The following is a 110,927-nucleotide window of genomic DNA, read 5'->3' on the forward strand; positions in this document are numbered from 1 at the left end:
TAGTTATCCCCCACGACTGGGCACGTTCCGATGTATTACTCACCCGTTCGCCACTCGTCAGCGTCCGAAGACCTGTTACCGTTCGACTTGCATGTGTAAGGCATGCCGCCAGCGTTCAATCTGAGCCAGGATCAAACTCTACAGTTCGATCTTGAATTTAAAGTCTTTCGACTAACTCATAAAAACGGAATTGAAGTGAACTTCACTTCTATTCTCATGAGCGTTTTTGGCTTCAAAGAGCCGAGTTCCAAAGAACTTGGCTGTTCGCCTCAAACGCCCACGCTTATCGGCTGTATATTTTTAAGGATCGAAGCGAAGAATTTCTTCCTTGCCTCTGACTTGCTGCGATCAGCGAAGCCTTGAATTCTAGCACAGTTTTTAGCGTCGTTGCAATCAAATTTCTTCGATCTTTTCAACACCAGCGATCTGCATCGCTCTTTTCAGCAGAGCCTTGCATTGTAGCACGTTTTTTCAACAAGCCGACAAGAAGAACTTCGCCACCGCAACCAGAGCATCAGCCCTAGCCACTTGATCAGGCCACCGAAGCAACCCTCTCATAAAAAAAGCCACCCTTGCGGGTGGCTTTTTGATTCTGGCGGAAACGGAGGGATTCGAACCCTCGATGAGGCTCTACACCCCATACTCCCTTAGCAGGGGAGCACCTTCGGCCACTCGGTCACGTTTCCGGAATGACGTTATTGTAACGTGCTTTTTTGCCGGTTTCGGCAAAACATCGATTTTATTCCGTCTTGTCGAGGCCGAAGGCGGTGTGCAGCGCGCGCACGGCCAGCTCCAGGTACTTCTCGTCGATGACGACGGAGGTCTTGATCTCGGAGGTGGAGATCATCTGGATGTTCACACCTTCCTGGCTCAGCGCACGGAACATGGTGGAGGCCACGCCCACATGGCTGCGCATGCCGATGCCGACGATGCTGACCTTGGCGATGTTGGGATTGCCGACGACTTCGGAGGCACCCAGGGCAGGCACGACCTTGTCACGCAGCAGTTCCATGGCGCGCTGGTAGTCGCCCTGGCTGACGGTGAAGCTGAAGTCGGTTTTGCCTTCCTTGCTGATGTTCTGGATGATCACATCGACTTCGATGTTGGCGTCGGCCACCGGGCCCAGGATGCCGTAGGCGATGCCGGGGGTGTCGGGCACGCCGAGAACGGAGATCTTGGCTTCGCCGCGGTTGAATGCGATGCCGGATACGACGGCCTTTTCCATTTTTTCGTCTTCCTCAAAAGTAATCAGCGTGCCGGAGGTGGACTCTTCCTCCAGGTCGATGTCCCAGGGCGTGAAGCTGGAGAGCACACGCATGGGCACCTTGTACTTGCCGGCAAATTCCACGGAGCGGATTTGCAGCACCTTGGAGCCGAGGCTGGCCATCTCCAGCATTTCCTCGAAGCTCACGGTGTTCAGGCGCTTGGCGGCCTGCACCACGCGCGGGTCGGTGGTGTAGACGCCGTCCACGTCGGTGTAGATCAGGCATTCGGCCGCCTTCAGCGCCGCAGCCACGGCCACGGCCGAGGTGTCGGAGCCGCCACGGCCGAGCGTGGTGACGTGACCGTTGGGATCAATACCCTGGAAGCCGGTGATGATGACCACGCGGCCAGCGTCGAGTTCGGCGCGAACGCGCTTGTCATCGATGGACTCGATGCGCGCCTTGGTGAAGCTGCTGTCCGTGCGCACGGGAACCTGCCAGCCCGAGAAGCTGATGGCTTCCAGGCCTTCGGCCTGCAGCGCAATGGCCAGCAGTGCCGACGACGCCTGCTCGCCCGTGGAGGCCAGCATGTCGAGTTCACGGTAGTACGCCGTTTTGGCCGAGCTGGGCGCCAGCTCGCTGGCCAGGCCCAGCAGACGGTTGGTTTCGCCACTCATGGCGCTGGGGACGACCACCATCTGGTGACCGGCCCTAGCCCACTTGGCCACGCGCTTGGCAACGTTGCGGATGCGCTCTGTCGAGCCCATCGAGGTGCCGCCGTATTTATGAACGATCAGTGCCATTGGATATCAGGGTGACGAAACTGCTAGGCACGGCGCTGTACGACAGGGGGTGCTTGTGCAAGCCAGGTGCTCAAGAGGACTGCGCATGTAGCGAAATGTCCGCCCAGACCCGTCTTGCGCAAGCCATTTGGTTTTGGCGCGCCGCCGGTTTTCGTGCAAAGTTGGACCAAAACCTGTCAATTGTACCAATCGAGCACTGACCCCAGGCGCCGCACAAAACCCCTGCCCATCTTGAGATGGATGCGGTGGCCTCGCGTACGGCAAACGCCGACCTGCGCGAGCAGTTGATCGAGCTGCGCGGCGCTCGGGGTGGTGGCATGCACGCTGCGCAGCCAGTGGCGCAGCACATTGGCCTGGCGCGCCGGGCTCAGCGCCTGCAATGCGGCGATGCGGGGCGGGTTGCCCACCGCACCCAGGTCGGCCTGGGCCATCTCCTGCAGGAGCTCGGCCGCTTCGGCGCAATGCCGGCTGCTGCGCGCAAAGGTGGCGCGAAACTGGGGGAAGGCCTGGTGCAACGCCGGCAGCAACTGGGCGCGGATGCGATTGCGGGTGTAGCGGGCATCGGCATTGGAAGGGTCTTCCACCCACTCCTGGCCGCGCGCAGCAAGCCAGTCCCGCAATACCTGGCCAGGCAGATCAAGCAGCGGTCGATACCACGCAAGTCCCGCCCTGCTCCACTGCGCCGGCATGGCGGCCAGCCCCGCAACGCCGGCGCCGCGCGACAGTGCCAGCAGCAGCGTCTCGACCTGGTCGTCGGCATGCTGCGCCAGGGCCAGGCTGCGAACGGCAGGCATGGGCACACCGCCCTGCGCAGGCCAGGGCTCGTTGGCCGCCTTGATCAACGTGGCGTAGCGCAACTGACGCGCCGCATCCTCAGGGCTTTGGCCCGGCGCGTGGCGCGCATCCACGCGGCAGATCTTCAAGGGGACGGCATGCTGCGCACAGGTTTTTTCACACTGGAGCACAAAGGCATCGGCGGCCGACTGCAAACCGTGGTGCACATGGATGGCGACGACCTGGCCCGGCCAGCGCTCGGCGCAGGCCAGCAGCAACGCAGTGGAGTCCGCTCCGCCGCTGAAGGCAACGGCCAGCGGCAGCGGTGGCGCAAAGCGCTGGATGGCAGCACCCAAGGCGGCGCCTGACGCGACGTCTGACGCGGCGTCTGATGAGGTGTCCGGCAGGTTCTGCGGCAGGTCGGTGATCGGCATTTCCACAGGCTTGGATCAGGTATGGCAGGACTCAGGCCGAGTCCCGGCGCAAAAAGAAAACGGCTCCCAGGGGGAGCCGTTCAGTGTGCCAGAGCGTGGCGCCGGCCTTCAGCGATTGTCTGCCTTGGTATCGGCGAAACGGCCGTAGCTTTGCAGGCGCTCGTAGCGGCGGTCCTGCAGTTCCTTGGGCTTGAGGTCGGCCAGCTGGCGGTAGGCATCGCCCAGCGCACGCTTGAGGAAGGCGGCCATTTGCTTGGGGTCGCGGTGGGCGCCGCCCACGGGCTCGTTGACGATCTTGTCCACCAGGCCCAGGGCCTTGAGGCGGTGGGCCGTGATGCCCATGGCATCGGCCGCGTCCTGGGCCTTCTCGCCGGTCTTCCAGAGGATGGAGGCGCAGCCTTCCGGGCTGATCACGGAGTAGACGGCGTATTGCAGCATCAGCACCTGGTCGGCAACGGCAATGGCCAGTGCGCCGCCCGAGCCGCCTTCACCGATGACGGTGGTGATGATGGGGGTCTGCAGCTGTGCCATTTCGTAGATGTTGCGGCCGATGGCTTCGGACTGGCCGCGCTCCTCGGCCTCGATGCCGGGGAAAGCGCCGGGCGTGTCCACGAAGGTGAAGACCGGCAGGCCGAACTTCTCGGCCGTCTTCATGAGACGCAGGGCCTTGCGGTAGCCCTCGGGGCGCGTCATGCCGAAGTTGCGCAGCGTGCGCTCCTTGGTGTCGCGGCCCTTCTGGTGGCCGATGACCATGCAGGACATGCCATTGAAGCGCGCCAGCCCGCCCACGATGGACTGGTCGTCGGCAAAGTGCCGGTCGCCGTGCATCTCGATGAAGTCGGTGAAGCAGTCGCGCACATAGTCCAGCGTGTAGGGACGCTCGGTATGGCGCGCGATCTTGGTGATCTGCCAGGGCGAGAGGTCGCTGTAGATGTCCTTGGTCAGCTGCAGGCTCTTTTTGCTGAGCTGCTCAATCTCTTCCGAGATATCGACTGCGCTTTCGGTCTGCACGTAGCGCAGTTCCTCGATTTTGGATTCGAGCTCGGCGATGGGCTGCTCAAAATCCAGAAAGTTCTTTTTCGCCAACTTGTTTCTCCTTGTCCCAGCCAGGCACGGTGCATGCGTTCCGGCCGGAAAACGGGGGTTGATCGGGTGTGATCGGTTTGTCTTCAGGCGGCAGGCTGCGTCTCGAGCGAGCGCCAAATATACCAAGTCGCCACGGTGCACCACGGCTTCCAGGCCTCGGCAACCTCGCGCGCCTCGCTGCGGCTGACGGGGTCGCCTGAAAAATAGTTCTGGCTGATGCCCGAGATCAGGCCTGCATCGTCCAGCGGCAGCACATTGGGCCGCTGCAGGTAGAAGATGAGGAACATCTCGGCCGTCCACCGGCCCACGCCGCGGATGGACATGAGCTCGGCCACGATGGCTTCGTCGCTCATGCCCTGCCAGTCGTCCTGGTGCAGGCGGTGCTCGGTGAAATGCATGGCCAGGTCCACCAGGTAGTCCACCTTGCGGGCGGACAGGCCCACGGCGCGCATGTCGTCCACCTTGAGCTTGAGCACCAGGTCAGGCGCCATCCGCGCAGGCAGGCGTGCGAACTTGTTCCACAGCGTCTGCGCGGCCTTCATCGAGATCTGCTGGCCCACGATGGAGCGCGCCAGCGTGGCAAAGGCATCACCACCGGGCTGCAGGGCCAGGTGGGCAAAGCGCGGGATCAGGCGCTTCATCACGCGGTCGCGCCGCACGAGCTGGCGGCAGGCCTCGGCCCAGTAGGCAGGCGCGCCTTCGGGCGGCGCGGGCAGCGATATCTTGGCCTTGGGCGTGGCGGCAGCGGCCGCTGCGGCGGCAGGCGGCGAGCCTGCGCGCGCGCCCAGCGTCACCACCGGCAGCGGGGCCGGTTGCTGTTCGGGCACGGGCAGATCGGCCACCAGCGGCAACTGCTCGAAATCCATGGTGTCCAGGGGTTTGGCGGAGGCCATCAAAGCACCTCCCCGCACCTGGCGCGGCACGTCTGGCAAGGCATACGGATCAGCCCTTGGCGGCTGCCTCCCAGGTCGTGCCTGCAGGGGAGTCCTTGAGCACGATGCCCTGCTCCAGCAGGGCCTTGCGGATGCGGTCGGCCTCGGCCCAGTCCTTGGCCGCCTTGGCAGCTGCGCGTGCGGCAATCTGCGCCTCGATGGCGGCGGCATCCACATCTGCCGCTCCTGCCTGCAGGAAGGCCTGGGGGTCGCCCTGCAGCAAGCCCAGGCATCCGGCCAGGGCCTTGAGCAGGCCCGCCGTCTCGGCGCTCTTGCTGCGATTGACTTCTGCAGCCAGCTCGAACAGCACGGCCACGGCCTCGGGCGTGCCGAAGTCCTCGTCCATGGCCGCCTTGAAGCGTGCGGCAGCGGGATGGCTCCAGTCGATGGCGACCTCGGCAGGCGCCACCAGGCTCAGCGCCGTGTACAGGCGCTTGAGCGCGCCGCGCGCATCGTTCAGATGCACGTCGCTGTAGTTCAGCGGGCTGCGGTAGTGGCTGCGCACGACGAAGAAGCGAACGGTCTCTGCGTCGTACTCCTTGAGCACGTCGCGGATGGTGAAGAAGTTGCCCAGCGACTTGGACATCTTCTCGTTGTCCACGTTGATGAAGCCGTTGTGCATCCAGACCTGCGAGAAAGGCTTGCCGGTCGCGCCTTCGCTCTGGGCAATCTCGTTTTCGTGGTGCGGGAACTGCAGATCGGCACCGCCACCGTGGATGTCGAAGCTCTCGCCCAGCATCTCGCAGCCCATGGCCGAGCACTCGATGTGCCAGCCCGGCCGGCCCGCGCCCCAGGGGCTGGCCCACTTGACCTCGTCGGGCTCGCTGGGCTTGGCGCTTTTCCACAGCACGAAGTCCAGCGGGTCCTGCTTGCCGTCCTGCACGGCCACGCGTTCGCCGGCCTGCAATTCGTCCAGCGACTTGCCCGACAGCTTGCCGTAGCCGGGGAACTTGCGCACGGCAAAGTTCACGTCGCCATCGCTGCCCTGGTAGGCCAGGCCCTTGTCCTGCAGGCGGCCGATCATGGACAGCATCTGCGGCACGTATTCGGTGGCGCGCGGCTCATGCGTGGGGCGTTCGATGCCCAGGGCGTCGGCGTCCTGGTGCAGCGCGTCGATCATGCGGTCGGTCAGCGAACGAATGGTCTCGCCGTTCTCCACGGCACGACGGATGATCTTGTCGTCGATATCGGTGATGTTGCGCACATAGGTCACGCGATTTCCGCTGGCCCGAAGCCAGCGCTGCACCACGTCGAAAGCGACCATGGAGCGCGCGTGTCCCAGGTGGCACAGGTCGTACACGGTCATGCCGCACACATACATGCGCACATGGCCCGGTTCGATTGGCGAAAACGCTTCCAATGCACGCGACAGCGTGTTGTAGATACGCAAACTCATGGATGTTCATCAGGGGAGAAAGGGCCGCTGCAGGGGGCGCGTCCCACGCGCCGCCGGACCCTTGGCGCCGATGCAGGCATGCTCAGCAGGGAGCAGGAGCGGCAGGCGCAGAGCCCGTGTGACCCAGCACACCCCTCAGCTACAATTCACAGCAGTATAAGCCCGCGCCGCGGGGCGTTTCCCCGAGGCCCCGAAAGCACCTACATGCCTCTACGCAACTCGTTTCGCTCCGCCCTGCGCCTCGCGGCACTGGCGGCCCTGCTCGCAACAGGCCACGCCCACGCCGACGACTATACGGAAGTGAACCAGTTGCTGCGCAACGGCAAAAGCACCCAGGCCCTGGCACGCGCCGAAGCCTATCTTGCCAAGAACGCACGCGACCCCCAGATGCGCTTTCTCAAGGCCGTGGCCCTGACCGACAGCGGCAAGACCGACGAGGCCATCGCCGCGCTGAACCAGCTCATCGAGGACTACCCCGAGCTGCCCGAGCCCTACAACAACCTGGCCGTCATCTACGCAGGCCAGAACCAGCTCGACAAGGCCCGCTCCGCCCTGGAGTCGGCCGTGCGCAACAACCCCAACTACGGCGTTGCCTACGAGAATCTGGGCGACATCCACGCCCGCCTGGCCTACGAGGCCTACGGCAAGGCACAAGGCCTGGAAGGCCGTGCTGCCAGCGTGCGGCCCAAGCTCAAGCTGCTGCGCGAATTGCTGGCTCCAGTCACCGGCACCAAATAGAAGACACGGCCCACACGCGCACCCCGGCGCCCAGGCACGGCGGTCTGCACGCCATTTGGGTCTTGCCACGCCTGCGCGCACGCGCAGGAACCTGCCCGGGTTTTCCCACTCCATCCCCCAGCCCTTTGGCTTTCTCAGGAGATTTGCATGACCACACGCCGCATTGCGTCGCTTTCCCTGGCCGGCATGGCCCTGGCCGCTTCCCTTTGCACCGCCCTGCCCGCCATGGCGCAGAACGCCACACCCAAGGTGCAGCTCAAGACCAGCATGGGCGACATCGTGCTGGAGCTGAACGAGGCCAAGGCCCCCAAGACCGTGGCCAACTTCATGCAGTACGTGCGCGACAAGCACTATGACGGCACGGTGTTCCACCGCGTGATGGACGGCTTCATGATCCAGGGCGGCGGCATGGATGCCAGCCTCAAGGAAAAGCCCACGCGCGCGCCGATTCCGCTGGAAGCGGACAACGGCCTCAAGAATGACCGGGGCACCATCGCCATGGCGCGCACGGGCAATCCCAACTCGGCCACCTCGCAGTTCTTCATCAACGTGGTGAACAACGACATGCTCAACGCACCCAAGCCTGACGGACACGGCTACGCCGTCTTCGGCCGCGTGGTCCAGGGCATGGATGTGGTGGACAAAATCCGCACGGTGGCCACGGGCAACCAGGGCATGCACCAGAATGTACCCACCAAGCCGGTGACCATCCTCTCGGCCACCGAAGTCAAGTAAACCGCGCGCCGCGCCCAGCGTGGCACGCCCCTGCCCTCCACCCAACAAGGAATCGCCATGAGCAATCCCCAAGTCGAACTCCACATCGCCGACCACGGCGTCATCACCCTCGAACTCGACGCCGCCAAGGCCCCCAAGAGCACCGAGAACTTCCTGGCCTATGTGAACAAGGGCCACTACGACAACACCATCTTCCATCGCATCATCGATGGCTTCATGATCCAGGGCGGCGGCTTCGAGCCCGGCATGAAGCAAAAGGGCACCGATGCGCCCATCGAGAACGAGGCCAAGAACGGCCTGAAGAACGACAAGTACACCATCGCCATGGCCCGTACCGGCGACCCGCACTCGGCCACCGCCCAGTTCTTCATCAACGTGGCCGACAACGGCTTCCTGAACCACACCTCGCCCAGCGCCCAGGGCTGGGGCTATGCCGTGTTCGGCAAGGTGGTCAAGGGCACCGAGATCGTGGACAAGCTGCGCGGCGTGAAGACCGGCCGCAACGGCGGCCACCAGGACGTGCCCAAGGATGACGTGATCATCGAAAAGGCCGTGGCCCTGTAATCAGGCGCCCTTCCGACAAGGCGGCTGCCCCCTTGGCGTGCAGCCGCCCTGTTGTCCATGCACATGGCCCGCCCCTGGCCGTGCCCATGGACAACAGCCCTGCTCCAGAGCCTTCCCCAGCCTTCATGCAGCGCCCTTGCCGGGCGCGCACCCGCCCATGGCCCAGACTGCCGCACCTCGCCCTCCCTGCGTGCCGCCCATTGCGGCCGAATGGACACTGCCCGCGGCCTGGCGCACGCTGGACTTCATCTCCGACCTGCACCTGCAGGCCTGCGAGCCCGCCACCGTGCAGGCCTTTCGCCGCTACCTGCACGCCACGCAGGCCGATGCCGTCTTTCTGCTCGGTGACCTGTTCGAAGTCTGGGTGGGCGACGACGCCTTGCTGGAGCCCGGCAGTTTCGAGGCCGATTGCGCCGCCACCCTGCGCGGGGCCGCCGCCCGCAGGCCGCTGTTCTTCATGCAGGGCAACCGCGACTTCCTGACCGGAGCGCAGTTCGATGCGCTGTGCGGCACGACCACGCTGGCCGACCCCACCGTGCTCGACTGCGGCGACCAGCGCATCCTGCTCAGCCATGGCGATGCCCTGTGCCTGGACGATACGGACTACCAGCGCTTTCGCGCCATGGCGCGCTCCGCCGCGTGGCAGGCGGCCTTCCTGGCGCAGCCGCTGCCGCTGCGCCGCGAGCAGGCACGCGGCATCCGGCAGGAGAGCGAATCGCGCAAACGTGAATCGGCCGGAGCGGACGCAGCCTCCCCCTCCGCCAGCCACACCGCCGCCATGCCCACCTATGCCGACCTGGATGCCGAGGCCACGCGCAGCTGGCTGCGCGCCGCACGCGCCGCCACCCTGGTCCACGGACACACGCACCGCCCGGCCGACCATGAACTGGGCGATGGCCTGCGGCGTGTGGTGCTCAGCGACTGGGATTTGGCAGCCGCCGTGCCGCGCGCCGAAGTGCTGCGCTGGGAGCAGGGCCAGGGCCTGCGGCGCCTGCCGCTGTCCGAAGTACTTGAACAGGCGCCCCAACGATGAGCCTCTGGCGACAACTGGGCCACTGGGCCCGGCGGCTGGGCCGCCGCGCACGCTCCGCCGTCTCGCCGGTGCCTGAGATTCCAGCGCCGCTGTGGCTGTCCACGCTGGCCGCCTACCCCTTTCTTTCCTCGCTGACGCTGGAGGAGCAATCGAAGCTGCGCGCACTGGCCGCCGTCTTCCTGCAGCGCAAGCGCTTCCACGGCGCGCACGGCCTGCAAGTGAGCGACGCCATGGCGCTGGAGATTGCCGCCCAGGCCTGCCTGCCACTGCTGCACTGGGGCGAGCCGCAGGGCGCGCTGTCCTGGTATGACGACTTTGTCGGCATCGTGGTGCACCCGGGCGATGCCGTGGCACGGCGCCAGAGCATGGACGAGGCCGGCGTCATCCACGACTACGACGAAGTGATCATGGGCGAGGCCATGCATGGCGGCCCCGTCATGCTGAGCTGGCAGGCCATCGGCGCAGGCCGCGGGCCGCATGCCAGCCACCACGGTCACGGCGGCCAGGCCGCCAACGTGGTGATCCACGAATTCGCCCACAAGATCGACATGCGCAACGGCGGCGCCGATGGCTGCCCGCCCCTGCCGCCCGGTTTCATGGGCAGCGGCTCCGCGCGCCAGGCCCGCGAGATATGGCAGGCCGCCTGGGCGCCGGCCTACGACACCTTCCGTGAGCAGATCACCATCGCCGAACGCTTTGGCGGCGAATGGCCCTGGCTGGACGGCTATGGCGCCACCGCGCCCGCCGAATTCTTCGCCGTGGCCTGCGAAGCCTTCTTCGTGGACCGCGCCCGCTTTGCCCTGGAATTCCCCACGCTGGAGCCGCTGCTGGCTGCGCTCTTCAAGCCGGCCACCCGTCACCCCTGATCGGAGCAAACCTCCTTCAGCGCCTGGGCAAACAGGCGCTGCTCCTCGTACTGCCCGCCCGCCTTGCGCTCGAACAGGGTGATGGGTGGCAGGGTCCAGCCGAAACGGTGGCGCACAATGCCCACGCCCGCGATGCGCACCAGTTCCTCGGCAATGTCGGCCGGCACGATGGACACGGCCCGCTCATTGGCCGCCACCAGCTCGCCGATCACCTTGGCCGAGAGCGTTTCCACAAACGGCGGCGGCGGCTCCACGCCCGCGCGCAGAAAAAAGTCGGTGATCTGCTCGCGCATGGGCGTGCGGCGCTGGCCCAGCACCCAGTCAAGCCCCGTGAGTTCGGCCCACTGCAGAGGCCGGCGCCCCAGCCGCGTGGCCAGGCTGCGGTGGGCGATCAGGCGAGGCTCCTGCTCATAAAGCACGCTGTGCCGTATGCCGCTCATGTCCAGCACGGCCGAGGCGCGGCCAATCACGCAGTCCAGCTCATGTGCGCGCAACTTTTGCAGCAGGCGGTCGCTGGTGTCCTCATGCAGCGTGGCCGTGATGCGCCGGCCTTGCGGCCGCGTCCTGCCGATGGCCTCGGCCAGCATGCGCGCAGGCAGGAAGGGGATGACACCCACCTGCAGGTGCGCCGCACGCTGCTGCCCCACGGCCTCGATGTCGTGGGCCCAATGGTCCAGGTCGGCCAGCATGCCCCGGGCGCGCGCCAGCACCAGCGCGCCCAGCTCCGTAGGCTCCATGCCACGCGCAGAACGCAGGAACAGCGGCGCGCCGAACAACGACTCCAGCTCGGCCAGGGCCTGGGTCACGGCGGGCTGGCTGGTGGCCATGCGCTCGGCCACGCGGGTCAGCGTGCCCAGCTCGCTGATGGAGCGCAGCAGCAGCAAATGCTTCATCTTCAGGCGCGTGGCCATGCGGTGGGCCAGTTGGGCAGCGGTCGATGCAGTGGGGTGTTGCGGCATGGCTTCAGGCGTGGCGCGTCATAAGCAAAACCATATTGAACAATAAAAACAAACGAATTTCTGCTTATGCATGCGTCCCAGAATTCCGGCGTCTTGCACACCCAGTACGAAAGGACCAGGCAGACCATGGATGGCATGTTTTTCATCATCGCGCTGGGCGCGGCGGCGGCCGGATTCGTGCAGGGCCTGTCGGGCTTTGCCTTCGGCATGGTGGCCATGTCGTTCTGGGCCTGGGTGCTGGAGCCGCGCGATGCGGCCGTGCTCACCGTCTTCGGCTCGCTGCTGGGCCAGGTGCTGTCGGCCATCACCGTGCGGCGCGGGTTTGCGCTGGCAAAGCTGCTGCCCTTCATCCTGGGCGGTCTTGCCGGCATACCCCTGGGTGTCTTGCTGCTGCCGCACCTGGACATGGCCTGGTTCAAGGCCTTGCTGGGCGGCATGCTGGTGCTGTGGTGCCCGGTGATGCTGCTGTCGGCCCGCCTGCCCAGGCTGGCGCGCGGCGGCAGTGTGGCAGACGGCGCCGTGGGCCTGGCGGGCGGCGTGATGGGCGGACTGGGCGGCTTCACGGGCACGCTGCCCACGCTGTGGTGCACGCTGCGCGGCTACCCCAAGGATGAGCAGCGCTCGGTCATCCAGAACTTCAACCTGTCCATGCTGGCCGTGACCATGGCCACCTACCTGGGCACCGGCATGGTCGCGCGCAGCATGCTGCCGCTGTTCGCCATCGTGGCGCCGGCCATGCTCATTCCATCGCTGCTGGGCTCCAGGCTGTATATCGGCATCAGCGAGATGCGTTTCCGGCAGATCGTGCTGGGCCTGCTGTGCCTGTCCGGCGTGGCGCTGCTGGCCTCCTCGGTGCCGGTGCTGCTGCAGCGCGCGGGCTGAGCGCGCCGAACGCGCTGCCGGGAAGGCCTGGAACCAAGCCTGCCGGCTGCAGCAGATGGCCAGGCAACGGCAGCAACACGTGCAGGGGCTGGGCAACGAACTGGCCGCCGCCAAGAAGGATCTGCAGCGCGCGCAAGACTGGGCACTGCCCTCGAAAAAAGGCGGGGCAGGAATCGCTCCCTGCCCCGCCTTCAGGCGCCCGCCGCGTGGCGGGAACGCCTTCTTCTCCCTCGATGGCGCATCAGTACCGCGCGTCGGCCGGCTTCTTGTCCTTGGGCCAGTCCTTGTGCTTGTTGGCAAAGTCCGGGCGCGGCTGGTGGCTGAAGTACTCGGCCACGTCCACGGCCTCCTGGTCGCTGAGGCCGCCCTGGCCCAGCGGGAAGTTGCCATGGAAGGCGATGGGCATGTTGCGCTTGACGAAGGCCGCTGCCGTGTAGGTGCGCGCCATGCCCGCGCCGATGTTGAAGGACTGGTCACCCCACAGCGGCGGATAGACCCACTGTCCCTTGGCATTCTTCACGCCTTCGCCCTCGCCGCCATGGCAGACCGCGCACTGGGCCGCATAGACCTTCTTGCCGTTGTCCACGTTGGGCACGATGGACTGGCTGATCTTGCCCACGCCCCGGCCTTCGACCTTGTCCTCGGGCTTGGTTTCGCGGCGCATCCAGTCGAAGTAGGCGACCATGGCCTTGATCTCGTCGGACTCCAGCGGCAGGGGCTTGCCGTTCATGGAGCGCAGGAAGCAGCCATTGATGCGGTCCTCCAGCGTGATGACGCGGCCCGCGCGCGGCGCATAGCCAGGAAAGAAGGCCGAGACACCGATGTAGGGCGAACCATCGGCCACCGTGCCCGCGTTCAGGTGGCAGCTGGCGCAGTTCAGCGCATTGCCCACATTCCTGGGCAGCAGGTCACGCGTCTCTATGTTCAGGCGGGCGCCGTAGACCAGTTGCTTCGCGTTGGATTCGTCCAGCATGGCGGCCAGGCGCGGCGTCTCGAAGGGGCGTGCGCTTTCGCCCTTGGCATCGAGCTGCTTGCGCATGGATTGCACCTCCCTGGCATGGATCTCGCGCGCATCGGCACGGCCCCAGCTCTTGCGGGCGAAGTTGAGGATGTCGGCGATCTCCGCATCCTTGAGCTGTGCGAAGGCCGGCATGGTCAGCGGCCGTGCATGGCTTTGCGTGACGGGCGCCTTCCAGCCCACCAGCATCAGATGGATCAGGGTGGACGGGTCCTGCGACTGCTGCGAAAAATTGCCGACCAGTGGCGGGAACACGTCCTTCACGCCGCCGCCATCGGCACGGTGGCAGTCGGCGCAGAACTGCAGATAGCCCAGGCCACCCCGGCTGGCGTAGAGATCGGCAGGCACGTCGGAAGACACCGCCAAGGCGGCGGACGGTGCATGCACGGAGGCCTGCGACGCCGGATGCGGGGCGATGACCGGCCCCGGCCCCTGGGCCACCTGCATGGGCAGGTCGTTCTTGCCTGCGGGCAGCGACTTCAGATAGATGCCGATGGCCAGCAGGTCCTCGTCACTCATGTACTGGGTGCTGTGCTGGACCACATCGACCATGTTGCCGGAGACCGTGCCGTGGCTGTTGCGCCCGGTCTTGAGCAACTGGGCGGTCTCCTCGGGTGTCCACAGGTCGCGCAGGCTCAGTGCGCGCCAGTTCTCCACGGTCTCGCCGGCCAGGAAGTACTCGCCCTTGCGGCCCTCGCCGGTCATGGTCTTTTCCTGGAAGCCCACGCCGCGCGGCGTATGGCAGGCGCCGCAGTGGCCCGGGCCCTGCACCAGGTAAGCGCCCCGGTTCCACTGGGCAGTTTGCTGCGGTTGGGGCTGGAAGGGCTTGTCATCCAGAAACACCCAGTTCCACAGCGCCAGGCCCCAGCGCTGGTTGAAGGGAAAGCCCAGGTCGGACTCCTTGTTGGCCGCCTTCACGGGCGCCACGCCCTGCAGCAGATAGGCGTACAGGGCCTGCATGTCCTCGGCCGTCATCTTGGCGTAGGAGGGATAGGGCATGGCCGGGTACATGTTGCGGCCATCGGCCGCCACGCCCTTGCGCATGGCGCGGTCGAACTGCTCGAAGCTGTATTTGCCCATGCCCGTATCGGCGTCGGGCGAGATATTGGTGGAATAGATCTTGCCGAATGGCGTCTCCAGCGCCAGGCCACCGCCCATGGGCTGTGTTTTATTTCCGGTATGGCAGGCCACACAATCACCGAGTCGCGCGATATAACGGCCACGGTCTACCAGGGTTCTTTGCTCGGCGGTCAGGTCCGCCGCATAGTCGGCGGGCAGGTCATCGATGATCTGCGGCATTTGCGCATGATCCACCTCGGGCGCCGGCGCCGAGATGGCGAGCTGCCATGCGGCAGCCGACAGCACGGCCACGCACAGCAGGCCTTGCTTGAGCGAGAGTTTCATCGTCTTCTATCCCGTGAAATAAATTATTATTGAAAGAGAAAATCGGATATTGACGAGATATTCCACCCAACGCATGCAACCATTGCAGCAAATATCAATCTCTTTGCGCAATATCTTCTTATATATACAAATTCTAGTGGAATCACCCTATTTTTTGATGCAAGCCAACGAAAAAGATAAGCCATTTGCGCATTTAACGCGGGCTTAATCCATCCACAGGAAAAGTGGCGGCGCAAATGGGGGCGCAGCCATGCAAAGCGGCCCCGCGAAGGGGCCGCCATGTGTACATCCCGGGGATGCCGGGTGCGTGGAAAGGCTCGGCTCAACCTGGCTGGATCATCCGGCGCGCAGCCTGCGCCACGCTGTGTGCATCCACCCCAAAGTAGCCGCGCAGCGCCGCACGCGTGTCGCTGCGGCCGAAGCCGTCCGTGCCCAGCGTGAGGAAACGGCGGCCTGCGGGCAGGAAGGCGCGCACGGTCTCGGGCACCGCGCGCACATAGTCGGTGGCGGCAATCACCGGGCCCTGCGTACCTTGCAGCAGCTGCGCGATCCAGGGCTGGCCAGGTGCCTCACCCGCCAGCATGCGCTGCTCGCAGGCCACGCCATCGCGCGCCAGCTCGCTCCAGCTGGTCACGCCGACCACGGTGGCGGCCATGCCCTCGCTGGCCAATTGCTCGGCGGCCTTGAGCACTTCGGTGAGGATGGCGCCCGATCCCAGCAAGGTGACATGCTGCGTGGCACGGTCCGCATCGCCAAAGCGGCTGAACACATAGGCGCCGCGCAGCACGCCTTCGGCAGCGCCTGCGGGCAGGTCTGGCTGGGCATAGTTCTCGTTCATCAGCGTGATGTAGTAGAAGACATCGCGCTGCTCGACCAGCATCTCGCGCATGCCGGCGTCCAGGATCACGGCGAGTTCGCCCGCATGCGCGGGGTCCCAGGCCTTGCAGTTGGGAATGGTGGCCGCCACCAGATGGCTGGAGCCGTCCTGGTGCTGCAGGCCTTCTCCGCCCAGCGTGGTGCGGCCCGAGGTGGCGCCCAGCAAAAAGCCGCGCGCCCGCTGGTCGGCCGCCGCCCAGATGGCGTCGCCCACGCGCTGGAAGCCGAACATGGAGTAGTAGATGTAGAACGGAAGCATGGCCAGGCCGTGCACGCTGTAGCTGGTGGCCGCCGCCGTCCAGCTGGCGACGGCGCCGGCCTCGCTGATGCCCTCCTCCAGGATCTGGCCGTCCAGCGCCTCGCGGTAGGACAGCACCGAGCCGATGTCCTCGGGCGCGTAGCGCTGGCCCAGGCTGCTGTAGATGCCCACCTGCTTGAACAGGTTGGCCATACCGAAGGTGCGCGCCTCGTCGGCCACGATGGGCACGATGCGCGGACCCAGCTGCGCATCCTTGAGCAGGCTGCCCAGCATGCGCACAAAGGCCATGGTGGTGCTCATTTCCTTGCCGGCAGGCGCCAGCGCGAACTGCGCGTACTGGTTGAGGGCGGGCACGGGTACGCGGTCGCACACCGTTTCGCGGCGCGGCAGTGCGCCGCCCAGGGCCGTTCGGCGCTCGCGCAGGTACTGCATCTCGGCACTGTCATCGGCAGGCTTGTGGAAGGCCAGGCCCTTGGCCTGCTCGTCACTGAGCGGCAGGTTGAAGCGGTTGCGGAACTCGATCAGGTCGGTCTCGTCCAGCTTCTTCTGGCTGTGCGTGGTCATCTTGCCCTGCCCGGCCGAGCCCATGCCGTAGCCCTTCTTGGTATGGGCCAGGATCACCGTGGGCTGGCCGCGATGGGCGGCAGCCGCTGCATAGGCCGCATGGATCTTCACCAGATCATGGCCGCCGCGCTTCAAGCGGTCGATCTGCTCGTCCGTCAGGCCCTGGGCCAGGGCGGCGAGCTCGGGGTTCTGTCCAAAGAAATGCTCGCGGTTGTAGCGGCCGTCCTTGGCGGCGAACGTCTGCATCTGCCCGTCCACCGTGCCGCCCAGCGTGCGTGCCAGGGTGCCGGTGATGTCGCGAGCCAACAGCCCGTCCCAGTCGCTGCCCCACAGCAGCTTGACCACGTTCCAGCCCGCGCCGGCAAACAGCCGCTCCAGCTCATCGACGATGCGGCCGTTGCCGCGCACCGGGCCGTCCAGGCGCTGCAGATTGCAGTTGACCACCCAGACCAGGTTGTCCAGCCCCTCGCGCGCGGCCAGCGTGAGGGCACTCATGCTTTCGGGCTCGTCCATCTCGCCGTCGCCGAACACGCCCCAGACCTTGCGCTCCTGGCAGTCCAGCAGGCGGCGGTGCGTGAGATAGCGCATGAAGCGCGCGTGGTAGATGCTGCTGATGGGGCCTATGCCCATGGAGCCCGTCGGGAACTGCCAGAAGTCGGGCATCAGCCAGGGATGGGGATAGCTGGACAGGCCCTGCGCGCCAGCGGCCGGCGCGCTGATCTCCTGCCGATAGTGCTGCAGGTCCTGCTCGCTCAGCCGCCCTTCCAGGAAGGCGCGCGCATACACGCCGGGGGCGCTGTGCGGCTGGAAGAACACCAGGTCGCCCCGGTGCTGGCCCGGCGCCAACCCCTCCCGGGCATGGAAGAAATGGTTGAACCCGGTCTCGAACAGGTCGGCCGCGCTGGCGTAGCTGGCGATGTGCCCGCCCAGCTCGCCATAGGCCTGGTTGGCGCGCACCACCATGGCCAGCGCATTCCAGCGCATGATGGACGCCAGCCGCTCCTCCATGGCCAGGTCGCCCGGAAACACCGGCTGTTGCTGCGCGGCCACGGTGTTCACATAGGGCGTATTCAGGTCGGGCTGCCAGCCCAGGCGCTGCTCGCGCGCCATGCGCGCCAGCTGTTCGAGCACGAAGCGCGCGCGCTGCGGCCCCTCGGTGGCGACCAGGGCCGCGAAGGCCTCCCGCCATTCGGTGGTTTCCTGGGGATCGGTATCGATATCGGCCAGCGTGGCCAGCGGCGTGGGTGCGTTCATGCCCGCCACTTTAGGACTGGCGGACCGGCATGAGCAGCCGTTCATGGATAAGGGAAACGCCATATTCCAGCATTTCATGCCGGCATCTACATAAAATCCGGCACATGAAACTGGACACCATCGACTTGCGCATTCTGGCCGAGCTGCAAACGGACGGCTCGCTGTCCAACGTGGAGCTGGCGCGGCGTGTGCACCTGTCGCCCTCGCCCTGCCTGGCGCGCGTCAAGGCGCTGGAGAAGGCCGGCGTGATCGCGCGCTATGTGGCGCTGGCCAATGCGTCGGCCCTGGGGCTGGGGCTGAATGTGTTCATCAACATCAGCCTCAAGTCGCAGGCCAAGGAATCGCTGGCCGACTTCGAGCGCCGCATTGCCGAGCACGACGAAGTCATGGAGTGCTACCTGATGAGCGGCGACGCCGACTACCTGATCCGCGTGGCCCTGGCCGACATCGGCGCGCTGGAGCGCTTCATCGTGGAGCAGCTCACGCCGATTCCGGGCATAGAGAAGATCCGCTCCAGCTTCACGCTCAAGCAGGTGCGGTACAAGACCGCCCTGCCCCTGCCGGCCGCAGGCTGAGGCGGATGGAGACTGGCCTCAGCCCGCAGGCTTGGCCATCTCGCCGGTGGCGATGCGGCGGCGCAGCTCGCCCAGCACGGCCTTGAGGCGGCGCTCGTTGTCCAGCCCCACGCGCACCAGCATCTTCTGGCCGCTGGACAGGGCCTGCAGCTCCGGGTCGGCGTATTCGTAGCGCACCCAGGGCTGGACGGAAGGCACCTCGCCCTCCACCTTGGTCAGCCTGACCTGCACCGGGCCCGCGGGCTCGGGCGCGGCGCGCAGATGGTCTATGACGGCAATGAGACGATCGTTGAAATAGCGGCTGGGATAGCCCAGGTCTTCATAGGCGGTCTGGAACAGGGGATACAGCCGGGCATAGAGCTTGATGGCCCCGTCCATGGGAATGGACTCGGCGAAGGCCACGAAGGCCTTGTAGCGTGCGGCGTTGGCGGGAGAGATGGCCTGTGCCTCCCCGGTCTCCGCCGCGCCCTCCACCGTGAAACGCTGCGGCGCGGGGTGCACGGGCCAAAGCCGTGCAGGGGCCTGGGAGCGGGTCAGGTTGTCCACGGTGGCCACGGCGCGGCGCACAAAGCCGTCCATCTGCAGAAAGCTGCCTCCCTTGTCACGACCCAGCAGGCCGTTGAGGGCCTGGGCGACATGGGCGTCGGAGTCCTGCAGCGCGGGCAGGCCGGGCGCGGGTGGCTCCAGCGCATCGACAGGGTTCTGGGGCTCGGTCAGCTCGGGCGCGGGGACGGGTTCAGGCTCGGCAGGCTGGGCGGGCGCCTCTGCCACTTCGGGCGGCGCCTCGGACACGTCGGCGGGACGCCACCAGTACCACCAGGCTGCGCCCCCCACGGCGGCAGCCGCCAGTACCGCTGCGGCGATGCCGAAAGCCGATGGGCCGGAGGATCTGGCGCGGGGGCGGAAGTCTTGGGGGTCGCGTTCTGGCATGGAGGGGTCCTTTGGCTTGGGCAGGGGGCTGGCAGCACAGTTGCCGCAGGACGTGCGACAGCAAAGCACAACCGGGGTTCCCGGGCTTTCCTGACACCAGCCCCTGACTGGTGTTTATAAGCCGCCCCGCTGCCCGCGCAGGCCCTTGTGCGCGCCAGGCAACAAGGCGTTACCCGGCTTACGCGGCCAGCCTGCGCACAAGAAGGGGGCGGTGCAGCAGGCTCAGCCCTGCGTGCCCAGATCCTGGAGCCAGGCCATGGCGGCCTGCAGCTCGTCGGGGCGGATCTCATGCATGCTCGGGTATTCGTGGTAGCTCAGTTGCAGCGGCAGGCGCTGCACGTGGCTGCGAATGGCGTGGGCGCTGGTCAGCGGAATGACGTTGTCGTAGGTGCCGTGGCTGACCCAGAGCGACTTGCCGTCGAAGGCCGCGTCAGGGGCCTGGTGCGGCAAGGCCTCGGGCAGCAGGCGGCTGTGCCAGCACATGGCGGCGCGCAGCAGCGCGGGCTGGGTCAGCAGAAGGCTGAGCGCCATGATGCCGCCCTGGCTGAAGCCGCCCGCCACGGTACGCTGGGCAGGAATGCCCAGCCGCGCGCCGGCCTGCTGCACGGTCTGGGCCACCAGGGCGCGGCTGTGCTCTTCCTGCGATGCGTGGATGTGGCGCGTGCCGTTGGCATCCACCGTGAACTGGAACCAGGCATGGGCACTGGGCCCCATGGAAAACGGGGCACGCAGGCTGAGCACGTGGAACTGCGGCGGCACGAACGATGCGAGGCCGAACAGGTCCTGTTCATTGCTGCCAACGCCATGCATGAGCACCAGCAGCCAGGGCTGCTGCCCCGGTGCGGGTTGTGCGGGGCGCTCCAGCGCCAGCAGGGGCAGGTCGATCATCACGGACTCCTTGGTTTTTAAGCGATTTCCGGGACCGGGGTGGTCCCGGGCAACGCGCCATTGTGGCGCCTCGCCAAGTCCGCGGGGGCAGGAGGTTATGCCGCCTGCGCGTCCTCGAAGGCCATCGCATCCATGGCCAGGATGGAATACATGACTTCGCGACTCAGATACCGAGGCCGCGCCGTGGCGCCGGCCGCGCCCAGGGCGAAGTACAGCGGCATGAAGTGCTCTTCGCTGGGATGGGCGCGCCGGGCCGAGGGAGCGCGTGCGCGGTAGTCCAGCAGCGCGGGCAGGTCCTGCGCCTGCAGGCGCGACTCGATCCAGCGGCTGAAATCCTGCACGTAGGGCGAGGAGGCGCTGGAGCCGCCGACGGCATGGTCGTCCTGCAGGCCATCCTGGCTGCGCAGGGCCTGCACGGCGTCGTCCACCCGTACCGTGGCCTCGCCCGTGCCGCCCCGGAATTCGGCCAGGTTGTGCGTCATGCTGCCGGAGCCGACGATGAGCACCCCTTCATCGCGCAGCGCCGCCAGGGCCGCGCCCAGCGCATGGGTTTCGGCCGGCCCGGCCGAGGCGGGAAGGGACAGCTGGACCACGGGCAGGTCGGCATCGGGCAGCAAATGCATCAGCGGCACCCAGGCGCCATGGTCAAAGGGCCGCTGCGCGTTGGCGGTGGCGGCAATGCCTGCGGCCTGCAGGCGGTCCATGACTTCCTGCGCCAGCTGGGGCGCGCCGGGGGCCGGGTACTGCAGTTCGTAGAGCGCGGGCGGGAAGCCGCCGAAGTCGTGCCAGGTGGAGGGCGTGGCTCCGGTCATGACTTCCACGCCATGCGACATCCAGTGCGGCGACATGACGACCACGCCGCGCAGCGGGCCGTGGGCCTGGCGCAGCGCCCTGCCCCATCGCGCGAGCACGGGGCCGGTTTCGCCCGGCTCCAGCGCGAACATGGGCGAGCCATGGGAGACGTAGAGCACGGGCAGCCGAGTGCCGGCCGAAGCGGCTATGGAGGAGGCGCCGGAATCGAGGGAAGCGTGGAAATCTTGCATTCCCCTAATGTAGGGACGCAAGCGGGCCGCGCCAAGCCGCCAAAGGCGGCACACATTGTTGCGCTGGCCGGCTCAATCGTCGCGCGGGCGGCCCCGCAGGGCCTTGGTGGCGCTGTGCCGGCTCTTGCTGTCCAGGCGCCGCCGCTGCGATCCCAGCGTGGGCCGGGTGGCGCGGCGAAGAATGGGTTCGGGATAGGCGGCGGCCACCAGCGCGTTGAGCCGCTGCAGCGCGGCGCGCAGGTTCTGCTCCTGCGTGCGGTATTGCTGGGCCTTGATGACGACCACGCCCTCGTTGGTGATGCGGCCGTCGCGCAGGGCCAGCAGGCGCTGCTGCACGGCCTCGGGCAGGCGCGAGGCGCGCACGTCGAAGCGCAGGTGCACGGCGCTGGAGACCTTGTTCACGTTCTGGCCGCCCGCGCCCTGGGCGCGCATGGCGGTCCACTGCACCTCATGCAGCTCGATGGGGCGCATGCGCTCAGGCATCCAGCGCAGCGGTCAATGCCGCCACAAAGGCATCGGGACGCTCATGCATGACCCAGTGGCCCGCGCCGGGCACCAGGGCCAGCCCCCGGAAGTCGCGCGCATGGCGTGCAAAGGCCTGGGCCAGCTCCTGCATCATCGGTCCCGGGTAGAGCGCGTCGTGCTCGCCATAGATGGCCCATACGGGGCCATCCACGGCCTGCAGGGCGCGGGCCAGCACATCGGTGTGCGAGAGGCGGCGGCGCGGAAGACGGTCGCGCTCCACATTGAGCACATGCAGGGCCAGCGTGTCCTCGTCGATGAGGCTGGCGTCATGCAGCATCAGCGCCTGCAGGTTGTAGCGGTGGGCCACGGCCTGCGCCTCGGGCGTGGCCAGGTGGCGCCAGCCCTTGAGCCGCACTGCCAGGCCCTTGCCCACGCCCATGCCGGGCGCCCCGGCCAGCACCAGGCGCCGGGCCAGCGTGCCGTCGGCAGCGGCCAGCATGCCGGCCGTCATGCCGCCAAAAGAGAAGCCGACCAGATCGCACAGCGGGGCGGCGGGCGCTCCGCCATCGGCCAGCAGTTGCCGCAGGCCCTGGCGCAGCGGCTCGACCAGGGTGTCGGCATCCTGGCCGCCCGGTACCCCATCGGAATCGCCAAAGCCCGGCAGGTCCGGTATCCACAGCTGGCGGCCCTGGGCCAGCAGAGCGTCCATGCAGCGCAGCCAGTGCGTCCAGCTGCCGCTGCCGCCGTGCAGCATGACCACCGGCAGCACGCCCGCGCGCGCCTCGCCCCAGACATGCCAGACCATGTGGCCGTCGTCGGGCCGCGCGGCAGATAGCGGCGTGGTCAGGCGCCGCGCACGGGCGCGCAGGCGCTCTATGGCGACAGGCGTGTTCACCACTGGGCCACGGCGTCGATGGCCAGGCCGTAGCCGGCCACGCCAAAGCCGCACATCACGGCGCGCGCCGCAGCCGACAGGTAGGAGTGGTGGCGGAAGCTCTCGCGCGCATGCACATTGCTGATGTGCAGCTCCACCAGCGGCACGCCCGTGCCCTTGACGGCATCCAGCAGGGCCACGCTGGTGTGGGTGTAGGCGGCGGCGTTGAAGATCAGGCCGGCCAGGCGGCCTTCGGCGTGCACGCGGCCGGCCTCGTGGATCCAGTCCACCAGCTCGCCTTCATGGTTGCTCTGGCGGAACTCCAGGGCCAGACCGTAGCGCGCACAGGCGGCTTCGCACAGCGCACGTACATCGGCCAGGGTCTGGGAGCCATAGATGGCGGGTTCACGCAGGCCCAGCAGGTTCAGGTTCGGGCCATTGAGGACATAGACGGTTTTCACGGCGGGGACACTCCAGGTTTCCAACGGGCTGGATTATGCGGGCCATCCCGGGCCCGGCCGCAACGCTGGCTCCACGGAAAAAGCCGCCCCGGAGGGCGGCACAAGTCAATCCAGCCCGGTCCGGCTCAACGGCGCCAGTGACCGTGACCGTGACCGTGACCATGGCCATGGCGGTATCCGCCACGGTAGCCGCCGCGATAGCCGTATCCATAGCCGGGAACGACCACGACGGGCGGCGCACGGTAGACGGCGCGCGGCGCGTAGTAGACCGGAGGCGGGGGAGCGTAGTAGATGGGCTGGGGCGGCGCCACATAGACGGGGGCCGGCGCCACATAGACGGGCGGGCCATACATGCCCGGCGAATTCAGGCTGATGGACCAGTGCACATCGCCCCGGGCCTGGGCGGCGCCCGAAGCCACCAGGGCGGCCAATGCGAGGCCGGCTGCTGCTGCTCTTGCAACCCACGGGGAAGCTGTCGTTGTCATGGTGTCTCTCCTCGAAGTTGGACAGGCGTGGCAGGCATTGCCGCTGGTGCCGCCTTCCCGCACTTTGGCACAGGGGGACGGCATACGCCCTGCATTCTCAACGCGCGACAGGGGTCTACGGATGGCAGGCTTTTATACAAGTTTGTTTCCAAATGCCTCAACCCTTGGCTGGCGCGGCTGTCCGAAAGCCGTCCGGAGCGGGTCGGCAGGCGCGCGCCTACAATGCTGCGATGAGCTCTGCTGACGCCTCCCCCATCTCCAAAGATCCGGTCAAACCGAGTAACTTTCTGCGCCAAATCATCGAGGCCGACCTGGCCAACGGTACCTACGCCCAGCGCCGCTGGGGTGGAAGCCCCGGTGATGGCGACCACCACAACCAGGGCCAGGTGGACGTGGCGAAGATCCGCACACGCTTCCCGCCCGAGCCCAACGGCTACCTGCACGTGGGCCACGCCAAGGCCATCTGCCTGAACTTCGGCCTGGCGCGCGACTACCAAGGCGCCTGCCACCTGCGCTTCGACGACACCAATCCCGAGAAGGAAGACCAGGAGTACGTGGACAGCATCATCGATGCCGTCCATTGGCTGGGCTTCGGCTGGAAGGAAGCCGACGGTCACGAGAACCTGTACTTCGCCAGCAACTACTTCGACTTCATGTACCGCGCGGCCGAGTACCTGATCGAGCAGGGCCTGGCCTATGTGGACGAGCAAAGCGCCGACGACATGAAGGCCAACCGCGGCGATTTCTCGCGCCCCGGCGTGGACAGCCCGTTCCGCAGCCGCACGGTGGCCGAGAACCTGGCGCGCTTTCGCGAAATGCGCGACGGCAAGCTGCCCGATGGCGCTGCCGTGCTGCGCGCAAAGATCGACATGGCATCGCCCAACATCAATCTGCGCGATCCCGCCATCTACCGCGTGCGCCATGCCGAGCACCACAACACCGGCAACCAGTGGTGCATCTACCCGATGTACACCTTCGCCCATCCCATCGAGGACGCGCTGGAGCACATCACCCACAGCATCTGCACGCTGGAGTTCGAGGACCAGCGCCCGTTCTACGACTGGCTGCTGGACCACCTGCGCGCAGGCGGCCTGATCGCTGCCCCGCAGCCGCGCCAGTACGAGTTCTCGCGCCTGCACCTGACCTATGTGATCACCAGCAAGCGCAAGCTCAAGCACCTGGTGGACAACGGCATCGTCAGCGGCTGGGACGATCCGCGCATGCCCACCATCGTCGGCCTGCGCCGCCGTGGCTACACGCCGCAGAGCATCCAGGCCTTCTGCGAGCGCATCGGCGTGACCAAGGACTACGCCTGGATCGACTACTCCACGCTGGAAGGCTGCCTGCGCGAAGACCTGGAGAACCAGGCCCATCGCGGCATGGTGGCCCTGGACCCGCTGAAGCTGGAGCTGACCAACTGGGCCGAGGTCTTCGGCAGCGCCGAGCACCTGGAAGCCTGCGAGCTGCCTGCCCTGCCCCACGCCGCCGAAGGCCAGCAGGTGCCGGTGCGCCGCTTCACGCTGGGCCGCGAGGTGTGGATCGAGCGCGAGGACTTCGCCGAAGTGCCGCCCAAGGGCTACAAGCGCCTTTTCCCCGGCAACAAGGTGCGCCTGAAGGGCGGCTACGTGATCGAGTGCACGGGATGCGAGAAGGATGCCGAGGGCAACGTCACCAAGGTGCTGGCCACCGTGGTGCCCGACACCAAGAGCGGCACGCCGGGCGCCGACAGCGTCAAGGTCAAGGCCGCCATCACCTGGGTGGGCGCGGCCGACGGCGTGCAGGCCGAAGTGCGCCTGTACGACCGCCTGTTCACCGACCCGCAGCCCGATGCGGGCGGCAAGGACTTCCTGGCCCTGCTCAACCCGGACAGCCTCAAGGTCGTGACGGCCTACGTGGAGCCGTCGCTGGCCCAGGCACAGCCTGACGACAAGTTCCAGTTCGAGCGCTTCGGCTACTTCGTGGCCGACCGCAAGGACCACGCACCGGGCAAGCCCGTGTTCAACCGCGCAACGGGTCTCAAGGACTCCTGGGGCAAGTAGGCGCACGGCCCGCTGGCGGGCACCTGCACCGCTCCCCCGAAGATGGCCCACCATCCTGCTTTGCAGGGGTGGGCCATCGCACATCGGCGCTTTTGCAGTGACCATGGCCTCAGCACAATTCCAGGCCATGAACCAAGCCTTGCCACAGGCGGCTTCCGCCGCCAAGTTCGACACCTCCCGCGCGGCCGAGTACGAGACGCAAAGCCGCATCGCCCTGGCCGGCTACGACGCCTGCCACGAGCTGGCGGCCTGCCTGCTGGCAGCCAGCCTGGATGCCGGGCCGAAGTCCGTGCTGATTGGCGGCGCCGGTGGCACGGGCCAGGAAATCCTGGCCACGGCGCGGCTCAGGCCGCAGTGGACATTCACGGCCGCCGACCCTTCGGCCCCCATGCTGGACCAGACCATGGACCGCATCGCAGCCGCCGGCCTGTCGGCCCAGGTGCGTGCAGCACCCTGTGCGGTGGAAGACCTGCCCGCCGGCACGGTGTTCGACGCGGCCACGCTGATCGGCGTGCTGCACCACATTCCTGACGATGCGGACAAGCTCAGGCTGCTGCAGGCCCTGTCGGCCAGGCTGGCGCCGGGTGCGCCCTTCATCCTGGCCTGCAATCGCCATCGCTACGACAGCGAGCCGCTGTTTCTCGAAGCCTGGGCCATGCGCTGGCGCATGGCAGGCGCGGACGAGGCCGCCGTCCATGCGAAACTCGGCAAGATCCGGCAGGGCGCGGTTCCACCCGCCTCGGAAGAGGCAGTGGAGCAGATGCTGGCCCAGGCCGGCTTCGTTCAGGCCAAGCGCTTTTTCTCCAGCCTGTTCTGGTGTGCGTGGATTGCCGCCAAGGCCTGATCGTCCCGAGCCGATCGTTCTTTCTCCGCCTTCCTTTCTTTGATTTGCCTTTCAGCATGAACTTCTCCGCACGCCTTCAGCAACTGCCCACCGTCACCCACCTCGCCGCGCTGCAGCTGGCCGATGCCCAGGGCCAGGTCGTGGCCACCATCGAGAACAAGCCCGGCCAGACCGGCTCCCTGGCCGTGTACCACGCGCTGGCCGCCCTCTACGGCGGCAGCATCACGCCGGCCGCCGCCGAACTGGGCCTGGAGTGGTATGCCGAGCACACGCAGGACGCCATCGCCTTCCCCGGCAAGCACCCCAACATCGACCGCCTGCTGGCCTGGTCCAAGGGCGCCGAGAGCTACCAGGCCCACCTGCTCGCGGCTTGATCGCAGCCTGATTCCGCCTGGGTAAACACCGCGTCACAGAAGTTGCGCGGACTGGGGGCATCGGCTGACACGCCGGTGTCAACGCAGCGTGCACTTTGGCGTTCAAATGACATGTGCCTTGCCGCTTCGGCGCGCAAGGCGTTCCTGCCCAGGAGAACGCAATGCCGCAATCCGCCGTGCCCAGAGCACGCACCATGGCCCCCTCAGCTTCCCACGCCGGCGCCCTGCGCCTGAGCGTGCTGGGCCTGGCCGCCGCCCTGGCGCTGAGCGCCTGCAACGAATCCCAGGACAAGCCCCCGCAGGCCGCCAGCGCGCCGCTGCCGCCTGCCACCGAAAGCGCCCAGCCCGTCGCCACGCCCGTGGCCTATGTGCCGCCGTCGGCCGAGACGCTCTACCAGATGGTGGCGCCCATTGCGCTGTACCCCGACAAGCTTGTGGCCCAGGTGCTGGCCGCCTCCACCTATCCCGACCAGGTCGGCGCCGCCGAGGTCTGGCTGGGGCAGAACCCGGGCCTCAAGCCCCAGGAACTGCAGGACGCCGTCAACGGCCAGGACTGGGACCCGTCGGTCAAGTCCCTGGCCCAGTTTCCCAACGTGCTGGCGCAGCTGTCTTCCAACATTCCCTGGACCACGGCCCTGGGCAGGGCCTACTACAACGATCCGGCCGACGTGATGAACGCCATCCAGGTGATGCGCCAGCGCGCCTACAAGGCCGGTACGCTCAAGGACTCCAGCCGGCTCAAGGTGGCCGTGGCCGCGGCCGATGCCCCGCCGCGCGATCCCCAGCCAGCGCCCCAGGACATGGGCGAGCCCCTGTCGTCCATGCTGCCGGTGCCGGTGATCGATGCGCCCTCGCAGTTCATCGAGATCACTCCCGCCCAGCCCGACACCGTCTACGTGCCGCAGTACGACCCGGGCGTGGTCTATGGCGAGCCGGTGCCGATGTACGGCGGATACCGCCCCATCGTGGCGCCGCAACCCGTGTATGTGGGCAGTTCGGCCGCGCCCGTGGTGGCGGGGCTGATCGGCTTCGGCGCAGGCGTGATCCTGGCCGAGTCCGTGGACCGCCGCCCCTGGGGCTGGAACTCCTGGGGCATGCGCTGGGGCGAGCCCGGCTACCGCTGGCACCGCAACGAGCCGCCGCCACCGCCCTCGCGCCGGCCAGCCGTGATCTACAACAACAACACCTATGTGACGCGCTCGACCACGGTGGTGCAGAACATCCGCAACACGCAGATCAACAACGGTGGCAACGTCACCCACATCGCGAACAACCCGCACGTCGAGCCCCGCCCTGCCGGCAACCCGCCCAACCCGCCACAGGGCGGCGATCCGCGCCCGGGCGGCATGGCCGCGGCGGCCCTGGCCGGCGCCGCCGGCATGGCAGGCGCGGCCGCCGCAGCGCATGGCGGCATGCCGCAGCGGCTGGGCCTGAGGCCACCGCAGGGCGGCCCGCCGGCGTCTTCCCAAGGCATGCTGCCGCCCGGCGCCACGCAAGGATCTGCCCGGCATGACGGCGCCGATCGCGGCCGCCCGGGCCTGCGGCCCGATGACCGGCCGCAGGCAGCGTTGCAGCCCAGGATGAACCCGGTGCCGGCCTCGCAGCCGGGCCAGTTCGGCAAGTGGCCGCAGACTCCGCATTCGACCCAGGCTGCAGGGGTGCAGCGCCCGCCAGCCGCCCTGCCCGCTGCCGCCATGCCGGGCGAGCGGGGCCGCGATTCCCGCGTGCCTTCGTGGTCGTCTGCCGCCGCGCAGCAGGGCATGCGGCAGCAGGACCGGCAGGACCGCGACCGTTCCATGGCCGATGCCGCGCGCATGCGCCAGCAGCAGCAACAGCAGATGGAGATGCAGACCGCCCGCCTGCGTGGCGAGGAGCAGTCGCGGCAGCAACAGCAACAGCAACAACGGCAGCAACAACAGGCCCAGCGCCAGGCACAGATGCAGATGCAGGTGCAGGCCAGGGACCAGGCCCGCGAACAGGCGCAGATGCAGGCCCGCCAGCAGCAGTTGCAGCAACAACAGCAACAGCAACAAGCCCGTGCGCAGGAGCAGATGCAGGCCAGAATGCAGGCCCAACAACAGGCGCAGCAGCAAGCGCAACGACAGGCCCAGATGCAGGAGCGTCAGGCGCAGCAGCAACGCATGCAGCTCCAGCAGGCACAGCAGGCCCAGGCGCGCGCCCAGCAGCAGCAGGCCCGCGCGCAGCAGGAGCAGCGCCAACAGCAGCAGCGCATGGCCAACGCATCCCGCCCGCAGGAACGGCGCGGCGGACGTGACGAACGCCGGGACCGCTGAACGGCCCGGCAGAGGTTTGGCTTGGCGCACGCTTGGCGGACAATGGGGCGATCGATAACGGCCCCATGCCGGCGCCAAGCCCGCCGCTTCATCCATGCAGATACCGACGACGAATCCCCGCTCCCGCCGACTGTTCGTGCAATCCCTGTGCGCCTCGGGCGCGGGCCTGATCCTTCCCTCCTGGGCCGCCAAGGCCGCAGCGCCCTCCAGCGAATCCCCCTGGCCCCATGACAGCCGCGTGCCCGGCGGCGTGGCCCGCCTGTCGCTGGGGCCCGCATCCCAGCGGCCCCAGGTACTGGCCGGCGACGTGCCCGTGCTGGTGGTGGGCGACATGATCGAATGGACGGCCGTGGTCGGCATTGCGCTGTCGGCCGCACCTGGCACCCACAGCGTGACCGTGAAGGGCGAAGGCGCAGCGCGCTCCCTGGCCTACGAGGTGCGTGACAAGAAGTACACCGAGCAGCGCCTGAAGGTCTCGCCCAAGACCGTGGACCTGTCGCCCGAGGACGATGCGCGCTACCAGCGTGAGCGCGCCCACCAGCAAACCATCATGGCGCTGTTCACCGAGCCGCCCGCACGCCCCGGCGACCTGCGCATGCGCCAGCCCGTGCCGGGCCGGCGCAGCAGCAGCTTCGGCCTGCGCCGCGTGTTCAACGGCCAGCCGCGCAATCCGCACAGCGGCATGGACATCGCGGCAGCCACCGGCACCAACGTCGTCGCGCCGCTGCCGGGCAAGGTGGTGGACGTGGGCGACTATTTCTTCAACGGCGGCACCGTGTGGCTGGACCACGGCGGTGGCCTGCTGAGCATGTACTGCCACCTGAGCAGCGTGCAGTGCAAGCTGGGCGATCAGCTGGACACGGGAGAGGCCTTCTGCAAGGTCGGCGCCACGGGCCGCGTCACCGGCCCGCACCTGCACTGGGGCGTGATGCTCAACCGCAGCATGGTGGACCCGGCGCTGTTCCTGGCGGCGTGAACGGAGCTGTGGCGCCCGCCGGCGTCAGTGGTCGGCCGAGGGAATGCTGTTCTGCGGCGCCACCGGCGTGGGCACGGCGATGGAGTCGCGGTCCTGCGCCAGGTAGCGCGAGACCAGCTCGAAGAAGCTGTCGTAGAAGCCGCTCTTGGCAATCGTCTCGCTGCCCACCTTGACCATGGAGTCGCTGCCCGAGGAGAACGGCAGCGACACGGACCCCAGCGCACCCACGCCCAGGCTGGCCGAGTTGGCGCTCTTCTTCAGGGTATAGCGGTCCTGCAGCGCCGTGACAAAGCCGATGCTGACCTGGCCGTCGGCGGTCTCCGGCACGCAGACCACGCGGATGTTCATCTGCAGGTTCAGCTCCGGGTCGGGCTGGAAGCTCTTGCTGCCTTCTATGAGTTCGGCCGTGCGCGCCATGGCGATGTAGCCCTGGCTCAGCAGCGCGCGGCGCGCCGCCTCGCAGGTCTGGGCCGGCGAGGCATCGAACATGCGCGAGAAGGTCTCGGTGGAGCCGAAGCTCTCCTGCACCGGCACATGCTGGGGAATCGTCGAGCCGCAGCCCGCCAGCACCATGATGACGGCCAAAGCCCCTGCGCAGCGCATGCCACGCACCCTGTTTGCTGCACTCCAACGTCGATACACGAACCTGCTCCTTGCTCCGGTGCCGCTGCCTGCGGATGGCATGGCGGCTGGCCGCCTATTCTCACCCGAGCGCAATGCAATGGCCGGCAACTTTGCAGCAATCGGTTTTTCCGTCTGCATCAAATAGATGCAAACGAATGTGAATAGCGCCCCGTTCTGACAAGCGCCGCCGCGCATCTGCGTTATGGTGCCCCGGTTCGGCCAGGGCCGGTGCGGCTCATGCCGCACCCGGGCTGCCCAAGCCTGCCGCCGCTGCGCCTGTACCTGTACCCATCAACCAAGGAACTCAACATGAAGCCAAGCTGGACCTGGTGCCTGCCCGTGATCGTCACCATGGGGCTCGGCGCCTGCAGCCATATCGACAAGGGCGGCAACGCCGAAGACGGCGCCAAGCCCCAGGTGTCGGCTCCTGCCGGCCCGCCCGGTGACGCCCAATCGCTGACCGCCTACCACTGGAGTCTTCGCCAGGCCTTCACGCCCCAGGGCACCGAAGACCAGAGCTGGTTCCTGACGGCCGCCTCGCGCAAGCGGCCCCTGCAACTGGAGTTCGCCGACCAGCGCCTGGCCGTCAAGAACCTGTGCAACGTCGTGACCACGGGCTACCGCACCGAAGGCAACCGCATCGCCACCCAGCGCGCCGCCAGCACGCTGATGGCCTGCGATGACGACCAGCTGATGGCGCTGGAGCAAAAGGTGGCCCGCATCCTGCCCACGGCCAAGCAATGGTCCGTGCAACTGGGCGAAGGCAAGCAGCCTGCGCGCCTGACGCTCACCTTCATCGACGGCACGCGCTGGCAGCTCGACGGCTCGCCCACGGCCCAGACCCAGTACGGCAGCGCAGGCGAACGCATCTTCCTGGAAGTGGCGCCCCAGCGCACGGCCTGCAACCACCCGCTGATCAAGGACTTCCAGTGCCTGCGCGTGCGCGAGATCCGCTACGGCGACAACGGCGTGAAGACCTCCACCGGCGAGTGGGAGAACTTCTACAGCGAGATCGAGGGCTACAAGCACGAGCCCGGCATCCGCAACGTGCTGCGCATCCAGCGCTACAAGCGCCAGAACGTGCCGGCCGACGCATCGGCCTACGCCTATGTGCTGGACATGGTGGTCGAGAGCGAGCGCGTGGGCCGCTGAGCGCGCCTGCTGCCCCACAGCCCTGAAGGCCTGCACTGCGCAGGCCTTTTTTGTGGGCTGCGCCTCACAGCACCGGACTGAGCATCGCCAGCAGGTTGTTCCAGATGCGCCGGCCCCAGGGCCAGGCGTGGACCTGGGCGGCGGTGATGCGGTCGGACTGGCGGATGTAGTCGGCCTGGCGCCGGCGGATGGCCTGGGTCACGGCCTCGTCCTGCAGCAGCACATTGTTCTCGAAGTTCAGGTCGAAGCTGCGCAGGTCCAGGTTGGTGGAGCCCAGCAAAGCCACCTGCCCGTCCACGCACAGGGTCTTGGCATGCAGCAGGCCGGGGCGGAATTCATGGAGCATGACGCCGGCACGCAGCAGGTAGCGGTAGGTGCTGCGGCTGGCCGCGCCCACGATCCACGAATCGTTGCGCGCGGGCAGGATGAGACTGACCTGCACGCCGCGCCAGGCGGCGGCGCACAGGGCCTCGAGCACCGTGGCGTCGGGAATGAAGTAAGGGGTGGAGATCACGACCTCGTGCCGTGCGCTGGCCAGCAGCGTGGACACGAGCTGCGAGGTGGAGCGGGGCCGCTCGGCCGGGCCTTCGGCAATGACGACGGCGGCAAAGCCGCCTGCAGGCCGGTCGGGCAGACCGTTTGCGGACCGGACAGCCAACGGCATGGGAGGAACCTGGGCGACGCTGCGTGCCTGCGCCCAGTCGCTGGCGAACACCTGCTGCATCTGCGCCACCACCGGACCCTGCATGCGCAGCATGACATCGACCCAGGGCGCATAGCGGGCCTTGACGGCAAAGGCTTCATCCGCGCAGTTCTGGCTGCCGCAGTAGGTGATGCGCTGGTCGATCACGGTGATCTTGCGGTGGTTGCGCAGGTCCAGGCGGCTGGTGAACATCACGCGGATCGGATGGCTGGTGGGCAGGGCCACGGCCAGTTGCACGCCCGCCTGGGCCATCTGCTGCCAGAGGTCGGTGCGCAGCAGCGCGCGCGAGCCCAGGCCGTCCACCATGGCGCGGCAGACCACGCCACGCCGTGCCGCGCGCACCAGCGCCTGGGCCACGGCCGTGCCCGTGTGATCAGCCAGCCAGATGTAGTACAGCACGTTGATTTCATGCTGGGCGGCGTCCATGTCGGCCAGCATGCGGGCGCGGGCCTCGGCGCCATCGGCCATGAGCTGCGCGGTGTGGCCCGGCTGCGCGGCAAAGCGGTTGATGGAGGCCGCATAGCCGAAGGCAGCCTGCCACTGCGGGGCGATGCCCGCTATCGGCACGGCGGCGCCGTGGTCCATGGCAGCGCCTGCGGCGAAGTCCTGCACCTTGCGGTACCGGGCCCGGCCGCGGCGGCGCAGCGTGACTTCGCCAAACAGGTAGTACAGCGCGCAACTGACGTAGGGCAGCAGCACGATGACGGTGAGCCAGCCCATGCGAACGTCGGGGCGCACATCGTCACGCAAAAGGATGCGCAGGCCGAAACCCGCGATGAGCAGCAGATGCAATGCGATAAGCAGCCAGGTCATGCGGCCAGCATAGCGGCGGCATTGCGGACCTGTTTCTCAGGCGCGCAATGTTTCACGGGGGCACGGGCCTTGATCTGCGGCGGGCGGCTACCCCCCCGGCCATGGATACAGGAACAGAATTCCACGAAAAACCTGAATCATGACGAAAGTACACGCACACATCCCACGGAACTTTTCCGTTGGATGAAGAAAATGACGATGGCGTGACGGTTATGCCCAGCGACTGTGGGCCTGCCTGTGGACAAGCTTCGGGACAACCCGTGTTTGCGGCGCCAGCCTTGGCTTTGCCGGTGGCGCTCAAAAAACAGGCATGTTGCGCCGCCGCCGCAATGTTTCACGCAGCACCGGCAGGGTTCTCAGCGAAAGCGGAAACGGCCTTCGACGAACATGGAGGACCGGTGGCCGCCCTCGCTGGCCGGATCGGCAAAGGACCAGAAGGCCTGCACCGTTCCCTGCGCCGTGTCTATGACTTGGCTGACGGTGAAACCGGTTTTCTCGATCCAGTTGAGGAAGTGCAGGCTGTCGCTGACCTGCAGGTAGCTGAGCCGTTCGCAGCCGTCGGACACATGGCCCAGGGAATCGACCACATGCCAGACCATCTGGCCCTGCGGCGTGTACCGCACATCAGCCTTGCTATCGGGGAAATCGATGACCGCTTCGCGCCCGATCAAGGTGCCGGCGTATTGCATGGACAACATGGACATGGTGTGTTGCTCCTCTGATGCGGGGTTCTGGCCTGACCCGTGATGGCATGTTCACGCGCCGCGTCCCCGCTGTTTGTGGGAGCAGGCCGCATGCCTTCGTCGGCAGCATGGCGCAGGCGGTTCGGCCTGCAGGGCGGCGGCATTTCGCAGATACTGCGCGTGCTCTGCCACGGACTTCCGATCTTGCCCTCCTCCCCGCTTCCCCCCACTTCGGCCGACAGCCCCGCTGCCGGCCTGCGCAACAGCGCCTTCGTCCCTTTCGTCATGGCGCGCATGCTGTCCATGTTCGCCCAGCAGATGCAGGCCGTGGTCGTCGCCTGGCAGGTCTACGACCTGACGCGCGACCCCATGTCCCTGGCCTATGTGGGACTGGCCCAGTTCCTGCCCATGCTGGCGCTGCTGATTCCGGCAGGCGACCTCAGCGACCGCATGAGCCGCAAGCGCCTGCTGTCGGGCAGCTGGGCCGTGGCGGCGCTGTGCTCCCTGCTGCTGCTGTGGCTGTCCTGGCACGAGGGCGCTGCCGCGCACGATGTGCACTGGATCTACGCCGTGCTGGTGCTGTTCGGCTGCAGCCGCGCCTTCACGGGGCCGGCCCTGCAAAGCCTGCTGCCGCAAATCGTGCCGCGCGAGCAGCTGGCACAGGCGCTGGCCACCAACAGCATGCTGATGCGCACGGCCGCCATCGCGGCGCCCGTGCTGGGCGGCCTGCTCTACGCCTGGGGCGGCGCCGTGCTGACCTATGCGGTCTGCGGCGTGTCCCTGGTGCTGGCCGTGCTGCTGCTGGGCACGGTGCCCGTGCGCTATGCCGAAGCCATGGCGCCGGCCGGCGGCTCGCTGTGGCTGCGCTTTGGCGAAGGCATCCACTTCATCCGCACGCGCCCCATCATCCTGGGCACGATTTCGCTGGACCTGTTCGCCGTGCTGCTGGGCGGCGTGGTGGCCCTGCTGCCCGTGTACGCGCACGAGGTGCTCAAGGTCGGGCCCGAAGGCCTGGGCCTGCTGCGCTCGTCCATGACCGTGGGCGAGGTGGCCATGGGCCTGTGGCTGTCGGCCCGGCCCATACAGCGCCATGTGGGCCGCGTGATGTTCGCCGCCGTGGCCATCTTCGGCGTTGCCAACCTGGTGTTTGCGCTGTCGCACTGGTTCTGGCTGTCCATGGCCGCCCTGATGCTGGCGGGCGCGGCCGACATGGTGAGCGTGTACATCCGCTCGGCCCTGGTGCAGTTTTCCACGCCCGACTCCATGCGCGGGCGCGTGAACGCGGTGAACATGCTGTTCATCGGCTCGTCCAACGAACTGGGCGAGTTCCGTGCCGGCACCAGCGCCGCCTGGCTGGGCGCGGTGCCCGCTGCCGTGGTGGGCAGCCTGTGCACGCTGGGCGTGGTCGGCAGCTGGATGACCCTGTTCAAGCCGCTGCGCGACGTGGACCGGCTGGAAGACGCGGCCCGCGTGGGCCAGGGCTAAAGCAGCTCGGCGCGCAGCTGCTGCGCAGTTTTGGGCGACAGCAGGCCGGGCGCGACGTCAAAGACGGTCCTGCAGCCCGTCTGCCCCGATTGCTGCAGCCGGTGCACGGCGCGCGCGTAGGCCACGAGCACGCTGGCCGTGAACTCCGGGTTGCTGTCCAGCTGCAGCCGGTATTCGATGGAATGGCGCAGCCCATCGGAGCTGCTGCCGCTGCGGATGACGAAGCCGCCATGCGGCATGGCCGCATGGTCACGGGCCAGCTCCTGCGCGCTGATGAAGTGCACCGTGGTGTCGTACTCGTCGAAGTAATGCGGCATGCCGGTGATGGCCTGGCGCACGCCGTCGGCATCGGCCCCATGCTCCAGCACCACAAAGCACTCGCGCCGGTGCCGCTCGCGCGCAGACAGTTCGGGCCGCACGCCGCTGCGCACGCGCTGCACGGCCTCGTCCACGGGAATGGTGTACTGCACGCCGCCGGCCACGCCGGGAATGCGGCGGATGGCGTCGGAGTGCCCCTGGCTCAGGCCCTTGCCCCAGAAGGTGTAGGTGGCGCCATCGGGCAGCAGGGCCTCGCCCATGAGGCGCTGCAGGGAGAACATGCCCGGGTCCCAGCCGGCCGAGATCAGCGCCGTGGTGCCCGCCGCGCGGGCCGCCGCGTCGACCAGCTCGAAATGCCCGGGAATGCGCGCATGCGTGTCAAAGCTGTCCACCAGGCTGAAATGTGCGGCCAGCGCGGGGGACTGCTGCGGCAGGTCGTCCTTGGAGCCGCCGCACAGCACCAGCACGTCGATGCCTGCGCGATGGGCCAGCAGGCTGTCCATGCCGTGCACGGGCGTGCCGGGCTGCAGCGGACGCAGCTGCGCCGGATCGCGGCGGGTGTAGATGCCGGCCAGCACCATGTCGGGGTTGCGGGCAATGGCCGCCTCCACGCCACGGCCCAGGTTGCCGTGGCCGACGATGGCGATGCGGATGGGAGCGGTGCTGCGATGGTCCATGCGGTGCGGTGCCTTTGCGATGAGGTTCAAAAACTGCGGCTCGAAAATGAGGTTCATGCGCCAGCGCAGAACCAGGCGCGATCTTGCATCGCCACGGAGCCGCCAGTCGTGCACTGCCGGGCAGCACTGCGTTGCCCTGCGCGGGGGTACTGAGCGGCGATATTGGGCAGGGGCATTGGGAGAGGGTCGTGGGCCGTGGTGGACAGCAGCGCCTACACTCACGCCCTCATGTCCCAGCCCTCATCCCCCATCGCCCAGCCGCTGCCCTCGGAGCGCGGCGACGCACCGCTGCACATCCTCTGGCGCGACGAGCACCTGGTGGCGGTCTACAAGCCCGCAGGCTGGCTGGTGCACCGCACGGGACTGGACGCGCACGAGACGCGCTTCGTGCTGCAGACCCTGCGCGACCAGCTGGGCTGCCATGTGCACCCTGCGCACCGGCTGGACAAGGGCACCTGCGGCGTGCTGGTGATGGCCCTGCATGCCCAGGCCGCGCAGCGGCTGGGCCAGGCGTTTGCCGGGCAGCAAGTGCGCAAGCAATACCTGGCGCTGGTGCGCGGCTGGCTGCCCGATGCGGTGGAGGTGGACCACGCGCTCCGACCCGACGATGCGCCCGAGGACGCGCCAGCCCAGCCCGCACGGACTGCGCTGCGCTGCCTGGCCCGGCTCGAATGGCCCGAGGCCTTTGATCCGCGCCATGCGGCCACGCGGATTTCGCTGGTCCAGGCGCTGCCTGCCACGGGCCGCCGCCACCAGATACGCCGCCATCTCAAGCATGTGGCCCATCCCATCATTGGCGACGCCACGCACGGCAAGGGGCCGCTGAACCGCTGGTGGGCCGAGCGCCTGGGCCTGCAGCGGCTGTGGCTGCATGCCCATGCGCTGGAGCTGGCGCACCCGATGACGGGCGAGCCGCTGCGCTTCGAGGCCGACTGGAGCCGGCTGGGCCATGTGCCCGATGTGCAGCACTGGCGCGCGCTGTGCGCCCTGCCCGGCTGGCAGGCCTGTGCGGGCCTGCCGGCGACGGCCGGGCTGGATCAGGCAGCTTCGGCAGGCGCGCCCGTTTCAGGCTGCTCCATCAGCGGCGCGGCCACGTAGGCGTAGTCGGCCGAGGCATCGGCCTTGAGCACGCCCGACAGCAGCTCCACCAGGCGCTCGTTGCCCATCTTGAAGCCGCAGGCCTGGGCATGGCCGCCGCCGCCGAAGCTTTCGGCCAGCGCAATGCAGTTGAACTCCGAGCGCGATCGCAGCCCGACCTTCACGCCCTTGGTGCTGGCATGCCACATCAGCGCGAAGCTGCCGCTCTGGCGCGCCAGCAGGTCGCCGACCTGGCTGTGGAACATGCCGGGGCAGTTGACCATCAGGCCCTGCATGCCGTTGAAGACCAGGGGCTGGGCGGACTCGGAAATGTCGGCGCACAGCTTCTGGAATTTCTCGTCCATGGCGCCGCCGCGTGCCATGAAGGCAGCTTCCTGCTCGGGCGTGAAGGCCGCGATCTCGGCCCAACGCTCGAAGCTGCGCGGCTCCATGTCCAGCGCCGCGAGAAAGCCCGCGCTCTCGGCGAATTCCCACTTCCAGATGTCCCGGTCCTCGATGAATCGGATCAGGCCCGGCACGGGCTTGTCGGCCTGGAAGAACTCCCAGGCCAGGCGCGCGCCGGACTTGTTCATGTCGAAGTGCACGACGCCGCAGCGGCACTGGTAGCCGGTGAGCTTTTCGGCAGCGCTCTTGTGGTGGTCCAGCACCACGAGCTTGGACACGCGCGACTCGATCTCGGCCATCAGCTCGGGCTCGAAGGCGAAGTCCAGCACGTAGACCGCGCGGCCGGCCAGCTCGCCCAGGTCGTCGGCCTTCTGGATCTCGCCATGGTCCAGCCCGCGGAATTCGGCCTGCCCGCCGTAGAACAGCCAGGCCGCCAGCGCCGCGCCATAGCCGTCCGGGCAGCGGCGGCCGTGGTACAGGATCAGGGGCTGGGGATCGTCATGCTCGGGACGCACGAACAATTGCAGGGGCAGGATGGTGTTTTTCATGATGGGGGCGATTGTCGGTCCTGGCGCCATTCCCCTGCATCTGCGCCAACTCCCGGGCCAGGGCATTGCGCGGGCAGCTATCAAAGAACGTAGCGCAAAGCCGCGGCAGCACAAGGCCTATCGGCGCGGCAGACGGCATAGGCAAACCCCAGGACCTATCATGTCCGCCTTGTCATTGAATTGCTGCGACCGCCTGCGGACCCGCTTGGCGTGCAGGCCGTCGCGGCCCCTGTATGCGATCCACACCCGACATCACCCCCCATCTCGGCTCCCTGCTGAAGTTCCGCCACGACCTGCATGCCCACCCCGAGCTGCGCTACGAGGAGCACCGCACCGGCGACAAGGTGGCGGCCTATCTCCAGGCGCTGGGGCTGCAGGTGCACCGCGGGCTGGGCAGGACCGGCGTGGTGGCAAGCATCCACGGCCGGGGGCGCAGCGCCGCCAACCCGGGCCGCAGCCTCGGCATCCGTGCCGACATGGATGCGCTGCCGGTGACGGAACTCAATGCCTTCGGCCACGCCAGCCAGAACCCGGGCTGCATGCATGCCTGCGGCCATGACGGCCATACCACCATGCTGCTGGGTGCGGCCACGCTGCTGGCGCAGCAGCCCGATTTCGATGGCACGGTGCACCTGATCTTCCAGCCCGCCGAGGAAGGCGGCGCAGGCGCCAAGGCCATGATGGACGATGGCCTGTTCGAGCGATTCCCCTGCGAGGCCGTGTTCGCCCTGCACAACTGGCCTGCCCTGCCTGCCGGCGAAATGGCGGTGCGCGTGGGGCCCATCATGGCGTCCACGCTGCGTTTCGAGATCCGCGTGCACGGCAAGGGCGGGCACGCTGCCATGCCCCACACCACGCTGGACCCGATTCCCGTGGCCTGCGCCATCGTCGGCCAGCTGCAGACCCTGGTGTCGCGCAGCACCGATCCGCTGGACAGCGCCGTGCTCACCGTGGGCAAGATCACCAGCGGCACGGTGGAAAACATCATTCCCGACGAGGCCAGCATCTTCGGCACGGTGCGCGCCCTCAGGACCGAGACGCAGCAGATGTTCATCGAAGGCATGCAGCGCATCAGCGAGCATGTGGCGGCGGCCCATCTGTGCCGCGCCGAGTTCATCCTCAGGCCCGGCTACCCCAACACCACCAACCACGCGCACGAGGCCCGCTTCATGGCCGATGTGATGCGCGAGGCGGTGGGCGAGGACCGCACCCACGCCGACATCCTGCCGGCCATGACGGCCGAGGACTTCGGCTTCATGCTCGAGGCCGTGCCCGGCGCCTATGGCTGGATAGGCAACGGTCCCGCCACGGGCCAGCCCGGCGTGGGCCTGCACAATCCCGGCTACGACTTCAACGACGACAACCTGGGACGTGGCGCACGCTTTTGGGATCTGCTGGCGCGCCGCTGGCTGGAGGAGCCCGCCAACCAGGCCAGGGACTGAGACAGGCCGCGCCAGGGCCGCGACCCTGTCGCGCCTACGGCCTCACACGCCGGCCGCCCCCACTTGAAGATCCACCCACTCGGCGGCAGGCAGCGGCCGGCCGTAGTGGTAGCCCTGGAACAGCACATCCTGGTTCCAGGCGCGCAGGGTGCCGGCCTGCTCCTCGGTCTCCACCCCTTCGGCCACCACGCGCAGATGCAGGCGACGGGCCATGAGCAAAATGGCCTCGACCATGGCGGCATTGCCGGGCGAGGCATGGCAGTCCTGCACAAAGGACTTGTCGATCTTGAGTTCACGGAACGGCAGCCGCTGCAGATAGGCCAGCGATGAATAGCCGGTGCCGAAGTCGTCCAGCCCCATCTCCACGCCCAGCAGCTGCAGCTCGGTCATGCGCTCGCGCGCCTCGTCCACGTCGCGCATGACCACGCTTTCCGTGACCTCCAGCGTCAGCCGGCGCGGGTCGGCGCCGGTGGTGGCCAGGATGCGCTTGAGCTTGTTCACCACATCGGGCTGGCGGAACTGCCGCCAGCTGACGTTGACCGACAGCCGCCAGCCGTGCTGCACGAATTCGGGCCGCACCAGCATGCGGCAGGCCTGCTCCAGCATCCAGTCTCCCAGCTGCACGATCAGGTCCGACTCCTCTGCCACGGCAATGAAGTCGCCGGGCTCGACCATGCCCAGGCGCGGATGGTTCCAGCGCACCAGCACCTCGGCGCCCACGCAGCGCCCCATGCGGTCCACCTGGGACTGCAGGTAGGGCTGCAGCTCACCGGCAGGGATGGCGCGGCGCAGGTCCTTTTCGATGCGAAAGCGCTTGCCCACGGCCTCGGCCATGTCGGGCTGGAAGATGACGACCTGGCCCAGACCGGCCTGCTTGGCCTGGTGCAGGGCCACGCCGGCGCGGCGCAGCACGTCATGGCCGCCGCTGTCGGTGCGCGAGGCGGCAAAGCTGGCCGCGCCGATGCTGCAGCTGGCCTGCACTTCCTCGCCGGTTTCCTCCAGCCACAGCGGCCGCTCCAGCGCGTCCTGCAGCACCTGGGCCAGGGCGCGCATGTGCTGGTCGACCTCGGCGGCCTCGTGGCCTGCCTTCTCCAGCAGCACGGCGAATTCGTCGGCGCCCATGCGGGCCAGCAGCACGCCGTCGGGCAGGGCATCGGCCAGGCGCAGCGCCAGCGCGCCCAGCAGCGCGTCGCCGCGCACCGTGCCGCGCACATCGTTGAAGGCCGTGAAGCGGTCCATGTCCAGCAGCAGCAGGCCGTGGCGCGGCTCGCCCCCCTTGCCGCCCTCGCGGAACTCGCGCGCCAGCGCGCGCAGCCGCTGGGTCAGCGACAGGCGGTTGGGCAGGCCGGTGAGCGCATCGAAATGCGCCAGCGCATGGATCTGGCGCTCCGCGCGCATACGCTCGGACAGGTCCTGCTTGAGCTCCACATAGTTGACGATGCTGCCGTCCGAGGCCCGTATCGGCGCCACGAGCACGGCCTCGGGCAGGTCCTCGCCCTGGCGCGTGCGGTTGGTCATCTGGCCACGCCACAGCGCGCCCCGGCCCAGCTGGTGCAGCGCCTCTTCCCAGGCCGGAGCATCCAGCCCCATGGTGGAGTAGCGGTGCGTGGGCTGGCCCAGGACTTCGTTGCGCGCAAAGCCCGTGCGCTGCAAAAAGGCCTCGTTCACATAGACGATGTTCTGGTGCACGTCGGTGATGACGATGCTCTCGGGGTTCTGCTCCACGGCGCGGTAGAACTTGCGGAGATCGTCCTGGTGCTGCTCCAGCGCGCCCAGTGTGTCCTGCAGCTCCTGGGCGCGGCGGATCAGGCTGCGCCGCGCCATCAGCGTGACCGTGCCCGTCAGCCCCAGCATGCCCACGAAGTAGAGCATGGAGAACACGGGCGAGGTCTCGCGCTGGCCGATCCAGTCAACGCCTTCCCGGCCCGCCACCCAGAAACCGGCCATGGTCAGCACGGACAGGACCAGCATGACCAGCGTGGTGCGCACGCCCAGCACCCAGGCGCACATGACCAGCAGGGCAGGAAAGGCCAGCACCGAACCGCTTTGCACGCCGCCCGTGGCGGCCACCACGGTCACGGCCGCCGTCCAGGTGCCCCAGACAAGCACATTGGAGGCCAGCCGCCAGTGCCGGCGCCAGCCCAGCAGCACGGCACCGAAGCTCACGCCTGCGGCAACCAGGTTCAGCCGCACGCTGAGCCAGGGAACGGGGTCCTGCATCAGCAGCGCCATGGCCAGCATCACGGTGAGGCTGGTGATCCATATGCTGCCCACCAGGACCACCCTGCGCAGGGACAAATGGGTTTCCGCCTCGACTCGATGACGCCGCATGAAAAAGCCCCAACAGAGAAAGAACACTCAACATGCTAGCGGTCGGCGCCGCCTGCGGCTGTGGTGGTTGTGCCACCGCCCCGGTCGGACGCGCTCTTGCACCAAACAGGGTATGCGGGCGCCGGTTCAGGGCGCGCTTTTGCGCTCGCGCGGCGGCCGCTTGCGCGCCTTGACGGCGTCCTTGCGCGCCTGGCGCTCGGCATCGCGTTGCTGGCCCACGGCCAGCCATTGCGCGTACTCCTCGGGCGTCTCCAGCGTGATGCGGCCCAGGACCGCTGCGCGGAAATCCGTGAGCACCAGCTCGGCCGCCTTTTGCACATTGACACGTCCGCCGCCCATCATGGCGCCGCGGCGCCGGCCGATGGCGTCCAGCAGCTCGTCGTCGTGCAGGGCGGCGATGCGTTCGTTGTCCAGGCCCAGCTTGTAGCGCGCCTCCAGCATGTCCGCGTAGTTCTTCTGCAGATAGCCCAGCAGCTCCAGCGCCACCAGTTCCTCGTCATAGGCGTTGCGGCCCACGGCGCCGCTGGCGGCCAGGTTGTAGCCGCTTTGCTCGACGATGATGCGCGGCCACAGCATGCCGGGCGTGTCCCAGAGGTAGAAGTCGTCGGCCAGCACGATGCGCTGCTCCAGCTTGGTGATGCCGGCCTCGTCCCCCGTCTTGGCCTGCCGCTTGCCGCTCATGGAGTTGATCAGCGTGGACTTGCCCACGTTGGGGATGCCGCAGATCAGCACGCGCATGGGCTTGGCCATGCCGCCACGGTTCGGCGCCAGCAGCTTGCAGGCCTCGATCAGCCGGCGCGTGGGCGCGGGTTCGGAGGCGTCCAGCGCAATGGCGCGCGTGTCGCTCTGGGCGTTGTACCAGTCCAGCCACAGCGGCGTGCGCGCGGCATCGGCCAGGTCCTGCTTGTTGAGCACCTGCAGGCGCGGCTTGTGGCCCGTCAGCTCCTGCAGCAGCGGGTTGCTGCTCGACCCCGGCAGGCGCGCATCCAGCACTTCGATGACCACATCGATTTCCTTGACGCGCTCGGTGATCACCTTGCGCGTGAGATTCATGTGACCGGGGAACCACTGTATGGCCATGGGATTACTTTCTGGGAAACGGGGGGACTGGCAGGGGCGCAAGGATAATTCATGGCTTGCGCAGACAGGATGCAACAACGCGCGGCGCCCCGGCGCAACCCGCAGACTTCCATTTTTTCTTGCGCAAGCCGCAATTGTCCCCCGCTTTTACGCCCAGCCTCACTGCCCATGTCCTTGCCCGATACCCCCTCGTCCCGCTCCGCCTCGCGCAAGGCAGACATCGAACTGCTGATCAAGGGCGTGACCTGCGCCGTGATCGGGCTGGTGATTCTGCTGGCGCCACAGTTCATGGCGCCCGGGGGCATCGTGCAGATGATGGCCCAGTCGTACCTGGTCGGCTGGTTCGCCCTGCTGCTGGGCACGGCCTTCATCGTGCTGTTTGCGGTGCGCCGCAGCAAGGCGCGGCGCTGAGCATGGTGCAGGGGCCGCTGGAGCAGGCGCTGTCGCAGATCCAGCTGTGGCAGCAGCGCGCCCAGGCCGCAGGCATTGCACTGCGCCCTGCGCCGCCCCAGCCCACGAGCTGCTGCGGCCGCGGCTGCAACGGCTGCGTCTGGGAGGGCTTCTACGACGCCGTGCTGTTCTGGTGCGAGGACGCAGGCCAGGCGCTGGGCGCCGGGCGGGGTTGAAGCGCGCTCAGCGCAGGTTCTCCGGCGCCATGTAGCGCAGGCGCCATTCCTCGAACGACAGCGTGTCCGCGGCCTCGATGTCGCGCTGCTCCTGCACGGACTGCGCCGACCATTGCTCGAAGCGCTGCTGCTGCGCCTGGCTCCAGGGCAGGGCCAGCAGCGAGTCGCGGGCCTGCTCGGACCGGGCCAGCGTGAAGTTCGCAAAGCTGTTGCCGTATGCGCCCGTCAGCTCGCCCAGCACATGGGCCGACGGCGTGCGCTCGGGGTGCTCCAGGCGCTCCAGCGCCTGGGCCAGGGCGGCGCTGTAGTCCTGCGTGCCGTGGGTGCTGTCCAGCGCCTGGGCGTAGGGTCGGCACTGGTCCAGCACTTCATGGGCCCAGTCGCGCAGCGGCACTTCTCGGCCGGCGCGCACCAGCTGCAGGCCCGGCTCGCGGCCGCGCTCGGCCGTCAGGTGCTGGTTGTGCTTGAGTTCCGCGATCTCGTCCGGCGTATCCGGCGGGCTGTCGGCGTTCAGGCAGTGCAGCAGGAACACGTCCAGCATGCGCATGGTGGGCGCGGCAATGCCCACGTCCTCGAAGGGATCGAGGTCCATCAGGCGCACTTCCACATACTCCACGCCGCGCTCGCGCAGCGCGTGCAGCGGGCGCTCGCCGCGGCTGACGGTGCGCTTGGGGCGGATGGTGCCGTAGAACTCGTTTTCGATCTGCAGCAGGCCCGTGCCCAGCTGGTTGTAGTCGCCGCCCGGGTTGCGCACGCCCAGCATCTCGTAGGCGGGATAGGGCTGGGTCAGCGCGTCGTACAGCGAATTCGCATAGCCTTCCAGGCCGTTGTAGCTGACGTTGATGCTGGCCTGCGCATCGCTCTGGTAGCCCAGGCGTCCCATGCGCAGCGAGGTGGCGTGGGGCAGGTACAGCGCCTGGCCCGTATTGCCCAGCGGCTGCAGCCGGTGCTCGCGCCCCTCGACGAAACAGGGACACAGCGCGGGCGACGCGCCATACAGGTACAGCAGCACGAAGGCATGGCGCCGGAAATTGCGGATCAGCGAGAAATACTGGTCGCTGGTCACGCCGGGCAGCGACCAGTTGTAGTGGATGCCCGAAATCGTCTGCATGCGCCGGCCGTAGCGGTGGCCCAGCCCCATGCGGTACACGCTCTTGGAGCGGCCCGAGTGCGAGGAGCCGTAGCGCGCCAGCGGAATCGTCTCGTCCGTGGGCAGCTGGCAGGGCATGCTGGACGACCACAGCATCTCGCCACCCGCATCGCGCAGGCTGCGCAGCACGAACTGGTGGATCTGCACCAGCTCGTCCAGGCATTCCTGCACGCCCAGCCGCGCGCCGGTGATCAGCTCGATCTGCGATTCGCTGTAGTCGGTGGTGATGTGCGGATGCGTGAGCGCCGAGCCCAGCGCCAGGGGATGCGGCGTCAGTGCCAGGCTGCCGGAAGGCAGCACGCGCAGGCCCTCCTTTTCTATGCCACGGCGTATGCCCTTGAGCCGCTCAGGACCGGGAACCGCCATGGATGCCTGCGATGTTTTCATTCTTGTTTACCGATTCGTTGATGGGCATCGGCCCACACGGAAACCACCAGGATTCCCGGCGGACCCGACCCGGACGCCGAATGATAGAGAAACGGCAGGAAACGCGATGGCGCCTGTCCGCTTAACCACGCGTTTTGGCCTGTTGCCCCGCATGGGATCGCCGCGAGCGAAAGGAATATGTCAGAGTTTCGCCCTCCCGGCCGGCGCTGCCTTGATACCGGGCAAGGGCAGGCCGGCCAGCGGCGAAATCTCTGGCCGGCCCCTGGTCATCGACGGGCTGCAGCCATGGCCTTGCCCACTTCCAGCGTGCCCTGGGCGGCGCCGCTGGCGGGCACCTGTTCGCCGCTGCGGTCCAGCACCTGGGCCAGTTGCGCGGCCAGTTGTTCCGGCACCTGCTCGCCCTGACCCAGGTAAACGCCTTCGGTCAGCGTGATGAAGGCGGCCTCGAAGCCGCCCGCGCCTGCGCACAGCGTGGTGCGTGTGGGCGCACTTTCGTGGGCCAGCACCAACATAGCGGGCACCACGGCCTCGGGCTTGAGGGCGGCCAGCACGGCCTCGGGCATCAGGCCTTCCGTCATGCGGGTGGCCGCCGTGGGTGCCAGCGCATTCACATGGATGCCGTGCTTGGCGCCTTCGATGGCCAGGGTCTGCATGAGGCCGACCTGGGCCAGCTTTGCCGCGCCATAGTTGGCCTGGCCGAAGTTGCCGTACAGGCCCGTGGAAGACGTGGTCATCACGATGCGCCCGTAGTTCTGCGCCTGCATGTGCGGCCACACGGCCTTGCAGCAATGGGCGGCGCCCATCAGGTGCACTTCCACCACCAGGCGGAAGTCGTCCATGCCCATCTTGGCAAAGCTCTTGTCGCGCAGGATGCCGGCGTTGTTGACCAGGATGTCCACGCGGCCCCAGGCATCGACGGCCTGCTGCACCATGGCCTGCACGGCCTCGAAATCGGTGACCGATGCGCCGTTGGCCAGCGCCTGGCCGCCTGCCGCGCGGATCTCGTCCACCACGGCCTGGGCCGCCGTGGCCGAACCGCCGCTGCCATCGACCGCGCCGCCCAGATCATTGACCAGCACCTTGGCGCCGCGCGCCGCCAGCGCCAGCGCATGCAGGCGCCCCAGGCCGCCGCCGGCCCCCGTCACGATGGCCACGCGGCCTTCAAACTCAATCGCCATGGAGATGCTCCCTTTGTGTCGTTGGATGCCGGTTGCGCCCTCCGGATGGCAGGGCACCGGCCACCCAGCAATGTAGACGGACGCCGGCCGCATTCCGGTTGCCGAAGCGACTGCGGCAGGCCCGCCGGCCTTGTCCCCATCATTTCGTGACAAGCCTGTGGAAAACCATGTGCAGGCTCGGGACTGGCTGGTTAAGTAATTGTTTTGATTAGATTTTTTCGTTTTGCCTATTTTTTAATCAAATCCACAAGTCGTGTGCCCGACTTATCCCGCCTCACCCTGAACAATCTTGTGAACAACTTTCACAGCGGGCGGGATAAGGCACGCAAGTCATTGATTCAAAAGAGAAACAGGAGGATCGCTTAAAAAATAGGCAGAAGACCCCGGATTTTCGGGCCACGTCCCGCTTATCCACCGCGCAACCCGCATGTACGCATTTACCCCCATTCGTACTGGACAAGCATGTGGACAAGCCGCCAAAAATGCCGAATTCGCAACATAAGTCATTGATTTGACAAACAAGCCAGCCAATTGCTCAAAAAACAGGCAAACCTGTGCGTCGCAGCCGGACGCGTTCAAACGCCTTGCGACCCGCTCCCCTCACAGGCCTCATCACGCGCATGCGCTGCAAGCGCCCCGCAGACGGCACCGGCAACCAGGGGAAAGACATAGACGCCGAGGGATTTGGGAAACGGCGTGCCGGAGGTCGCTGAAAAGCATGCAGCCAGCGCGGCGACACCGCTCACCGCACCCAGCACGGCGCCGAACTCCCTGGTGCTCAGTACCTTGAGCAGGCCCCTGAGAGGCCAGCCGACCACATAGATCATCCCCGCCAAAGCGGCAGGAACAGCACCTATGCCGTAGCCGAACACGACGAGCAGCCAGTTCACCGGCAGGACCGGCGCACCGTCCGCGCCCACAAGCATCACGGTCAGCACGCCCACACCGGGACCGACCAGCAGGAAAACGAGCACAGGCAGGAGGTAGGGCTTGATATGCATGGCGCCAAGCCTAGCGCACCGCTGACCGCTGCCCGGGAGACCCACCTCAACCCGGCCCCTGGTGCCAGACATTGCCTGATATAGGCCCGATACAGAGCCCGATACAGGGTACAAACACCCTTCGCCCCACAGAATTGCAGCCCCCCCTTGATAACCATGAGCCAGGATTCCCCCGCCTCCTCCCCTTTTTCCCCGCCCTTCTTCACGGCCCGCCTCACGCCCAGCGGTCTGCAGGTCGATGCCTGGGCCGACCAGCCGCTGTTGCACTCGCTGGAGCAGGGCGGCGTGGACTGGCCCAGTTCCTGCCGCAACGGCACCTGCCGCACCTGCATCGGGCAGCTGGTGTCGGGCAGCGTGCGCTACGAGATCGAATGGCCGGGCGTGACGCGCGAGGAGCGGGCCGAGGGCTGCGTGCTGCCCTGCATCGCCTATCCCGAAGGCGATGTGGTGCTGCAGGACCCCGGCCCCTGAATCCGGCCAAAGCCCGCGCCGCCTGCGGCCGATGGCCGCTGGAATAGAATGTGCGCTTTCGCAAGGTCATTCCGGGTCATGCCGATTGCCGACAGCGGCTGCGCCGCGCCACACGTTCTTTGGAAGCCCACTTCTGACGCCTGCCAGGCCGAGGAAGCCGGCGCGTGTGCCGCGCCCCGTCCGCACGACCCGGCTCCTCCAGAAGGCACTCCATGAACAACTCCACGTCCCCCGTGCCCATCTCGCCGGTGGAAGACATCATTGCCGACATGCGCGCGGGCCGCATGGTCATCCTCGTCGATGAGGAAGACCGCGAGAACGAAGGCGATCTGGTGCTGGCCGCCGACCATGTCACCCCCGAGGCGATCAACTTCATGGCGCGCTTCGGCCGCGGCCTGATCTGCCTGACGCTCACGCGCGAGCGCTGCGAATACCTGAAGCTGCCGCCCATGGCCGCGCGCAACGGCACCGTGTACAGCACGGCCTTCACCGTATCCATCGAAGCGGCCGAGGGCGTGACCACCGGCATCTCCGCCGCCGACCGCGCCCGTACCGTGCAGGCCGCCGTGGCCAAGGACTCCAAGCCCACGGACCTGGTCCAGCCGGGCCACATCTTCCCGCTGCAAGCCGTCGACGGCGGCGTGCTCATGCGCGCCGGCCATACAGAGGCCGGCTGCGACTTCGCCGCCCTGGCCGGCTGCAGCCCCGCCGCCGTGATCTGCGAGATCATGAAGGACGATGGCACCATGGCCCGCCTGCCCGACCTGCAGCTGTTCGCGGCCGAGCACGGCCTGAAGATCGGCACCATTGCCGACCTGATCCAGTACCGCAGCCGCAACGAATCCCTGCTCAGCAAGGTCGGCGAGCGCCCGCTGCAGACGGCGCATGGCGAGTTCATCGCCCATGCCTTCCGCGACCTGCCCAGCCAGTCCGTGCACCTGGCCCTGGTCAAGGGCCAGTGGGATGCCGACACGCCCGTGCCCGTGCGCGTGCATGAGCCGCTGTCCGTGCTGGACGCGCTGGAGACCGGCCGCACCCTGCATTCCTGGAGCCTGGACACCAGCCTCGAATACATCGCCCGCCAGGGCCACGGCGTGGCCGTGCTGCTCAACTGCGGCGAAAGCGGCGACCAGCTGCTGGCCCAGTTCGACGGCAGCGCACGCGCCGCCCAGGCGCCCGAGCGCGGCCGCATGGACCTGCGCACCTATGGCGTGGGCGCGCAGATCCTGCGCGAGTGCGGCGTGCAGCGCATGCAGCTCATGGGCCAGCCGCGCCGCCTGCCCAGCATGGCCGGCTACGGCCTCGAAATCAGCGGCTACATCCCCAAGGAATAAGAAATGTTGAACGCAGAAAAGGGCCAGGCCCTGAATCTTGATGGTGCGCAACTGCGCATTGGCATCGTGCAGGCCCGCTTCAATGAAAGCATCACCAACAGCCTGACCCAGGCCTGCCGCGAAGAGCTGCTGGCCCTGGGCGTGCAGGCCGGAAACATCGACCACGTCACCGTGCCCGGCGCCCTCGAAGTGCCCGTGGCGCTGCAGGCGATGGCCGAGTCCGACCGCTACGACGCCCTGGTGGCGCTGGGCTGCATCATCCGTGGGGAGACATACCACTTCGAGCTGGTGGCCAACGAATCGGGCGCGGGTGTCACGCGCCTGGCCCTGGACTACCAGCTGCCGATCGCCAACGCGATCATCACCACCGAGAACACCGAGCAGGCCATTGCACGCCAGACCGAAAAGGGACGCGACGCGGCCCGGGTCGCCGTGGAAATGGCCAACCTGCTCCAAACCATTGACCGACCATGAGCGACGAACACTCCACACCGGCCTCCGCACGCCCTCCCCGCCAGAGCCGCACCGGCCTGACCAGCACCGGCGCGCGCAAGGCCGCCTCCAAGTCCAACCGCAGCCGCGCGCGTGAATTCGCGCTGCAGGCCCTGTACCAGCACCTGGTGGGCGGCAACGACGTGGAGGCCATCGACCGCTTCACGCGCGACCTGTCGGGCTTTCACAAGGCCGACTCGGTGCACTACGACGCGCTGCTGCGCGGCTGCATCAACTCCCAGGTGGACCTGGACGCACTGATCGCCCCCAAGCTGGACCGCACCATGGCCGAGATCTCGCCCATCGAGCACGCCAGCATGTGGATAGGCGTCTATGAATTCCAGCACTGCATGGACGTGCCCTGGCGCGTGGTGCTCAACGAGTGCATCGAGCTGGCCAAGGAATTCGGCGGCACCGACGGCCACAAGTACGTGAACGCCGTGCTCAACGGCCTGGCGCCCACGCTGCGCGCCGATGAGGTGGCACACGACCGCGCCGCAAAGAGCAGCGCAGCGCCTGCTGCGCCGGCCGCACCTGCGGCCGACGACGCGGCCGGCCAGGCCGGCTGAAGCGCGTCCTGCCACGCGCCTGCATCCACCGGGGCACAGGCCCCGCCGCATCCGGCCGTCCCTGGCCCGCCCGCGCCTGCCGGGCGCGGGCGCCTCTTTCAGGATTTCACCCGTCATGAAGTTTTCGATCCGCGCCGACCGCATTGAGCCCTTTTACGTGATGGAGATCGCCAAGGCGGCGCAGGAGATGGCGCGCGGCTGCGCGGACAGCGACACGCCGATGATCTTCCTGAACATCGGCGAGCCCGACTTCACCGCGCCCCCGCTGGTGCAGGAGGCTGCGGCCCGTGCCGTGCAGGACGGCGCCACGCAGTACACGCCGGCCCTGGGCCTGCCCCAGCTGCGCGAGCGCATCAGCCACTGGTATGCGCAGCGCTTCGGCGTGGATGTGCCGGCGCGGCGCATCGTGGTCGCGGCCGGCGCCTCGGCCGCGCTGCAGCTGGCCTGCCTGGCGACCATCGACGCGGGCGACGAAATCCTCATGCCCGATCCCAGCTATCCCTGCAACCGCCACTTCGTGAGCGCAGCCGAAGGCCGGGCCGTGATGGTGCCGACCACGGCGGCCGAGCGCTACCAGCTCAGCGCCGACAAGGTCGAGGCCGCCTGGAACGCGCACACGCGCGGCGTGCTGCTGGCCTCGCCCTCCAACCCCACCGGCACCTCGATTGCGCCGGCCGAGCTGCGCCGCATCCTCGACGTGGTGCGCGCCCGCGGCGGGCTGACCATCATCGACGAGATCTACCTGGGCCTTTCGTACGATGCGGCTTTCGGCCAGACCGCGCTGGCGCTGGGCGAGGACGTGATCAGCATCAACAGCTTCAGCAAGTACTTCAACATGACGGGCTGGCGCCTGGGCTGGATGGTGGTGCCCGAGGCCATGGTGCCCGTGGTCGAGCGCGTGGCGCAGAACCTCTTCATCTGCGCCAGCACCGTCTCGCAGCGCGCCGCCCTGGCCTGCTTCGAGCCCGAGTCCATTGCCGAGTACGAACGCCGCCGCGCCGAGTTCAAGGCCCGGCGCGACTTCTTCATCCCCGCGCTCGAGGCCCTGGGCCTGCCCGTGCCCGTACAGCCCGACGGCGCCTTCTACGCCTGGGCCGACTGCCGTGCCGCTGCCGCCAGGCTCGGCGTCCAGGGCAGCTGGGACTTTGCCTACGCCGTCATGGAGCGCGCCCACCTGGCCATCACGCCGGGCCGCGACTTCGGCACGTTCGAGACCGCCGACTTCGTGCGCTTTTCGACGGCCAACTCCATGGAACAGCTGCAGGAGGCCGTGCGCCGCCTGCAGCGCCTGCTGGCCTGAGGGCCGCCGCACATGGCCTTCGAATTTCCCATCCGCGTCTACTGGGAGGACACCGATGCCGGAGGCATCGTGTTCTACGCCAACTACCTCAAGTTCTTCGAGCGCGCCCGCACCGAGTGGCTGCGCGCCCTGGGCATAGGCCAGCAGCAGCTGCGGGAACAAACGGGCGGCATGTTTGTCGTAACCCAGGCCCAGCTGCAATACCTGCGGGCGGCCCGGCTCGATGACCAACTCCTTGTTACCGCCGAGCTGCAAAGCAGTGGCCGCGCTTCGCTGACAATACGCCAGCAGGCGCTGCTGGCATCCGCCGGCGATGGCAATGCGCCGCCGCCCCTGTTGTGCGAAGGCACGATCCGCATTGGATGGGTGGATGGCTCGACCATGCGCCCCGCAAGAATTCCGAACCGCATCCTGGAGCAACTCTCATGAACTCCCATGACATGTCCATACTCAGCCTCGTGCTGCAGGCCAGCTGGGTCGTGCAGCTGGTCATGCTGATCCTTGTGGGCGCCTCGGTGGCCAGCTGGGCCACCATCTTCCGCAAGTCGCAGACCTTGAAGCGCGTGCGCACGCTCAACGACGGCTTCGAGCAGGACTTCTGGTCGGGCACCAGCCTCAACGACCTCTATGCCTCGGCGGCCCACCACGCCAAGCAGGGCGGCCCCATGGAACGCATCTTCGCCAGCGGCATGCGCGAGTACCAGAAGCTGCGCGAGCGCCGCATCGCCGATGTGAACCAGTTGATGGACGGCACCCGCCGCGCCATGCGCGCCAGCTTCCAGCGCGAGATGGACGAGGTCGAGTCGGGCCTGTCCTTCCTGGGCACCGTGGGCTCGGTCTCTCCCTACGTGGGCCTGTTCGGCACCGTCTGGGGCGTGATGCACGCCTTCACCGGCTTTGCCAACATGGAGCAGATCACGCTGGCCACCGTGGCCCCCGGCATTGCCGAGGCGCTGGTGGCCACGGCCATGGGCCTGTTCGCCGCCATCCCGGCCGTCACGGCCTACAACCGCTACGCCCACCAGATCGACCGCGTGGCCAGCCAGCAGGAAACCTTCATCGAAGAGTTCTCCAACATCCTGCAGCGCAACGTGGGTGCGACCGGCTCCAGCACCCCGTCCGGCCATTGAAGTCGCGCACAGTTTGCAAGGAGTGAGCACATGCCCGCAGTAGCCTCGCGCGGCGGCCGCAGCCGCCGCACCGTCAACGAGATCAACATGGTGCCCTTCATCGATGTGATGCTGGTGCTGCTCATCATCTTCATGGTGACAGCGCCGATGCTCACGCCGGGCTCCATCAACGTGCCCAGTGCCGGCAAGGCCGCGCGCACGCCCCCGAAGCGCGCCGACGTGATGATCGACAAGGACGGCGGCATCCGCATCAAGGCCGGCAGCACCGACAAGACCGTCACGATCCAGGAACTGGGCGCGGTCGCCAGGAGCTGGCAGGACCAGCAAAGCGACGACAGCGCCGTGCTGATCTCGGCCGACAAGAAGCTGCCCTTCGAGACCGTGATGGCCGCCATGTCGGCCCTGCAATCGGCCGGCGTCAAGCGCGTGGCCTTCGGCGTCAAGTCCTCCCAGTAAGCAGCGCCGCCCGCCTTCGACTCCATGCCCAACCTGCAAGACCACGACCAGTTCGCACCGCCGCGCACGCGCGGCCGCACCCGTTCGTGGGCCATGGCCGTGGCCGCGCACGGGCTGCTCGTGGCCGCCATGCTGTGGACCGTGCGCCCCCCGAAGCAGGCCGACGAGCCCATGGTCGAGGCCGAGTTCTGGTCCACGGCCGCGCCGGCCCCTGCCCTGCCCGTGCCCGCGCCTCCCCCGCCACCTGCGCCCGAGCCCATTCCCCAGCCGCCACCGCCGCCGCCCGCGCCGGTGATTGCGCCGCCCCCACCTCCCAAGCCGCAGGCCGTGGACGACGACCGCGAGGCCGAGATCGCGCTGGAGAAGAAGCGCAAGATCGAGCAGCAAAAGAAGGAGCGCGCCGAACAGGCCGCCCGCGAGCAGCGCGAGAAGGAACGCCAGGAGCGCCTGGACAAGGAAAAGGCCGAGAAGGCGGCCAAGGACAAGGCCGAGCGCGAGAAGGCGGAAAAAGCCGAGAAGGACCGCCGCGACAAGCTGGAGCAGCAGAAAAAGGACAAGGCCGAGCAGGACCGCAAGGACCGCCTGGAGCAGCAAAAGAAGGACAAGGCCGAAAAGGAAAAGGCGGACAAGGAAAAAGCTGCCAAGGACAAGGCCGAGCGCGAGAAAGCCGAGAAGGCGGAGAAAGAAAAGGCCGAAAAGGCCGCCAAGGCAGAAGCCGAGAAGAAGGCCGCCGAGGACAAGCGCAAGAAGGAACAGGCCGCCAAGGAAGCACGCGAGGCCAAGGAAGCCGAGGCACGCCGCCTGGAGAACATCCGCCGCATGCAGGGCCTGGCCGGCAGCGGCGGCTCGGCCGGCGAAGGCGCCGGTGGCAGCAAGAGCGGCGGCTCGGGCAGCTCCGCCGGAGGCCCCTCGGCCGGCTATGGCGCCAAGGTGGCCGCGCGCGTCAAACCCAACATCGTCTACCCGGACGCCATCAGCGGCAACCCGCGTGCCGAGGTGCGCGTGCGCACCGCACCCGATGGCACCATCACCGGCGCCACCATCGCCAAGTCCAGCGGCAACAAGGCCTGGGACGATGCCGTCATCCGCGCGCTGCAAAAGACCGAGACGCTGCCGCGCGACATCGATGGCCGCGTGCCTTCGGACCTGGTCATCGGATTCCGCCCGCAGGACTGAACGGACACGGGCCCTTCATCAAAAAGCCCCGCCGGTACCTGCCGGTGGGGCTTTTTCCATCTTGCGTTGTATGCAATCCGCCACGCGCCTGCGACTTCGCTTGCGGCACCGGCCGCTTGTCCCTAGCATCCCCGTCTTTGCCGCATTCGCGGCACCCGTCCACCATCGCAAAGGAGAGAACCCATGTCCCATTCGACACGTCCCTTTGCAGTCGTGCACGCTTGAAGCCCTAGCGCCTCCAGGCCACGCTGCAGACCTGATTCCCGGCCCCGCAAGAGGCCCGGCTTTCGGCTGCGCGTGCGCTTTTCCTGATGCCTGTCCATCGAGCTTGCGGCGACTGCCCATTGCGCATTCCGCATCTGCCGGAATGTGCCCCAAGCACTCGATCGAAAGCCATTCATGGGCAATTCCATAGTATTCCGTGGCGCAAACGCGGCACCCGCAATCACTCAAGCCAGAGACACCGAGGAAGGGCCGCCCCGCACCGAGGGTGTCGTCTCCCCCCGCGAAGCGAGAGGGGGGAAGGCGCGCAGCGACTCAGGGGGGCCGGACATCCATCTTCAGGTGTTCGCCAACCGCGGCGTCTGGATTGAAGACGCCGCCATCCAACAACTTCAAACAACGGCCCGCAACCTGGCCGGCATGCGCGCAGCCGTGGGCCTGCCGGACCTGCACCCGGGCCGGGGCTACCCGGTAGGGGCAGCCTTCTTTTCCGTGGGTCGCTTCTACCCGGCCCTGGTCGGCGGCGACATCGGCTGCGGCATGTCGCTGTACAGCACGGAGCTGGCAGCGCACAAGACCTCGGCTCCCAAGCTGGAAAAGGCGGTGGGCAACATCGACGGCCCCCTGCCCCAGGAACTGCTGGACGCCGTGGACATGCAGCAGCTGGAGCACATCGCCCAGGCCAGCGGCGTGGCCGACCTGGCGTATCTGCAGGACAGCCTGGGCACCATTGGCGGCGGCAACCACTTTGCCGAACTGCAGGTGGTGGACACGCTGTACGAGGACGGCGCGCTCGACAGGAAGCGCGTGCACCTCATGGTGCACAGCGGCTCGCGCGGGCTGGGCGGCGCCATCCTGCGCGCCCATGTGGAGGCCTTCAGCCACGACGGCCTGGCCGCCAGCAGCGATGCCGCCACGCAGTACCTGCGCCAGCACGCGGCCGCCATCGCCTTCGCCCAACTGAACCGCGCCAGCATTGCGGCACGCCTGCTGCGCGCCCTGCGCACGCGCGGCCAGGCCCTGCTGGACATCACCCACAACCACGTGATCGCCCACCACTGGCGCGGCGAAGACGGCTTTTTGCACCGCAAGGGCGCCACGCCGGCCGACCAGGGTCTGGTGGTGATCCCGGGTTCGCGCGGCGACTACAGCTACCTTGTGCGGCCCGTGGCCGGGCGTGACGAGGCACTGCACTCGCTGGCGCACGGCGCGGGCCGCAAGTGGGCACGTACCGATTGCATGGGCCGCCTGCGCCCGCGCTTCACGCTGGACGAACTGCTGCGCACAAAATTCGGCAGCGCCGTGGTCTGCGCCGACCGCGAACTGGTCTACGAGGAGGCCCCCCAGGCCTACAAGGACGTGGACTCCGTCGTCGCCAGCCTGCAGGAAGCCGGCCTGGTGCAGTTGGTGGCGCGGCTGCGCCCCCTGCTGACCTACAAGAAGGGAGCCATGCAATGCTGCTGATCCAGCTGACCGCATCCCACGGCCCCGCCGAGTGCGAGCATGCCGTGCGCCTGACCCTGCGCGAGCTGCTGCGCGACTGCGCCGCCAGCGGCATCGCCGTGGACGTGCTGGAGGAAACGCCCACGCCGGCCGGCTACAGGTCCGTGCTGCTGCGCTGCGAGGGCGACACCGGCCTGCTTCACGGCACGCTGGGCGCCTGGCTGGGCACCATCCAGTGGGTCTTCGACAGTCCCCTGCGGCCCCATCACCCGCGCAGGAACTGGTTTGTTGCCGTGCAGAAGTGCGAGCCGCCCCGGCAATTGCCGGCAGACGGCGAAATCGTCTTCCAGGCCTGCAAGGCCTCGGGCAAGGGCGGCCAGCATGTCAACACCACGGACTCCGCCGTCCATGCCCTGCATGTGCCCAGCGGGATCTCGGTGAAGGTCATGAGCGAGCGCAGCCAGCACGCCAACAAGCGGCTGGCGCGCGAGCTGCTGGCCCTGAAGCTGGCGCGCCTCAACGCGCAGGGCGAGGGCCAGGCCCGGCGCACGCGCAGCCAGCTGCACTGGGAGGTGGAGCGCGGCAGCCCCGTGAAGGTGTTCCGCGCCTGAACGCCCGGGGCTAGCCCCTGGCGCACATGTAGATGCCCAGGGCCAGCAGGCCCAACATCAGCACGCGCTTGAAGACCTGGGGCGACAGCGACTGGCGCAGCCGCTCGCCCCAGGCCATGCCGGCCAGGGCGGGCAGCAGCATCAGCGCGGAAACCAGGGCCGTGGCCCCCCAGCCCGTCCAGGACGAAGCGGCATGGCCCGGCCCCTGCGCCAGCGCCATGCCCGCGCCCAGCGCCAGCGTGGACACCGTGAAGCACAGGCCCATGGCCTGCATCAGCGCCTGCCGGCCCAGCGCCAGCGATTGCAAAAAGGCCACGGCCGGCACCACGAACACGCCGGTCAGCGCCGTGATCCCGCCCGTCAGCAGACCACACAACAGGCCCAGCCAGGCCTGATGCCTCTGCGGCAACTGCAGGCCCGGCCCCCACAGGCCCCACAGGGCATACACAACCAGGGCCACGCCCAGCGCCGTGCGCGCCACGGCGGCCTCGCCCACCGGGCCCCACCACAGCATGCCGCCCACCGTGCCCGCGACAATGCCCAGCTGCATCCAGCCCAGGCGCCGCAGCAGCGGCCGCAGCGATGGCAGGGGCCGCATCTGCACCACATTGGTCACCAGGGACGGCAGCAGCAGCCAGGCCGCCGCCTGCCCGGCCGGCATGAACAGCGCCAGCAGCGCCATGGACACCGTGGGCAGGCCCAGGCCCACTACTCCCTTGACGACACCGGCCAGCCCGAACACGGCCACCGCCGCCGCCAGCACCCACCACGCATCCCACATCACGGCCACCCTGCACTTTCCACCGACTTGGCTCAGGCCCTTCCTGAACCTCATGGCGCCATGCTCGTGCACCAACAAAGGGATCACAATCGGGAATCTTCAAACCAAGGCTCAGGCATGGCCTGATCCTTCAGCACCACAGGCCATGCGATTCGACCTCACCGACCTGCAGCTGTTCGTCCACATCCTCGACTGCGGCACGCTCACCGCGGCGGCCGGGCGCTCGCACATGACGCTGGCCTCGGCCAGCGAGCGCGTGCGCGGCATGGAGGCGCAACTGGGCTGCGCCCTGCTCGCGCGCCAGGCGCGCGGCGTGCGGCCCACGGCGGCCGGCCACACGCTGGGCCAGCATGCGCGCAGCGTGCTGGCACAGATGCAGCGCCTGCGCGGCGACATGGCCGAGTACGGCGCGGGGCTGGCCGGCCATGTGCGCGTCTGCGGCAACACCTCGGCCGTGGGCGAGCACCTGCCGCTGGCCGTGGCGGGCTTTCTGCGCAGCCACCCGCGCGTGGCGCTGGAGCTGCAGGAATGCGGCAGCGCCGAAGTGCTGGACCGGCTGCGCCAGGGCCTGTGCGACATCGGCGTGGCCAGCGATGCGCAGGACACCACCGGCCTGCAGGCCACGCCCTGGCGCCCCGACCCGCTGGTGGCCGTGCTGCCGCGCGGCCACCGCCTGGCTCGGCGCAAACGGCTGGCCTTGCAGGACCTGCTGGCCGAAGACTGGGTGGGCCTGCCGCACGATGCCGCCCTGCAGATGCTGGTGCGCCAGCAGGCCGCCTTGCTGGGGGGGCCGTCGGAAGGGCAGTTGCGCTGGCGTGCCCAGCTGCAGCACCTGGACAGCATCTGCCAGCTGGTGGGCCAGGGCGTGGGCGTGGCCGTCATGCCGGCGGCAGCCGCGCAGCGCCTGGCCCCGGCCAGCGGCGCCCGCGCCGTGCCCTTGAGCGATGCCTGGGCCCGGCGCCAGCTGCTGCTGTGCACGGCCCGGGAAGACCAGTTGCCCGCCCATGCAAGGCAGTTGCTGGAGCATCTGCAAGGGCTTGGCTCGCCTGAGCCTTAGCGAACCATGTTGGAAAGCGCTATGCAGGACAATACGGGGATCATGACCCTCAAAGCCCCCGAACTGCTGCTGCCGGCCGGCTCGCTCGACAAGATGCGCGCGGCCTACGACTTTGGCGCCGACGCCATCTACGCCGGGCAACCCCGCTACAGCCTGCGCGCACGCAACAACGAATTCCGCCTCGAACAGATCGCCCAGGGCATCTCCGAGGCGCATGCGCGGGGCAAGAAATTCTTCGTCACCAGCAACCTGATCGCCCACAACGACAAGGTGCGCACCTATATCCGCGACATCGAGCCCGTGATCGAGTGCAAGCCCGACGCGCTGATCATGGCCGACCCCGGCCTGATCATGATGGTCAAGGAAAAGTGGCCCGAGACCGAGGTCCATCTCTCGGTGCAGGCCAACACCACCAACTGGGCCACGGTGAAGTTCTGGCAGAAGGCCGGCGTCTCGCGCATCATCCTGTCGCGCGAGCTGTCGCTGGACGAGATCGAGAAGATCCGCCAGGAATGCCCGGACATGGAGATCGAGGTCTTCGTGCACGGCGCGCTGTGCATCGCCTACTCGGGCCGCTGCCTGCTGTCGGGCTACTTCAACCGGCGCGATCCCAACCAGGGCACCTGCACCAATGCCTGCCGCTGGGACTACAAGACGCATGACGCGGCCGTGGACCCCAATACCGGCGAGGCCCTGGCCCAGACCATGGAGCAGGACTTCAGCTTCGAGAAGGCCCGCGAGGAAGCCGACAGCCAGTTCACCAGCACCTGCGGCGACGGCGCGCGCCACCCCAAGGCCGAGCAGGTCTACCTGCTGGAGGAAAAGGGCCGCCCCGGCGAGCTGATGCCCATCATGGAAGACGAGCACGGCACCTACATCATGAACTCCAAGGACCTGCGCGCCGTGGAGCATGTGGAGCGCCTGGTGAAGATCGGCGTGGACTCGCTCAAGATCGAGGGCCGCACCAAGAGCCTGTACTACGTGGCACGCACGGCCCAGGTCTACCGCCGCGCCATCGACGATGCCGTGGCCGGCCGCCCCTTCAACCCGCACCTGATCACCGAGCTCGAAGGCCTGGCCAACCGGGGCTACACGGGCGGCCTGCTGGAGCGCCGTCCCTCGCAGGACTACCAGAACTACGAGACCGGCCACTCGGTGCTGCAGCGCAGCCACTTCGTGGGCGAAGTGCGCAGCTATGCCGACGGCATGGCCGAGGTGGAGACCAAGAACCGCTTCTCGGTGGGCGACACGCTGGAGATCATCCACCCCCAGGGCAACCGCCAGGTGCTGCTGGAGAAGATGTTCAACCTCGACGGCGAGCCCGTGCAGGTGGCCCAGGGCAACCCGGTGCGCGTGCGCATCCCCCTGGAAGGCCCGGCTGAAGGCGCGCTGATCTCGCGCCTGCTCTGAGGGCGGGCTTCGCCCCTGCTTCCAGTTTTTCTTCTTGGCGGCCGTCCAGGTCCATTGCCGCAATGGCCTGGAGCGGGCGCCTTTTTCTTTCATTCCTCATTTCTGCACTGCCATGGACATCGTCGTCAACGAAGAACTCAAGGCCTACATCGACCCGCTGACCCCCGATGAACTCGACGCGCTGGAGCGCAGCATCCTGGCCGAGGGCTGCCGCGATGCGCTCGTGCTCTGGAACGACCTGCTCATCGACGGCCACAACCGCTACGCCATCTGCCAGAAGCACGGCCTGCCCTTCAACACCATCCAGGCCACGCAGTTCAAGAACATGGACGACGTGCACCTGTGGATGATCGACCAGCACCTGGGCCGCCGCAGCGTGTCCGACTTCCAGCGCGGCGTGCTGGCGCTGCGCAAGCGCGAGATCATTGCGGCCCGCCGCTCGGCCGCTGCCGCCGCCGTGATGGCGGCCAAGGCCGAGGCGCCGGCCCAGCCCGAAGGCGAAGCGCCCTGGGAAGGCGAGACCGACCCCGTGGTCGCCGCCGCCCTGGCCAGCGTGGCCAAGGTGCCCGATGAGGCCCTGGACACGCGCGAGGCCCTGGCCCGCGTGGCCCGCCTGTCCAGCAGCCAGGTCAAGCTGATCGAGACCATCCAGCAAAAGGCCGCGCCCGAAGTGGTGGCCGCCGTGCGCTCGGGCGACATCTCGCTGAGCACCGCCGCCGTGGTCGCCAGCCTGCCCGTGGATGAGCAGCAGGCCGTGGCCGCCGCCGGCGCCGACGAACTCAAGCAGGCCGCCAAGCGCGTGCGCGATGCGAAGAAAAAGCCCAAGGCCGCCAAGCCCGAAGCCGACGCTGCCGACGGCGAAGGTGCGGCCGTGACCGCCTCGCCCGAGGAACTGCAGCAGCGCGTGAACGAACTTGAAGCCGAGAACGAGCGCCTGCGCCAGCAGATCAAGGCCTTGCAGGAACTGCTGGCCGAACAGGGCTGATCCCCGGGCCGCGACCTCCCCAGGCATGACGCGCTACCAGGAACTGGCCGACGATATCGAGGCCTCCATCGCCGCAGGCGTGCTGCGCGCGGGCGACAAGCTGCCCTCCGTGCGTCACACCAGCGAGCGGCGCGGCGTCAGCGCCTCCACGGTGTTCCAGGCCTACTACCTGCTGGAGGCACGCGGCCTGGTGCGCGCGCGCGAGCGCTCGGGCTACTTCGTCGCGGCGCGGCCGCACAGCGCCCCGCCCGAGCCCACGCAGCTGTCGGCCCCCCCGGGCGAGCGCTTTGCCGTGGTCGATGTGAGCGAGCGGGTGTTCGAGGTTCTGGAATCGTCCATGGACCGCGATGTCGTGCCGCTGGGCTCGGCCTTTCCCTCGCCACGCCTGTTCCCGCTGCAGCGCCTGGGCCAGGCCCTGGCCCGCGCCGCGCGCCAGGCCGATCCGCGCAGCGCCCTCGACGACCTCACGCCCGGCAGCATGGCATTGCGACGCCAGATCGCGCGGCGCTACCTGGCCGACGGTCTGGCACTGTCACCGTCCGACCTGGTCATCACCAATGGCGCGCTGGAGGCACTGAACCTGTGTCTGGCCGCCGTCACGCGGCCCGGTGGCGCCGTGGTCATCGAATCGCCCTGCTTCTACGGCGCGCTGCAGGCTCTGGAGCGCATGGGGCTGTCCGCCATCGAGGTGCCCACGCATCCCGGCGAAGGCATGGACCTGGCCGCGCTGGAGACCGCCGTGCAGCGCCACCGGCCCCAGGCCATCTGGTTGATGACCAGCTTCCAGAATCCGCTGGGCAGCCTGATGCCCGAGGCGCGCAAGAAGGCCCTGGTGGAACTGGCCACGCGCCACCAGCTGCCGCTGATCGAGGACGATGTCTACGGCGAGCTGTACTTTGGCGAACACCGCCCGCCACCGGCCAAGGCCTTCGACACCGAGGGCTGGGTGCTGCACTGCGCCTCGTTCTCCAAGTGCCTGGCGCCCGGCTGGCGCGTGGGCTGGACCGCTCCGGGCCGCTTCACGCGCGCCGTGGCGCGGCAAAAGCTCACCACCACGCTGGCCACCAATGCCCCCAGCCAGCAGGCGCTGGCCGACTACCTGGAAAGCGGTGGCGTGGACCGCCACCTGCGCCGCCTGCGCCAGAGCCTGGCCCTGCAGCGGGACCACATGGCATCGGCTATTGCCCGCCACTTTCCGCAAGGCACGCGGGCCACGCGGCCCGAGGGCGGCTACTTCATGTGGATAGAGCTGCCGCCGTACTGCGATGCGCTGGCCCTGCACCGCGCAGCGCTGGCGCGCGGCATCAGCGTGGCGCCGGGGCCGATCTTCTCGGCCTCGCAGGCCTTCGGCCATTGCCTGCGGCTGAACTACGGCCATGACTGGAGCGACGAGACCGGGCAGGCCCTGGCCACGCTGGGCGAGCTGGCTCGCGCAATGCAGTCCCTTCCCGCAGCAAAAGCAGCAGGGTAAGCGCCCGCTGCGCTGGCGGCACCTGCTGCGCTGTAGCGCCCGGGCAACGCGACCCCGCGCAGCTGCTGCCAGCCTGGTGCCGGCTGGATGATTCTCATTTAGACTCGCGCACCGAACCGGCATTGCCGCCATGCATGCTGACCGGTCCTTGTCTCCTGCTTCCGCCTCGCCCGCCGCCACGCGTCCTGCAGCCTGCCAGCCGACCCTTCAGCGCTGCACCATTCCCAGAGGCACAAAGGAAGTTTTCCATGGTTTCCAGCAATCACTGCGCCACGCTCACACGCTGCGCGGCCGCTGTCGCCGCCGCCCTGCTGTCGCTGCAGGCGTCGGCACAGGCACCATCCACCACCACCGCACCCGAGGCCGGCCTGTCCACCATCACCGTCACGGGCAACTGGCTGGACAACCCCAGCGAGGAAAAAGTGCTGGACCATGCCGGCGCGCGCACCATCGTCGAGCGGGCGCGCATCGAGGAAACCGGCGCCTCCAGCCTGCGCGACGTGCTGCGCCTGGTGCCCGGCGTGCAGGTGCAGGACAGCAACGGCACGGGCGGCAGCGATGTGTCCCTGAACATCGGCGTGCGCGGCCTGACGGCACGCCTGTCGCCGCGCTCCTATGTGCTGATGGACGGCGTGCCCGTCTCCTACGCGCCCTACGGCCAGCCCCAGCTGTCGCTGGCGCCCGTCTCGCTGGGCAACCTGGAGTCGGTGGACGTGATCCGCGGCGCGGGCTCGGTGCGCTACGGCCCCCAGAACGTGGGCGGCATCATCAACTTCGTCACGCGCGCCATTCCCAAGACCTTCGCGGCCGAGGCCTCGGTGGGCACCGAGTTCTACAGCCACGGCGGCAATGCCAAGACCACGCCCAGCCTCTTCGTGGGCGGCACCAGCGAATCCGGCCTGGGCCTGGCCCTGCTGTACTCGGGCACGCATGGCGACGGCTGGCGCGCAGGCAATGACAAGACCGATATCGACGACATCCTGCTCAAGGGCGCCTACCGCATCTCGGCCCAGGACGACATCGCCGTGTCGCTGCACCACTTCGAGGGCTCGGGCCGCATGCCCGGCGGCCTGACCACGGCGCAGTACGCGGCCGACCCGTTCCAGTCCACGCGCTCCTACGACAGCTTCGACGGCCGCCGCACCGATGCCTCGTTCAAGTACAACCACAAGGACGGGCGCAACAACTTCGAGGTGCTGGGCTACTACGTGGACTCGTTCCGCGGCAGCCACATCGAGCAGGACAACGCCAACCAGCGCCGCCTGACCGCCGCGCCGCGCAGCTACCACTACTTCGGCATCGAGCCGCGCTACTCGCGCCTGTTCGAGACCGGCTCCGTGGTGCAGGAAGTCAGCGTGGGCTACCGCTACCTCAAGGAAAGCAGTTCCGAGGTCGCGCTGCGCACCGCCTACTACAACCCCGCCACCATGGCCAACGCCATGGCCCTGCCGATCACGCCCTACCAGACCAGCCAGGGCGGCACCACGGCCCATGCCTTCTACATCGATGACCGCATCGACATCGGCAACTGGACCATCACCCCCGGCGTGCGCTACGAACGCATCAACTCCTTCAACAACGTCAGCAACCTGGGCGCCGACGGCAGCACCGTCACCAGCCAGCTGTTCCCCAAGGCCGAGGCACGCGAGCTCCTGCCCACGCTGTCCGTGCTCTACCGCATGAATGCGCAGTGGTCGCTGTTCGCCAACGCGGGCAAGTCCTTCGGACCGCAGCAGTATGCGCAGCTGGCCCAGACCGAGCGCGGCCTGCATCCCGAATCGGCCAAGACCTATGAGGTGGGCACGCACTACAACAGCCCGGCGCTGAACGCCGAGCTGACGCTGTTCAACATCGACTTCGACAAGGAACTGCTGCTGACCCGCGTGGGCGTGGACGGCATCTGGACCGACCTGGGCGCCACGCGCCACCGCGGCATCGAGTCCTCGCTGCGCTACGACCTGGGCCAGTGGAATGCCGCGCTCAAGGGGCTGACGGCGGGTGTGTCCTATACCTATACCGAGGCCGTCTCGCGCGCCGGCGATTTCGCAGGGCGCGACCTGCCGCTGTACTCGCGCCACACGGGCCAGCTGTGGGCGCGCTATGCGCTGGGGCAGTGGACGCTGAATGCGGACCTGGCCGCGCAATCGAAGCAGCGCTCTCCGGGGTCGGGCACGCAGTATGTGACGCAGGAAGATGCTGCGGGGCGGCTGGGTGATATTCCCGGGTTTGCGACCGTGGGCCTGCGTGCGGGCTATGACTTTGGCAAGTCGCTGGGCAATCTGCGGGTGGCCGTGGGGGTCAAGAATCTGTTTGATCGCAGGTACTACACGCGGTCTACGGACAACAACGGGGGCAAGTATGTGGGGATGCCTCGGACGTTGTATGTGCAGGGGACGTTGCCGTTCTGAGGCTTTGGTTTACGTGGGTCTGTTTTTGACCCTGCCGGGTGGTATTTTTCTGAGGCCGGGTCTCGGCCCGGCGGCCGACTGCCCTTTCTTGATTCGCCAAGAAAGGTCAGATCAAAGCAGGCGACCCGAATGTCCGCGACCCTCCGCTTCGCTGCGGGCAACCTGCGCTGACATACGGGGAGTGGGCATGGAGCGGGCCTTCGCTTCGCTCGGCCCGTTTTGTTCTTTTTAGCCCTCAGCTGTGAATCCCACGCGCTTGACGATGGGGCCCCATTTGGCGAGCTCGGACTGCAGCAGCGCGGCCAGTTCGGCGGGGGTGGAGGATTGGGCGTCCAGGCCGAAGGTGGCCAGGCTGTCCACCACGTCGGGCGTGGCCAGGGCCTTGCGCATGTGGCCGTTCAGGCGCTGCACGGTCTCGGCAGGCGTCTTGGCGGGCACGAAGAAGGCGAACCATTCGCTGTGCGCCATGTCCTTGTAGCCCTGCTCCACCAGCGTGGGCACCTGGGGTGCGAAGCGGCTGCGCTTGGCGCCGCTGACGCCCAGGATGCGCATCTTGCCGCCGGCCAGGTGCTGCAGCATGTCGCCCACGGGGCCGCAGACGGCGGAGACGTTGCCGCCCAGCATGTCCAGCAGCGCCGGCTGGGTGCCGCGGTAGCCGGCGTGCTTGAAGTCCACACCGGCATGCTGGCCCAGCAGGGCGCCGATGAAGTGCGGCGTGGAGCCGGGCGCAGGCGAGCCGAAGTTGGCGCCTGCGGGGTTGGCCTTGGCCCAGGCGAAGAATTCGGGCACGGTGGTCACGCTGGCGGGCACGGCGGGGCCGACGGCAAAGCCGAAGTCGAAGATGCAGCCCACGGTGACTGGCGCCAGGTCGGCCACCGGGTCATAGGGCAGCTTCTTGTAGATGTGCGGGTAGATGGACAGCATGGACGTGGGCGTCTGCAGCAGGGTGGCACCGTCTGCGGGCCGGCCCTTGACGTAGCTGATGGCGATCTGCCCGCCCGCGCCGGTGCGGTTTTCCACCACGGCGGTCTTGGCATAGCCCGACAGCTTGGTGCCCACGCGGCGGCAGATGGCGTCCGAGGTGCCTCCGGCCGCGAAGCCGGTGATGATGTTCAGGGTCTCGATGGGGCCCTGGGCCTGCGCCCAGGCCTGCTGGCCCAGGCTGGCCAGCAGCGCACCCGCTCCAGCGGTGCCCAGCCATTGGCGGCGGTCGATGTTCATGCGTATGTCTCCGGTTGAAATTGAAACTCTGAAAAAAAACAGTGGGGGAACAGCGGGGGAAATGCGTGCCAGCCCGGCGGCTTCAACTGTCGTCGCGCAGCCAGACCACCTGGCCCGAATGCGTGACCGCTCCCTGGTGGGCCGGGCGCACGGTGAGCGCGTATTTTTCCAGCACGCCGCCCAGCGGCGGCATCTGGCGGCGCGCGGCGGCTGATTGTTCCAGACGTTCGGCCAGTTCGGCCTCGCCGATTTCCACCGTGATGCTGCGCGCATCGGCGCGGGCGTCGATGGCGATGAGGTCGCCGTCGCGCAGTGCGGCAATGGGGCCGTTGTCGGCGGCCTCGGGGCCTGCGTAGCCGATGCACAGGCCGCGCGTGGCACCAGAGAAGCGCCCATCGGTCAGCAGGGCCACCTTGTCGCCCATGCCCTGGCCATAGAGCAGCGCCGTGATGCCCAGCATCTCGCGCATGCCGGGGCTGCCGCGCGGGCCTTCGTTGCGGATGACGATGACATCGCCGGCCGCGTACTGCATGGCCTGCACGGCGGCCTGGGCCTGTTCCTCGGACTCGAAGACGCGCGCGGGGCCCCGGTGCACCAGGGTCTTGAGGCCGGCCGTCTTCAGCAACGCGCCATCGGGGCAGAGGTTGCCCTTGAGCACGGTCAGGCCACCGTCGCGCGTGATGGGGTTGCCGGGCGTGCGCACCACCTCGCCATCGGGCGGCGCGGCATCGGCCAGTTCTTCGGCCAGGGTGCGGCCCGTGAAGGTGAGCGCATCGCCGTGGACAAAGCCCTGCTCCATCAGCGTGCGCAGGATCACGCCGGCACCGCCGATGTAGTACACGTCGCGCGCCAGGAAGCGCCCGCCGGGGCGCAGGTCGGCGATCAGCGGCGTGCGCGCGAAGATTTCGGCCACGTCGTCCAGGTGGAAGCGGATGCCGGCCTCGTGCGCGATGGCCGGCAGGTGCAGGGCGGCATTGGTCGATCCGCCCGTGGCGCTGACCACGGCGCAGGCATTCTCCAGCGCCCGGCGCGTGATGATGTCGCGCGGCAGCGGGCCGCCGCCTTCGGCGCTGGCCCACACGGCCTGCATGAGCTGGCGCGCGGCGCGGCGCATCAGCGGTGCGCGCTCGCTGAACACGGCGGGCACCATGCTGGAGCCGATGGGCGCCAGGCCCAGCGCCTCGCTCACCATGCCCATGGTGTTGGCCGTGAACTGGCCTGCGCAGGCGCCGGCCGTGGGCAGGCAGGCGCGGCTCATGGCCTCCAGGTCCTGCGCCGTGGCGGTGCCGGCCAGCACCTGGCCGATGGTCTCGTAGGTATCGACCACATTCAGGTCGCGCCCGTGCACGCCGGGCGCCTGTCCCGGCAGGGCCGAGCCGCCATGCACGAAGACGCTGGGCACATTGCAGCGCACCATGCCCATCATCAGCCCCGGCAGGTTCTTGTCGCAGGCGCCGATGGCGAAGATGCCATCCCACTGGTGGCCGCGCACCGAGGCCTCCACGCTGTCGGCGATCAGCTCGCGCGAGACCAGCGAGAACCGCATGCCCGAATGCGCCATGGTCAGCCCGTCGCTGACCGACACCACAGGGCATTCATGCGGCGTACCGCCCCCGGCATAGATGCCGGTCTTGGCATGCTGGGCCTGGTCGCGCAGGTTGAGGTTGCAGGGGCTCATCTCCCCGCCCGTGTGGAACACGCCGATGTGCGGGCGCTCTATGTCTTCGTCGTCCTGGCCCAGGGCATGCAGGAAGCTGCGCGTGGTGGCACGGATGGTGCCGGAGCGGATCAGGGCGGAGCGAAAAGGCGTGGGCTTGGGCGTGGCCGCTGCCGGGCTGCCGCCGGTGGTGCTGGTGATGCCGGCTGTGGTGGTGGAGGCGGCCAGCGATGCGGAGGCGCTGGACTCGGAAAAGACGTTGTCGGGGGAGGCAGGTTTCTTGTTCATACGCGGGACGGAAAACAGCCGCCCACCATAGCGGGGTCTGCGGATTTCCCTATGAGCATTTACACCAGATCGTGTCGCCCGGGAGTCGCCCGCATACCACCCTTGTGTCGCCCCGGCTCAGAGGATGGCCTGAAGGCCTTTGTCGGCGATGACGTTGAGCAGCTTGAGCGCCGGTCCGGCGGGACGGGTTTCGCCCTGCTCCCATTTGCGCACCGTGGAAGCCGTGGTGTGCAAATGCAGCGCAAACACCGGTTGGCTGAACTTCAAAGTCTCGCGCAGCTGTTTGATGTCGGCCGCCTCGAACTCCCGCACCGGGGGAGGACAGATCGCGTCGAACTCGCGCATCGTCACCTTGTCGATGGCGCCCGCTTCGTACAGCGCAGCCAGATCGCCGCGCAGGGATTCAATGATCTTGCTCACAATGCACCTCCAACAAAACGCCTGACTGCAAGGCCGCCGACAAGGCCTGGGTGGACAGGTCCAGAAACAGCTTGCCTGCAAACCTCAAAGCCCTCTGATCTTCCTGTGTGATGTTCGCCTTGTCGTTCTTGGTGAAACCATGCAGGAAGATGTATCGGTTGCCGATTCGTGCCGACAACAGCGCTCGATAACCCCCACTCTTGCCCGCGCCTGGACGCGCCACCCGCTTCTTGTAGAGAAAGCCCCCCAGGTCCGCGTCGATCAGCCCTCTTTCCATCTCCCTGACCGCCTTGCACAGCGCGGTATCGGGCAGTTTCTCGCTCGCCTGCCATCGGGAAAAGTCCTTGCGTTTGAGAACGCGCGCCATGCCAGCCTCCCAACTATACCCGTTACGGGTATGTATTTCACCTTCATACATATCACCACAGGGTAGAGCCTGCGAATTTGAAGTGCTGCCTCGTGCCTGCCTCATTCAAGCCCCTGTCGTTTCTCCTTGGCCTGACTGCCAGCCCGCTTGTCCGCCTTGTCGGGAAGACACGATAAAAAAAGGCCCCGGAACAAACTTCCGGGGCCTCAAAACCGATGCCAGCCCGCGCTGCAGCGGACCAGGCATCGTGCACAACAACTGCGCTGTACTCGTGAATCAATCCATCCAACCGGCCCTTCAGCGCGGCACCAGGAACGTGCTGTGCGCCTGCTTGGAAAGCGCCGGGTCCCCTACCGCCGTGGCCGTGATCTCCACGCCGTGCGAGCCAGGGCCGGCCGCGCCATAGGGCGCCTGCAGCCGCACCACGACCCAGCGGTCCTGGGCCGCGCCCACGTCCACCTCGGTCTCCGAAGCCACGCGCAGGCCTTCGATGCCCGAGGCCGACAGCACATAGCGCTGGTCCTGCTCCGTGGCATTGCCGATCTGCACGCGGTAGATGTTCTCGATCTGGCCGCCGGCCACGATGCGCGACAGCGTGCCCCGGTCGCGCACCACGTCCACCTTCAGCGGCGTGCGCAGCGCCAGGCTGGCCACCATGGCCGTGGAGATGGCCACCAGCGCCGTGCCGTAGATGAGCACGCGCGGGCGGAAGATGCGGCGCACCAGCTCGCTCTGGCGCCAGCCCCGGGCCACGCCGTTCTGCGTGGACAGGCGGATCAGCCCGCGCGGGTAGTGCATCCGGTCCATGACGCTGTTGCAGGCGTCGATGCACAGGCCGCAGCCGATGCACTCGTACTGCAGGCCGTCGCGTATGTCGATGCCCACGGGGCAGACCTGCACGCACAGCGTGCAGTCGATGCAGTCGCCCAGGCCCTGGGCCCGGTAGTCCACGCCCTTGTGCCGCGGGCCGCGCGATTCGCCGCGTGCGGTGTCGTAGGTGACGACCAGGGTGTCCTTGTCGAACATGGCGCTCTGGAAGCGCGCATAGGGGCACATGTGCTTGCAGACCTGCTCGCGCAGGAAGCCCGCGTTGCCGTAGGTGGCCAGCGCATAGAACAGCACCCAGAAGATCTGCCACGCGCCGGTCAGCGCCAGCACCTCGGGCAGCAGGCTGCGGATGGGCACGAAGTAGCCCACGAAGGTCAGCCCCGTCCACAGCGCAATCAGCAGCCACAGCGCATGCTTGCCACCGCGCCGCGCGATCTTCTCCGGACCCCAGCCGCTGGCATCCAGGCGCAGGCGTGCGCTGCGGTCGCCTTCCAGCCGGCGCTCCACCCACATGAACAGCTCGGTGTAGACCGTTTGCGGGCAGGAAAATCCGCACCACAGCCTCCCCGCCACCGTGGTGAACAGGAACAGCGCCAGCGCCGAGACGATGAGCAGCACGGCCAGGTAGATGAAATCCTGCGGATACAGCAGCCAGCCGAAGATGTAGAAGCGCCGCTGCTCCAGGTCGAACAGCAGGGCCTGCCGGCCGTGGATCTGCAGCCAGGGTATGCCGTAGAAGAACAGCTGCGTGAGCCAGACCATGGCCCAGCGCCAGTTGGCGAAGCGCCCCGAGATGGAGCGCGGCTGGATCTTGCGGCGTGACTCGAACAGCGGGGAATCCGCGCTGGCGTCGGCGATGGGAATCACCTTGCGCGGCGCGGGCCGCGGCCGGGGGGCTGCGGCGGTTTCATCGGGAAGCGGTTTCGGTCGTTCTGACATGCGGGGCCTTCGCCCCGGCCGGTGCGCCCGTGATGCGGGCTTGTCATGAATTGCCGGGGACTGCCTGGACTATGCCCAGCGCCCTGCTCCGCGGGTAGCAGCAGATGCGGTGAATTCGACCGTATCAGATGGAGCTTCAGGCCTGGGGAGCACGAAGACGCGGCACCGCCAGCCGCAACCCCCACGCCACCAGGCACAGCCCCAGCAGCGACGTCAGCGTGCCGATGCGCACATCGGCCTGGAGCACGCCCCAGCGGCTGAAGATCTCCGTCCAGTCATGGTCGCCGCCGCCCACCAGCGGCAGCACCTGGGCGCGCGCGTCCTTCATGTAGCGGGCCACGTTCATCAGGTTCTCGCCCAGCCACATCAGCGAGGCGATCCAGCCCGTGCGCTGGCCCTGCCTGCGGAAATGGCGCATGAACAGGGCGGGGAACAGCAACTGGAACAGCGTGCCGCCGTAGACCGAGAGATGCTGCGAGAACAGGGCCACCAGCGGGTGCCCGGCCTCGTGCAGCGCGAGGTTGGCGTTGTCCAGCAGCATCAGCCAGCGGTCCTCGCTGAAGAAGTGGCCCCAGATGATCCAGGCGCCGAAAGCCGTCAGCGCGATGGCGGCAGGGCGTGTGACCGGCGTCCATTCGACCGGGTCGTCGAAATCGTCGAGGTCGGCGCCGCGCTTCATGGCGCCAGCAACGCCGTTGCGTTCAGAGGGCATGCCAGCGGCTTGGCGGGGTACATGCGAGGTCGGCAAAAAGGGGCAGGCGCAGGATGCATGGCGGCAGTGTTCCGGAGAGTGGGAGGAAGATAGCAGGTTGCACCGGCACCGGGCTGCCGCGTTGCAATCCATCCCGGACAGGTTCTGGCAAAGTCGGGCATCCGCATCTTCAAGCCAAGGAACATCCACACCATGAACCTGCGCCCCTTATTGCATGAGCTTGTCCGCCAGCATGGCCTGGACCGCAAGGCCGCCGTGCAGCTGTTTGCACTGGCGGGATTCGAGCAGGAACCGGCCGCCCTCAGAACCCGCCTGTGGCCCGTGGTGGCCTTGCTGGGCGCGGCGCTGGGCGGGCTGGGCATCGTGCTGTGGATTGCCGCCAATTGGGAGAGCATGGGCCGCATGCAGCGCTTTGCCCTGCTGCAGGGCTTCGTGCTCGTGATGTGTCTTGGCGCGGCATGGCGCGCGGCGGCGCGCGTGCCGCTGTCCGTGCTGGCGCTGCTGGGCACGGGTGCGCTGTTCGCCTTTTTCGGGCAGACCTACCAGACGGGAGCGGACCCCTGGCAGCTGTTTGCGCTGTGGGCAGCGCTGACCCTGCCGCTGGCCCTGGCGGCCCGCAGCGATGGCGTCTGGGTGCCCTGGGTGGTGGTTGCCATGACGGGCATTGCGCTGTGGGCGCAGGCCCATACGCCGCAGTTCTGGGAGGTGGAGTCGCGCGACCTGGGCGTGCATGCCGTGGCCCTGGGCGCCGCCCTTGCCGTCACCGCGGTCATGGCACCGGCCCTGCGACGCTTCACGGGCGCGGGGCTGTGGGCCTTGCGCGGTGCGGGCGCGCTGGCGCTGGCGATGATCACCTCCACCGCCATCAGCGGGCTGTTCCACAGCACGGTGGCGCCGCAGTACCCGCTGGGGCTGGTGCTGCTGGCAGGCGCGGCGGCGCTGGCGGGCCTGCGCAGGCATTTCGACATCTTCCTGCTCAGCGGTGCGGCGCTGGGCCTGAACGTGCTGCTGGTGTGCGGCCTGGTCTACCTGCTGCTGGAGAAACTGGGGGCGGACTTCACGGGCATGCTGCTGCTCGTCGGCCTGGGCGCTGCGTGCCTGCTGGCGGCCACGGTGAGCCTGGTGCTTCGAATGTCCCGCAACGCGGAAGGAGGCCTTCAATGAGCCACGAGCACGACACCCTGCTGCGCCAGGCCGTGGACCAGGGCATCCTGCCGCCTGCTGCCTTGCAGGACCGCCGCCCTGCCGCCAACGACCGCCATTGGGCGGTGGTGCTGCTCACGGCGCTGGGCGCCTGGCTGGCCCTTCTTCCCTTGCTGATTCTGTTTGCGTTTGCCCTGTCCGACTGGATAGAGCGCGGCGCCGGCACCTATGTGATCGGCGCCATGATGCTGGCCGCAGCCGTGGTCGTGCTGCGCGCCGAGGAGCTGCCCGTCTTCCTGGAGCAGCTGGCCCTGCCTGCCATGCTGACCGGCGCCGGCCTGCTGTGCTTTGGCCTGGCGCGCGACCTGTCGGGGCAGGCTGCGGCCGCGATAGGCCTGGCCATTGCGCTGGCCTGCACCGCCGCCATTGCAAGGCCCTGGCTGCGCGTGCTGCTGGGCGCCGCCTGCGCGCTGCTGTTTTGCACCATGCTCTGGCCGGACAACGATCCATCCACCCTGTACGCAGGCCTGCCGACCTGGGTCATCGTGCATGCGGCGCTGCTGCTCTGGATGCTGCTGCTGGCAGCCCAGTGGCGCGCGCTGGGGCAGTCTGCAGCACAGACCCGCATGGCGGCGGCGCTGGAGCCCTTTGCCACGGGCTGGCTGCTGGCGGTGCTGGCTGGCCTGGCCTTTCTGTCCGGCAGGAGCTTCATGGTGGCCGGCGTGCTGGGCGGCGGCCTGGCGGGCGAGCTGGCGCAGGAAGCCGCCCCGAACATCTCCATGGGCGTTCTGACGCAGGCCGGCTCGGCCGTGCTGGCCCTGGCAGCCGCCTGGTTCGCCCAGCGCGCATGGCCCACGCTGCGGCAGCCGCGCGCCGCCGTGGCTGCCGTGGTGCTGGCCGTGCTGAGTGCCTTCCTGCCCTGGCTGGGCGCCTGCCTGCTGGCGCTGGCGGTGACCGGCACCAGCGGCCGCTGGCGGCAGGCCGCAGCGGCCGCCCTGGCTGCGGCCTGGATCGTGGGCAGCTTCTACTACCAGCTGGCCTGGCCACTGGCCACCAAGGCCCTGGTGCTGGCCGGCTGCGGCGCCTTGCTGGGCCTGCTGGCCTGGGCAGGGCCGCGCGCCGCAGTCCTGCCAGGCAGCGCGGAGACCGCCGCCGCATCGGGCGCGGCGCCCCTGCAGCGCTGGGCGCCGTGGCTGGTGGTGCTGACGGCGGCCTGCACGCTGGCGGTGGCCAATATCGGCATTGCGCAGAAGGAGCGCACCATCGCCCAGGGCCGCAAGGTGTTCGTGGAACTGGCGCCGGTGGACCCGCGCTCCCTGATGCAGGGCGACTACATGCGCCTGAACTTCCGCCTGCCTTCCGAGGACAGGGACGTGGAGAAAGAGAACCTGCGCAGCGGACGCCTCTACGCCATCGGCAAGCTCGATGAGCAGGGCGTGGTGCAGTGGCTGCGCACCGGCACGACCAGCGAGCCGCTGGCGCCCGGCGAGCAGCGCTTTGAACTCACCCCGCGCGGCGGCCGGTGGACGCTGGTGACGGATGCCTGGTACTTCCGCGAAGGCGATGGCCAGCGCTGGGAGCAAGCCCGCTACGGCGAGTTCCGCGTGGAGCCCGACGGTCGCGCGCTGCTGGTGGGCATGGCTGACGCGCAACTGCGCCCCATCGTCCCCTGAGCGCACCACGCAAATCACTCGAAACTGTCGCCCTCGGCCAGCGGCGCATGCCGGTAGCTGGCCGGCGTGCGGCTGAGCTTGACGGGCGCGCCCAGGCCCCGGTAGCCGCCCTCCATCTCCACCACCATCTCGCGGTGCAGGGTATGCGGGTGGTTGAGCGCCGCGTCCACGCCCAGCACGGGTGCGGCGGGCACGCCGATGGCCATCAGCGCATCGGCCAGCGCGGGGCCGTCGCAGGACTGCAGGGCCTGCTCCAGCAGCGGCTTGAGCGCATCGCGGTGGTGCGAGCGCTGGCCGGCCGTGGCAAAGCGCTCGTCGGCCACCAGTTGCGGGCATCCCAGATGCTCGCACAGCAGGCGGAACTGGCGGTCGTTGCCCACGGCCAGGAAGACCGGCGTGGTGCCCGTGGCAAAGCTGTCGTAGGGATAGATGTTGGGATGGGCGTTGCCCGATCGCCCTGGCGTCCTGCCGCTCATGAACCAGTTGCCCGCATGCGGGTGCAGCAGCGAGATGCCGCTGTCGTACAGCGAGACATCGACCAGCTGGCCCAGGCCGCTGCGCTGGCGCTCCTGCAGCGCCAGCAGCACGCCGATGACGCCGTTCATGCCCGTGACCATGTCCACCACGGGCAGGCCCACGCGCAGCGGATCGCCGCCGGCCTCGCCGTTGACGCTCATCAGCCCCGTCATGGCCTGGATGGCCGCGTCATAGCCGGGCCAGGCACCCAGCGGACCATCGGCTCCGAAGCCGCTGACGCGGCACCAGATGAGGCGCGGAAAGCGCTCGCGCACCTGCTCCCAGCCAATGCCCCACTTTTCCATGGTGCCGATCTTGAAGTTCTCCACCACCACGTCGGCCTGCTCCATCAGCGCCAGCACGGCCTGCTGGCCTTCGGGCTGGGACAGGTCCAGGAACTGCAGCCGCTTGTTGCGGTTCAGGCCCCGGTAGTAGGAGGACACACCGTCCTGGAACGGCGGCCCCCAGGCGCGCGTATCGTCGCCCTGCGGCGGCTCCACCTTGAGCACGTCGGCGCCGTGGTCGCCCAGGATCTGGCCGCACAGCGGGCCACCAAGAATGCGGGAGAGGTCGAGGACACGGATGCCCTGAAGGGCACCATTGGCTCTGCTCATAAAGTTTCTTTCTTCATTGGCACAAGGTGCAAGACTGGCGTGCTTCAAGCCACCGGGGCGCCCAGCAAGGGCCGCCCCGCAGCGAAGGCGCCGTCCCACTCCCGCGTGCGAGAGAGGGGGAAGCGGCGTAGCCGCTCAGGGGGTGTTCTCCATCTGTTCAGTCGAGCTTCGCGCCGGAGGCATCGACCACGGCTTTCCATTTGGTCACTTCCTGAGCGATGAAGGTCGACAGCCCCGCTGGCGACAGATCCGATGCCGGCTCCAGCCCCTGGTCGGCAAAGGTCTTGCGGATGCGCTCGCTGCCCAGGGCCTTGCGGAAGGCCGCGTTCAGCGTCTCGATGCGGTCGGCCGGGGTGCCGGCCGGTGCCACCACGCCGAAGAACACGCTCACGTCGTAGCCGGGCAGGCCCTGCTCGGCGATGGTGGGAATATCGGGCATGGCCTGGGAGCGCTTTTCCGTGGCCACGCCAATGGCCTTGAACTTGCCGGCCTTGATGTAGGGCATGGCGGTGAGGATGTCGGTGAAGGTCATGTTCACCTGCCCCGCCAGCAGGTCGTTGAGCGCCGGGCCCGTGCCCTTGTACGGGATGTGCTGCAGCGAGGTGCCGGCCATCTTGTTGAACAGCACGCCGGCCAGGTGCGAGGAGGCGCCGTTGCCCGAGGACGCATAGTCCAGGCTGCCCGGCTTGGCCTTGTCCTGGGCAATCAGCTCCTGCACGGTGGTGGCCTTGGTGGCCGGGTTGACCACCAGCACATTGGGCAGGTGGCCCACGCGGATGATGGGCGCGAAGCTGGTCTGCGGGTCGTAGTTGATCTTGCGGTACAGGTGCTTGTTGATGGCCAGCGGCCCCGAGGTGCCGAACATGATGGTGTAGCCGTCGGGCCTGGCGCGGGCCACGAAGTCGGCGCCGATGTTGCCGCCTGCGCCGGCCTTGTTCTCCACGATCACGCTCTGGCCCAGCGTCTCGGTCAGCGCCGTGGCCAGCACGCGTGCCATGGCGTCCGTGGGCCCGCCGGGCGGGAAGGGAACGACGAAGCTGATGGGCCGCTCGGGAAAGCGCTCGGCCAGTGCGGCGGCCGGCAGCGCGGCGGTGGCGGCGAGCGCACAGGCGCACAGGAATCGGCGTTTCTGGAAGGACGGCTTCGGGTCAGTGCAAGGCATGGTGTTTGTCTCCGGTACTTGTGCGGTCATCCCTGTGGACGGGATGTGTGTTCTGGGTCGGTGCGGTCGATGGGCTCAGCGTGTCCAGCCTTCGGGCAGGTCGCCTGCCGCCAGCGGGTCGCGCGGCAGCACGCGGTGCAGCAGCACCAGCTGGGCCCAGCGCATGCGTTCGGCACTGCGTGTGCAAGAGGCCTCCCAGGCCATGGCCGTGGCCGTGAAGCAGTGGTACAGGCCCGAGGCGGCGGCGCGCGCCAGGCGGTCACCGCCCTCCTCGGCCGCGCGCAGGGCCAGGGCCGCAGCCTTGTCCATGCTGGCCGACAGCGCGGCCTTGAATTCCGTGGCCGCCTCGGTCTGGGCCAGCAGCTGGGCCGCGTGGTCGCGCAGCACGGGCAGCGAGCCTTCGCGCTTGATGGCGCGGATCACGTCCAGCGCCACGATGTTGCTGGTGCCTTCCCAGATCGATCCCAGGTGGGAGTCGCGCACCAGGCGCGGATCGCTCCACTCCTCGATGTAGCCGCAGCCGCCGCGCACCTCCATGGCATCGCCCGTGACCTTGCGCGCGTCGCGGCAGGCGCGGAACTTGATCATGGGCGTGAGGATGCGCAGCAGCGCGTAGGCGCCGTCTTCGCCTGCGTCCGAACGCTGCAGCGCCTGGGCCGTCTGCAGCACCATGGTGCGGGCCTGCTCGGAGTAGATGCGCAGCTTGTCGAGCTGGCGCTGCATCAGCGGCATGTCCTGCAGGGCCTTGCCGAAGGCGCGGCGCTCGCGCGCCACGTACTCGGCCTCGGCCACGGCACGGCGCATCAGCCCGGCCGAGCGCACGCCGTTGGACAGGCGCGAGTTGTTCACCATGTCGGCCATCTGCACGAAGCCGCGGCCCTGCTCGCCCACCAGGTAGGCGACGGCGCCGTCGAGCACGATCTCGCCGCTGGCCATGGAGCGCGTGCCCAGCTTGTGCTTGAGCCGCACGATGCGGTAGTGGTTGGCCGAGCCATCGTCCAGCCGGCGCGGCAGCAGGAACAGCGAGATGCCCTTCATGCCCGCCGGCGCGCCTTCCACGCGCGCCAGCACCATGGCGAAGTCGGCATCGGGGTTGGAGCAGAACCACTTGTCGCCGGACAGGCGCCAGCTGCCGTCGGCGGCCGGGCGGGCCAGCGTCTGGGTGTTGGAGATGTCCGAGCCGGCCGCCTGCTCGGTCATGAACATGGCGCCCTGGGCCTGGTCCTCGAAGCGCAGCTGCGTCATGCGCGGCCAGTACTTCTCGACCAGGGCCGGCTCGCCGTACTTGCGCAGCGTGCGCGCCAGCGAGTCCGTCATGGACAGCGGGCAGCACAGGCCGAACTCGGCCTGCACGAACAGATAGGTCAGCGCGTACTTGGCCAGCGGCGGCAGCTTGCCATCCCAGCCCAGCACGCCCGTGCGGTGCGACATGACGGCCAGGCCGAACTCGCCGTAGGCCACGCGCTCCATCTCCACATAGGCCGGATGCTTGACGATGCGCTGCGCATCGCGCCCCGTGCGGTCGCGGTGCTCCAGCTCGGGCGGATTGCGGTCGGCGGTCAGCGCCCATTCATCGATCTCGCGGCCGGCCAGCGCGCCCATGCGCTCCAGATGGGGCTGCAGGTGCGCGTTCACCTCGGGCGGCAGGTACAGCGCCAGCAGGGGCTGCAACTGCGAATCGGTGGTGTACAGGTTGCTGCCGTGGCGGTCGGGCACGGCCTGGAAAGCCTGGGCGGGGGAAGACTGCATGGCGGCCAGCGCCTGCGGTTCGGGGTTCATGGTCTGTCTCCTGTGCGGGAACCTGGCCCGGGCGCATGGGCTCCGGGTCTTGGGGATGCCCCCATTCTTGGAAACAGTTCTATTCGAGTCAAATATCGATAACGTATTGATCAATAGTCAAACCGGATAGAACGCCATGGAGCTGAGACAACTGAGGTACTTTCTGGTGCTGGCCGAGGAGCTGCACTTCAGCCGCGCAGCCCAGCGCCTGTCCATCTCCCAGCCGCCGCTGAGCGTGGCCATCCGCCAGCTGGAGGAAGATCTGGGCGCCCAGCTGTTCGAGCGCACCAGCAAGGAGGTGCGGCTCACGGCCGCCGGCAAGCACCTGCGCGTGCAGGCCCAGGACATCATGGAACAGGCCCAGCGCGTGCGCCAGGACATGCGCGCCATCGCCGACGGCGTGCAGGGCCGCATCCGGCTGGGCTTTGTGGGTTCGGCCATCTACCGCGGGCTGCCCGAGGCGCTGGAGAGCTTTCGCGCCCGGCACCCGCTGGTGCGCATCGACATGCTGGAGCTCAACAGCGCAGAGCAGATCGCCGGCCTGCAGCAGGAGCGGCTGGACCTGGGCCTGCTGCACGCCACGCGCCCCGCGCCAGGCCTGCAATCACACACCCTGGTGAGCGAGCCGTTCATGGCCTGCCTGCCGGACAGCCACGCGCTGGCCGGACTGCGCAAGCTGCAGGTGCGCCAGCTGGCGGGCGAACGCATGGTGCTGTTCTCGCGCCAGGTCTCGCCCGACTACCACCAGCAGATATGGCAGATCTGCCAGAGCGAAGGCTTCACGCCCGACCTGCACCATGAGGTGAGGCACTGGCTGTCCGTGCTGTCCATGGTTTCGCTGCGTCAGGGCGTGTCCCTGGTGCCGGCCTGCCTGCAGCGCGTGGGCTTTCCGGGGCTGGCCTTCGTGCCCATCCAGGGCCGGCACCCGCAGTCGCAGATGCAGGCCATGTGGCACCCGGGCCATGTGCAGCCCCTGGTCGAATCGCTGCTGGCCCATCTGCGCGACAGCGTGCGCAGGCTGGGGCAGCAGCCATAAACGCCACACCCTTGCTCAGTTCACTCTGTCCAAAACTGGCGTGACCCAGAAGCGAGGGACACCGAGCAAGGGCCGCCCCGCTGCCAGGATGTCGTCCCCCTTGCAGGGGGAAGCCGCATAGCGGCTCAGGGGGTTTCCAACTTCATTCCAGGAGCTGCCTGAGAACGTACGGCAGGATGCCGCCGTGCTTGTAATAGTCCACCTCGATGGGCGTGTCGATGCGCAGCTTGACCACCACGGTCTGCTTGCTGCCATCGGCACGCGTGATCACCAGCTGGGCCTCGCTTTGCGGTGCCAGGTCGGCGGCGGGAATCACCTCCACGAACTCCTCGCCCGTCAGGCCCAGGGTCTGCCAGCTGTCCGTGCCCAGGAACTGCAGCGGCAGCACGCCCATGCCGACCAGGTTGGAACGGTGGATGCGCTCGAAGCTGCGCGCCACCACGGCCTTGATGCCCAGCAGCTGCGTGCCCTTGGCGGCCCAGTCGCGGCTCGATCCCGTGCCGTATTCCTCGCCCGCGAAGATCACGGTGGCGCGGCCCTCGGCCTGGTACTTCATGGCCGCGTCGTAGATGGGCATCTTGGTGACCTGTCCCGTGCCGTCGCGGTACAGCGTCAGGCCGCCCTCCTCGCGCGAGCCATCGGGCTGCGCGGGAATCATCAGGTTCTTGATGCGCACGTTGGCAAAGGTGCCGCGCATCATCACCTCATGGTTGCCGCGCCGCGAGCCGTAGCTGTTGAAGTCGGCCTTTTGCACGCCGTGGGCCAGCAGCCACTGGCCTGCGGGCGAGCTTTCCTTGATGGAGCCGGCCGGCGAGATGTGGTCGGTGGTGATGGAGTCGCCGAACAGCGCCATCACGCGCGCGCCGTGCACCACGTAGGGGTTGGAGCCCTCGGCGCCGGCAGCACCGGCGGCAGGCGCGTCCAGCTGGAGCCGGAAATCATCGAAGAACGGCGGCTCGGCAATGTAGGTGCTCTCGGGCCAGGTATAGGTGGCGCCCGTCACGCCGTGGATCTTTTCCCAGAGCTTGCCGGGCTCGGAGCGCACCTTCTCGTAGTTCTCGCGGAAGGCCTTGCCGTTCATGGCGTACTTCATCAGCGCGTGGATCTCTTCGCTGGTCGGCCAGATGTCGCCCAGGTAGATGTCACGGCCGTTCTTGCCCTGGCCCACGGGCTCGGTCATCAGGTCGCGGCGCACCGTGCCGGCAATGGCATAGGCCACGACCAGGGGCGGGCTGGCCAGGAAGTTGGCCTTGATGTTGGGGTGGATGCGCGCCTCGAAGTTGCGGTTGCCCGACAGCACGGCCGCGCAGACCAGGTCGTTGCTGGTGATGGCCTCGTTGAGCTCCGGCGTGAGGTCGCCCGCGTTGCCGATGCAGGTGGTGCAGCCGTAGCCGGCCAGCGCAAAGCCCAGCTTTTCCAGGTAGGGCAGCAGGCCGGCTTCGGTCAAATACTCCGTCACCACGCGCGAGCCCGGCGCCAGAGAGGTCTTGATGTGCGGCTGCACCGTGAGCCCGGCCTTCACCGCCTTCTTGGCCAGCAGGCCGGCGGCCAGCATCACGCTGGGGTTGGAGGTGTTGGTGCAGCTGGTGATGGCGGCAATCAGCACGTCGCCGTTGGCGATGCTCAGGCGCTTGGGCGGCGTGGGGGCATCGACCGGTGCCTCGCTGTGGGCGGCCTCCAGCTTGGGCTTGTTGGCCTCCATCTCGGCCAGCGAGCGCTGCGCGCCCGGCGGATGGGCCGGCGTCTCGGGCGCCACCTCGCCCTCGCCGCCACCGCCTACGGGAAAGCTCCGGCCCAGCCGTTCGATCGGCTGGTTGAACCCGTTGTGCGCCGCAGGGGCACTGAACAGCTCATCGAACTTGGACGACACATTGCCCAGCTCGATGCGGTCCTGCGGGCGCTTGGGTCCGGCCAGGCTGGGCGCCACCGTGCCCAGGTCCAGGCGCACCACATGCGAGTAGTCGATCTCGCCGGCGGCCGGCACGCCGAACAGTTCCTGCGCGCGGAAATAGCCCTCGAAGGCCTCGATCTCGGCCTTGCTGCGGCCCGTGCCCTTGAAGTAGTCGATGGTTTTTTCATCGACGGGGAAAAAGCCCATGGTGGCGCCGTACTCGGGCGCCATGTTGCCGATGGTGGCGCGGTCGGGCAGCGCCAGGGTGCGCGTGCCTTCGCCGAAGAACTCCACGAACTTGCCCACCACCTTCTCGCGGCGCAGGATCTCGGTCACCGACAGCACCAGGTCGGTGGCCGTCACGCCCTCGCGCAGCTGGCCCGACAGCTCGAAGCCCACCACATCGGGCGTGAGGAAGTACACGGGCTGGCCCAGCATGGCGGCCTCGGCCTCGATGCCGCCCACGCCCCAGCCCACCACGCCGATGCCGTTGATCATGGTCGTGTGGCTGTCCGTGCCCACCAGGGTGTCGGGGTAGTGCACGCCGTCCTTGGTCTTGTGCACGCCGCGCGCCAGGTACTCCAGGTTCACCTGGTGGACGATGCCGAAGCCCGGCGGCACCACGCCGAAGGTGTCGAAGGCCTGCATGCCCCACTTCATGAACTGGTAGCGCTCCTTGTTGCGCTGGAACTCCAGCTTCATGTTCAGGTCCAGCGCCTTCTTGGTGCCGAAGTAGTCCACCATGATGGAGTGGTCCACCACCAGGTCCACGGGCACCAGCGGCTCGATGGACTTGGGCTTCTTGCCCAGCCTGGCGGCCGTGCTGCGCATGGCGGCCAGGTCGGCCAGCAGCGGCACGCCCGTGAAATCCTGCAGCACCACGCGCGATACCACGAAGGGGATCTCGTCCACGCGCTCGGCCTGGGGCTTCCAGTTCGCCAGCTGCTCCACATGCTCGCGCGTCACCTTGTTGCCATCGCAGTTGCGCAGCACGGACTCCAGCACGATGCGCAGCGACACGGGCAATCGCCGGACCTGTGGATATTGCCTTGCCAGCTCAGGCAGGGAGAAGAACTTGCCCTTCTTGCCCCCCGCCGCAGCAAAGGTCTTGAGGGTGTTTTCATATTCGTGGCGCATCGTGAGACTCCTGGATGAAACTCTGGGAAGGCACATGCGCGCCGCCTTTTTCCGGGCTGCTGGGCATGTACCAAGACTCTGATTTCCATTGTGCCCAGAAGTGCCCGCGGATGCTGTGGTCCATTGGCGATAGTCACACGCGGACAACGCTGTCCGCGCGGAAAAAGCGGCAGGCTTTCACGGGGCTGTCATCGGACCGGCCAGCGAAGCCCTGCTGCGCCACAACCCCGCGCACTGCAGATCGCCCAGCGCCACGCCGATGGCCGCCTGGCCCAGCACCCATGCCCAGCCTGCGGGCGCAGGCTCCAGCACGCCGCTGTACAGCACAACCCCGCAGGCCAAGGCCCAGCCGAAGTTGCCGAACACGGCAATGGCCACCAGCCCCCGGCTGCGCGGCATGCGGCACGCGCCCCAGCCAGCCACGCAGGCCCAGGCCAGCAAGAAGCACCCCGTGCCCAGCAGCAGCGCCTGCGGCAACCCCGTGACAACGGCCAGCGGCTGCGCGAAGGCCAGTTGCACCGCACCCGCGGCAACGCAGCAGATGGCGTCGGCCCACAGGGTGCGGGGCAGGAAACGGGCATGGGAAAACATCGGCATCAGCACTCCTTGTGGATTGCCGGGCATGCACCTCGCAAGCCGGCCCCGCCGATGCTCCGCCGCCACCGCCCCCCGAGTCCATGACCTGCCAGGTCATGCCAGCCCCGCTGGAGCAACTCCAGTCGCTATGCCACAATCCGCACCAGCCCCCTGTCACGGGGCCGGTGCTTGAAAACACCTTTTCCAAGACTAGCGGTGCAGCCTCCCCGTCAGCGAGGCTTTGTCACGTCTGAATCCTGTATTCGTGGGCGCTTGCCCACGTCTGTGCGATTTCGGGCGGGATGGGGCTCACCGCAAGGCTGCCCGCACGACTAGTCTCGTGTTTTCAACATCCCGCCCACCTGCCTGCGCTTGAAAACGCAACCCGGTGGTCTCAAGCCTCGACTAGGAGCACGGAAGCATGCGCAATGTTTGCCTTTCCACGGCCTCTCTCAACCTTGCATGGAGAGCCGAGCCATGACACCCAGACCCCCACCCAGCGCCGAGCATTTCACCCAGGTCGTGACCGAGGTGGACCGCCTGGTGCAGCAAGGCTGTGCCGAGATCTCGGCACTCTCCCGCATGGCCCTGCTGTGGCTGGAAACGCCCGAGACCAGCAACCGCCTGGACGTGCTCGCCAGCGCCCTGCGCACCATCCGCAACAGCGCCGACATGCTGGCCAGCGAAACCAGCGGCGAAGTCGTCGCCGTGGGCTGCTCCCACCACGTCAAAAGCAGCGCAGCCCCCTGAACCCGGCCGAGCGCAGCAAAGGCCCGCACCAGCCCCCCCGTATGCCAGCGCCTGCGTCGGGCCGCCTTCTTTAGCCTGACCTTTCTTGGCAAGAAAGGGCCGTCGGCTGCCGGGCCGAGACCCGGCCTCGAAAAACAACGGCCCGGCAGGGTCAAAACAAGCCCGCTGTAGTCATGACATGGCAACACGCGCACCGCCAACCACATCCCGCGTGCGCCGCAACCCAGTCCACTGCAACTCAGCCAACACCACAACCACCAACGCCTGAGCCAACACCCACGCCACCCCCCAGGCAGACAACCCCAACCCACCAAACGCCAACAGCGCAACACAGCCCACAGCCCACCCCAAATTCCCCACAACCACCAGCCCGATCAACCGCCGCGGCACAGGCGAGCGCGCCGCCATCCACGCAGCCAGCAGCGCATAGCCCAGCAAAAACCAGCCTGTGGACTGCAGCAGCGCCAGAGGCAACCCCGTCACATCCGACAGCGGCTGCCCCGCCACCAGTTGCAAGGCGCCCGAGGCGGCGCAGGAAGCAGCATCGGCCCACATCACGCGGGGCAGGAAACGGGGGGAAGCGAACATCGACATGGCGAACTCCTTGAGAGCAACAGGCACACACCGTGCATGCCATGGACTGCATGGTCCGCCGCAGGCTGCACAGGGTCGATAACCTCGCAGGTCATGGCCGCCACGCCGGCCCCGCCGCTACGATGCGGACCATGACCTCCACCGCCCATCCACCGTCCGCGCGCTCGCCCTTCGGCGACCATCTGCGCCACTGGCGCCAGCACCGCCGCCTGAGCCAGCAGGGCCTGGCACTGGAGGCCGAGATCTCCACGCGCCACCTGAGCTATGTGGAAACCGGCCGCGCCCAGCCCAGCCGCGAGATGGTGCTGCGCCTGGTGGAGCGCCTGGGCGTGCCTCTGCGCGAGCGCAACGCGCTGCTGGTGGCCGCAGGCTATGCGCCCATGTACCAGGCCCGGCCGCTGGACCACCCTGACCTGGCCGCCGCGCGCCAGGCCGTGGACCTGGTGCTCAAGGGCCACGAACCCAATCCGGCCCTGGCCGTGGACCGTCACTGGAACCTGGTGGCCGCCAACGCCATCGTGCCGCTGCTGCTGGCCGGCGTGGCGCCCTGGCTGCTGGAGCCGCCCGTCAATGTGCTGCGCCTGAGCCTGCACCCCGAAGGCCTGGGCCCGCGCCTGGCCAATGCAGCCCATTGGCGCGCGCATCTGCTGCACCGCCTGCAGCAGCAGATTGCCGCCACGTCGGATGCGCAGTTGCAGGCGCTGCACGACGAGATTGCCGCCTACCCGTTCAAGGAAGATGAAGCGGACTCACATGGCGCAGCACCTGCCAGCCACATTGCCGTGCCCTTCGCGCTGGACACCGACCATGGCCGGCTGAACTTCATCAGCACCATCACCATCTTCGGCACGCCGGTGGATGTGACACTGCAGGAGCTGGCCGTGGAGTCGTTCTTTCCAGCGGATGCGCAGACGCAGGAGGTGCTGGGGCGGTTGAGGCAGGCTGCGTAAACCGGAAAGTACAGAGCCAGAAAGCAGCAAAGCCCGCCGAAGCGGGCTTTGCTCATGGAGCCGGATCAGGTCGGACTCAGGCGCTCACGCCCTTGGCCACGTCCGCGTACTCTTCGATCTGGTCGAAGTTCATGTAGCGGTAGACGCTGGACTTGTCGGCATCGATCACGCCCATTTCCTTGAGGTATTCCTCCTTGGTGGGCAGCTTGCCCAGGCGCGATGCGATGGCGGCCAGCTCGGCCGAGCCCAGGAACACGTTGGTGTTCTTGCCCAGGCGGTTGGGGAAGTTGCGGGTCGAGGTGGAGATCACCGTCGCGCCTTCGCGGACCTGGGCCTGGTTGCCCATGCACAGCGAGCAGCCCGGCATTTCGGTGCGGGCACCGGCCGTGCCGAAGGCGGCGTAGTGGCCTTCCTTGATCAACTCGTTCTGGTCCATCTTGGTGGGCGGAGCCACCCACAGCTTGACGGGGATGTCGCGCTGGCCGCCCAGCAGCTTGGCTGCTGCGCGGAAGTGGCCGATGTTGGTCATGCACGAACCGATGAAGGCTTCATCGATCTTGGTGCCGGCCACTTCGGACAGGAACTTGGCGTCATCGGGATCGTTGGGGCAGCAGACGATGGGTTCCTTGATGTCGGCCAGGTCGATCTCGAACACGGCAGCGTATTCGGCGTCCTTGTCGGCTTCGAGCAGGTCGGGCTTGGCCAGCCAGGCTTCGACCTTCTCGATGCGGCGCTGCAGCGTCTTGGCGTCGGCGTAGCCGTCGGCGATCATGTTCTTCATCAGAACGATGTTCGAGGTCAGGTACTCCTTGATCGGCTCGGGGTTGAGCTTGATCGTGCAGCCGGCAGCCGAGCGCTCGGCCGAGGCGTCGGACAGCTCGAAAGCTTGCTCGACCTTGAGGTCGGGCAGGCCTTCGATTTCCAGGATGCGGCCCGAGAAGATGTTCTTCTTGCCGGCCTTGGCCACGGTCAGCGCGCCTGCCTTGATGGCGTACAGGGGAATGGCATGCACCAGGTCACGCAGGGTGACGCCGGGCTGCATTTCGCCCTTGAAGCGCACGAGCACGGACTCGGGCATGTCCAGGGGCATCACGCCCGTGGCGGCGCCGAAGGCCACCAGGCCGGAACCTGCGGGGAAGGAGATGCCGATGGGGAAGCGCGTGTGCGAGTCGCCGCCCGTGCCCACGGTGTCGGGCAGCAGCAGGCGGTTGAGCCAGGAGTGGATCACGCCGTCACCGGGACGCAGGGCCACGCCGCCGCGGTTGCTGATGAAGGCAGGCAGCTCGCGGTGGGTCTTGACGTCCACGGGCTTGGGGTAGGCGGCCGTGTGGCAGAAGGACTGCATGACCATGTCGGCCGAGAAGCCCAGGCAGGCCAGGTCCTTGAGCTCGTCGCGGGTCATGGGGCCGGTGGTGTCCTGCGAACCCACGGTGGTCATGCGCGGCTCGCAGTAGGTACCGGGGCGCACGCCCTGGCCTTCCGGCAGGCCGACGGCGCGGCCGACCATCTTCTGGGCCAGCGTGAAGCCGGCGTTCGAAGCAGCGGGCGCCTGGGGCAGGCGGAACACGGTGGAGGCAGACAGGCCCAGGAATTCGCGGGCCTTGGCGGTCAGCGAACGGCCGATGATCAGGTTGATGCGGCCGCCGGCGCGCACTTCGTCGAACAGCACGTCGCTCTTGAGCTGGAACTCGGCGACGGTCTCGCCGTTCTTGACCAGCTTGCCGTCATAGGGCAGCACGTCGATGACGTCGCCCATCTCCAGCTTGGAGACGTCCACTTCGATGGGCAGCGAGCCGGAGTCTTCCTGCGTGTTGAAGAAGATGGGGGCGATCTTGCCGCCCAGGGTCACGCCGCCGAAGCGCTTGTTGGGCACGAAGGGGATGTCCTGGCCCGTGGCCCAGACGATGGAGTTGGTGGCCGACTTGCGCGAGGAGCCGGTGCCGACCACGTCGCCCACGTAGGCGACCAGGTGACCCTTCTTCTTGAGGTCGTCGATGAACTGCATCGGGCCGCGCTTGCCGTCTTCCTCGGGCTTGAAGGCCGCGTCGGGACGGGTGTTCTTGAGCATGGCCAGGTAGTGCAGCGGGATGTCCGGACGGCTCCAGGCATCGGGTGCAGGCGACAGGTCGTCGGTGTTGGTCTCGCCGGGCACCTTGAAGACGGTGACGGTGATCTTCTTGTCCACTTCGGGGCGCGAGGTGAACCACTCGGCGTCGGCCCAGCTCTGCATGACTTCCTGGGCCTTGGCGTTGCCGGCCTTGGCCTTGGTGGCCACGTCGTTGAAGAAGTCGAACATCAGCAGCGTCTTCTTCAGCGCGTCGGCAGCGACGCCGGCGACTTCGGCGTCGTCCAGCAGCTCGATCAGGGGATGCACGTTGTAGCCGCCCACCATGGTGCCCAGCAGCTCGGTGGCCTTGGCCTTGGAGATGAGAGCCACCTGGATGTCACCGTGGGCCACGGCCGCCAGGAAGCTGGCCTTGACCTTGGCGGCATCGTCCACGCCCGGAGGAACGCGGTGCGTGAGCAGGTCGAGCAGGAAGGCGTCCTCGCCAGCGGGCGGGTTCTTGATCAGCTCGATCAGTTCGGCAACCTGCTTGGCATCCAGCGGCAGCGGGGGGATACCGAGCGCGGCGCGTTCGGCCACGTGGTCACGGTAGGCTTTCAACATGATTCTCTCTCCATGGTTTTCTAAAGTGGGGCTGCTTGCGGGACGCTCAGGTCCGGGCCTGGATTACTGGCCGGCGGGCTTGGGTGCTTCCAGCAGGCTGGGAGGCGGGTTCTTCTTGATGGCCTCGGCCACCTGAAGCTGGTCAGGGCTCATGCATTCGTCGGCCAGGCGCTGGCCGACCTTCTGGTTCATGAGCATGGACTTGTTGGCGATCTGCAGCCAGACGGCGCCGGCATGCTTGTCTTCCAGGCGCACGGTGCCGGTCGAGGTCTTGACGGGCGCCATGTGGTACTTGAAGCCCTTGCCGTCGATGTTGAAGTAGCCGGGGTTGGACTGGTCGGCCGTGACATTGACGAAGGCGCCCAGCTCGCAGGGAATGCGGCCGGTGTGCACGCGCTCCGAGATGGCCAGGTCTTCGGCGGACAGCGGCTGCTGGGCAGCAGCTGCCACGGCCGCCGCACCGCCGACTGCGGCAGCGCCGGCAGCGGCCTTGGCCGCGGTGGCCTTCTTGGCGGGAGCCTTCTTGACCGCAGGCTTGGCGGCGGCCTTGGCCGGAGCCTTCTTGGCAGGTTCGGCGGCGCTGGCGCCCAGGCCCATGGCCAGCAAGGGGGCTGCGATCAGGATGGAGGCGATAGCTGTCTTCATACGTTGGGCTCCTGCAAATTCCCGGTGTGGGCTAAGCAAGTGATTCTGATGCAAACCAGGGCTGCACCTGCGGGGGCAGCGCCTGGCCGGTCTGGTGGGCACGTGTGAGCAACTGCCAGAAATAGCGGTAGCTCGCCCGGTCATGTAATACACCATCCACGCTGACGGGCGCCCAGTCGGCGGCCTCGGCGGCGGTAAGTATTTGTGCGGCCTGCGCCACTTCGTCGGCCTGGGGCGCGAACGCGGCGAGGATGGGACGGATCTGGTCCGGGTGGATGCTCCACATGCGGGTATAGCCGAGCCGCCGTGACGCCTGTGTGGCAGCGGCCTGCAGCGCCTGTGGATTCCTGAACTCGGTGACCACGCAGTGCGAAGGCACCTTTCCGTGCGCGTGGCAGGCAGCTGCGATCTCCAGCTTGGCGCGCACGACCAGCGGATGGTCGAACTGGCCGGCCGAGCCCATGGCCGAGGCGGGAATCGCGCCGCCATGGGCCGAGACGAAGTCCATCAGGCCGAAGGAAATGCTCTGCACGCGCGGGTGTGCGGCGATGTCGAAGGCACGGTGCACGGCGGCGGGCGACTCGATGAGCACATGCAGCGGCAGTTCGCGGCAGCCCAGTCGGCCCAGATGCCGCTCGGCCAGCAGCACGTCGTCCACGCTTTCCACCTTGGGCAGCATGAGGTGGCACAGGCGGTCGCCGGCCTCGCCGACGATGATGTCCAGGTCCTGCGCGAAACTGGCGTGGTCCACGGCATGCACGCGCGCAGCCACGCGGGCGCCGGGCGCGGCATCACGCGCCAGCGAGGCCACCAGGCGCGCATGGGCGGCCTCCTGGCCCACGGGGGCGCCGTCCTCGCAGTCCAGCGTGACGTCGAACACGCAGGTGCCGAACTCGGCCATCATCTCGGCCTGCAGCTGCAGGCTCTTGCGCATGCGCACTTCCACGCCGCTGTAGTGGTCGCAGACGGGCAGGTGCAGGGCACCGCCCTGCGCATCGAGCAGCACCTGGGCCGGGTGTGCGCGAGAGGGTGTGGACGTGGCGGCGGTCATGGCTTGCGCTGGGCGACGATGAACAGGCGGGGGAAGGCCAGCAGGCGCCGGCCGTCGGCGCGCACGCCGTAGGCGGCGTCCACGCGGTTTTCGTATTCGGTGAGGAAGTCAGCCTGCAGGGCTTCAGGCAGGCCCTCGACGAAAGGCTTGAGGCCGGTGCCGCGCAGCCACTGGACGATGGCGCCGGCCGAGTCCATGGGATGCTGGTAGACGGTGTGCCAGACATCGACGGCGCCGGCCTCGACGCCGGCCTGCTCCTGCGGTCCGGCCAGCAGGTCGTAGTAGCTGCGGATGGGCAGGATGTCGGCCCGCACCTTGGCGGCATCGCCGATGTAGGCGGCAAACTTGGGCAGGCTGGCAATCTCGCGCATTACGCGGTGCGTGGCTTCCTGCCGGTTGTCGGGCATCTGTATCGCCAGCACGCCCCCTGGCGCCAGTTGGGCGAACAGGCGGGGTATCAGCGTTTCATGCTCCCCCACCCACTGGAGGGAGGCATTGGCATAAATCAGGTCGGGAGCGCTCTCGCCGGGGGCGGGCGTCCAGGAAGCAATGTCGGCCAGCGCGAAGCGGGCCTCAGGCAGATGCTGGCGCGCGGTGGCCAGCATCGCCTGGGAGTTGTCTATGCCGGTGATCGTGGCACCGGCATAGCGCTGTGCAAGCAGCTCGGTGGAATTGCCCGGCCCGCATCCCAGGTCCACCACATGGCGGGCCTGGGCCAAGGGCACACGCGCCAGCAGCTCGGCTGCGGGGCGCGTACGCTCATTGGCGAAACGCAGGTAAAGCGCGGGATTCCAGTCGAGCATGGCTTGCCGGCGGCTTACAGCAGGTGCTTGACGCCGTCCTGTTCGCCTTGCAGCTCGGCCAGGGTCTTGTCGATGCACTCTTGCGAGAAGGCGTCGATTTCCAGGCCTTCGACGATCTTGTACTCGCCGTTCTCGGTGGTGACCGGGAAGCCGAAGACGATGCCGGCGGGAATGCCGTATTCGCCGTTGGAGGGCACGCCCATGGTGACCCATTCGCCGCCCGAGCCCAGGGCCCAGTCGCGCATGTGGTCGATGGCAGCGTTGGCAGCCGAGGCAGCCGAGGACAGGCCGCGCGCTGCAATGATGGCGGCGCCACGCTTGCCGACGGTGGGCAGGAACACGTCCTTGTTCCAGGCCTGGTCGTTGATCTTGGCCTTGACGCTTTCACCGTTGACGGTGGCGAAGCGGTAGTCGGCGTACATCGTGGGCGAGTGGTTGCCCCAGACGGTCAGCTTGCGGATGTCGCCCACCTTGAAGCCGGCCTTGGCAGCCAGCTGCGATGCAGCGCGGTTGTGGTCCAGGCGCAGCATGGCGGTGAAGTTCTTGGCCGGCAGGTCCGGAGCCGACTTCATGGCGATGTAGGCGTTGGTGTTGGCAGGGTTGCCGACGACCAGCACCTTCACGTTGCGCGAGGCCACGGCGTTCAGCGCCTTGCCCTGGGCCGTGAAGATCTGTGCGTTGGCAGCCAGCAGGTCGGCACGTTCCATGCCGGGGCCGCGGGGACGCGCGCCGACCAGCAGGGCGTAGTCGGTGTCCTTGAAGGCTTGCAGGGGGTCGGAGTGGGCTTCGATGCCGGCCAGCAGGGGGAAGGCGCAGTCTTCGAGTTCCATGATCACGCCCTTGAGCGCGTTCTGGGCCTTCTCGTCGGGAATCTCCAGCAGTTGCAGAATGACGGGCTGGTCCTTACCCAGCATTTCGCCGGAGGCGATGCGAAACAGCAGGGCGTAACCAATTTGACCGGCGGCACCGGTGACGGCGACACGAACGGGCTTCTTGCTCATGATGAAACTCCAGGGATGGGGAAAAAATCAGGTGTTATCGGCGCCAGGTCGCACCAGCGTCAGAAACCAGCAGCCCGTGCTCCGCAAACAACGCGAAAGTGTACTCCCGATTTCGGAGCCCGGTCAATTTGTCTTATGTCTTATATAAGATATGATCGACGTCTGTTTCCAAGTCTTTCATCTGCGTCGCCGGGAGCCTCCCCACTCCGAACTTTCCCATGCCAGCCCTGCCTCCCCTCGCCTCTGAAACCGCCGCTGCCACCATCGGCGCGGGCGCATCGACCCCGGCCTTCAGCCCGCTGTACCAGCAGATCAAGGGACTGATACTGCAAAGCCTTGAAGCAGGCGAATGGCGGCCCGGCGAGCTGATCCCCAGCGAGATGGAGCTGGCGGCGCGCTTTCGCGTGAGCCAGGGCACGGTGCGCAAGGCCATCGACGAGCTGGCCGCGGAGAACTTGGTGATGCGCCGCCAGGGCAAGGGCACCTTCGTGGCCACCCACGCGGCCCAGCATGTGCAGTACCGCTTCCTCAAGCTGCAGCCCGACGCCGGCGACCAGCAGGGCGAGGGCCGTGCCGAGCGCCGCATCATCGACTGCCGGCGCCTGCGCGCATCGGCCGACGTGGCGCGCGGCCTGGCGCTGCGCAGCGGCGATGCCGTGATGCACGTGCGCCGCGTGCTGTCGTTCTCCGCAATCCCGACCATTTTGGAAGACATCTGGCTGCCGGGCCACGCCTTCAAGGGCCTGACCGCCGAGCAGATGTCCGCCTACCAGGGCCCCACCTACGCCATGTTCGAGCTGGACTACGGCGTGCGCATGGTGCGCGCCGACGAAAAGATCCGCGCCGTCCTGCCCGAGGCCGAACAGGCCCTGCTGCTGGACGTGCCCAGCACCACGCCCCTGCTGAGCGTGGAGCGCACCGCTTACACATACAACGATGTTCCCATGGAGTTACGCCGTGGCCTGTACCGCACCGACACCCATCACTACCGCAACGCGTTGAGCTGAACGATCCGTTCCCCAGAGAAGCGGGCGAAAATACGCAATTCCCAGCAAAGCTGTTTTTATTGCATTGCAATAGAATTTTGCATCGCCGCCCCTGAGCGATTACGAAGCAGTTACATCCACGAAAGTACCCTGCCATGACTGAGCAAGCCAAAAAGCGGCCAGAGTTCCGCAACATCAACTTCTTCAAGGACCTCCCCACCTACCGGTTGCCGCCGGCCGGCATCGTGTCCATCCTGCACCGCATCAGCGGCCTGCTGATGTTCATCCTGCTGCCTTTCATCCTGTGGATGATGGACATGTCGCTGACCTCGGAGATCTCCTTCGACGGCTTCACCTCGGTTTTCGCGGGTCCCTTCGGATGGTTCCTCAAGCTCGTGTGCCTGGCATTGATCTGGGCCTACCTGCACCACTTCTGCGCCGGCCTGCGCCACCTGTTCATGGACGTGAACCACCATGCGGTCAACAAGCAGTTCGGCAAGACCTCCGCCCTGGTGGTGCTGGTGCTGAGCGTGGGCCTGACCCTGATCCTGGGCGCCAAGCTGTTCGGCCTGTACTGATAGACGATCTCCCCTCACGATAAGGAAAAAGAACCATGTCCGTGAATTACGGCTCCAAGCGCACCGTGGTCGGTGCGCACTACGGCATCCGCGACTGGATGGTGCAGCGCGTCACCGGCGTGCTGATGGCACTGTTCACCATCGTGCTGCTGGCCAAGCTGATCTTCAGCACCGGCTCCGTCGGCTATGACCTGTGGGCCGGCATCTTTGCCCCGCAGTGGATGAAGTTCCTGACCTTCGCCGTGATCGTCTCGCTGGCCTGGCACGTCTGGGTCGGCGTGCGCGACATCTGGATGGACTACGTCAAGCCCGTGGGCCTGCGCCTGGTGCTGAACGTTTTCACCCTGGTCTGGCTGGTCGGCTGCGCCGGCTGGGGCATCCAGATCCTGTGGCGTATCTGATAGAGACTCGGTCTCCACGATTGAAGGTTAAGAATGAGCTACTCCAAAGCAAACATCACCAAGCGCAAGTTTGACGTCGTCATCGTCGGCGCTGGCGGCTCCGGCCTGCGTGCCGCGCTGGAACTGTCGCGCGCCGGCCTGTCCGTGGCCTCGCTGTCCAAGGTCTTCCCCACGCGCTCGCACACCGTGGCCGCGCAAGGCGGCGTGTCCGCTTCGCTGGGCAACATGAGCGAGGACAACTGGCACTACCACTTCTACGACACCATCAAGGGCTCCGACTGGCTCGGCGACCAGGATGCGATCGAGTTCATGTGCCGCGAAGCGCCCAACGTCGTGATCGAGCTGGAACACTTCGGCATGCCGTTCGACCGCAACCCCGACGGCACCATCTACCAGCGCCCCTTCGGCGGCCACACGGCCAACTACGGTGAAAAGCCCGTGCAGCGCGCCTGCGCCGCGGCCGACCGTACTGGCCACGCCATGCTGCACACGCTGTACCAGCAGAACGTCAAGTCCAAGACCAACTTCTTCGTGGAGTGGATGGCGCTGGACCTGATCCGCAACACCCAGGGCGACGTGGTCGGCGTGACCGCCATCGAACTGGAAACCGGCGACCTGTACGAGCTGCACGCCAAGGCCGTGCTGCTGGCCACGGGTGGCGCTGGCCGCATCTTCCAGGCATCGACCAATGCCTTCATCAACACCGGCGACGGCCTGGGCATGGCTGCACGCGCAGGCATCCCGCTGCAGGACATGGAGTTCTGGCAGTTCCACCCCACCGGCGTGGCCGGCGCGGGCGTGCTGCTGACCGAAGGCTGCCGTGGCGAAGGCGCCATCCTGCTCAACAGCGAAGGCGAACGCTTCATGGAGCGCTACGCTCCCACGCTGAAGGATCTGGCACCGCGTGACTTCGTGTCCCGCTCCATGGACCAGGAAATCAAGGAAGGCCGTGGCTGTGGTCCCAACAAGGATTACATCCTGATGAAGCTGGACCACCTGGGCGCCGACACCATCCGCAAGCGCCTGCCTTCGGTGGAAGAGATCGGCCACAACTTCGCCAACGTGGACATCACCAAGGAACCGATTCCCGTGGTGCCCACCATCCACTACCAGATGGGCGGCATTCCCACCAACATCAACGGCCAAGTCGTGGTGTGGGACGGCCAGCAGAACAACGTGGTCAATGGCCTGTACGCCGTGGGCGAATGCTCGTGCGTGTCGGTGCACGGCGCCAACCGCCTGGGCACGAACTCGCTGCTGGACCTGCTGGTCTTCGGCAAGTCGGCCGGCAAGCACATCGTGCAGTTCGTCAACGGCTTCGGCGACCACAAGCCCGTGCCGGCCGATGGCTCGGAGCGCACGCTCACGCGCCTGAACCAGCTCGACGACTCCAAGGAAGGCACCTACGCCCAGGACCTGGCTGGCGACATCCGCGCCACGATGCAGCAGCATGCCGGCGTGTTCCGCACGCAAAAGAGCATGGACGAAGGCGAAGTCAAGATCAACGCCATCCGCGAACGCGTGGGCTCCGTGACCCTCAAGGACAAGTCCAAGGTCTGGAACACCGCCCGCATGGAAGCGCTGGAAGTGGACAACCTGATCGAAGTGGCCCAGGCCACCATGATCTCGGCCGCTGCCCGCCACGAATGCCGCGGCGCCCACACCGTGTACGACTACGAGCATCCTGCCGACCACGCCGAGTTCCCGCTGGGCCGCAATGACAAGGAATGGCTCAAGCACACCCTGTGGTACAGCGCCACCAACAGCCTGGACTACAAGCCCGTGAACCTGAAGCCCCTCACGGTGGACAGCGTGCCGCCCAAGGTCCGCACGTTCTAATCCAGCAGCCCACGAGAGAACAGACAAATGAAGCGCACTTTCAAGATCTACCGCTACGACCCGGACAAGGATGCCAAGCCCTACATGCAGACCGTCGAGGTCGAGCTGGACGGCCACGAGCGCATGCTGCTGGACGCCCTGGTCAAGCTCAAGGAGATGGACCCCTCCATCTCGTTCCGCCGCTCCTGCCGCGAAGGCGTGTGCGGCTCGGACGCGATGAACATTAATGGCAAGAACGGCCTGGCCTGCCTGACGAACATGAAGACCCTGCAGGGCGACATCGTTCTCAAGCCCCTGCCCGGCCTGCCCGTGATCCGCGACCTGATCGTGGACATGACGCAGTTCTTCAAGCAGTACCACTCGATCAAGCCGTACCTGCAGAACGACAGCTTCGCGTCTCCCACCAAGGAACGCCTGCAGTCGCCTGAAGAGCGCGAAGAGCTCAACGGCCTGTACGAGTGCATTCTGTGCGCCAGCTGCTCCACCAGCTGCCCCAGCTTCTGGTGGAACCCCGACAAGTTCGTGGGCCCGGCCGGCCTGCTGCAGGCCTACCGCTTCATCGCGGACAGCCGCGACGAGGCCACGGGTGACCGCCTTGACAACCTGGAAGATCCGTACCGCCTCTTCCGTTGCCACACCATCATGAACTGCGTGGACGTGTGCCCCAAGCACCTGAACCCCACGCAGGCCATTGGCAAGATCAAGGAACTGATGGTCCGCCGGGCCATCTGATGACCATGACGAATACTCTGCTCGACGAACGCGAGCGAGACCTGCTGCGCTGGCGCTGCCGGCGCGGCCTGGTCGAGAACGACCTGTTCATCGCGCAGTTCTTCGCCACCTACGGAGACCAGCTCACGCGGAGACACGCGAGCGGTCTGTCTGCCTTGATGGACCTGGCAGACAACGACCTGATGGACCTCTTCTTGCGCCGCAAGGAGCCTGAAGGTGAACTCGATACCCAAGAAATCAGGGAAGTTCTGGAACTGGTGCGCAAGCGCAAGCCCGGTTCTCTCCCGCTAGTAGGCTAGGCAATCTAGAGAAGGAAGTTTGGAAATGAAACTCGCAGACAACAAAGCAACGCTGTCTTTCAGCAACGGCGCCCCCAGCGTCGAGCTGCCCGTCTACCAGGGCAACGTCGGTCCCGACGTGGTGGACATCCGCAAGCTGTACGCGCAGACCGGCATGTTCACCTATGACCCGGGCTTCCTCTCTACCGCCTCGTGCCAGTCCGCCATCACCTACATCGATGGCGACAAGGGCGAGCTGCTGTACCGCGGCTACCCCATCGAGCAGCTGGCCAAGAACTGCGACTACCTCGAGACCTGCTACCTGCTGCTGTACGGCGAGCTGCCCAACGAGTCGCAGAAGGCCGACTTCGTCGAGCGCGTGACCAAGCACACCATGGTCAACGAGCAGATGCAGTTCTTCCTGCGTGGTTTCCGCCGTGACGCCCACCCCATGGCCGTCCTGACGGGCCTGGTCGGCGGCATGTCGGCCTTCTACCACGACAACATGGACATCAACAACGCCGAGCACCGCGACATCGCCGCGATCCGCCTGATCGCCAAGATGCCCACGCTGGTCTCCATGGCCTACAAGTACGGCATCGGTGCGCCGTACATGTACCCCAAGAACGACCTGAGCTACGCCGGCAACTTCATGCGCATGATGTTCGGCAACCCCTGCGAGGAGTTCAAGGTGAACCCCGTGGTCGAGCGCGCGCTGGACCGCATCTTCATCCTGCACGCAGACCACGAGCAAAACGCCTCCACCTCCACCGTGCGCCTGTGCGGCTCGTCGGGCACCAACCCCTTCGCCGCCATCTCGGCCGGCGTGGCCTGCCTGTGGGGCCCCGCCCACGGCGGCGCCAACGAAGCCTGCCTGAACATGCTGGAATACCTGCAGGCCAACGGCGGCGTTGCCAAGGTCGGCGAGTTCATGGAACAGGTCAAGGACAAGAACAGCGGCGTCAAGCTGATGGGCTTCGGCCACCGCGTCTACAAGAACTACGACCCCCGCGCCAAGCTCATGCAGGAAACCTGCAATGAAGTGCTGGCCGAACTGGGCCTGGAAAAGGACCCCCTGTTCGCCCTGGCCAAGGAAGTCGAGAAGATCGCCCTGGAAGACGACTACTTCGTGCAGCGCAAGCTCTACCCGAACGTGGACTTCTACTCCGGCATCGTGCAGCGCGCCATCGGCGTGCCCGTGAACCTGTTCACCGGCATCTTCGCCCTGGCCCGCACCGTGGGCTGGATCGCCCAGCTCAACGAGCAGATGGCCGACCCCGAGTACAAGATCGGCCGTCCCCGCCAGCTGTTCACGGGCTCCGTGTCCCGCGACGTCAAGCCGATCGGCCAGCGCTGATCGCAGGTCCGGGCCTCAGCGGCCCGGCACCCAAAAGCCCCATGCCTTTGCATGGGGCTTTTTTCATGGGCGAGTCCACCGTTCCAGAAGGCCACGCCACTCCTAGGAACACCATGCTGGCTATCGTGACATGGACCTCGATTGATCACATCTACCCTAAGGTGACCGTTGACCCTCCCTGAAACGGGATGGAGGCGCAGCGCAATGCCCGCTGCCGTTCAACGCAACCCCGGGACTCACATGCTTGTCGAAATCACCAAGGACGGAATGCTCATCCATGCGCGCGTCAAGAATGCGCGCAGCCCCGCCATCGAGAGAGGAAAGCGGACCGCCGCCATCACCGGCATCGTCGTGCACCAGACCGATGCCAACACGGCCCAGTCTTCGCTCAACAGCTACAAAAACCCGAAGGCCAATGCGGCACACTTTCTCATCGACAAGGACGGCACCATCTACCAGACGGCGGCCATCTACCAGCGCACCAACCATGTGGGGCCGCTGAAGGCAAGATGCCTGCTTGTGGGGAAATGCAGGGCCAAGGACTATGAAGGACTGAAGGCAAAAGGGGTACACCGCATCGAGATGATGAAGGCTCCTGGTGAACGCTATCCGAGCAATATGGAGGCCATAGGTATCGAGATGGTCGGCCGAGCGGAGTTGCCGAAGGGGTTCAAACCTTCCTCCAACGAAGCGGATTTGCCCCCCGAGAGATTGCGAGGAGAGCGCGGCCTCTATCCCGCCCCGACCCAAGCTCAGAACCGGTCACTGACATGGCTTGTTGAAGCACTGCAGGACTCCATGCAACTGTCGCCCGGTGAAGTCTTCAAACATCCCGAGGTAAGTTGGAAAAATCTGACCGAAGCAGAAGGTGCAAACTGGAACCTTCCTACGAACACACCATGAAGTACCACCAATTTTTTTGGGCAATAACTTCAGCGATGGTCGTGGCCTCAACGATTCATGCTGCTGACGCCCGGTATTCTGCAAAGAACATCCAGAAAATCAATATCTTCGTCCCCTCATCAAGCAACCCCGCTTGGGAGGATAAAAAATGGCTCGATTGCGACGATGTGATCCTGACCGAGGAGGATGTGCGATATGCATTGCAGCATATACGCCGAATTTCGGAAAAAGCCTATTTCAGCGAAGAAAACATGGATAGATCCGGATGCTCCGGAGGTGCGTCCGTCACGTTCAAGAGCGGAAAGATCATCGTCATGGATATCGAGCCGACAGGGCGAATCAGAATCTTCGAGGCGAACAGGAAGCTTGAACCCCTTGGAGTACCCTCACGCTACTACGACTGCGCTCCTTGCAACAAACGCAAGATGAACCTGCTGCAAGACGCCTTGGACCGCGCCACGGAAAGGCGGCTCAAGGAGCTGAAGAGGCAGGGCCGGCTCCCGCCTTGAGTCACGATCTGGTCTTCTCTTGCGCGCCGGTTTTGGCAATGGCTCTGACGCTTTACTCAACGCTTCATGCGGCCGAAGCCAGATAGCCGCTCAGGCATGTGCCACCGGCCCGGCTGCAACGGCTGGCGGCTTGGTGAACAGCCTGCTGGTCGGCCGCGCCGCCTGGCCTGAGCGCCCGGGCCAAGCCCCCTGCTTCACGCAGCGGCGCGGTTTCGCCGACAATGCCCCCCCGGCCCTCGTGGCCGGGCCTTTCTTGCGCCGGGGTTCCGGCCCCAGCCATTCCTGCACACCATGAACTTTGCCTCCCTCGGCCTGAGCCCGGCGCTGGTCTCCAGCCTCCAAGACCTGGGCCTGGTCGATCCCACGCCCATACAGACCCAGTCCATCGCCCCCGTGCTTGCGGGCCGCGACCTCTGGGCCTATGCGCCCACGGGCTCGGGCAAGACGGCCGCCTACCTGCTGCCGCTGCTGCAGCGCTGGATGGATGGCGGCAAGGCCCAAGGTGCCCAGGGCGGCTTTGTGCGAACGCTGACCACGCTGATCGTGGTACCCACGCGCGAGCTGGCCCAGCAGGTGGGCGAGACGCTGTCCGACCTGGGCCGCACGCTCAGGCAGCCGCCGCGCATCGGCGTGGTCTATGGCGGCGTGTCCATCAACCCGCAGATGATGATGCTGCGCGGCAGTGCCGACTTCCTGGTGGCCACGCCGGGCCGCCTGCTGGACCTGGTGGAGCACAACGCCGTGCGCCTGTCCGCCGTGCGCCATCTGGTGCTGGACGAGGCCGACCGCCTGCTGGACCTGGGCTTCCAGGACGAGCTGCAGCGCGTGCTGGCCCTGCTGCCGAAGCAGCGCCAGACCCTGCTGTTCTCGGCCACCTATCCCGATGCCGTGCAATCGCTGGCCACAGACCTGCTGCACGATCCCGTTCAGGCCCGCGTCGATGCCGCCGAAGGCCAGGATGCCGCCAGCCCCCAGAGCATTGCCCAGCGCGCCATTGCCGTGGACCGTGCGCGCCGCACCCAGCTGCTGCGCACGCTGGTACAGGGGGAGACGGCGCCCGGCACCGACCCCGCCACGCTGGAGCGCGCCCTGGTCTTCGTGGCCACGCGGCACACGGCCGAACTGGTGGCGGAAAAGCTCTACAAGGCCGGCATCTTCGCCACGGCCTTCCATGGCGACCTGAGCCAGGGCGCACGCAAGGAAGCGCTGGCCGACTTCAAGGCCAGGCGCTGGCAGGTGATGATCACCACCGACCTGGCGGCGCGCGGCATCGATATCACCCAGCTGCCCCTGGTCGTCAACTACGACCTGCCGCGCTCGGCCACCGACTATGTGCACCGCATCGGCCGCACGGGCCGGGCGGGCGAGGACGGCACGGCCATCAGCTTCGTGACGCCGGCCGACCAGGCGCACTGGGCGCTGATCTGCAAGCGCAACCAGCTGGACCTTGAACTGGAGCAGTTGCCGGGCTTCGAGCCCACCGAGCCCGTGCCGCCGCCCCCGGTGGCGCAGGACGGCAATGGCGGCATCAAGGGCCGCCGCCCCAGCAAAAAAGACAAGCTGCGCGCAGCGCAGGCTGCCGAGGCAGCAGCCAAAAGAGGCTGAGCTCTCCAGGCCGATCCGCTCAGCCCGCGCCGCCGCGCCCGCCAAAGCGATCCCGGTACGCCACGGGCGTGATGCCCAGGTGGCGCACGAACAGGTGGCGCAGCGCCTGCTCCGAGCCCAGGCCCACGCGCGCGGCCACGGTCTTGAGCGGCAGATGGGCCTGGCTTTCCAGCAGTTGCTTGGCCGCCTCCAGCCGCGCGCTCTCCACAAAGGCCGTGGGGCTTTGCCCGGTTTCCTGCTGGAACACGCGGCGCAGGTGCCGCTCGCTCATGTGCGCCTGCTCGGCCATCTGCGCAAGGGTCAGAGGCTCGGCCAGATGGGCCATCACCCACTGCTGCACGGCCTGCACGCCGCCGTGCTGCGCGGCCTGGGCCGCCAGCGGCACGCTGAACTGCGACTGGCCACCGGGACGCTTGAGGTACATGACCAGGTCACGCGCCACCTCCAGCGCCAGCGCGTGGCCGAAATCCTCTTCCACCACAGCCAGCGCCAGGTCGATGCCGGCCGTCACGCCGGCCGAGGTCCACAGCTGGCGGCTGCCTTCGCCATCGCGGATCTCCTCGCGCAGGTAGATGGCATCGGCATCGACCTGCACGCGCGGATGGCGCTGGGCCAGTTGCGCCGTCACGCTCCAGTGCGTGGCCGCGCGCCGGCCGTCCAGCAAGCCCGCCTCGGCCAGGAAGAAGCTGCCCGAGCACAGCGCAATCAGCCGCTGCACGCGTGGCGCCACGCGGCCCAGCCAGGCGACCAGCTCGGCCGAGCCGCCCAGCACCTGCTCGATATGGCGCGAGCCCACGACGACCACGGTGCAGCCCATGCCTGCAGCCTCCAGCCCGGCCAGCGTGTGGGTGGCCTCCAGCGACATCAGCGTGTCCGAGCGCACGGGCCCTTGCCGCTGCGAGACCACGCGCACCTCGTAGCCGTCGCTCTGGCCGCGCGCGCGCAGGTGCACGTTGGCATAGTCGAACACCGACATGGGTCCTATGGCCTCCAGCGCCTTGAAGCCGGGGTAGACGACAAGATCGATGCGGTGGGCGCTGGCGTGGCGGTGGTCCATGGGAAACGGCGGGCTCGGAGGCGGTCAGGGTGGAAAGAATGGGGCGGACTATACGAAAAGACGCAAGCACCCACGGCCTGCAGGCCCGGCCGACGCCGGCCACACCCCTCAGATTCGGACATATCACCTGAGGCTGCGGCCATGATGCGGCCGGTCCGCGCGGCCATGGCCTACATTCAAGGCTTCGCGGAGCGCGCGCACTGCCGCTCCTGAGCCACCCCGACAGAAAGACACGCCCATGAAATCCAAAGCCGCCGTCGCCTTCAAGGCTGGAGAACCCCTGCAGATCGTCGAGATCGACGTGGCCCCCCCGAAGAAGGGCGAGGTCCTGATCAAGATCACCCACACCGGCGTCTGCCACACCGACGCGTTCACGCTGTCGGGCGACGACCCGGAAGGCATCTTCCCCGCCGTGCTCGGCCATGAAGGCGCGGGCATCGTCGTCGAGGTCGGCGAAGGCGTGACCAGCGTCAAGCCCGGCGACCACGTGATCCCGCTGTACACCGCCGAATGCGGCGAATGCCTGTTCTGCAAGAGCGGCAAGACCAACCTGTGCGTTTCCGTGCGCGCCACCCAGGGCAAGGGCGTGATGCCCGACGGCACCACGCGCTTTTCGTACAACGGCGAGCCCATCTACCACTACATGGGCTGCTCCACCTTCAGCGAATACACCGTGGTCGCCGAAGTCTCGCTGGCCAAGATCCACCCCGATGCCAACCCCGAGCAGGTCTGCCTGCTGGGCTGCGGCGTGACCACGGGCCTGGGTGCCGTCAAGAACACCGCCAAGGTCCAGGAAGGCGACACCGTGGCCGTGTTCGGCCTGGGCGGCATCGGGCTGGCCGTGATCCAGGGCGCCAAGCTGGCCAAGGCCGGCCGCATCATCGCCGTGGACACCAACCCCTCCAAGTTCGACCTGGCCCGCACCTTCGGCGCCACCGACTGCGTGAATCCCAAGGATTTCGACAAGCCCATCCAGCAGGTCATCGTCGAGATGACGGGCTGGGGCGTGGACCACAGCTTCGAATGCATCGGCAACGTCAACGTGATGCGTGCCGCCCTGGAATGCGCGCACCGCGGCTGGGGCCAGTCGGTCATCATCGGCGTGGCTGGCGCGGGCCAGGAAATCTCCACACGCCCCTTCCAGCTGGTGACGGGCCGCAAGTGGCTGGGCACGGCCTTCGGCGGCGTCAAGGGCCGCAGCGAGCTGCCCGGCATGGTCGAGCAGGCCATGAGCGGCGAGATCCAGCTGGCCCCCTTCGTCACGCACACCATGGGCCTGCCGGAGATCAACGAGGCTTTTGACCTGATGCACGAAGGCAAGTCCATCCGCTCCGTCGTCGTGTACTGAAGCTCCCCTGAGGCGCTGCGCGCCCTCCCCCGTTGCACGGCGCCTCTCTACTCGCTACGCGAGGGAGGGGGACGGCGCCCTCGCCTGGGCAGCGCCAGTTTCATGGGCCGTTGACCGTGTATAGCGTATCAACTCCCATCTTTGAATGCTGCACGCACCGCTTGCGAAGGTGCCCGTAGCATTTTTCTTTTTGAGGAACACCATGTCCGCACTGCCGCCCCTGGAACTCAAGAACGCCCATGCCTGCTTCGGCGGCGCACAGCGTTTCTACGAGCATTTCTCCGCCGAGATCGGCCTGAACATGAAGTTCTCGGTCTTCCTGCCGCCCAAGGCCGTGGCCGGCGAGAAGGTGCCCGCCGTGCTCTACCTGGCCGGGCTGACCTGCACCGAAGAGACCTTCATGACCAAGGCCGGCGCCCAGCGCTTGGCCGCCGAGCTGGGCATTGCGCTGATCGCGCCCGACACCAGCCCGCGCGGCGCAGGGCTGCCCGGCGAGGCCGATGCCTGGGACTTCGGCGTGGGCGCGGGCTTCTACCTGGACGCCACCACCAGGCCCTGGGCACTGCACTGGCGCATGGAAAGCTATCTGCTGGGCGAGCTGCTGCCGCTGATCGCCGCGCGCCTGCCCATCGACGCGCAGCGGCTGGGCATCTTCGGCCACTCCATGGGCGGCCACGGCGCGCTCACGCTGGCGCTGCGCCATCCGGGCCGCTTCAAGAGCCTGTCGGCGTTCGCGCCCATCGCCAACCCCGTCAACTGCCCCTGGGGCCAGAAGGCCTTCTCAGGCTATCTGGGCGATGACCGCAAGGCCTGGGAAGCGCATGACGCCAGCTGCCTGATGGCCGCCCAGACCCAGGCGCCCTACCCGGCCGGCATCCTCGTGGACCAGGGCCTGGCCGACAAGTTCCTGATCGAAAAGCAGCTGCTGCCCGAAGCCTTCGAGGCCGCCTGCGCCCAGGCCGGCCAGCCGCTGACGCTGCGCCGCCACGGGGGCTACGACCACGGCTACTACTTCATCCAGAGCTTCATTGATGACCATCTGCGCCATCATGCAGAGCAGTTGAGTACCCCCTGAGGCGCTTCGCGCCTTCCCCCTCTCTCGCTTCGCGGGAGGGGGACGACGCCATCGCCGCGAGGCGGCTCTTGCTCGGCGTCCCTGTTTTTTGGTCGCGCCAGTTTCAAAGATTAGGCGCAAGGCAAAAAATAGAACGGGCTCATCTCATCCAGGCATGCGCCCCGCGCGCATGTCCTGCGCAATACGCTCCAGAACCTGCGGCAGCTCCTTCACGCTGGCGATCACGTGGTGGGCGCCGGCTGCGCGCAGCTTGGCTTCGGCGCAGGCCATGCGTTCGCGCACTTCTTCGGCGGGGGCGGCGGCCAGTTCGGCGGGGGAGTAGCCGACTTCGTTGCCGGACAGGGTCAGGCCCACGGTCCACATGCCGGCGTTGCGGCCTTCCTCGATGCCGGGCACGGTGTCGTCCACCTTCACGCAGGCACGCACGTCGCCGATGCCCAGCGCCAGCACATTGGCCAGCGCCATGAAGGGGCCGGGGCGGCCGCCTGCGGCCATTTCATCGCCGGCCACCACATGGTCGGGAGCCAGGCCGTTGGCCGCTGCCTGGGGCAGCAGCTGGTTCAGGACTTCACGCGGATAGCCCGAGCACGAGCCCACCTTCAGGCCCTGCGCGCGCAGCCAGCCCAGCAATTCAGGCGCGCCTTCGATGGGTGCCGAGAACTCGCCCACCTTGGCGATCTGCATGGGCATGAAGCGGGCGTAGATGGCATCCACGTCGGCGTCGCCAGGCTGCTGGCCGAAGGCCTTGTGCCATTGCGCGCGGATGCCCTCGTCCTGCAGCAACTCGTGGATGTGCTGCCACTTGGACAGGCCCATGGGGCCGCGCGCCTGGGCCAGGGTGATGGTGATGCCGAAGCTGGCAAAAGCCTCGACAAAGATCTGCGTGGGTGCCAGCGAGCCGAAATCGACCAGGGTGCCGGCCCAGTCGAAGATGACGGCCTGCAGCGGCGACAGATCGGCGGCGGCGGCGGTGGAGGCGGTGGTGTGGTTCATGGTGCTTTTTGACTAGGAAAGAGGTTCAAACAGAAGAGGGCCGCACGCGCCTGTTCATTCCAGCGTGCGGATGAAATTGCGCCCGCGCGGGCCGGATGCGGCCGACTGCAGCAGCTGCTGCCACTCATCCCCAGGCACGCCGTAGTGGGCGGGATCGGTGGCCACGCCCAGGCCTTCGAGGAAGTTGCGCAGGCGCTGCACGGCCAACTCGCCCGTGGCGGCATCGAAGATGGACAGCAGGGCCGCGTCGGCCTCGTCGTCGGCGCCCAGGGCCATCTCCAGCACCAGCGGCAGGCTGAACGAGCAGGCAATGCCGTGGGCCACGCCATGGCGCAGCGTGATGTCGTAGGACAGCGAATGCGCCAGCGCCGTGCGGGTGTTGGAGAAGGCCAGGCCGGCCATCAAGGCGGCCTCGGCCATGCGGCTTCGCAGCGGCAGGCTGCCCAGGTCCTGCATCAGCGCGGGCAGCGTGGCCAGGGTGCGGCGCGCGGCGCCCACGGCCAAGGTGGTGGAGACGGGATTGCGGTGCCGGTTCCAGATGGACTCCAGCGCATGCGACAGCGCATCCAGCCCCGAGGCCAGCGTGGCGCCGGCCGGCAGGCTTTGCATGAGCTGCGCGTCGATGATGGCGGCCTCGGGCCAGGTCCAGTGCTGGTGCAGCGAGTGCTTGCGGCCAGCGGCCTGGTCCCAGATCGTGGCCCAGGGCGTGACCTCGCTGCCCGTGCCGGCCGTGGTGGGAATGGCGATCAGCGCCTTGTGGCCTGCGGCCGGCAGGGCCAGCCCCTGCTCCAGGGCCTGCAGCAGCTCGCCGAAACGCCGCGTGGGCGTGGCGCACATCAGCGCCTTGGCCGAGTCGATGGCGCTGCCGCCGCCCAGGGCCACGATGCACGGGACCTCGGCGTATTCGCGGTGCACGCGGTCATACAGCGGGGCCAGCCACTGCACATCGGGATTGGGCGCAATGCCGTCCACCACGCCGCGCAGCTGGCTGCCCAGCCGTTGGCGCAGCTGCTGCACCAGGCCCAGGGATTCGGCCTCGGGAAACGTCACCAGCAGGCAGTCGCGCCCGGCCAGCAGCTCGGGCAGGCGGTCCAGGCGGCCGGGGCCGGCATGGATGGCAACGGGGTTGTGATAGGTCCACACAAATCGGTCCTTTGAATGAAACAGGGGCGCCGAAAAAAGCGCTACCCTCAATGGCGGGTGCCCTGCTGGATGCGGCTGCGCAGCCAGTGGGAGACGAGATCGGCAGCGATCACCATCACGGTGATGACCACGATGCAGGTGGCCGTCTCCTGGTAGCGGAACAGCTTGAGGCTGCCGACCAGCTCGAACCCCAGCCCGCCCGCGCCCACCATGCCCAGCACCGTGGCCGAGCGCAGGTTGACCTCGAAGCGGTAGAGCACGACCGCGATCCAGGCCGTGATGGCCTGCGGTATCACGCCGAAGACGATGAGCTGCAATTGCGTGGCGCCTGCGCTGCGCAGGGCCTGCAGCGGGCCGTCGTCGATCTCTTCGATGCTCTCGGCGAAGAACTTGCCCAGCATGCCCATGCCATGCAGGGCCAGGGCCAGCACGCCGGGAAACGGCCCCAGGCCCACGGCCGAGACAAAGACCAGCGCCAGGATCAGCTCGTTGATGCTGCGCACCACGTTCAGGAACTGACGCGTGATGCGCCGCAGCCAGTGCCAGCCATGCAGGTTGCTGGCGGCGATGAAGGACAGCGGCAGCGCCAGCACCACGGACAGCAGCGTGCCCCAGATGGCGATCTGCACCGTCTCCAGCGCGGGCGCCATCAGGCGCGGCAGCATGCTCCAGTCCGGCGGCACGGAGCGCGCCACGAAGTCTGCGATCTGGGGCATGCCTGCCGCCAGTTCGCCCCAGCTCATCTGCGCGCCGCCCGCGCTCCAGTGCAGCACCCAGGCGATGGCCAGGGCCGCAGCCGCATAGCCTGTCCAGCCCAGGGTGCCGTGGGGGCGCGGCGCGGTCCATTGCCAGCGGTCGCGCGGCTCGGGGCTCCAGGAATTGGCGCTGGTCATCACAGTCCTCCTGCGGGCGCGCTGGCCCGCATCCACGAGGCAGGCACCGGCGCCTGCGCATGCAGGCCGGCAGGCCCTATGGCCTGCGTGCCCGGTAGTGTGTCCGGTTCTGCGCCCTGCCCTGCAGTGGGCTGCGCATGGTAGATGGCCTGCAGCGCGGCCTCGTCCAGCGCCTGCGGCGATCCGTCATAGACCATGCGGCCCTGGGCCAGGCCCAGCACGCGGTCGCCGAACTCCCGCGCGTAGTCCACCTGGTGCAGGTTGCAGACCACGGCAATGCCCAGCTCGCGCGTGGCATCACGCAGGTACTGCAGCACGCTGCGCGCGGTCTTGGGGTCCAGGCTGGCCACGGGCTCGTCGGCCAGGATGACCTGGGGCTGCTGGGCCAGCGCGCGGGCAATGCCCACGCGCTGCATCTGCCCGCCCGACAGCGCCTCGGTGCGCTCCAGCGCCTTGTGGGCCAGGCCCACGCGCTCCAGGCACTGGTCGGCCAGGCGGATATCGCTTTCGCGGAACAGCTGCAGCACCGAGGCCAGGGTGCCGGTCTGGCCCAGGCGCCCGGTCAGCACGTTCTTGCGCACCGACAGGCGCGGCACCAGGTTGTGGTGCTGGAAGACCATGGCCACGTGGCGAGCCAGCTCGCGCCGGCTGTGCCTGCCGCCGCCCAGCATCAGGTCCATGCCGCCCACCTCCAGCGTGCCGCTGTCGGCGCGGGCCAGGCCGTTCATGCAGCGCAGCAGCGTGGACTTGCCGGCCCCCGACAGGCCCAGCATGACGACGAACTCGCCGGGCTGCACATCCAGGTCGATGCCATGCAGCACATGGTTGCTGCCATAGCTCTTGCGCAATTGGCGGATGCGGATCATTTCATGCTTCCCAGGTCGAGCTTGAGCGCCTTGGCCGTCTGGCGCACCACGTCGTAGGCCTTGTCATCCGTGGCCGCGAAGCCGTCGAGCACGCCCTGGTCACCCCAGGGCAGGTCCTTGACCTCGGCCAGGGCCGCAGCCACCTTCTGCTTGGTGCCGGCGTCCAGGTTCTTGCGCCAGGTCATGGGCGACTCGGGGATGGGCTGGGAGCGCCAGACGATCTGGAAGTCCTCGCGCTTGACCAGGCCCTTGTTCACGGCAGAGTCGAAGATGCGGTCGGCCACGGCCGCCGCATCCACCTTGCCGTTGGCCACGGCCATGATGCTGGCGTCGTGCGAGCCCGAGAAGATCACGCGCGAAAAGCCCTTGTCCGCATCGAAGCCCTCGGCCATCAAACCCGCCTTGGGAAACAGGTGGCCCGACGCCGAGGTCGGGTCCACAAAGGCAAAGCTGCGGCCCTTGAGATCGGCCACGCTGGCCGGGCCCTTGTCCTTGCGGGAGATCACCATGCTGTGGTACGCGCTCTTGCCCGTCTTCTTGGTCACGGCCACGGCAAAGGCCTCGGCGCCGGCCACCTGGTTGGCCAGCACGTACGAGAACGGGCCGAGGAAGGCGATGTCGATCTTGTTGGAGCGCAGCGCCTCGATCACGCCGTTGTAGTCATTGGCCACGAAGGGCCGCACCTTCATGCCGGTGCGGGTGGCCAGCTGGTCCATGACCTGCTGGCTGGCGCGGATCATGGCCTGCGCGTCCTCCGAGGGGATCAGGCCCACGCGCAGCTCGGCGCTCTGGGCAAAGGCGGCAGTGGTAGCGGTGGAGGCGGTGGCGGCCAGGGCCAGCACGGCGCCGGCATGGCGCAGCCAGGTCTTGCGGTTCATCTTCATGGGAGCGTTCCTTTGCATCAGGTCAGGCACATCGGCGGATCGGTGGATCCGTGAATCGCCGGTCAAATCGCCAGGCGGGTGGGTATGGCTGAATGCTAGGAGCGACATATTTCTGCCATGTGAAAGTTTCAGAATCAGTTTTGACAGCATCCATAGACAAAACCTTGAGATACCGACTTTCGTGAGCAACGCCCGCTACCGCGCCTTCATCGCCGTCGCCCACCATGGCAGCCTCAGCGCCGCCGCCCGCGCACTGGGCGTGAGCCAGCCCACCATCTCCACCCAGATCGCCACGCTGGAGCGCCAAAGCCAGATCGAGCTGTTCCACCGCCGCGGCTACCGCATGACGCTCACGGGCGCAGGCGCCAGACTGCTGCCCATGGCGCAGAAAATCATGGCGCTGGAGGCCGAGGCCGAATTCTTCCTGCGCGACTCGGGGCAGTTGCACCAGGGCGAGCTCAAGATCGGCGCCGTGGGGCCCTTCCATGTGATCGAAATGGTGGCCGCCTACCGCGCACGGCACCCGGGCATGCAGCTGTCCATCCGCATGGGCAACTCGCAGCAGGTGCTGGCCGACCTGGAACGCTACGACACCGACGTGGCCGTGCTCGCCGGCCTCTACGACCGCCCGGAGCTGCTGGCGCGCGAGTACGCGCGCCACGCCATCATCCTGTTCGCCCATGTCGCCCATCCCTTCGCGCGGCGCAGCGAAATCGCGCTGTCCGAACTGCAGGGCCAGCCTCTGCTGCTGCGCGAGCACGGCTCGACCACGCGCACCGCGCTGGAATCGGTGCTGCAGGCCGCCGGCGTGCAGCCGCGCACCGAACTGGAGATCGGCAGCCGCGAAGCCATACGCGAAGCCGTGGCGCGCGGCCTGGGACTGGGCGCCGTGTCCGAAGCCGAATTCATCCCCGACCCGCGCTTTCGCCCGCTGCGCATCGCGGGCGACCCGGCCAGCACCACCACCTATGTCTATTGCATGCGCGAGCGCAGCGACAGCCTGCTGGTGAGGTCGTTTCTGGAGGCGGTTTGAGCCTGCCGGTCCGCTCTCAGAACAGACTGCGCTGCGGCAGCAGCAGCGACGGGTGGTAGAGGCTGCAATCGAGCCGCAGCGGCTCGCGGTTGAATCCGTACCGACGGCAGGCCAGGGCGAAGCGCTGGCGCAGCAGCTCGGCCCAGTGGCCAGTACCTTTCATGCGCTGGCCGAACTCGGCGTTGTACACGCGGCCGGCCTCGCGCTGCTCGCCCTGGATGCCGTGCAGGTCGCGCACGCGCTCCATCACGCGGCGGGCGCGGTCGGGGTAGTGCACCTGCAGCCATTGCTCGAACAGCGGCGCCACTTCCCAGGGCAGGCGCAGCACGGCATAGAAGGCGTGGCGCGCGCCTGCGTCGGCGGCCGCCTCCAGCACCTTCTCCAGGTCTTCGTTGATGAAGGGAATCTGCGGTGCCAGGCTCACGCCCACGGGCACGCCCGCCTCGGTCAGCGCGCGGATGCTGCGCAGCCGGCGGTGCGGCGCGGCGGCGCGCGGCTCCAGGTGGCGGGCCAGGTCGGCATCCAGCGTGGTCAGCGTGATGTGCACCGAGGCCAGGCCCTGGCGCGCCAGCGGGGCCAGCAGGTCCAGGTCACGCTCCACCCCGCTGCCCTTGGTGACGATGGAAAACGGGTGGCGCGCCTCGGCCAGCACTTCGATCAGGCGGCGCGTCAGCCCCAGTTCGCGCTCCACGGGCTGGTAGCAGTCGGTGACCGAGCCCAGCATCACGGGCGCGGCCACATGGCTGGCGCGCGACAGCTCGGCGCGCAGCAGCTCGGGCAGGTTCTGCTTGGCGATGAGCCGGGTCTCGAAGTCCAGCCCCGGCGACCAGCCCAGGTAGCTGTGCGTGGGCCGGGCATAGCAATAGATGCAGCCATGCTCGCAGCCCCGGTAGGGATTGAGCCCCATGTGAAACGGCAGGTCGGGCGACTGGTGGCGGCTCAGCGCCGAGCGGGCCTGCTCCCAGCGCAGTTCGGTGCGCAGCGCAGCGGCCTCTTCGCCTTC

Annotated in this window: 102 protein-coding genes, 1 tRNA gene and 1 rRNA gene (1 of these 104 running past the window's edge); 52 read left to right on the top strand and 52 right to left on the bottom strand. The window is 67.6% G+C overall.

Annotated features, from left to right (window positions below; genetic code table 11):
• The 7 genes from ACF8NF_RS22680 to cysS all read right to left on the bottom strand — a co-directional run.
• Nucleotides 1-147: ribosomal RNA gene (locus tag ACF8NF_RS22680) — 16S ribosomal RNA — on the bottom strand; the annotation flags it as partial.
• Between the two features lie 446 nt (nucleotides 148-593).
• Nucleotides 594-686, bottom strand: a tRNA-Ser gene (locus tag ACF8NF_RS22685).
• 53 nt (nucleotides 687-739) lie between these two features.
• Entirely contained in the window at nucleotides 740-2,005 is a 1,266-nt protein-coding gene (locus ACF8NF_RS22690; protein ID WP_016450530.1) for an aspartate kinase, read from the bottom strand.
• Nucleotides 2,006-2,181: 176 nt separating this feature from the next.
• On the bottom strand, nucleotides 2,182-3,213 hold the full coding sequence (gene tilS / locus ACF8NF_RS22695) for a tRNA lysidine(34) synthetase TilS (RefSeq protein WP_074923123.1): 1,032 nt from the start codon (nucleotides 3,211-3,213) through the stop codon (nucleotides 2,182-2,184).
• Between the two features lie 108 nt (nucleotides 3,214-3,321).
• On the bottom strand, nucleotides 3,322-4,299 hold the full coding sequence (locus ACF8NF_RS22700; RefSeq protein WP_016450532.1) for an acetyl-CoA carboxylase carboxyltransferase subunit alpha: 978 nt from the start codon (nucleotides 4,297-4,299) through the stop codon (nucleotides 3,322-3,324).
• Nucleotides 4,300-4,382: 83 nt separating this feature from the next.
• Entirely contained in the window at nucleotides 4,383-5,192 is an 810-nt protein-coding gene (locus tag ACF8NF_RS22705; RefSeq protein WP_016450533.1) for a DNA-3-methyladenine glycosylase, read from the bottom strand.
• A 49-nt stretch (nucleotides 5,193-5,241) separates the two neighbouring features.
• Nucleotides 5,242-6,627: a cysteine--tRNA ligase gene (cysS, locus tag ACF8NF_RS22710; RefSeq protein WP_047325717.1), complete on the bottom strand. Its 1,386-nt coding sequence runs from the start codon at nucleotides 6,625-6,627 to the stop codon at nucleotides 5,242-5,244.
• A 204-nt stretch (nucleotides 6,628-6,831) separates the two neighbouring features.
• Between cysS and ACF8NF_RS22715 the strand changes: the two genes are divergently transcribed.
• From ACF8NF_RS22715 to ACF8NF_RS22735, 5 genes are all read left to right on the top strand, one after another.
• Nucleotides 6,832-7,365 (top strand): tetratricopeptide repeat protein, encoded by a 534-nt coding sequence (locus tag ACF8NF_RS22715; protein WP_392451304.1) that lies wholly within the window; start codon nucleotides 6,832-6,834, stop codon nucleotides 7,363-7,365.
• Nucleotides 7,366-7,512: 147 nt separating this feature from the next.
• Entirely contained in the window at nucleotides 7,513-8,100 is a 588-nt protein-coding gene (locus tag ACF8NF_RS22720) for a peptidylprolyl isomerase (protein ID WP_016450536.1), read from the top strand.
• A 57-nt stretch (nucleotides 8,101-8,157) separates the two neighbouring features.
• Nucleotides 8,158-8,664 carry a peptidylprolyl isomerase gene (locus ACF8NF_RS22725; protein WP_016450537.1) on the top strand — a complete coding sequence of 169 codons (507 nt, stop codon included), beginning with the start codon at nucleotides 8,158-8,160 and terminating at the stop codon, nucleotides 8,662-8,664.
• A gap of 157 nt (nucleotides 8,665-8,821) precedes the next feature.
• A complete protein-coding gene (locus ACF8NF_RS22730) occupies nucleotides 8,822-9,697 on the top strand; it encodes a UDP-2,3-diacylglucosamine diphosphatase (protein WP_392451306.1) in 876 nt (291 codons plus the stop codon).
• A complete protein-coding gene (locus ACF8NF_RS22735; RefSeq protein WP_277849663.1) occupies nucleotides 9,694-10,563 on the top strand; it encodes a zinc-dependent peptidase in 870 nt (289 codons plus the stop codon). The genes ACF8NF_RS22730 and ACF8NF_RS22735 overlap by 4 nt, the downstream gene beginning before the upstream one ends.
• Here the strand turns inward: ACF8NF_RS22735 and ACF8NF_RS22740 are convergent.
• The gene (locus tag ACF8NF_RS22740; RefSeq protein WP_392451307.1) at nucleotides 10,554-11,522 is read right to left on the bottom strand and encodes a LysR family transcriptional regulator; all 969 of its coding nucleotides are present in this window, start codon (nucleotides 11,520-11,522) and stop codon (nucleotides 10,554-10,556) included. The genes ACF8NF_RS22735 and ACF8NF_RS22740 overlap by 10 nt on opposite strands.
• 126 nt (nucleotides 11,523-11,648) lie before the next feature.
• On the opposite strand from ACF8NF_RS22740, the gene ACF8NF_RS22745 reads away from it, so the two are divergent.
• On the top strand, nucleotides 11,649-12,404 hold the full coding sequence (locus ACF8NF_RS22745; RefSeq protein WP_026062448.1) for a sulfite exporter TauE/SafE family protein: 756 nt from the start codon (nucleotides 11,649-11,651) through the stop codon (nucleotides 12,402-12,404).
• 241 nt (nucleotides 12,405-12,645) lie between these two features.
• On the opposite strand, the gene ACF8NF_RS22750 is transcribed toward ACF8NF_RS22745, so the two are convergent.
• Nucleotides 12,646-14,826 (bottom strand): c-type cytochrome, encoded by a 2,181-nt coding sequence (locus ACF8NF_RS22750; protein WP_392451308.1) that lies wholly within the window; start codon nucleotides 14,824-14,826, stop codon nucleotides 12,646-12,648.
• Nucleotides 14,827-15,148: 322 nt separating this feature from the next.
• Nucleotides 15,149-17,779, bottom strand: a complete 2,631-nt coding sequence (gene mdeB / locus ACF8NF_RS22755) for an alpha-ketoglutarate dehydrogenase (protein ID WP_392451309.1) — start codon at nucleotides 17,777-17,779, stop codon at nucleotides 15,149-15,151.
• A 104-nt stretch (nucleotides 17,780-17,883) separates the two neighbouring features.
• Here mdeB and ACF8NF_RS22760 point away from each other — a divergent pair, with 104 nt between their 5' ends.
• Nucleotides 17,884-18,354, top strand: a complete 471-nt coding sequence (locus tag ACF8NF_RS22760; protein ID WP_012204416.1) for an Lrp/AsnC family transcriptional regulator — start codon at nucleotides 17,884-17,886, stop codon at nucleotides 18,352-18,354.
• An 18-nt stretch (nucleotides 18,355-18,372) separates the two neighbouring features.
• Here the strand turns inward: ACF8NF_RS22760 and ACF8NF_RS22765 are convergent, their stop codons facing one another.
• From ACF8NF_RS22765 to ACF8NF_RS22795, 7 genes are all read right to left on the bottom strand, one after another.
• The gene (locus ACF8NF_RS22765; RefSeq protein WP_392451310.1) at nucleotides 18,373-19,284 is read right to left on the bottom strand and encodes a DUF3014 domain-containing protein; all 912 of its coding nucleotides are present in this window, start codon (nucleotides 19,282-19,284) and stop codon (nucleotides 18,373-18,375) included.
• Nucleotides 19,285-19,506: 222 nt separating this feature from the next.
• Entirely contained in the window at nucleotides 19,507-20,172 is a 666-nt protein-coding gene (locus ACF8NF_RS22770) for an alpha/beta hydrolase (RefSeq protein WP_016450545.1), read from the bottom strand.
• Between the two features lie 95 nt (nucleotides 20,173-20,267).
• Nucleotides 20,268-21,215: a dioxygenase gene (locus ACF8NF_RS22775; protein WP_154834850.1), complete on the bottom strand. Its 948-nt coding sequence runs from the start codon at nucleotides 21,213-21,215 to the stop codon at nucleotides 20,268-20,270.
• 72 nt (nucleotides 21,216-21,287) lie between these two features.
• Nucleotides 21,288-21,698 carry an alternative ribosome rescue aminoacyl-tRNA hydrolase ArfB gene (gene arfB / locus ACF8NF_RS22780; protein ID WP_016450547.1) on the bottom strand — a complete coding sequence of 137 codons (411 nt, stop codon included), beginning with the start codon at nucleotides 21,696-21,698 and terminating at the stop codon, nucleotides 21,288-21,290.
• Nucleotides 21,691-22,575 (bottom strand): alpha/beta fold hydrolase, encoded by an 885-nt coding sequence (locus tag ACF8NF_RS22785; protein ID WP_392451311.1) that lies wholly within the window; start codon nucleotides 22,573-22,575, stop codon nucleotides 21,691-21,693. Before ACF8NF_RS22785 ends, arfB begins: the two co-directional genes overlap by 8 nt.
• Nucleotides 22,572-23,015, bottom strand: coding sequence for a type II 3-dehydroquinate dehydratase (gene aroQ, locus ACF8NF_RS22790; protein WP_016450549.1), 444 nt, complete (start codon nucleotides 23,013-23,015; stop codon nucleotides 22,572-22,574). Before aroQ ends, ACF8NF_RS22785 begins: the two co-directional genes overlap by 4 nt.
• 125 nt (nucleotides 23,016-23,140) lie before the next feature.
• Nucleotides 23,141-23,500 (bottom strand): hypothetical protein, encoded by a 360-nt coding sequence (locus ACF8NF_RS22795; protein ID WP_016450550.1) that lies wholly within the window; start codon nucleotides 23,498-23,500, stop codon nucleotides 23,141-23,143.
• Nucleotides 23,501-23,730: 230 nt separating this feature from the next.
• Between ACF8NF_RS22795 and ACF8NF_RS22800 the strand changes: the two genes are divergently transcribed.
• From ACF8NF_RS22800 to ACF8NF_RS22820, 5 genes are all read left to right on the top strand, one after another.
• On the top strand, nucleotides 23,731-25,539 hold the full coding sequence (locus ACF8NF_RS22800; RefSeq protein WP_047468446.1) for a glutamine--tRNA ligase/YqeY domain fusion protein: 1,809 nt from the start codon (nucleotides 23,731-23,733) through the stop codon (nucleotides 25,537-25,539).
• Between the two features lie 127 nt (nucleotides 25,540-25,666).
• A complete protein-coding gene (locus tag ACF8NF_RS22805) occupies nucleotides 25,667-26,383 on the top strand; it encodes a class I SAM-dependent methyltransferase (RefSeq protein WP_047325724.1) in 717 nt (238 codons plus the stop codon).
• Nucleotides 26,384-26,439: 56 nt separating this feature from the next.
• Complete coding sequence (locus ACF8NF_RS22810; protein ID WP_392451312.1) at nucleotides 26,440-26,757, top strand: DUF2322 family protein; 318 nt, start codon at nucleotides 26,440-26,442, stop codon at nucleotides 26,755-26,757.
• 161 nt (nucleotides 26,758-26,918) lie between these two features.
• Nucleotides 26,919-29,051 carry a DUF3300 domain-containing protein gene (locus tag ACF8NF_RS22815; protein WP_392451313.1) on the top strand — a complete coding sequence of 711 codons (2,133 nt, stop codon included), beginning with the start codon at nucleotides 26,919-26,921 and terminating at the stop codon, nucleotides 29,049-29,051.
• Nucleotides 29,052-29,145: 94 nt separating this feature from the next.
• On the top strand, nucleotides 29,146-30,027 hold the full coding sequence (locus tag ACF8NF_RS22820) for a peptidoglycan DD-metalloendopeptidase family protein (RefSeq protein ID WP_016450475.1): 882 nt from the start codon (nucleotides 29,146-29,148) through the stop codon (nucleotides 30,025-30,027).
• A 24-nt stretch (nucleotides 30,028-30,051) separates the two neighbouring features.
• On the opposite strand, the gene ACF8NF_RS22825 is transcribed toward ACF8NF_RS22820, so the two are convergent.
• Nucleotides 30,052-30,630 (bottom strand): DUF2242 domain-containing protein, encoded by a 579-nt coding sequence (locus ACF8NF_RS22825; protein WP_016453889.1) that lies wholly within the window; start codon nucleotides 30,628-30,630, stop codon nucleotides 30,052-30,054.
• A 330-nt stretch (nucleotides 30,631-30,960) separates the two neighbouring features.
• On the opposite strand from ACF8NF_RS22825, the gene ACF8NF_RS22830 reads away from it, so the two are divergent.
• Nucleotides 30,961-31,803: an META and DUF4377 domain-containing protein gene (locus tag ACF8NF_RS22830; protein ID WP_016450473.1), complete on the top strand. Its 843-nt coding sequence runs from the start codon at nucleotides 30,961-30,963 to the stop codon at nucleotides 31,801-31,803.
• Between the two features lie 64 nt (nucleotides 31,804-31,867).
• On the opposite strand, the gene cls is transcribed toward ACF8NF_RS22830, so the two are convergent.
• Entirely contained in the window at nucleotides 31,868-33,319 is a 1,452-nt protein-coding gene (gene cls / locus ACF8NF_RS22835; protein WP_074923119.1) for a cardiolipin synthase, read from the bottom strand.
• A 356-nt stretch (nucleotides 33,320-33,675) separates the two neighbouring features.
• Nucleotides 33,676-34,023 (bottom strand): hypothetical protein, encoded by a 348-nt coding sequence (locus ACF8NF_RS22840; protein ID WP_012204400.1) that lies wholly within the window; start codon nucleotides 34,021-34,023, stop codon nucleotides 33,676-33,678.
• A gap of 90 nt (nucleotides 34,024-34,113) precedes the next feature.
• Here ACF8NF_RS22840 and ACF8NF_RS22845 point away from each other — a divergent pair, with 90 nt between their 5' ends.
• Nucleotides 34,114-35,487: an MFS transporter gene (locus ACF8NF_RS22845; RefSeq protein ID WP_016450471.1), complete on the top strand. Its 1,374-nt coding sequence runs from the start codon at nucleotides 34,114-34,116 to the stop codon at nucleotides 35,485-35,487.
• Here ACF8NF_RS22845 and ACF8NF_RS22850 read toward each other — a convergent pair.
• The gene (locus ACF8NF_RS22850; protein ID WP_074923130.1) at nucleotides 35,484-36,482 is read right to left on the bottom strand and encodes a diaminopimelate dehydrogenase; all 999 of its coding nucleotides are present in this window, start codon (nucleotides 36,480-36,482) and stop codon (nucleotides 35,484-35,486) included. The two genes, ACF8NF_RS22845 and ACF8NF_RS22850, sit on opposite strands and share 4 nt — an antisense overlap.
• A gap of 228 nt (nucleotides 36,483-36,710) precedes the next feature.
• Between ACF8NF_RS22850 and ACF8NF_RS22855 the strand changes: the two genes are divergently transcribed.
• On the top strand, nucleotides 36,711-37,580 hold the full coding sequence (locus ACF8NF_RS22855) for a pseudouridine synthase (RefSeq protein WP_392451314.1): 870 nt from the start codon (nucleotides 36,711-36,713) through the stop codon (nucleotides 37,578-37,580).
• Here ACF8NF_RS22855 and ACF8NF_RS22860 read toward each other — a convergent pair.
• Entirely contained in the window at nucleotides 37,520-38,512 is a 993-nt protein-coding gene (locus ACF8NF_RS22860; protein WP_017405579.1) for a DHH family phosphoesterase, read from the bottom strand. The genes ACF8NF_RS22855 and ACF8NF_RS22860 overlap by 61 nt on opposite strands.
• Nucleotides 38,513-38,745: 233 nt before the next feature.
• On the opposite strand from ACF8NF_RS22860, the gene ACF8NF_RS22865 reads away from it, so the two are divergent.
• On the top strand, nucleotides 38,746-39,954 hold the full coding sequence (locus ACF8NF_RS22865; protein WP_392451315.1) for a M20 aminoacylase family protein: 1,209 nt from the start codon (nucleotides 38,746-38,748) through the stop codon (nucleotides 39,952-39,954).
• A 42-nt stretch (nucleotides 39,955-39,996) separates the two neighbouring features.
• Here the strand turns inward: ACF8NF_RS22865 and ACF8NF_RS22870 are convergent, their stop codons facing one another.
• Entirely contained in the window at nucleotides 39,997-42,285 is a 2,289-nt protein-coding gene (locus ACF8NF_RS22870) for a bifunctional diguanylate cyclase/phosphodiesterase (RefSeq protein ID WP_026062425.1), read from the bottom strand.
• 126 nt (nucleotides 42,286-42,411) lie between these two features.
• Nucleotides 42,412-43,365 carry a ribosome biogenesis GTPase YlqF gene (ylqF, locus tag ACF8NF_RS22875; RefSeq protein WP_016453899.1) on the bottom strand — a complete coding sequence of 318 codons (954 nt, stop codon included), beginning with the start codon at nucleotides 43,363-43,365 and terminating at the stop codon, nucleotides 42,412-42,414.
• Nucleotides 43,366-43,533: 168 nt separating this feature from the next.
• Here ylqF and ACF8NF_RS22880 point away from each other — a divergent pair, with 168 nt between their 5' ends.
• Complete coding sequence (locus tag ACF8NF_RS22880; protein ID WP_013803403.1) at nucleotides 43,534-43,776, top strand: hypothetical protein; 243 nt, start codon at nucleotides 43,534-43,536, stop codon at nucleotides 43,774-43,776.
• Between the two features lie 2 nt (nucleotides 43,777-43,778).
• A complete protein-coding gene (locus ACF8NF_RS22885) occupies nucleotides 43,779-43,991 on the top strand; it encodes an oxidoreductase-like domain-containing protein (RefSeq protein WP_016450464.1) in 213 nt (70 codons plus the stop codon).
• Between the two features lie 7 nt (nucleotides 43,992-43,998).
• On the opposite strand, the gene gshA is transcribed toward ACF8NF_RS22885, so the two are convergent.
• From gshA to ACF8NF_RS22900, 3 genes are all read right to left on the bottom strand, one after another.
• On the bottom strand, nucleotides 43,999-45,528 hold the full coding sequence (gene gshA, locus ACF8NF_RS22890) for a glutamate--cysteine ligase (protein ID WP_034348046.1): 1,530 nt from the start codon (nucleotides 45,526-45,528) through the stop codon (nucleotides 43,999-44,001).
• Between the two features lie 266 nt (nucleotides 45,529-45,794).
• On the bottom strand, nucleotides 45,795-46,706 hold the full coding sequence (locus ACF8NF_RS22895; protein ID WP_016453901.1) for an SDR family NAD(P)-dependent oxidoreductase: 912 nt from the start codon (nucleotides 46,704-46,706) through the stop codon (nucleotides 45,795-45,797).
• Between the two features lie 575 nt (nucleotides 46,707-47,281).
• Entirely contained in the window at nucleotides 47,282-47,707 is a 426-nt protein-coding gene (locus ACF8NF_RS22900; RefSeq protein WP_074923129.1) for a hypothetical protein, read from the bottom strand.
• Between the two features lie 156 nt (nucleotides 47,708-47,863).
• On the opposite strand from ACF8NF_RS22900, the gene ACF8NF_RS22905 reads away from it, so the two are divergent.
• The 11 genes from ACF8NF_RS22905 (at nucleotide 47,864) to prfH (ending at nucleotide 56,911) form a co-directional block, all read left to right on the top strand.
• The gene (locus tag ACF8NF_RS22905) at nucleotides 47,864-48,178 is read left to right on the top strand and encodes a 2Fe-2S iron-sulfur cluster-binding protein (RefSeq protein WP_016450460.1); all 315 of its coding nucleotides are present in this window, start codon (nucleotides 47,864-47,866) and stop codon (nucleotides 48,176-48,178) included.
• Nucleotides 48,179-48,390: 212 nt separating this feature from the next.
• Nucleotides 48,391-49,512 carry a bifunctional 3,4-dihydroxy-2-butanone-4-phosphate synthase/GTP cyclohydrolase II gene (gene ribBA / locus ACF8NF_RS22910; RefSeq protein ID WP_061289589.1) on the top strand — a complete coding sequence of 374 codons (1,122 nt, stop codon included), beginning with the start codon at nucleotides 48,391-48,393 and terminating at the stop codon, nucleotides 49,510-49,512.
• A gap of 3 nt (nucleotides 49,513-49,515) precedes the next feature.
• Nucleotides 49,516-49,986, top strand: a complete 471-nt coding sequence (ribH, locus tag ACF8NF_RS22915; protein WP_016450458.1) for a 6,7-dimethyl-8-ribityllumazine synthase — start codon at nucleotides 49,516-49,518, stop codon at nucleotides 49,984-49,986.
• A complete protein-coding gene (gene nusB / locus ACF8NF_RS22920; protein ID WP_016453904.1) occupies nucleotides 49,983-50,573 on the top strand; it encodes a transcription antitermination factor NusB in 591 nt (196 codons plus the stop codon). Before ribH ends, nusB begins: the two co-directional genes overlap by 4 nt.
• Nucleotides 50,574-50,688: 115 nt before the next feature.
• A complete protein-coding gene (locus ACF8NF_RS22925; protein WP_151020775.1) occupies nucleotides 50,689-51,873 on the top strand; it encodes a pyridoxal phosphate-dependent aminotransferase in 1,185 nt (394 codons plus the stop codon).
• A gap of 12 nt (nucleotides 51,874-51,885) precedes the next feature.
• Nucleotides 51,886-52,302, top strand: a complete 417-nt coding sequence (gene ybgC, locus ACF8NF_RS22930) for a tol-pal system-associated acyl-CoA thioesterase (protein ID WP_016450455.1) — start codon at nucleotides 51,886-51,888, stop codon at nucleotides 52,300-52,302.
• Nucleotides 52,299-53,003: a protein TolQ gene (gene tolQ / locus ACF8NF_RS22935; RefSeq protein ID WP_016450454.1), complete on the top strand. Its 705-nt coding sequence runs from the start codon at nucleotides 52,299-52,301 to the stop codon at nucleotides 53,001-53,003. The genes ybgC and tolQ overlap by 4 nt, the downstream gene beginning before the upstream one ends.
• A gap of 30 nt (nucleotides 53,004-53,033) precedes the next feature.
• Complete coding sequence (locus ACF8NF_RS22940; RefSeq protein WP_016453907.1) at nucleotides 53,034-53,459, top strand: biopolymer transporter ExbD; 426 nt, start codon at nucleotides 53,034-53,036, stop codon at nucleotides 53,457-53,459.
• A gap of 24 nt (nucleotides 53,460-53,483) precedes the next feature.
• Nucleotides 53,484-54,635 (top strand): cell envelope integrity protein TolA, encoded by a 1,152-nt coding sequence (tolA, locus tag ACF8NF_RS22945; RefSeq protein WP_392451316.1) that lies wholly within the window; start codon nucleotides 53,484-53,486, stop codon nucleotides 54,633-54,635.
• Nucleotides 54,636-55,034: 399 nt separating this feature from the next.
• Entirely contained in the window at nucleotides 55,035-56,321 is a 1,287-nt protein-coding gene (locus ACF8NF_RS22950; protein WP_016450451.1) for an RNA ligase RtcB family protein, read from the top strand.
• Entirely contained in the window at nucleotides 56,312-56,911 is a 600-nt protein-coding gene (gene prfH / locus ACF8NF_RS22955) for a peptide chain release factor H (RefSeq protein ID WP_047218595.1), read from the top strand. The genes ACF8NF_RS22950 and prfH overlap by 10 nt, the downstream gene beginning before the upstream one ends.
• A gap of 10 nt (nucleotides 56,912-56,921) precedes the next feature.
• Here the strand turns inward: prfH and ACF8NF_RS22960 are convergent, their stop codons facing one another.
• Nucleotides 56,922-57,692: a sulfite exporter TauE/SafE family protein gene (locus ACF8NF_RS22960; protein WP_047473983.1), complete on the bottom strand. Its 771-nt coding sequence runs from the start codon at nucleotides 57,690-57,692 to the stop codon at nucleotides 56,922-56,924.
• Between the two features lie 145 nt (nucleotides 57,693-57,837).
• Between ACF8NF_RS22960 and ACF8NF_RS22965 the strand changes: the two genes are divergently transcribed.
• The 5 genes from ACF8NF_RS22965 to ACF8NF_RS22985 all read left to right on the top strand — a co-directional run bounded on the left by ACF8NF_RS22965 (nucleotide 57,838) and on the right by ACF8NF_RS22985 (nucleotide 65,023).
• Complete coding sequence (locus ACF8NF_RS22965; protein ID WP_392451317.1) at nucleotides 57,838-58,749, top strand: LysR family transcriptional regulator; 912 nt, start codon at nucleotides 57,838-57,840, stop codon at nucleotides 58,747-58,749.
• 21 nt (nucleotides 58,750-58,770) lie between these two features.
• The gene (gene yegQ / locus ACF8NF_RS22970; protein ID WP_016453913.1) at nucleotides 58,771-60,159 is read left to right on the top strand and encodes a tRNA 5-hydroxyuridine modification protein YegQ; all 1,389 of its coding nucleotides are present in this window, start codon (nucleotides 58,771-58,773) and stop codon (nucleotides 60,157-60,159) included.
• A 112-nt stretch (nucleotides 60,160-60,271) separates the two neighbouring features.
• Nucleotides 60,272-61,144, top strand: coding sequence for a hypothetical protein (locus ACF8NF_RS22975; protein WP_016450446.1), 873 nt, complete (start codon nucleotides 60,272-60,274; stop codon nucleotides 61,142-61,144).
• Between the two features lie 25 nt (nucleotides 61,145-61,169).
• Nucleotides 61,170-62,615, top strand: a complete 1,446-nt coding sequence (locus ACF8NF_RS22980) for a PLP-dependent aminotransferase family protein (RefSeq protein WP_016450445.1) — start codon at nucleotides 61,170-61,172, stop codon at nucleotides 62,613-62,615.
• Nucleotides 62,616-62,863: 248 nt separating this feature from the next.
• Nucleotides 62,864-65,023, top strand: a complete 2,160-nt coding sequence (locus tag ACF8NF_RS22985) for a TonB-dependent receptor family protein (protein WP_392418151.1) — start codon at nucleotides 62,864-62,866, stop codon at nucleotides 65,021-65,023.
• A gap of 228 nt (nucleotides 65,024-65,251) precedes the next feature.
• On the opposite strand, the gene ACF8NF_RS22990 is transcribed toward ACF8NF_RS22985, so the two are convergent.
• The 6 genes from ACF8NF_RS22990 to ACF8NF_RS23015 form a co-directional block, all read right to left on the bottom strand.
• The gene (locus ACF8NF_RS22990) at nucleotides 65,252-66,244 is read right to left on the bottom strand and encodes a Bug family tripartite tricarboxylate transporter substrate binding protein (protein WP_012204371.1); all 993 of its coding nucleotides are present in this window, start codon (nucleotides 66,242-66,244) and stop codon (nucleotides 65,252-65,254) included.
• A gap of 82 nt (nucleotides 66,245-66,326) precedes the next feature.
• Nucleotides 66,327-68,189 carry a dihydroxy-acid dehydratase gene (gene ilvD, locus ACF8NF_RS22995; protein ID WP_205626960.1) on the bottom strand — a complete coding sequence of 621 codons (1,863 nt, stop codon included), beginning with the start codon at nucleotides 68,187-68,189 and terminating at the stop codon, nucleotides 66,327-66,329.
• Nucleotides 68,190-68,306: 117 nt separating this feature from the next.
• Entirely contained in the window at nucleotides 68,307-68,609 is a 303-nt protein-coding gene (locus tag ACF8NF_RS23000) for a DNA-binding transcriptional regulator (protein WP_016450218.1), read from the bottom strand.
• Entirely contained in the window at nucleotides 68,593-68,976 is a 384-nt protein-coding gene (locus tag ACF8NF_RS23005; RefSeq protein ID WP_392451318.1) for a type II toxin-antitoxin system RelE/ParE family toxin, read from the bottom strand. The genes ACF8NF_RS23000 and ACF8NF_RS23005 overlap by 17 nt, the downstream gene beginning before the upstream one ends.
• 297 nt (nucleotides 68,977-69,273) lie before the next feature.
• Entirely contained in the window at nucleotides 69,274-70,743 is a 1,470-nt protein-coding gene (gene ccoG / locus ACF8NF_RS23010) for a cytochrome c oxidase accessory protein CcoG (protein WP_016450216.1), read from the bottom strand.
• Nucleotides 70,744-70,879: 136 nt separating this feature from the next.
• Complete coding sequence (locus tag ACF8NF_RS23015) at nucleotides 70,880-71,455, bottom strand: hypothetical protein (RefSeq protein ID WP_046239453.1); 576 nt, start codon at nucleotides 71,453-71,455, stop codon at nucleotides 70,880-70,882.
• A 192-nt stretch (nucleotides 71,456-71,647) separates the two neighbouring features.
• Here ACF8NF_RS23015 and ACF8NF_RS23020 point away from each other — a divergent pair, with 192 nt between their 5' ends.
• On the top strand, nucleotides 71,648-72,619 hold the full coding sequence (locus ACF8NF_RS23020; protein WP_016453918.1) for a DUF2157 domain-containing protein: 972 nt from the start codon (nucleotides 71,648-71,650) through the stop codon (nucleotides 72,617-72,619).
• Nucleotides 72,616-74,271 carry a GDYXXLXY domain-containing protein gene (locus ACF8NF_RS23025; RefSeq protein WP_392451320.1) on the top strand — a complete coding sequence of 552 codons (1,656 nt, stop codon included), beginning with the start codon at nucleotides 72,616-72,618 and terminating at the stop codon, nucleotides 74,269-74,271. The genes ACF8NF_RS23020 and ACF8NF_RS23025 overlap by 4 nt, the downstream gene beginning before the upstream one ends.
• A gap of 14 nt (nucleotides 74,272-74,285) precedes the next feature.
• On the opposite strand, the gene ACF8NF_RS23030 is transcribed toward ACF8NF_RS23025, so the two are convergent.
• The 3 genes from ACF8NF_RS23030 to ACF8NF_RS23040 all read right to left on the bottom strand — a co-directional run bounded on the left by ACF8NF_RS23030 (nucleotide 74,286) and on the right by ACF8NF_RS23040 (nucleotide 78,342).
• Nucleotides 74,286-75,401, bottom strand: a complete 1,116-nt coding sequence (locus ACF8NF_RS23030; protein WP_017407017.1) for a CaiB/BaiF CoA-transferase family protein — start codon at nucleotides 75,399-75,401, stop codon at nucleotides 74,286-74,288.
• Between the two features lie 157 nt (nucleotides 75,402-75,558).
• The gene (locus tag ACF8NF_RS23035) at nucleotides 75,559-76,563 is read right to left on the bottom strand and encodes a tripartite tricarboxylate transporter substrate binding protein (RefSeq protein WP_016450211.1); all 1,005 of its coding nucleotides are present in this window, start codon (nucleotides 76,561-76,563) and stop codon (nucleotides 75,559-75,561) included.
• A gap of 75 nt (nucleotides 76,564-76,638) precedes the next feature.
• A complete protein-coding gene (locus ACF8NF_RS23040) occupies nucleotides 76,639-78,342 on the bottom strand; it encodes an acyl-CoA dehydrogenase family protein (RefSeq protein ID WP_288898713.1) in 1,704 nt (567 codons plus the stop codon).
• 136 nt (nucleotides 78,343-78,478) lie between these two features.
• Here ACF8NF_RS23040 and ACF8NF_RS23045 point away from each other — a divergent pair, with 136 nt between their 5' ends.
• Nucleotides 78,479-79,378, top strand: coding sequence for a LysR substrate-binding domain-containing protein (locus tag ACF8NF_RS23045; protein WP_392451321.1), 900 nt, complete (start codon nucleotides 78,479-78,481; stop codon nucleotides 79,376-79,378).
• A gap of 142 nt (nucleotides 79,379-79,520) precedes the next feature.
• On the opposite strand, the gene ACF8NF_RS23050 is transcribed toward ACF8NF_RS23045, so the two are convergent.
• Both ACF8NF_RS23050 and ACF8NF_RS23055 read right to left on the bottom strand, forming a co-directional pair.
• Entirely contained in the window at nucleotides 79,521-82,406 is a 2,886-nt protein-coding gene (locus ACF8NF_RS23050) for an aconitate hydratase (RefSeq protein WP_392451322.1), read from the bottom strand.
• A gap of 177 nt (nucleotides 82,407-82,583) precedes the next feature.
• Nucleotides 82,584-83,003, bottom strand: coding sequence for a hypothetical protein (locus ACF8NF_RS23055; RefSeq protein ID WP_392451323.1), 420 nt, complete (start codon nucleotides 83,001-83,003; stop codon nucleotides 82,584-82,586).
• A 456-nt stretch (nucleotides 83,004-83,459) separates the two neighbouring features.
• Between ACF8NF_RS23055 and ACF8NF_RS23060 the strand changes: the two genes are divergently transcribed.
• On the top strand, nucleotides 83,460-83,732 hold the full coding sequence (locus ACF8NF_RS23060) for a hypothetical protein (RefSeq protein WP_097202951.1): 273 nt from the start codon (nucleotides 83,460-83,462) through the stop codon (nucleotides 83,730-83,732).
• Between the two features lie 171 nt (nucleotides 83,733-83,903).
• On the opposite strand, the gene ACF8NF_RS23065 is transcribed toward ACF8NF_RS23060, so the two are convergent.
• Entirely contained in the window at nucleotides 83,904-84,326 is a 423-nt protein-coding gene (locus tag ACF8NF_RS23065; RefSeq protein WP_250439135.1) for a hypothetical protein, read from the bottom strand.
• A 131-nt stretch (nucleotides 84,327-84,457) separates the two neighbouring features.
• Between ACF8NF_RS23065 and ACF8NF_RS23070 the strand changes: the two genes are divergently transcribed.
• Nucleotides 84,458-85,276, top strand: a complete 819-nt coding sequence (locus ACF8NF_RS23070; RefSeq protein WP_047218608.1) for a helix-turn-helix domain-containing protein — start codon at nucleotides 84,458-84,460, stop codon at nucleotides 85,274-85,276.
• Nucleotides 85,277-85,352: 76 nt separating this feature from the next.
• Here ACF8NF_RS23070 and acnB read toward each other — a convergent pair whose 3' ends face one another.
• The 5 genes from acnB to ACF8NF_RS23095 all read right to left on the bottom strand — a co-directional run bounded on the left by acnB (nucleotide 85,353) and on the right by ACF8NF_RS23095 (nucleotide 91,444).
• Nucleotides 85,353-87,944, bottom strand: a complete 2,592-nt coding sequence (gene acnB / locus ACF8NF_RS23075) for a bifunctional aconitate hydratase 2/2-methylisocitrate dehydratase (RefSeq protein WP_016450204.1) — start codon at nucleotides 87,942-87,944, stop codon at nucleotides 85,353-85,355.
• Between the two features lie 63 nt (nucleotides 87,945-88,007).
• Nucleotides 88,008-88,589, bottom strand: coding sequence for a hypothetical protein (locus ACF8NF_RS23080; protein ID WP_016450203.1), 582 nt, complete (start codon nucleotides 88,587-88,589; stop codon nucleotides 88,008-88,010).
• Nucleotides 88,590-88,620: 31 nt separating this feature from the next.
• Nucleotides 88,621-89,640, bottom strand: a complete 1,020-nt coding sequence (locus ACF8NF_RS23085; protein ID WP_012204351.1) for a CoA ester lyase — start codon at nucleotides 89,638-89,640, stop codon at nucleotides 88,621-88,623.
• Nucleotides 89,637-90,443, bottom strand: coding sequence for a trans-aconitate 2-methyltransferase (tam, locus tag ACF8NF_RS23090; RefSeq protein WP_013803434.1), 807 nt, complete (start codon nucleotides 90,441-90,443; stop codon nucleotides 89,637-89,639). The genes ACF8NF_RS23085 and tam overlap by 4 nt, the downstream gene beginning before the upstream one ends.
• A 14-nt stretch (nucleotides 90,444-90,457) precedes the next feature.
• Nucleotides 90,458-91,444, bottom strand: a complete 987-nt coding sequence (locus tag ACF8NF_RS23095) for a malate dehydrogenase (RefSeq protein ID WP_012204349.1) — start codon at nucleotides 91,442-91,444, stop codon at nucleotides 90,458-90,460.
• 218 nt (nucleotides 91,445-91,662) lie between these two features.
• On the opposite strand from ACF8NF_RS23095, the gene ACF8NF_RS23100 reads away from it, so the two are divergent.
• The 10 genes from ACF8NF_RS23100 to ACF8NF_RS23145 all read left to right on the top strand — a co-directional run bounded on the left by ACF8NF_RS23100 (nucleotide 91,663) and on the right by ACF8NF_RS23145 (nucleotide 100,632).
• The gene (locus ACF8NF_RS23100) at nucleotides 91,663-92,451 is read left to right on the top strand and encodes a GntR family transcriptional regulator (protein ID WP_016450201.1); all 789 of its coding nucleotides are present in this window, start codon (nucleotides 91,663-91,665) and stop codon (nucleotides 92,449-92,451) included.
• A 134-nt stretch (nucleotides 92,452-92,585) separates the two neighbouring features.
• A complete protein-coding gene (sdhC, locus tag ACF8NF_RS23105) occupies nucleotides 92,586-93,008 on the top strand; it encodes a succinate dehydrogenase, cytochrome b556 subunit (protein WP_016450200.1) in 423 nt (140 codons plus the stop codon).
• A gap of 35 nt (nucleotides 93,009-93,043) precedes the next feature.
• Nucleotides 93,044-93,409, top strand: a complete 366-nt coding sequence (gene sdhD, locus ACF8NF_RS23110) for a succinate dehydrogenase, hydrophobic membrane anchor protein (protein WP_012204346.1) — start codon at nucleotides 93,044-93,046, stop codon at nucleotides 93,407-93,409.
• Between the two features lie 33 nt (nucleotides 93,410-93,442).
• Nucleotides 93,443-95,248, top strand: a complete 1,806-nt coding sequence (gene sdhA / locus ACF8NF_RS23115) for a succinate dehydrogenase flavoprotein subunit (RefSeq protein WP_016450199.1) — start codon at nucleotides 93,443-93,445, stop codon at nucleotides 95,246-95,248.
• Nucleotides 95,249-95,275: 27 nt separating this feature from the next.
• Complete coding sequence (locus ACF8NF_RS23120) at nucleotides 95,276-95,980, top strand: succinate dehydrogenase iron-sulfur subunit (RefSeq protein WP_012204344.1); 705 nt, start codon at nucleotides 95,276-95,278, stop codon at nucleotides 95,978-95,980.
• Nucleotides 95,980-96,279 (top strand): succinate dehydrogenase assembly factor 2, encoded by a 300-nt coding sequence (locus ACF8NF_RS23125; RefSeq protein ID WP_012204343.1) that lies wholly within the window; start codon nucleotides 95,980-95,982, stop codon nucleotides 96,277-96,279. Before ACF8NF_RS23120 ends, ACF8NF_RS23125 begins: the two co-directional genes overlap by 1 nt.
• A gap of 25 nt (nucleotides 96,280-96,304) precedes the next feature.
• Nucleotides 96,305-97,615: a citrate synthase gene (locus ACF8NF_RS23130; protein WP_016450198.1), complete on the top strand. Its 1,311-nt coding sequence runs from the start codon at nucleotides 96,305-96,307 to the stop codon at nucleotides 97,613-97,615.
• 240 nt (nucleotides 97,616-97,855) lie between these two features.
• Nucleotides 97,856-98,518, top strand: a complete 663-nt coding sequence (locus ACF8NF_RS23135) for an N-acetylmuramoyl-L-alanine amidase (RefSeq protein WP_244160517.1) — start codon at nucleotides 97,856-97,858, stop codon at nucleotides 98,516-98,518.
• Nucleotides 98,515-99,027, top strand: a complete 513-nt coding sequence (locus ACF8NF_RS23140; RefSeq protein ID WP_046987324.1) for a hypothetical protein — start codon at nucleotides 98,515-98,517, stop codon at nucleotides 99,025-99,027. The genes ACF8NF_RS23135 and ACF8NF_RS23140 overlap by 4 nt, the downstream gene beginning before the upstream one ends.
• A gap of 291 nt (nucleotides 99,028-99,318) precedes the next feature.
• Nucleotides 99,319-100,632: a DEAD/DEAH box helicase gene (locus ACF8NF_RS23145; protein WP_392451324.1), complete on the top strand. Its 1,314-nt coding sequence runs from the start codon at nucleotides 99,319-99,321 to the stop codon at nucleotides 100,630-100,632.
• 19 nt (nucleotides 100,633-100,651) lie between these two features.
• Here ACF8NF_RS23145 and ACF8NF_RS23150 read toward each other — a convergent pair whose 3' ends face one another.
• Nucleotides 100,652-101,689, bottom strand: a complete 1,038-nt coding sequence (locus ACF8NF_RS23150; RefSeq protein WP_016450194.1) for a GlxA family transcriptional regulator — start codon at nucleotides 101,687-101,689, stop codon at nucleotides 100,652-100,654.
• Nucleotides 101,690-101,927: 238 nt separating this feature from the next.
• On the opposite strand from ACF8NF_RS23150, the gene ACF8NF_RS23155 reads away from it, so the two are divergent.
• Together ACF8NF_RS23155 and fghA are read left to right on the top strand one after the other, a co-directional pair.
• On the top strand, nucleotides 101,928-103,037 hold the full coding sequence (locus ACF8NF_RS23155; RefSeq protein WP_012204334.1) for an S-(hydroxymethyl)glutathione dehydrogenase/class III alcohol dehydrogenase: 1,110 nt from the start codon (nucleotides 101,928-101,930) through the stop codon (nucleotides 103,035-103,037).
• A 202-nt stretch (nucleotides 103,038-103,239) separates the two neighbouring features.
• Nucleotides 103,240-104,112, top strand: coding sequence for an S-formylglutathione hydrolase (gene fghA, locus ACF8NF_RS23160; RefSeq protein ID WP_046240405.1), 873 nt, complete (start codon nucleotides 103,240-103,242; stop codon nucleotides 104,110-104,112).
• 144 nt (nucleotides 104,113-104,256) lie between these two features.
• Here fghA and phnX read toward each other — a convergent pair whose 3' ends face one another.
• From phnX to phnD, 5 genes are read right to left on the bottom strand one after another with little or no spacing between them, the layout of a single operon-like run.
• Nucleotides 104,257-105,105: a phosphonoacetaldehyde hydrolase gene (gene phnX, locus ACF8NF_RS23165; protein WP_392451326.1), complete on the bottom strand. Its 849-nt coding sequence runs from the start codon at nucleotides 105,103-105,105 to the stop codon at nucleotides 104,257-104,259.
• 54 nt (nucleotides 105,106-105,159) lie between these two features.
• Complete coding sequence (gene psrA, locus ACF8NF_RS23170) at nucleotides 105,160-106,248, bottom strand: iron-containing alcohol dehydrogenase PsrA (protein ID WP_046240397.1); 1,089 nt, start codon at nucleotides 106,246-106,248, stop codon at nucleotides 105,160-105,162.
• A 47-nt stretch (nucleotides 106,249-106,295) separates the two neighbouring features.
• On the bottom strand, nucleotides 106,296-107,141 hold the full coding sequence (gene phnE / locus ACF8NF_RS23175; protein WP_074923096.1) for a phosphonate ABC transporter, permease protein PhnE: 846 nt from the start codon (nucleotides 107,139-107,141) through the stop codon (nucleotides 106,296-106,298).
• Nucleotides 107,141-108,007, bottom strand: a complete 867-nt coding sequence (gene phnC, locus ACF8NF_RS23180; RefSeq protein WP_151019449.1) for a phosphonate ABC transporter ATP-binding protein — start codon at nucleotides 108,005-108,007, stop codon at nucleotides 107,141-107,143. Before phnC ends, phnE begins: the two co-directional genes overlap by 1 nt.
• Nucleotides 108,004-108,891 (bottom strand): phosphonate ABC transporter substrate-binding protein, encoded by an 888-nt coding sequence (gene phnD / locus ACF8NF_RS23185; protein WP_016450188.1) that lies wholly within the window; start codon nucleotides 108,889-108,891, stop codon nucleotides 108,004-108,006. Before phnD ends, phnC begins: the two co-directional genes overlap by 4 nt.
• A 181-nt stretch (nucleotides 108,892-109,072) precedes the next feature.
• Here phnD and ACF8NF_RS23190 point away from each other — a divergent pair, with 181 nt between their 5' ends.
• Nucleotides 109,073-109,924 carry a LysR substrate-binding domain-containing protein gene (locus ACF8NF_RS23190; protein WP_016450187.1) on the top strand — a complete coding sequence of 284 codons (852 nt, stop codon included), beginning with the start codon at nucleotides 109,073-109,075 and terminating at the stop codon, nucleotides 109,922-109,924.
• Nucleotides 109,925-109,940: 16 nt separating this feature from the next.
• Here ACF8NF_RS23190 and ACF8NF_RS23195 read toward each other — a convergent pair whose 3' ends face one another.
• Nucleotides 109,941-110,927, bottom strand: partial view of a PA0069 family radical SAM protein gene (locus tag ACF8NF_RS23195; protein WP_392451327.1) — the 3' portion only. It continues 156 nt past the right edge of the window; only the last 987 of its 1,143 coding nucleotides appear in the window; the start codon falls outside the window, past its right edge; the stop codon is at nucleotides 109,941-109,943.

Source organism: Delftia sp. WSY_22, from assembly GCF_043104185.1.
In the GTDB taxonomy this organism is placed as follows: Bacteria; Pseudomonadota; Gammaproteobacteria; order Burkholderiales; family Burkholderiaceae_C; genus Comamonas; species Comamonas tsuruhatensis.

Excerpts from the sequence above, each read along its gene's own strand:
- ACF8NF_RS23040 (WP_288898713.1), bottom strand. The coding sequence starts at position 78,342 with ATGAACCCCGAACCGCAGGCGCTGGCCGCCATGCAGTCTTCCCCCGCC.
- cls (WP_074923119.1), bottom strand. The coding sequence starts at position 33,319 with ATGACCTGGCTGCTTATCGCATTGCATCTGCTGCTCATCGCGGGTTTC.
- ACF8NF_RS22775 (WP_154834850.1), bottom strand. The coding sequence starts at position 21,215 with ATGCAAGATTTCCACGCTTCCCTCGATTCCGGCGCCTCCTCCATAGCC.
- ACF8NF_RS22720 (WP_016450536.1), top strand. The coding sequence starts at position 7,513 with ATGACCACACGCCGCATTGCGTCGCTTTCCCTGGCCGGCATGGCCCTG.
- ACF8NF_RS22825 (WP_016453889.1), bottom strand. The coding sequence starts at position 30,630 with ATGCGCTGCGCAGGGGCTTTGGCCGTCATCATGGTGCTGGCGGGCTGC.
- ACF8NF_RS23085 (WP_012204351.1), bottom strand. The coding sequence starts at position 89,640 with ATGACCGCCGCCACGTCCACACCCTCTCGCGCACACCCGGCCCAGGTG.
- ACF8NF_RS22715 (WP_392451304.1), top strand. The coding sequence starts at position 6,832 with ATGCCTCTACGCAACTCGTTTCGCTCCGCCCTGCGCCTCGCGGCACTG.
- ACF8NF_RS22750 (WP_392451308.1), bottom strand. The coding sequence starts at position 14,826 with ATGAAACTCTCGCTCAAGCAAGGCCTGCTGTGCGTGGCCGTGCTGTCG.
- ACF8NF_RS23155 (WP_012204334.1), top strand. The coding sequence starts at position 101,928 with ATGAAATCCAAAGCCGCCGTCGCCTTCAAGGCTGGAGAACCCCTGCAG.
- ACF8NF_RS23005 (WP_392451318.1), bottom strand. The coding sequence starts at position 68,976 with ATGGCGCGCGTTCTCAAACGCAAGGACTTTTCCCGATGGCAGGCGAGC.
- ACF8NF_RS22880 (WP_013803403.1), top strand. The coding sequence starts at position 43,534 with ATGTCCTTGCCCGATACCCCCTCGTCCCGCTCCGCCTCGCGCAAGGCA.
- cysS (WP_047325717.1), bottom strand. The coding sequence starts at position 6,627 with ATGAGTTTGCGTATCTACAACACGCTGTCGCGTGCATTGGAAGCGTTT.
- mdeB (WP_392451309.1), bottom strand. The coding sequence starts at position 17,779 with ATGAACGCACCCACGCCGCTGGCCACGCTGGCCGATATCGATACCGAT.
- ACF8NF_RS23045 (WP_392451321.1), top strand. The coding sequence starts at position 78,479 with ATGGAGCTGAGACAACTGAGGTACTTTCTGGTGCTGGCCGAGGAGCTG.
- fghA (WP_046240405.1), top strand. The coding sequence starts at position 103,240 with ATGTCCGCACTGCCGCCCCTGGAACTCAAGAACGCCCATGCCTGCTTC.
- sdhC (WP_016450200.1), top strand. The coding sequence starts at position 92,586 with ATGACTGAGCAAGCCAAAAAGCGGCCAGAGTTCCGCAACATCAACTTC.
- ACF8NF_RS23025 (WP_392451320.1), top strand. The coding sequence starts at position 72,616 with ATGAGCCACGAGCACGACACCCTGCTGCGCCAGGCCGTGGACCAGGGC.
- ACF8NF_RS22760 (WP_012204416.1), top strand. The coding sequence starts at position 17,884 with ATGAAACTGGACACCATCGACTTGCGCATTCTGGCCGAGCTGCAAACG.
- ACF8NF_RS23035 (WP_016450211.1), bottom strand. The coding sequence starts at position 76,563 with ATGCCTTGCACTGACCCGAAGCCGTCCTTCCAGAAACGCCGATTCCTG.
- ACF8NF_RS23020 (WP_016453918.1), top strand. The coding sequence starts at position 71,648 with ATGAACCTGCGCCCCTTATTGCATGAGCTTGTCCGCCAGCATGGCCTG.
- sdhD (WP_012204346.1), top strand. The coding sequence starts at position 93,044 with ATGTCCGTGAATTACGGCTCCAAGCGCACCGTGGTCGGTGCGCACTAC.
- tolQ (WP_016450454.1), top strand. The coding sequence starts at position 52,299 with ATGAACTCCCATGACATGTCCATACTCAGCCTCGTGCTGCAGGCCAGC.
- ACF8NF_RS23145 (WP_392451324.1), top strand. The coding sequence starts at position 99,319 with ATGAACTTTGCCTCCCTCGGCCTGAGCCCGGCGCTGGTCTCCAGCCTC.
- ACF8NF_RS22740 (WP_392451307.1), bottom strand. The coding sequence starts at position 11,522 with ATGCCGCAACACCCCACTGCATCGACCGCTGCCCAACTGGCCCACCGC.
- ACF8NF_RS22735 (WP_277849663.1), top strand. The coding sequence starts at position 9,694 with ATGAGCCTCTGGCGACAACTGGGCCACTGGGCCCGGCGGCTGGGCCGC.
- ACF8NF_RS23050 (WP_392451322.1), bottom strand. The coding sequence starts at position 82,406 with ATGCGCCACGAATATGAAAACACCCTCAAGACCTTTGCTGCGGCGGGG.
- ACF8NF_RS22895 (WP_016453901.1), bottom strand. The coding sequence starts at position 46,706 with ATGGCGATTGAGTTTGAAGGCCGCGTGGCCATCGTGACGGGGGCCGGC.
- tolA (WP_392451316.1), top strand. The coding sequence starts at position 53,484 with ATGCCCAACCTGCAAGACCACGACCAGTTCGCACCGCCGCGCACGCGC.
- ACF8NF_RS22765 (WP_392451310.1), bottom strand. The coding sequence starts at position 19,284 with ATGCCAGAACGCGACCCCCAAGACTTCCGCCCCCGCGCCAGATCCTCC.
- yegQ (WP_016453913.1), top strand. The coding sequence starts at position 58,771 with ATGCAGGACAATACGGGGATCATGACCCTCAAAGCCCCCGAACTGCTG.
- ACF8NF_RS22860 (WP_017405579.1), bottom strand. The coding sequence starts at position 38,512 with ATGAAAAACACCATCCTGCCCCTGCAATTGTTCGTGCGTCCCGAGCAT.
- ACF8NF_RS23100 (WP_016450201.1), top strand. The coding sequence starts at position 91,663 with ATGCCAGCCCTGCCTCCCCTCGCCTCTGAAACCGCCGCTGCCACCATC.
- phnX (WP_392451326.1), bottom strand. The coding sequence starts at position 105,105 with ATGAACCACACCACCGCCTCCACCGCCGCCGCCGCCGATCTGTCGCCG.
- ACF8NF_RS22690 (WP_016450530.1), bottom strand. The coding sequence starts at position 2,005 with ATGGCACTGATCGTTCATAAATACGGCGGCACCTCGATGGGCTCGACA.
- ACF8NF_RS22975 (WP_016450446.1), top strand. The coding sequence starts at position 60,272 with ATGGACATCGTCGTCAACGAAGAACTCAAGGCCTACATCGACCCGCTG.
- nusB (WP_016453904.1), top strand. The coding sequence starts at position 49,983 with ATGAGCGACGAACACTCCACACCGGCCTCCGCACGCCCTCCCCGCCAG.
- ACF8NF_RS22730 (WP_392451306.1), top strand. The coding sequence starts at position 8,822 with ATGGCCCAGACTGCCGCACCTCGCCCTCCCTGCGTGCCGCCCATTGCG.
- ilvD (WP_205626960.1), bottom strand. The coding sequence starts at position 68,189 with ATGAACAAGAAACCTGCCTCCCCCGACAACGTCTTTTCCGAGTCCAGC.
- ACF8NF_RS22865 (WP_392451315.1), top strand. The coding sequence starts at position 38,746 with ATGCGATCCACACCCGACATCACCCCCCATCTCGGCTCCCTGCTGAAG.
- phnD (WP_016450188.1), bottom strand. The coding sequence starts at position 108,891 with ATGAAGATGAACCGCAAGACCTGGCTGCGCCATGCCGGCGCCGTGCTG.
- ribH (WP_016450458.1), top strand. The coding sequence starts at position 49,516 with ATGTTGAACGCAGAAAAGGGCCAGGCCCTGAATCTTGATGGTGCGCAA.
- ACF8NF_RS22965 (WP_392451317.1), top strand. The coding sequence starts at position 57,838 with ATGCGATTCGACCTCACCGACCTGCAGCTGTTCGTCCACATCCTCGAC.
- ylqF (WP_016453899.1), bottom strand. The coding sequence starts at position 43,365 with ATGGCCATACAGTGGTTCCCCGGTCACATGAATCTCACGCGCAAGGTG.
- prfH (WP_047218595.1), top strand. The coding sequence starts at position 56,312 with ATGCTGCTGATCCAGCTGACCGCATCCCACGGCCCCGCCGAGTGCGAG.
- ACF8NF_RS22925 (WP_151020775.1), top strand. The coding sequence starts at position 50,689 with ATGAAGTTTTCGATCCGCGCCGACCGCATTGAGCCCTTTTACGTGATG.
- ACF8NF_RS23030 (WP_017407017.1), bottom strand. The coding sequence starts at position 75,401 with ATGAGCAGAGCCAATGGTGCCCTTCAGGGCATCCGTGTCCTCGACCTC.
- sdhA (WP_016450199.1), top strand. The coding sequence starts at position 93,443 with ATGAGCTACTCCAAAGCAAACATCACCAAGCGCAAGTTTGACGTCGTC.
- ACF8NF_RS23125 (WP_012204343.1), top strand. The coding sequence starts at position 95,980 with ATGACCATGACGAATACTCTGCTCGACGAACGCGAGCGAGACCTGCTG.
- ACF8NF_RS22705 (WP_016450533.1), bottom strand. The coding sequence starts at position 5,192 with ATGGCCTCCGCCAAACCCCTGGACACCATGGATTTCGAGCAGTTGCCG.
- ACF8NF_RS22800 (WP_047468446.1), top strand. The coding sequence starts at position 23,731 with ATGAGCTCTGCTGACGCCTCCCCCATCTCCAAAGATCCGGTCAAACCG.
- ACF8NF_RS22815 (WP_392451313.1), top strand. The coding sequence starts at position 26,919 with ATGCCGCAATCCGCCGTGCCCAGAGCACGCACCATGGCCCCCTCAGCT.
- ACF8NF_RS23140 (WP_046987324.1), top strand. The coding sequence starts at position 98,515 with ATGAAGTACCACCAATTTTTTTGGGCAATAACTTCAGCGATGGTCGTG.
- ACF8NF_RS22855 (WP_392451314.1), top strand. The coding sequence starts at position 36,711 with ATGTCCCAGCCCTCATCCCCCATCGCCCAGCCGCTGCCCTCGGAGCGC.
- ACF8NF_RS22840 (WP_012204400.1), bottom strand. The coding sequence starts at position 34,023 with ATGTCCATGTTGTCCATGCAATACGCCGGCACCTTGATCGGGCGCGAA.
- ACF8NF_RS23070 (WP_047218608.1), top strand. The coding sequence starts at position 84,458 with ATGACCTCCACCGCCCATCCACCGTCCGCGCGCTCGCCCTTCGGCGAC.
- ACF8NF_RS23150 (WP_016450194.1), bottom strand. The coding sequence starts at position 101,689 with ATGGACCACCGCCACGCCAGCGCCCACCGCATCGATCTTGTCGTCTAC.
- ccoG (WP_016450216.1), bottom strand. The coding sequence starts at position 70,743 with ATGTCAGAACGACCGAAACCGCTTCCCGATGAAACCGCCGCAGCCCCC.
- ACF8NF_RS22940 (WP_016453907.1), top strand. The coding sequence starts at position 53,034 with ATGCCCGCAGTAGCCTCGCGCGGCGGCCGCAGCCGCCGCACCGTCAAC.
- ribBA (WP_061289589.1), top strand. The coding sequence starts at position 48,391 with ATGAACAACTCCACGTCCCCCGTGCCCATCTCGCCGGTGGAAGACATC.
- ACF8NF_RS22830 (WP_016450473.1), top strand. The coding sequence starts at position 30,961 with ATGAAGCCAAGCTGGACCTGGTGCCTGCCCGTGATCGTCACCATGGGG.
- ACF8NF_RS23015 (WP_046239453.1), bottom strand. The coding sequence starts at position 71,455 with ATGCCCTCTGAACGCAACGGCGTTGCTGGCGCCATGAAGCGCGGCGCC.
- ACF8NF_RS22820 (WP_016450475.1), top strand. The coding sequence starts at position 29,146 with ATGCAGATACCGACGACGAATCCCCGCTCCCGCCGACTGTTCGTGCAA.
- acnB (WP_016450204.1), bottom strand. The coding sequence starts at position 87,944 with ATGTTGAAAGCCTACCGTGACCACGTGGCCGAACGCGCCGCGCTCGGT.
- tilS (WP_074923123.1), bottom strand. The coding sequence starts at position 3,213 with ATGCCGATCACCGACCTGCCGCAGAACCTGCCGGACACCTCATCAGAC.
- ybgC (WP_016450455.1), top strand. The coding sequence starts at position 51,886 with ATGGCCTTCGAATTTCCCATCCGCGTCTACTGGGAGGACACCGATGCC.
- ACF8NF_RS22850 (WP_074923130.1), bottom strand. The coding sequence starts at position 36,482 with ATGGACCATCGCAGCACCGCTCCCATCCGCATCGCCATCGTCGGCCAC.
- ACF8NF_RS22980 (WP_016450445.1), top strand. The coding sequence starts at position 61,170 with ATGACGCGCTACCAGGAACTGGCCGACGATATCGAGGCCTCCATCGCC.
- gshA (WP_034348046.1), bottom strand. The coding sequence starts at position 45,528 with ATGAAAACATCGCAGGCATCCATGGCGGTTCCCGGTCCTGAGCGGCTC.
- phnC (WP_151019449.1), bottom strand. The coding sequence starts at position 108,007 with ATGATCCGCATCCGCCAATTGCGCAAGAGCTATGGCAGCAACCATGTG.
- ACF8NF_RS23130 (WP_016450198.1), top strand. The coding sequence starts at position 96,305 with ATGAAACTCGCAGACAACAAAGCAACGCTGTCTTTCAGCAACGGCGCC.
- ACF8NF_RS22990 (WP_012204371.1), bottom strand. The coding sequence starts at position 66,244 with ATGAACATCGACCGCCGCCAATGGCTGGGCACCGCTGGAGCGGGTGCG.
- ACF8NF_RS23095 (WP_012204349.1), bottom strand. The coding sequence starts at position 91,444 with ATGAGCAAGAAGCCCGTTCGTGTCGCCGTCACCGGTGCCGCCGGTCAA.
- ACF8NF_RS22960 (WP_047473983.1), bottom strand. The coding sequence starts at position 57,692 with ATGTGGGATGCGTGGTGGGTGCTGGCGGCGGCGGTGGCCGTGTTCGGG.
- ACF8NF_RS22795 (WP_016450550.1), bottom strand. The coding sequence starts at position 23,500 with ATGACAACGACAGCTTCCCCGTGGGTTGCAAGAGCAGCAGCAGCCGGC.
- ACF8NF_RS23120 (WP_012204344.1), top strand. The coding sequence starts at position 95,276 with ATGAAGCGCACTTTCAAGATCTACCGCTACGACCCGGACAAGGATGCC.
- ACF8NF_RS23135 (WP_244160517.1), top strand. The coding sequence starts at position 97,856 with ATGCTTGTCGAAATCACCAAGGACGGAATGCTCATCCATGCGCGCGTC.
- ACF8NF_RS23065 (WP_250439135.1), bottom strand. The coding sequence starts at position 84,326 with ATGTCGATGTTCGCTTCCCCCCGTTTCCTGCCCCGCGTGATGTGGGCC.
- ACF8NF_RS22725 (WP_016450537.1), top strand. The coding sequence starts at position 8,158 with ATGAGCAATCCCCAAGTCGAACTCCACATCGCCGACCACGGCGTCATC.
- ACF8NF_RS22900 (WP_074923129.1), bottom strand. The coding sequence starts at position 47,707 with ATGCATATCAAGCCCTACCTCCTGCCTGTGCTCGTTTTCCTGCTGGTC.
- phnE (WP_074923096.1), bottom strand. The coding sequence starts at position 107,141 with ATGACCAGCGCCAATTCCTGGAGCCCCGAGCCGCGCGACCGCTGGCAA.
- ACF8NF_RS23055 (WP_392451323.1), bottom strand. The coding sequence starts at position 83,003 with ATGCCGATGTTTTCCCATGCCCGTTTCCTGCCCCGCACCCTGTGGGCC.
- ACF8NF_RS22905 (WP_016450460.1), top strand. The coding sequence starts at position 47,864 with ATGAGCCAGGATTCCCCCGCCTCCTCCCCTTTTTCCCCGCCCTTCTTC.
- tam (WP_013803434.1), bottom strand. The coding sequence starts at position 90,443 with ATGCTCGACTGGAATCCCGCGCTTTACCTGCGTTTCGCCAATGAGCGT.
- arfB (WP_016450547.1), bottom strand. The coding sequence starts at position 21,698 with ATGCCTGAGCGCATGCGCCCCATCGAGCTGCATGAGGTGCAGTGGACC.
- ACF8NF_RS23080 (WP_016450203.1), bottom strand. The coding sequence starts at position 88,589 with ATGAAGACAGCTATCGCCTCCATCCTGATCGCAGCCCCCTTGCTGGCC.
- ACF8NF_RS22810 (WP_392451312.1), top strand. The coding sequence starts at position 26,440 with ATGAACTTCTCCGCACGCCTTCAGCAACTGCCCACCGTCACCCACCTC.
- ACF8NF_RS23060 (WP_097202951.1), top strand. The coding sequence starts at position 83,460 with ATGACACCCAGACCCCCACCCAGCGCCGAGCATTTCACCCAGGTCGTG.
- ACF8NF_RS22745 (WP_026062448.1), top strand. The coding sequence starts at position 11,649 with ATGGATGGCATGTTTTTCATCATCGCGCTGGGCGCGGCGGCGGCCGGA.
- ACF8NF_RS22870 (WP_026062425.1), bottom strand. The coding sequence starts at position 42,285 with ATGCGGCGTCATCGAGTCGAGGCGGAAACCCATTTGTCCCTGCGCAGG.
- ACF8NF_RS22770 (WP_016450545.1), bottom strand. The coding sequence starts at position 20,172 with ATGATCGACCTGCCCCTGCTGGCGCTGGAGCGCCCCGCACAACCCGCA.
- ACF8NF_RS22985 (WP_392418151.1), top strand. The coding sequence starts at position 62,864 with ATGGTTTCCAGCAATCACTGCGCCACGCTCACACGCTGCGCGGCCGCT.
- ACF8NF_RS22805 (WP_047325724.1), top strand. The coding sequence starts at position 25,667 with ATGAACCAAGCCTTGCCACAGGCGGCTTCCGCCGCCAAGTTCGACACC.
- ACF8NF_RS22845 (WP_016450471.1), top strand. The coding sequence starts at position 34,114 with ATGCCTTCGTCGGCAGCATGGCGCAGGCGGTTCGGCCTGCAGGGCGGC.
- ACF8NF_RS22950 (WP_016450451.1), top strand. The coding sequence starts at position 55,035 with ATGGGCAATTCCATAGTATTCCGTGGCGCAAACGCGGCACCCGCAATC.
- ACF8NF_RS22885 (WP_016450464.1), top strand. The coding sequence starts at position 43,779 with ATGGTGCAGGGGCCGCTGGAGCAGGCGCTGTCGCAGATCCAGCTGTGG.